Annotated in this window: 101 protein-coding genes (2 of these 101 cut by a window edge); 48 read left to right on the top strand and 53 right to left on the bottom strand. The window is 62.8% G+C overall.

Features of this window, described 5'->3' with window-relative positions; all coding sequences use genetic code 11:
* A protein-coding gene (locus tag LDZ28_RS15850) for an EAL domain-containing protein (protein WP_244829346.1) crosses the window boundary here: on the top strand, positions 1-805 show its 3' portion. Its footprint begins 428 nt before the window's first position; only the last 805 of its 1,233 coding nucleotides appear in the window; its start codon lies beyond the left edge, outside the window; it ends in the stop codon at positions 803-805.
* 3 nt (positions 806-808) lie between these two features.
* Here LDZ28_RS15850 and LDZ28_RS15845 read toward each other — a convergent pair whose 3' ends face one another.
* On the bottom strand, positions 809-1,852 hold the full coding sequence (locus LDZ28_RS15845; RefSeq protein ID WP_244829345.1) for an alpha/beta fold hydrolase: 1,044 nt from the start codon (positions 1,850-1,852) through the stop codon (positions 809-811).
* Between the two features lie 164 nt (positions 1,853-2,016).
* Here LDZ28_RS15845 and LDZ28_RS15840 point away from each other — a divergent pair, with 164 nt between their 5' ends.
* The gene (locus LDZ28_RS15840) at positions 2,017-2,730 is read left to right on the top strand and encodes a 1-acyl-sn-glycerol-3-phosphate acyltransferase (RefSeq protein ID WP_244829344.1); all 714 of its coding nucleotides are present in this window, start codon (positions 2,017-2,019) and stop codon (positions 2,728-2,730) included.
* A gap of 94 nt (positions 2,731-2,824) precedes the next feature.
* Here LDZ28_RS15840 and LDZ28_RS15835 read toward each other — a convergent pair whose 3' ends face one another.
* Both LDZ28_RS15835 and pcaQ read right to left on the bottom strand, forming a co-directional pair.
* Complete coding sequence (locus LDZ28_RS15835; protein ID WP_244829343.1) at positions 2,825-3,193, bottom strand: response regulator; 369 nt, start codon at positions 3,191-3,193, stop codon at positions 2,825-2,827.
* Between the two features lie 208 nt (positions 3,194-3,401).
* Positions 3,402-4,340 carry a pca operon transcription factor PcaQ gene (pcaQ, locus tag LDZ28_RS15830; RefSeq protein WP_244829342.1) on the bottom strand — a complete coding sequence of 313 codons (939 nt, stop codon included), beginning with the start codon at positions 4,338-4,340 and terminating at the stop codon, positions 3,402-3,404.
* Positions 4,341-4,465: 125 nt separating this feature from the next.
* Between pcaQ and pcaH the strand changes: the two genes are divergently transcribed.
* The 3 genes from pcaH to LDZ28_RS15815 all read left to right on the top strand — a co-directional run bounded on the left by pcaH (position 4,466) and on the right by LDZ28_RS15815 (position 6,182).
* Entirely contained in the window at positions 4,466-5,167 is a 702-nt protein-coding gene (gene pcaH, locus LDZ28_RS15825) for a protocatechuate 3,4-dioxygenase subunit beta (RefSeq protein WP_244829341.1), read from the top strand.
* Positions 5,168-5,172: 5 nt separating this feature from the next.
* A complete protein-coding gene (gene pcaG / locus LDZ28_RS15820) occupies positions 5,173-5,781 on the top strand; it encodes a protocatechuate 3,4-dioxygenase subunit alpha (protein ID WP_244829340.1) in 609 nt (202 codons plus the stop codon).
* Positions 5,782-5,861: 80 nt separating this feature from the next.
* On the top strand, positions 5,862-6,182 hold the full coding sequence (locus tag LDZ28_RS15815) for a DUF2288 domain-containing protein (RefSeq protein WP_244829339.1): 321 nt from the start codon (positions 5,862-5,864) through the stop codon (positions 6,180-6,182).
* 35 nt (positions 6,183-6,217) lie between these two features.
* Here LDZ28_RS15815 and LDZ28_RS15810 read toward each other — a convergent pair whose 3' ends face one another.
* Positions 6,218-7,321, bottom strand: coding sequence for an AI-2E family transporter (locus tag LDZ28_RS15810; RefSeq protein WP_244829338.1), 1,104 nt, complete (start codon positions 7,319-7,321; stop codon positions 6,218-6,220).
* 247 nt (positions 7,322-7,568) lie between these two features.
* Between LDZ28_RS15810 and LDZ28_RS15805 the strand changes: the two genes are divergently transcribed.
* A complete protein-coding gene (locus LDZ28_RS15805; protein ID WP_244829337.1) occupies positions 7,569-8,099 on the top strand; it encodes an OmpA family protein in 531 nt (176 codons plus the stop codon).
* A 17-nt stretch (positions 8,100-8,116) separates the two neighbouring features.
* Here LDZ28_RS15805 and LDZ28_RS15800 read toward each other — a convergent pair whose 3' ends face one another.
* The 3 genes from LDZ28_RS15800 to LDZ28_RS15790 form a co-directional block, all read right to left on the bottom strand.
* Positions 8,117-10,105 carry an acetyl/propionyl/methylcrotonyl-CoA carboxylase subunit alpha gene (locus LDZ28_RS15800; protein ID WP_244829336.1) on the bottom strand — a complete coding sequence of 663 codons (1,989 nt, stop codon included), beginning with the start codon at positions 10,103-10,105 and terminating at the stop codon, positions 8,117-8,119.
* A 69-nt stretch (positions 10,106-10,174) separates the two neighbouring features.
* Positions 10,175-11,782 carry a carboxyl transferase domain-containing protein gene (locus LDZ28_RS15795; RefSeq protein ID WP_244829335.1) on the bottom strand — a complete coding sequence of 536 codons (1,608 nt, stop codon included), beginning with the start codon at positions 11,780-11,782 and terminating at the stop codon, positions 10,175-10,177.
* An 8-nt stretch (positions 11,783-11,790) separates the two neighbouring features.
* Positions 11,791-12,972 carry an isovaleryl-CoA dehydrogenase gene (locus tag LDZ28_RS15790; protein ID WP_244829334.1) on the bottom strand — a complete coding sequence of 394 codons (1,182 nt, stop codon included), beginning with the start codon at positions 12,970-12,972 and terminating at the stop codon, positions 11,791-11,793.
* 164 nt (positions 12,973-13,136) lie between these two features.
* On the opposite strand from LDZ28_RS15790, the gene LDZ28_RS15785 reads away from it, so the two are divergent.
* A complete protein-coding gene (locus tag LDZ28_RS15785; protein ID WP_244829333.1) occupies positions 13,137-13,871 on the top strand; it encodes a TetR/AcrR family transcriptional regulator in 735 nt (244 codons plus the stop codon).
* Here the strand turns inward: LDZ28_RS15785 and LDZ28_RS15780 are convergent.
* From LDZ28_RS15780 to LDZ28_RS15770, 3 genes are all read right to left on the bottom strand, one after another.
* Positions 13,864-14,757, bottom strand: a complete 894-nt coding sequence (locus LDZ28_RS15780) for a ferritin-like domain-containing protein (protein WP_244829332.1) — start codon at positions 14,755-14,757, stop codon at positions 13,864-13,866. The genes LDZ28_RS15785 and LDZ28_RS15780 overlap by 8 nt on opposite strands.
* A gap of 86 nt (positions 14,758-14,843) precedes the next feature.
* A complete protein-coding gene (locus tag LDZ28_RS15775; RefSeq protein WP_244829331.1) occupies positions 14,844-16,295 on the bottom strand; it encodes an MFS transporter in 1,452 nt (483 codons plus the stop codon).
* 110 nt (positions 16,296-16,405) lie between these two features.
* Positions 16,406-17,095: a TetR/AcrR family transcriptional regulator gene (locus LDZ28_RS15770; protein ID WP_244829330.1), complete on the bottom strand. Its 690-nt coding sequence runs from the start codon at positions 17,093-17,095 to the stop codon at positions 16,406-16,408.
* Positions 17,096-17,241: 146 nt separating this feature from the next.
* On the opposite strand from LDZ28_RS15770, the gene LDZ28_RS15765 reads away from it, so the two are divergent.
* From LDZ28_RS15765 to LDZ28_RS15755, 3 genes are all read left to right on the top strand, one after another.
* Positions 17,242-18,750, top strand: coding sequence for an MDR family MFS transporter (locus LDZ28_RS15765; protein ID WP_244829329.1), 1,509 nt, complete (start codon positions 17,242-17,244; stop codon positions 18,748-18,750).
* Between the two features lie 251 nt (positions 18,751-19,001).
* A complete protein-coding gene (locus LDZ28_RS15760) occupies positions 19,002-19,793 on the top strand; it encodes an ABC transporter substrate-binding protein (protein WP_244829328.1) in 792 nt (263 codons plus the stop codon).
* Between the two features lie 420 nt (positions 19,794-20,213).
* Entirely contained in the window at positions 20,214-21,329 is a 1,116-nt protein-coding gene (locus tag LDZ28_RS15755; RefSeq protein WP_244829327.1) for a succinylglutamate desuccinylase/aspartoacylase family protein, read from the top strand.
* A 10-nt stretch (positions 21,330-21,339) separates the two neighbouring features.
* Here the strand turns inward: LDZ28_RS15755 and LDZ28_RS15750 are convergent, their stop codons facing one another.
* Entirely contained in the window at positions 21,340-21,708 is a 369-nt protein-coding gene (locus LDZ28_RS15750) for a nuclear transport factor 2 family protein (RefSeq protein WP_244829326.1), read from the bottom strand.
* A gap of 266 nt (positions 21,709-21,974) precedes the next feature.
* On the opposite strand from LDZ28_RS15750, the gene LDZ28_RS15745 reads away from it, so the two are divergent.
* Entirely contained in the window at positions 21,975-23,144 is a 1,170-nt protein-coding gene (locus LDZ28_RS15745) for a porin (protein WP_244829325.1), read from the top strand.
* An 81-nt stretch (positions 23,145-23,225) separates the two neighbouring features.
* Here LDZ28_RS15745 and LDZ28_RS15740 read toward each other — a convergent pair whose 3' ends face one another.
* The 4 genes from LDZ28_RS15740 to LDZ28_RS15725 all read right to left on the bottom strand — a co-directional run bounded on the left by LDZ28_RS15740 (position 23,226) and on the right by LDZ28_RS15725 (position 28,482).
* Positions 23,226-24,866, bottom strand: a complete 1,641-nt coding sequence (locus LDZ28_RS15740) for a bifunctional aspartate transaminase/aspartate 4-decarboxylase (RefSeq protein ID WP_244829324.1) — start codon at positions 24,864-24,866, stop codon at positions 23,226-23,228.
* 63 nt (positions 24,867-24,929) lie between these two features.
* A complete protein-coding gene (aspT, locus tag LDZ28_RS15735) occupies positions 24,930-26,621 on the bottom strand; it encodes an aspartate-alanine antiporter (RefSeq protein ID WP_244829323.1) in 1,692 nt (563 codons plus the stop codon).
* A 446-nt stretch (positions 26,622-27,067) separates the two neighbouring features.
* Positions 27,068-28,129: an alkene reductase gene (locus LDZ28_RS15730; RefSeq protein WP_244829322.1), complete on the bottom strand. Its 1,062-nt coding sequence runs from the start codon at positions 28,127-28,129 to the stop codon at positions 27,068-27,070.
* 59 nt (positions 28,130-28,188) lie between these two features.
* The gene (locus LDZ28_RS15725; protein WP_244829321.1) at positions 28,189-28,482 is read right to left on the bottom strand and encodes a helix-turn-helix transcriptional regulator; all 294 of its coding nucleotides are present in this window, start codon (positions 28,480-28,482) and stop codon (positions 28,189-28,191) included.
* A gap of 183 nt (positions 28,483-28,665) precedes the next feature.
* Between LDZ28_RS15725 and LDZ28_RS15720 the strand changes: the two genes are divergently transcribed.
* Positions 28,666-29,070 carry a DUF6232 family protein gene (locus LDZ28_RS15720; protein WP_244829320.1) on the top strand — a complete coding sequence of 135 codons (405 nt, stop codon included), beginning with the start codon at positions 28,666-28,668 and terminating at the stop codon, positions 29,068-29,070.
* A gap of 66 nt (positions 29,071-29,136) precedes the next feature.
* Here LDZ28_RS15720 and LDZ28_RS15715 read toward each other — a convergent pair whose 3' ends face one another.
* From LDZ28_RS15715 to phnS, 5 genes are all read right to left on the bottom strand, one after another.
* Entirely contained in the window at positions 29,137-31,590 is a 2,454-nt protein-coding gene (locus tag LDZ28_RS15715) for a glycogen/starch/alpha-glucan phosphorylase (protein WP_244829319.1), read from the bottom strand.
* 597 nt (positions 31,591-32,187) lie between these two features.
* A complete protein-coding gene (gene phnV, locus LDZ28_RS15710) occupies positions 32,188-32,967 on the bottom strand; it encodes a 2-aminoethylphosphonate ABC transport system, membrane component PhnV (protein WP_244829685.1) in 780 nt (259 codons plus the stop codon).
* A gap of 46 nt (positions 32,968-33,013) precedes the next feature.
* Positions 33,014-33,898, bottom strand: coding sequence for a 2-aminoethylphosphonate ABC transporter permease subunit (gene phnU, locus LDZ28_RS15705; RefSeq protein ID WP_244829315.1), 885 nt, complete (start codon positions 33,896-33,898; stop codon positions 33,014-33,016).
* Positions 33,876-34,940: a 2-aminoethylphosphonate ABC transport system ATP-binding subunit PhnT gene (phnT, locus tag LDZ28_RS15700; protein WP_244829684.1), complete on the bottom strand. Its 1,065-nt coding sequence runs from the start codon at positions 34,938-34,940 to the stop codon at positions 33,876-33,878. Before phnT ends, phnU begins: the two co-directional genes overlap by 23 nt.
* 16 nt (positions 34,941-34,956) lie before the next feature.
* Positions 34,957-36,027, bottom strand: coding sequence for a 2-aminoethylphosphonate ABC transporter substrate-binding protein (gene phnS / locus LDZ28_RS15695; protein ID WP_244829313.1), 1,071 nt, complete (start codon positions 36,025-36,027; stop codon positions 34,957-34,959).
* Positions 36,028-36,200: 173 nt separating this feature from the next.
* Here phnS and LDZ28_RS15690 point away from each other — a divergent pair, with 173 nt between their 5' ends.
* Positions 36,201-37,076, top strand: a complete 876-nt coding sequence (locus tag LDZ28_RS15690) for a DMT family transporter (protein WP_244829312.1) — start codon at positions 36,201-36,203, stop codon at positions 37,074-37,076.
* Positions 37,077-37,079: 3 nt separating this feature from the next.
* Here the strand turns inward: LDZ28_RS15690 and LDZ28_RS15685 are convergent, their stop codons facing one another.
* The 7 genes from LDZ28_RS15685 to LDZ28_RS15655 form a co-directional block, all read right to left on the bottom strand.
* The gene (locus LDZ28_RS15685) at positions 37,080-38,078 is read right to left on the bottom strand and encodes a L,D-transpeptidase (RefSeq protein ID WP_370652188.1); all 999 of its coding nucleotides are present in this window, start codon (positions 38,076-38,078) and stop codon (positions 37,080-37,082) included.
* A gap of 383 nt (positions 38,079-38,461) precedes the next feature.
* Complete coding sequence (locus tag LDZ28_RS15680; protein WP_244829310.1) at positions 38,462-39,034, bottom strand: hypothetical protein; 573 nt, start codon at positions 39,032-39,034, stop codon at positions 38,462-38,464.
* A 104-nt stretch (positions 39,035-39,138) separates the two neighbouring features.
* The gene (locus tag LDZ28_RS15675) at positions 39,139-42,357 is read right to left on the bottom strand and encodes a transporter substrate-binding domain-containing protein (protein WP_244829309.1); all 3,219 of its coding nucleotides are present in this window, start codon (positions 42,355-42,357) and stop codon (positions 39,139-39,141) included.
* Between the two features lie 196 nt (positions 42,358-42,553).
* On the bottom strand, positions 42,554-44,686 hold the full coding sequence (gene katE, locus LDZ28_RS15670) for a catalase HPII (RefSeq protein ID WP_244829308.1): 2,133 nt from the start codon (positions 44,684-44,686) through the stop codon (positions 42,554-42,556).
* 145 nt (positions 44,687-44,831) lie between these two features.
* Positions 44,832-46,523: a S10 family peptidase gene (locus LDZ28_RS15665; protein ID WP_244829307.1), complete on the bottom strand. Its 1,692-nt coding sequence runs from the start codon at positions 46,521-46,523 to the stop codon at positions 44,832-44,834.
* Positions 46,524-46,576: 53 nt separating this feature from the next.
* The gene (locus LDZ28_RS15660) at positions 46,577-48,160 is read right to left on the bottom strand and encodes a protease pro-enzyme activation domain-containing protein (protein WP_244829306.1); all 1,584 of its coding nucleotides are present in this window, start codon (positions 48,158-48,160) and stop codon (positions 46,577-46,579) included.
* 293 nt (positions 48,161-48,453) lie between these two features.
* Positions 48,454-48,876, bottom strand: coding sequence for a GFA family protein (locus LDZ28_RS15655; protein WP_244829304.1), 423 nt, complete (start codon positions 48,874-48,876; stop codon positions 48,454-48,456).
* Between the two features lie 188 nt (positions 48,877-49,064).
* On the opposite strand from LDZ28_RS15655, the gene LDZ28_RS15650 reads away from it, so the two are divergent.
* The 3 genes from LDZ28_RS15650 to LDZ28_RS15640 all read left to right on the top strand — a co-directional run bounded on the left by LDZ28_RS15650 (position 49,065) and on the right by LDZ28_RS15640 (position 51,727).
* On the top strand, positions 49,065-50,339 hold the full coding sequence (locus LDZ28_RS15650) for an inositol monophosphatase (RefSeq protein ID WP_244829303.1): 1,275 nt from the start codon (positions 49,065-49,067) through the stop codon (positions 50,337-50,339).
* Positions 50,340-50,459: 120 nt separating this feature from the next.
* On the top strand, positions 50,460-51,245 hold the full coding sequence (locus LDZ28_RS15645) for a transporter substrate-binding domain-containing protein (RefSeq protein ID WP_244829302.1): 786 nt from the start codon (positions 50,460-50,462) through the stop codon (positions 51,243-51,245).
* Positions 51,246-51,454: 209 nt separating this feature from the next.
* Entirely contained in the window at positions 51,455-51,727 is a 273-nt protein-coding gene (locus LDZ28_RS15640; protein ID WP_244829301.1) for a DUF4148 domain-containing protein, read from the top strand.
* Here the strand turns inward: LDZ28_RS15640 and LDZ28_RS15635 are convergent.
* Entirely contained in the window at positions 51,712-53,736 is a 2,025-nt protein-coding gene (locus LDZ28_RS15635) for a tetratricopeptide repeat protein (protein ID WP_244829300.1), read from the bottom strand. The genes LDZ28_RS15640 and LDZ28_RS15635 overlap by 16 nt on opposite strands.
* A gap of 434 nt (positions 53,737-54,170) precedes the next feature.
* Between LDZ28_RS15635 and LDZ28_RS15630 the strand changes: the two genes are divergently transcribed.
* The 4 genes from LDZ28_RS15630 (at position 54,171) to LDZ28_RS15615 (ending at position 58,841) form a co-directional block, all read left to right on the top strand.
* Positions 54,171-54,905: a 2Fe-2S iron-sulfur cluster-binding protein gene (locus LDZ28_RS15630; protein WP_244829299.1), complete on the top strand. Its 735-nt coding sequence runs from the start codon at positions 54,171-54,173 to the stop codon at positions 54,903-54,905.
* Between the two features lie 10 nt (positions 54,906-54,915).
* A complete protein-coding gene (locus LDZ28_RS15625; protein ID WP_244829298.1) occupies positions 54,916-55,905 on the top strand; it encodes a xanthine dehydrogenase family protein subunit M in 990 nt (329 codons plus the stop codon).
* Complete coding sequence (locus LDZ28_RS15620) at positions 55,902-58,124, top strand: xanthine dehydrogenase family protein molybdopterin-binding subunit (RefSeq protein ID WP_244829297.1); 2,223 nt, start codon at positions 55,902-55,904, stop codon at positions 58,122-58,124. The genes LDZ28_RS15625 and LDZ28_RS15620 overlap by 4 nt, the downstream gene beginning before the upstream one ends.
* Positions 58,125-58,253: 129 nt before the next feature.
* Positions 58,254-58,841: an NTP transferase domain-containing protein gene (locus LDZ28_RS15615; protein WP_244829295.1), complete on the top strand. Its 588-nt coding sequence runs from the start codon at positions 58,254-58,256 to the stop codon at positions 58,839-58,841.
* A gap of 157 nt (positions 58,842-58,998) precedes the next feature.
* Here the strand turns inward: LDZ28_RS15615 and LDZ28_RS15610 are convergent, their stop codons facing one another.
* Positions 58,999-59,721 (bottom strand): glycosyltransferase family 2 protein, encoded by a 723-nt coding sequence (locus LDZ28_RS15610; RefSeq protein ID WP_244829294.1) that lies wholly within the window; start codon positions 59,719-59,721, stop codon positions 58,999-59,001.
* A gap of 214 nt (positions 59,722-59,935) precedes the next feature.
* Between LDZ28_RS15610 and LDZ28_RS15605 the strand changes: the two genes are divergently transcribed.
* The 6 genes from LDZ28_RS15605 (at position 59,936) to LDZ28_RS15580 (ending at position 67,062) form a co-directional block, all read left to right on the top strand.
* A complete protein-coding gene (locus LDZ28_RS15605) occupies positions 59,936-61,435 on the top strand; it encodes a UdgX family uracil-DNA binding protein (protein ID WP_244829292.1) in 1,500 nt (499 codons plus the stop codon).
* Between the two features lie 164 nt (positions 61,436-61,599).
* Positions 61,600-62,094, top strand: coding sequence for a hypothetical protein (locus LDZ28_RS15600; RefSeq protein WP_244829291.1), 495 nt, complete (start codon positions 61,600-61,602; stop codon positions 62,092-62,094).
* A gap of 162 nt (positions 62,095-62,256) precedes the next feature.
* Positions 62,257-64,545 (top strand): FdhF/YdeP family oxidoreductase, encoded by a 2,289-nt coding sequence (locus LDZ28_RS15595; protein ID WP_244829289.1) that lies wholly within the window; start codon positions 62,257-62,259, stop codon positions 64,543-64,545.
* A gap of 94 nt (positions 64,546-64,639) precedes the next feature.
* Positions 64,640-65,215, top strand: a complete 576-nt coding sequence (locus LDZ28_RS15590) for a glycosyltransferase family 9 protein (protein WP_244829288.1) — start codon at positions 64,640-64,642, stop codon at positions 65,213-65,215.
* 18 nt (positions 65,216-65,233) lie between these two features.
* On the top strand, positions 65,234-65,395 hold the full coding sequence (locus LDZ28_RS15585) for a hypothetical protein (protein WP_244829287.1): 162 nt from the start codon (positions 65,234-65,236) through the stop codon (positions 65,393-65,395).
* A 125-nt stretch (positions 65,396-65,520) separates the two neighbouring features.
* Positions 65,521-67,062 carry a methyl-accepting chemotaxis protein gene (locus LDZ28_RS15580; RefSeq protein WP_244829285.1) on the top strand — a complete coding sequence of 514 codons (1,542 nt, stop codon included), beginning with the start codon at positions 65,521-65,523 and terminating at the stop codon, positions 67,060-67,062.
* A 221-nt stretch (positions 67,063-67,283) separates the two neighbouring features.
* On the opposite strand, the gene LDZ28_RS15575 is transcribed toward LDZ28_RS15580, so the two are convergent.
* Complete coding sequence (locus LDZ28_RS15575) at positions 67,284-68,468, bottom strand: M20 aminoacylase family protein (RefSeq protein ID WP_244829283.1); 1,185 nt, start codon at positions 68,466-68,468, stop codon at positions 67,284-67,286.
* Positions 68,469-68,823: 355 nt separating this feature from the next.
* On the opposite strand from LDZ28_RS15575, the gene gabT reads away from it, so the two are divergent.
* Together gabT and LDZ28_RS15565 are read left to right on the top strand one after the other, a co-directional pair.
* Entirely contained in the window at positions 68,824-70,047 is a 1,224-nt protein-coding gene (gene gabT / locus LDZ28_RS15570) for a 4-aminobutyrate--2-oxoglutarate transaminase (RefSeq protein WP_244829683.1), read from the top strand.
* A gap of 61 nt (positions 70,048-70,108) precedes the next feature.
* Positions 70,109-71,569 (top strand): NAD-dependent succinate-semialdehyde dehydrogenase, encoded by a 1,461-nt coding sequence (locus tag LDZ28_RS15565; RefSeq protein ID WP_244829282.1) that lies wholly within the window; start codon positions 70,109-70,111, stop codon positions 71,567-71,569.
* 58 nt (positions 71,570-71,627) lie between these two features.
* Here the strand turns inward: LDZ28_RS15565 and LDZ28_RS15560 are convergent, their stop codons facing one another.
* Positions 71,628-72,236 carry a hypothetical protein gene (locus LDZ28_RS15560; RefSeq protein WP_244829280.1) on the bottom strand — a complete coding sequence of 203 codons (609 nt, stop codon included), beginning with the start codon at positions 72,234-72,236 and terminating at the stop codon, positions 71,628-71,630.
* 214 nt (positions 72,237-72,450) lie between these two features.
* Here LDZ28_RS15560 and LDZ28_RS15555 point away from each other — a divergent pair, with 214 nt between their 5' ends.
* On the top strand, positions 72,451-73,614 hold the full coding sequence (locus LDZ28_RS15555; RefSeq protein ID WP_244829279.1) for a metallophosphoesterase: 1,164 nt from the start codon (positions 72,451-72,453) through the stop codon (positions 73,612-73,614).
* Between the two features lie 22 nt (positions 73,615-73,636).
* Here LDZ28_RS15555 and LDZ28_RS15550 read toward each other — a convergent pair whose 3' ends face one another.
* The 4 genes from LDZ28_RS15550 to LDZ28_RS15535 all read right to left on the bottom strand — a co-directional run bounded on the left by LDZ28_RS15550 (position 73,637) and on the right by LDZ28_RS15535 (position 76,666).
* The gene (locus LDZ28_RS15550) at positions 73,637-74,161 is read right to left on the bottom strand and encodes a hypothetical protein (protein WP_244829278.1); all 525 of its coding nucleotides are present in this window, start codon (positions 74,159-74,161) and stop codon (positions 73,637-73,639) included.
* A gap of 230 nt (positions 74,162-74,391) precedes the next feature.
* Complete coding sequence (msrB, locus tag LDZ28_RS15545; protein ID WP_244829277.1) at positions 74,392-74,892, bottom strand: peptide-methionine (R)-S-oxide reductase MsrB; 501 nt, start codon at positions 74,890-74,892, stop codon at positions 74,392-74,394.
* A gap of 46 nt (positions 74,893-74,938) precedes the next feature.
* On the bottom strand, positions 74,939-75,700 hold the full coding sequence (locus LDZ28_RS15540; protein ID WP_244829275.1) for an ABC transporter permease: 762 nt from the start codon (positions 75,698-75,700) through the stop codon (positions 74,939-74,941).
* A 45-nt stretch (positions 75,701-75,745) separates the two neighbouring features.
* Positions 75,746-76,666, bottom strand: a complete 921-nt coding sequence (locus tag LDZ28_RS15535; protein WP_244829274.1) for an ABC transporter ATP-binding protein — start codon at positions 76,664-76,666, stop codon at positions 75,746-75,748.
* A 128-nt stretch (positions 76,667-76,794) separates the two neighbouring features.
* Here LDZ28_RS15535 and LDZ28_RS15530 point away from each other — a divergent pair, with 128 nt between their 5' ends.
* Both LDZ28_RS15530 and LDZ28_RS15525 read left to right on the top strand, forming a co-directional pair.
* On the top strand, positions 76,795-77,274 hold the full coding sequence (locus LDZ28_RS15530; protein ID WP_244829273.1) for a 2,4'-dihydroxyacetophenone dioxygenase family protein: 480 nt from the start codon (positions 76,795-76,797) through the stop codon (positions 77,272-77,274).
* Between the two features lie 51 nt (positions 77,275-77,325).
* On the top strand, positions 77,326-78,177 hold the full coding sequence (locus LDZ28_RS15525; RefSeq protein ID WP_244829272.1) for a 3-hydroxybutyryl-CoA dehydrogenase: 852 nt from the start codon (positions 77,326-77,328) through the stop codon (positions 78,175-78,177).
* Between the two features lie 8 nt (positions 78,178-78,185).
* Here the strand turns inward: LDZ28_RS15525 and LDZ28_RS15520 are convergent, their stop codons facing one another.
* Complete coding sequence (locus LDZ28_RS15520; protein WP_244829271.1) at positions 78,186-79,175, bottom strand: glutathione S-transferase family protein; 990 nt, start codon at positions 79,173-79,175, stop codon at positions 78,186-78,188.
* 104 nt (positions 79,176-79,279) lie between these two features.
* Between LDZ28_RS15520 and LDZ28_RS15515 the strand changes: the two genes are divergently transcribed.
* The 3 genes from LDZ28_RS15515 to LDZ28_RS15505 all read left to right on the top strand — a co-directional run bounded on the left by LDZ28_RS15515 (position 79,280) and on the right by LDZ28_RS15505 (position 82,487).
* Positions 79,280-80,197 (top strand): LysR substrate-binding domain-containing protein, encoded by a 918-nt coding sequence (locus LDZ28_RS15515; protein WP_244829270.1) that lies wholly within the window; start codon positions 79,280-79,282, stop codon positions 80,195-80,197.
* A gap of 314 nt (positions 80,198-80,511) precedes the next feature.
* On the top strand, positions 80,512-81,669 hold the full coding sequence (gene ydiK / locus LDZ28_RS15510) for an AI-2E family transporter YdiK (protein WP_244829269.1): 1,158 nt from the start codon (positions 80,512-80,514) through the stop codon (positions 81,667-81,669).
* A gap of 266 nt (positions 81,670-81,935) precedes the next feature.
* Positions 81,936-82,487 carry a DUF6572 domain-containing protein gene (locus tag LDZ28_RS15505; protein ID WP_244829268.1) on the top strand — a complete coding sequence of 184 codons (552 nt, stop codon included), beginning with the start codon at positions 81,936-81,938 and terminating at the stop codon, positions 82,485-82,487.
* Between the two features lie 152 nt (positions 82,488-82,639).
* On the opposite strand, the gene LDZ28_RS15500 is transcribed toward LDZ28_RS15505, so the two are convergent.
* The 3 genes from LDZ28_RS15500 to LDZ28_RS15490 all read right to left on the bottom strand — a co-directional run bounded on the left by LDZ28_RS15500 (position 82,640) and on the right by LDZ28_RS15490 (position 86,353).
* Positions 82,640-83,359, bottom strand: coding sequence for a hypothetical protein (locus LDZ28_RS15500; RefSeq protein ID WP_370652187.1), 720 nt, complete (start codon positions 83,357-83,359; stop codon positions 82,640-82,642).
* A gap of 107 nt (positions 83,360-83,466) precedes the next feature.
* Positions 83,467-85,164, bottom strand: coding sequence for an AMP-binding protein (locus tag LDZ28_RS15495; RefSeq protein ID WP_244829267.1), 1,698 nt, complete (start codon positions 85,162-85,164; stop codon positions 83,467-83,469).
* A gap of 55 nt (positions 85,165-85,219) precedes the next feature.
* Entirely contained in the window at positions 85,220-86,353 is a 1,134-nt protein-coding gene (locus LDZ28_RS15490) for an acyl-CoA dehydrogenase family protein (RefSeq protein WP_305038183.1), read from the bottom strand.
* A 157-nt stretch (positions 86,354-86,510) separates the two neighbouring features.
* On the opposite strand from LDZ28_RS15490, the gene LDZ28_RS15485 reads away from it, so the two are divergent.
* Positions 86,511-87,584 carry an AraC family transcriptional regulator gene (locus LDZ28_RS15485; protein ID WP_370652186.1) on the top strand — a complete coding sequence of 358 codons (1,074 nt, stop codon included), beginning with the start codon at positions 86,511-86,513 and terminating at the stop codon, positions 87,582-87,584.
* 61 nt (positions 87,585-87,645) lie between these two features.
* A complete protein-coding gene (locus LDZ28_RS15480) occupies positions 87,646-87,795 on the top strand; it encodes a hypothetical protein (RefSeq protein WP_244829264.1) in 150 nt (49 codons plus the stop codon).
* A gap of 3 nt (positions 87,796-87,798) precedes the next feature.
* On the opposite strand, the gene LDZ28_RS15475 is transcribed toward LDZ28_RS15480, so the two are convergent.
* On the bottom strand, positions 87,799-88,617 hold the full coding sequence (locus LDZ28_RS15475) for a hypothetical protein (RefSeq protein WP_244829263.1): 819 nt from the start codon (positions 88,615-88,617) through the stop codon (positions 87,799-87,801).
* A gap of 128 nt (positions 88,618-88,745) precedes the next feature.
* Positions 88,746-90,041 carry an MFS family transporter gene (locus tag LDZ28_RS15470; protein WP_244829262.1) on the bottom strand — a complete coding sequence of 432 codons (1,296 nt, stop codon included), beginning with the start codon at positions 90,039-90,041 and terminating at the stop codon, positions 88,746-88,748.
* On the opposite strand from LDZ28_RS15470, the gene LDZ28_RS15465 reads away from it, so the two are divergent.
* Positions 90,040-90,369, top strand: coding sequence for a hypothetical protein (locus LDZ28_RS15465; protein ID WP_244829261.1), 330 nt, complete (start codon positions 90,040-90,042; stop codon positions 90,367-90,369). The genes LDZ28_RS15470 and LDZ28_RS15465 overlap by 2 nt on opposite strands.
* A gap of 2 nt (positions 90,370-90,371) precedes the next feature.
* Positions 90,372-91,388, top strand: a complete 1,017-nt coding sequence (locus LDZ28_RS15460; RefSeq protein WP_370652205.1) for a DUF2891 domain-containing protein — start codon at positions 90,372-90,374, stop codon at positions 91,386-91,388.
* A 21-nt stretch (positions 91,389-91,409) separates the two neighbouring features.
* On the opposite strand, the gene LDZ28_RS15455 is transcribed toward LDZ28_RS15460, so the two are convergent.
* A complete protein-coding gene (locus LDZ28_RS15455; protein ID WP_244829259.1) occupies positions 91,410-91,730 on the bottom strand; it encodes a YnfA family protein in 321 nt (106 codons plus the stop codon).
* A gap of 72 nt (positions 91,731-91,802) precedes the next feature.
* Between LDZ28_RS15455 and LDZ28_RS15450 the strand changes: the two genes are divergently transcribed.
* Positions 91,803-93,182: an MATE family efflux transporter gene (locus LDZ28_RS15450; protein WP_244829258.1), complete on the top strand. Its 1,380-nt coding sequence runs from the start codon at positions 91,803-91,805 to the stop codon at positions 93,180-93,182.
* Positions 93,183-93,202: 20 nt separating this feature from the next.
* Here the strand turns inward: LDZ28_RS15450 and LDZ28_RS15445 are convergent, their stop codons facing one another.
* Positions 93,203-94,270 carry an alpha/beta fold hydrolase gene (locus tag LDZ28_RS15445; protein WP_370652185.1) on the bottom strand — a complete coding sequence of 356 codons (1,068 nt, stop codon included), beginning with the start codon at positions 94,268-94,270 and terminating at the stop codon, positions 93,203-93,205.
* Between the two features lie 201 nt (positions 94,271-94,471).
* Here LDZ28_RS15445 and LDZ28_RS15440 point away from each other — a divergent pair, with 201 nt between their 5' ends.
* The 3 genes from LDZ28_RS15440 to LDZ28_RS15430 are packed head-to-tail and all read left to right on the top strand — an operon-like array spanning position 94,472 to position 96,019.
* Positions 94,472-95,230 (top strand): DNA/RNA non-specific endonuclease, encoded by a 759-nt coding sequence (locus LDZ28_RS15440; protein WP_244829257.1) that lies wholly within the window; start codon positions 94,472-94,474, stop codon positions 95,228-95,230.
* Positions 95,223-95,483, top strand: coding sequence for a hypothetical protein (locus LDZ28_RS15435; RefSeq protein WP_244829256.1), 261 nt, complete (start codon positions 95,223-95,225; stop codon positions 95,481-95,483). The genes LDZ28_RS15440 and LDZ28_RS15435 overlap by 8 nt, the downstream gene beginning before the upstream one ends.
* 23 nt (positions 95,484-95,506) lie before the next feature.
* The gene (locus tag LDZ28_RS15430; protein ID WP_244829255.1) at positions 95,507-96,019 is read left to right on the top strand and encodes a methylated-DNA--[protein]-cysteine S-methyltransferase; all 513 of its coding nucleotides are present in this window, start codon (positions 95,507-95,509) and stop codon (positions 96,017-96,019) included.
* A gap of 77 nt (positions 96,020-96,096) precedes the next feature.
* Here LDZ28_RS15430 and LDZ28_RS15425 read toward each other — a convergent pair whose 3' ends face one another.
* A complete protein-coding gene (locus LDZ28_RS15425) occupies positions 96,097-96,828 on the bottom strand; it encodes an OmpA family protein (protein ID WP_244829254.1) in 732 nt (243 codons plus the stop codon).
* A 1,058-nt stretch (positions 96,829-97,886) separates the two neighbouring features.
* On the opposite strand from LDZ28_RS15425, the gene LDZ28_RS15420 reads away from it, so the two are divergent.
* The 3 genes from LDZ28_RS15420 to LDZ28_RS15410 all read left to right on the top strand — a co-directional run bounded on the left by LDZ28_RS15420 (position 97,887) and on the right by LDZ28_RS15410 (position 100,115).
* Positions 97,887-99,398: an ATPase domain-containing protein gene (locus LDZ28_RS15420; RefSeq protein WP_244829253.1), complete on the top strand. Its 1,512-nt coding sequence runs from the start codon at positions 97,887-97,889 to the stop codon at positions 99,396-99,398.
* Positions 99,395-99,751 (top strand): response regulator, encoded by a 357-nt coding sequence (locus tag LDZ28_RS15415; RefSeq protein WP_244829252.1) that lies wholly within the window; start codon positions 99,395-99,397, stop codon positions 99,749-99,751. The genes LDZ28_RS15420 and LDZ28_RS15415 overlap by 4 nt, the downstream gene beginning before the upstream one ends.
* 109 nt (positions 99,752-99,860) lie before the next feature.
* Entirely contained in the window at positions 99,861-100,115 is a 255-nt protein-coding gene (locus LDZ28_RS15410) for a CsbD family protein (RefSeq protein WP_244829251.1), read from the top strand.
* A 103-nt stretch (positions 100,116-100,218) separates the two neighbouring features.
* Here LDZ28_RS15410 and LDZ28_RS15405 read toward each other — a convergent pair whose 3' ends face one another.
* The 4 genes from LDZ28_RS15405 to LDZ28_RS15390 form a co-directional block, all read right to left on the bottom strand.
* The gene (locus LDZ28_RS15405; protein ID WP_244829250.1) at positions 100,219-101,007 is read right to left on the bottom strand and encodes a fumarylacetoacetate hydrolase family protein; all 789 of its coding nucleotides are present in this window, start codon (positions 101,005-101,007) and stop codon (positions 100,219-100,221) included.
* Positions 101,008-101,066: 59 nt separating this feature from the next.
* Positions 101,067-103,265: an acetate--CoA ligase family protein gene (locus LDZ28_RS15400; RefSeq protein ID WP_244829249.1), complete on the bottom strand. Its 2,199-nt coding sequence runs from the start codon at positions 103,263-103,265 to the stop codon at positions 101,067-101,069.
* 81 nt (positions 103,266-103,346) lie between these two features.
* The gene (gene frc / locus LDZ28_RS15395; RefSeq protein WP_244829248.1) at positions 103,347-104,603 is read right to left on the bottom strand and encodes a formyl-CoA transferase; all 1,257 of its coding nucleotides are present in this window, start codon (positions 104,601-104,603) and stop codon (positions 103,347-103,349) included.
* Between the two features lie 38 nt (positions 104,604-104,641).
* Entirely contained in the window at positions 104,642-106,408 is a 1,767-nt protein-coding gene (locus tag LDZ28_RS15390) for a thiamine pyrophosphate-binding protein (RefSeq protein ID WP_244829247.1), read from the bottom strand.
* Between the two features lie 310 nt (positions 106,409-106,718).
* Between LDZ28_RS15390 and sucC the strand changes: the two genes are divergently transcribed.
* Together sucC and sucD are read left to right on the top strand one after the other, a co-directional pair.
* Positions 106,719-107,918 carry an ADP-forming succinate--CoA ligase subunit beta gene (sucC, locus tag LDZ28_RS15385; RefSeq protein WP_244829680.1) on the top strand — a complete coding sequence of 400 codons (1,200 nt, stop codon included), beginning with the start codon at positions 106,719-106,721 and terminating at the stop codon, positions 107,916-107,918.
* A 14-nt stretch (positions 107,919-107,932) separates the two neighbouring features.
* Positions 107,933-108,805, top strand: a complete 873-nt coding sequence (sucD, locus tag LDZ28_RS15380) for a succinate--CoA ligase subunit alpha (protein WP_244829246.1) — start codon at positions 107,933-107,935, stop codon at positions 108,803-108,805.
* A 202-nt stretch (positions 108,806-109,007) separates the two neighbouring features.
* Here sucD and LDZ28_RS15375 read toward each other — a convergent pair whose 3' ends face one another.
* The 5 genes from LDZ28_RS15375 to oxlT form a co-directional block, all read right to left on the bottom strand.
* Positions 109,008-109,739 carry a GntR family transcriptional regulator gene (locus tag LDZ28_RS15375; protein ID WP_244829245.1) on the bottom strand — a complete coding sequence of 244 codons (732 nt, stop codon included), beginning with the start codon at positions 109,737-109,739 and terminating at the stop codon, positions 109,008-109,010.
* Positions 109,729-109,950, bottom strand: coding sequence for a hypothetical protein (locus tag LDZ28_RS15370; protein WP_244829244.1), 222 nt, complete (start codon positions 109,948-109,950; stop codon positions 109,729-109,731). Before LDZ28_RS15370 ends, LDZ28_RS15375 begins: the two co-directional genes overlap by 11 nt.
* 111 nt (positions 109,951-110,061) lie before the next feature.
* Positions 110,062-111,075 (bottom strand): 2-dehydropantoate 2-reductase, encoded by a 1,014-nt coding sequence (locus tag LDZ28_RS15365; protein WP_244829243.1) that lies wholly within the window; start codon positions 111,073-111,075, stop codon positions 110,062-110,064.
* A gap of 291 nt (positions 111,076-111,366) precedes the next feature.
* Positions 111,367-112,308 (bottom strand): LysR family transcriptional regulator, encoded by a 942-nt coding sequence (locus LDZ28_RS15360; RefSeq protein ID WP_244829242.1) that lies wholly within the window; start codon positions 112,306-112,308, stop codon positions 111,367-111,369.
* Between the two features lie 9 nt (positions 112,309-112,317).
* Positions 112,318-113,670, bottom strand: a complete 1,353-nt coding sequence (gene oxlT, locus LDZ28_RS15355; RefSeq protein ID WP_244829241.1) for an oxalate/formate MFS antiporter — start codon at positions 113,668-113,670, stop codon at positions 112,318-112,320.
* A 444-nt stretch (positions 113,671-114,114) separates the two neighbouring features.
* Between oxlT and LDZ28_RS15350 the strand changes: the two genes are divergently transcribed.
* Positions 114,115-114,285 carry the 5' end (the start) of a LysR family transcriptional regulator gene (locus LDZ28_RS15350; RefSeq protein ID WP_244829679.1) on the top strand. The gene runs 774 nt beyond the window's last position, so 171 of the gene's 945 nt are visible here — the first part of the coding sequence; it begins with the start codon at positions 114,115-114,117; its stop codon lies beyond the right edge, outside the window.

The raw sequence follows: 114,285 nt of genomic DNA, 5'->3' as shown, positions 1-114,285 counted from the left end.
GGGCTTTCTCGTCGCCGTCGACGACTTCGGCGCCGGGCATTCCAATATCGATCGTCTGCTCACGATGCGGCCGGATATCGTCAAGCTCGACCGCAGCCTGGTGCGCGCGCAGAGCGGCAAGCGACGCACGCCGATGCGCGATGCGCTGATGCCGAAGCTCGTCGATCTGCTGCATGAATCCGGTATGTTCGTGGTGGCCGAGGGAATCGAAACCAGCGACGACCTGATGCTCGCGGCGCGCTCCAACGTGGACTTCGTGCAGGGTTATCTGTTCGGTCAACCGGCCGCGCAACTCGCCGAACGCGGCGCGGCCACGCCGCTCTTCGAAAACGTATTCGATTCGCTCGCGCAGACGCGCCGCACCGAGCGCCTCGCGAGCGACTTGCTGCTGATGCCGTATCGCTCGAATCTGGCGCAGGCCGCGACGCGCCTCGCGGGCGGCGCATCCGCCGAGCATGCTTGCGCCGCGTTGCTCGCGCTGCCTTGTACGATCAGTTGCTTCTTTCTCGACCACGCGGGTCGCGAATGCCTGCCGACGCTCGCCGGCGCGTGTGAGCGGCGCTCAGCCGACCGCTTCGCGCCCATTGCGGACGCCTCGACAGGCCGCTGGGACACGCGCCCCTACTTCGTCGATGCCCACACGCGGCCGCAGCAGGTCATCACGAGCGCGCCGTATCTGTCGGTAACGGGGACGTCGCTGTGCGTCACGCTCACCATTGCGACGCAGCGCAACGGACGGCTGATCGTCGCGGGCGCGGATCTCGACTGGCGACGCCTGACCGAAGCGGCGCCGTCGATCCTGTAAGCGTCAGCTTGCCGCGATGGCTTGAGCCAGGGCCATCGCGCCTTTGCGCAATGCCGTCACGTTGTTGGGCTCGAAGGTCCAGTGCCCGGCGACATCCACGATGGCGAGTTGCGCGCCCGGCCAAAGCGCGGCAAGGTCGAACGCCTGATCCGCGGGACACACCATGTCGAAACGTCCGTGGACGATACTGCACGGCAGATGCGAAATGCGCGCGACGCGCGGCAGCAGCGGTTCGGGCGGCAGTTCGTGCGCCATGTAGTGACGTTCGAGCAGCGCCATGGAAACGGCGGCGGAGTTGGCCTCGGCGCTCGGGCGCTTGTCGTCCTGCTTCGGGTCGCTCGAGTCCTTCGCTTCGCTCGATGCTTGCGCTTCACCCGATACTTTCGCCTCGTCCGCTTCCTTCGCTTCCTTCGGCGGCTTGTTAACCACCGACAAGGTGGTCTCATACAGCGTCCACGCGCGCGCGAGCCGCGTGCCGGCTTCATCGAAACGCGCGAGCGGCGCTTCCGTCAGTTGCAGGATCTCCTCGCCGCTCGTCGGACGCTTCCCGCTCGCGGCTTCGATGGCATCCAGAAACGCGCGATGCGCCTCCGGAAACACGCGCCGCACGTCCCACAGAAACCAGTCGATGTCCGCGCGCCGCGCGAGAAACACGCCGCGCAGCAAGAAGCCCGTGCAGCGTTCGGGATGCGTGACGCCGTAAGCAAGCCCGAGCGTCGTGCCCCACGAACCGCCGAACAGCGCCCAGCGCTCGATGTTCAACGCGACTCGCAGTTTCTCCATGTCGCCGACGAGCGCATCGATGCCGTTCGCCTCCAGCTTGCCGAAAGGCTTCGACTTGCCGCAGCCACGCTGGTCGAAGAACACGACGCGCCACTTGTCCGCTTCCAGCACCTCGGCCCATTTGAGATTCATGGCGCCGCCGGGGCCGCCGTGCACGACGAGCATGACGGGCGCCTCGCGCGGACCTTGCGCGCGCCAGTAGATGGAATGGCCGTCGCCCACGTCGAGCATGCCTTCGTCGAAACTCACCGGCTCCTGATCCATGTGTTCCCTTGCGATGTTGATATAAGCGGTCGATGACCTGCACGCGCCATTGTTGCATCGCGCGCCCGAAGACGCATGAGCGAAGCGGCGGTTTTTGCCCTCGTGCGTTCACGGCTCGATACCGTTATGCTTCTGGGCTTTCCTCCGTCGATCGCACGATTTCAATGCGCAGCACCCTCGTCAAATGGCTCTTCGCCACCTATCTGCTCGGCAGCGGCACGATCTGGTCGATCCTGATCCTGCCGCTTTTCCCGTTCGTCGGCAGAAACGGACGCTATTGGTTAGCCAGGCAATGGTGCCGCGCGATGGTCACGATGATGCGCGTCATCACCGGTGTGGGCGTCTCGGTCGAAGGACTCGAACACTTGCCGCACGGGCCATGCATCGTGTTGAGCCGCCATGAATCGACCTGGGAGACGCTCGCGTTCATGGCGCTCTTTCCGCGCCGCATCAGCTTCGTGTTCAAGCACGAACTCATGCAGATTCCTTTTTTCGGCTGGGTGTTGCGCGGTCTGGACATGGTGAGCCTCGACCGCGGCTCGATCCGTCAGGCGCACCAGGCTGTCACGCGTGAATGCGCCGCGCGGCTGAAGAAAGGCGACGTCGTGGTGATCTTTCCGGAAGGCACGCGCGTGGCGCACGATGCGCCGCTAAAGCTCGCTTCGGGTGGCGTGCGGCTCGCGTGCGCGACCAAGGTTCCGGTCGTGCCTGTTGTCCACGACGCGGGCAAGGTCTGGCCGGCGAAGGGTTGGCCGGATCATGGCGGACATATCCGCGTGATCGTCACGCCCGCCTTGCCGCTCGAATGCGAAATCCCGCAGGAGTTGAACCGGCTCGCTCAAGCGCAGATGGATGCGGCGCTGGCGGAGTTGCGCTGATTGGTTAAGCCGCAAGCCTTTGCCTCGTGGATGCCGACTTGAGGCCTTGGTCGTCGCGTTCCGAGCTTCTCGTCGAAGCGCAAGCAGCAGCCGTTCAATAAAGCGGCCGCTTCTTCGCGGCACACAGACGGTTCACGGCCGCAACCAGCGTCTCCATCTCGACCGGCTTGCGCAGATACCCGTCGTAGCTCACGAAAGCCGGCGGATTCGGATGCCCTGAAATCATCAGGAAAGGGATGTGCGCGAGCGCGGCGTCGTTCTTCATCGTTTGACAGAGAAGTGCGCCGCCGAGTCCCGGCATCATCCAGTCGGACACGACGATGTCGACCGTCTGCGCGCCGAGTATCGACAGAGCGCCGTTGCCGTCGACGGCGTAGAGCACGCGGCAATCCTCCCCTTGCATGCAGAGGGTCCAGGCTTCGATGGTGGCGGGGTCGTCATCGACGAGCAGAACGGTCTTCATGGAGCGAACGAGTTGACAGCAATGCGGCACCAAGTGCGGGAAATGACGTCGATGCGCCGAAGCGGCACGCGTCGATAAGACCGGCGCCACGAGCGTTCGTTGCAATCGATTCGCTGTCCCGGCGGGCTTACGTCATAGTATTTGTTTCGCGCGAAATCTGCGCGGTAAATGCTGCTCTAGCAAGGTGCGCGCCGCGGCGCACGACCGGTCACTTGTTCCCGGCGCGCGCACGGCCCGCTTCGCGCAAGGCATCGACCAGACTTTCTTCCACGGGCGTGCGCGCGGAGTCGTTGCGACGTATCAAGCCGATGGGCTCATCGGTGCCGGCGAAGGGCATGGGCAAGGCAACGAGCAAGCCGAGCGCGATGTCCTGCGCGACCGCGCCCGCTGGAACGAACCAGACGGCGTCATTGTGCAACGCGAGCGCGCGGCCAAGCGAAACCGACAGCGTTTCGATCAACGCGGTCAGCGCATGCGCGCCGAACGCTGTCAGAACGCTTTCAGCCGACTGACGAATCAACGTGCCGAATGGCGGCACGACGATCGCGAAACGCGCAAGCAACGCGGGCGTGAGCGGCGCCTCGAACGTCAGCGGATGCTCGCGCCGGACAATCACCGCTAGCAGTTCACGATAGATCTGCTCGAAGGAAAGCTCGTGCATGGCTTCTGGCTCAGAGAGCCGGCCGACGACCAGATCGACGTCGCCCGCCTTCAGCCGTTCGAGCAGTTGCGCGTTCGAATCCGTGCGAACGGCAAGTGAAATGGCCGGCCATTGCTGCCGGAAAGCAGCGAGCGCGGGCGGCAGCAAGGCCGTGGCGACAGTCGGCAATACGCCGATGGAAATGGTCCCCGGCACATCGCCACGTTCGCGCAACAGCATGTCCACGCCTTCGCGCAGCGACGCCACGCACGCGCTCGCATGCGGCGCGAAGAGCCGGCCCTCGCGCGTGGGAACCGCGCCGCGCCTGCCACGCTCGAACAAGCGCACGCCTAGAATGGATTCGAGTTCCCCTATGGTCTTCGACACGGCCGGCTGCGTAATCGACAGGCTGTCGGCCGCACGCTGCACGCTGCCGAGCTGCGTGACGGCAAGGAAACACTGAAGGTGGCGGAACTTGACGCGAGTGTTGGTGAAGTCGGTATCCATGACGAGTCGTTATGCAAGCAGGCACGAAACATCATTTTCCATAACTCACTGCATTCGATAAAGTAGTTGCCAGAAATATCCGATTGAAAAACCCGGACACCCTACAAAACAGGAGACACGTCGTCATGACTTCGCCTATTCTCACGCCTCGCGACTGGGATTCCCACCCGCCGTATCTGTCGCCGGGCTACCGGTCATCCGTGCTGCGCAGCCCTTCGCTGCCGCTCATCCCGCTGAAGGAAAATCTGCGCAACCGCCGCGTTCCCGTCTATGGCGCGGACGACCTGGGCACGCTCGATAACGACCTCACGCGCAATGCCGCCAAGAACGGCGAGCCGCTCGGCGAGCGCATCATCGTGACGGGCCGCGTGCTGGACGACAACGGCCGCCCGGTGCGCAACACGCTCGTGGAAGTGTGGCAGGCCAATGCCGCCGGACGCTATGTCCACAAGGCCGATCAGCACGACGCGCCGCTCGACCCGAACTTCCTCGGCGCGGGCCGCTGCCTGACCGACGACGAAGGCCGCTACCGCTTCATGACGATCAAGCCGGGCGCGTATCCGTGGGGCAATCACACCAACGCGTGGCGCCCGAATCACATTCACTTCTCGCTCTTCGGCGACTACTTCGGCTCGCGTCTCGTCACGCAGATGTATTTCCCGGGCGACCCGCTGCTCGACCTCGATCCGATTTATCAAGGCATTCCCGAGCAGGCGAGAAAGCGCCTCGTGTCGCGCTTCTCGATCGACACGACTCAGGAAAACTACGCGCTCGGCTACGAATTCGATATCGTGCTGCGCGGCCCGGACCAGACGCCGACGGAGTGAACGACATGACCACGCTCAAACAAACCCCATCGCAGACCGTCGGACCGTACTTCGCCTACGGCCTCGTTCCCGAGCAATACAACTTCGATCTGAAGAGCCTGTTCACGGCATCGGCCGCGGATCGTGAAGTGCCGGGCGAGCATATCGCCGTGGTCGGCAACGTGTACGACGCGGAAGGCAAGCCCATTGGCGACGCGCTCATCGAAATCGCGCAGGCTGACGCGAACGGCCGTTACGTGGAAAGCGCCGAAGCCGCGCGCGAGTCGGGCTTTCGCGGATTCGCGCGCGTCGGCACGGGCACGGACCCGAAGCTGCGTTTTATCGTCGATACGGTGAAGCCCGGCAAGACCGCCGACGATGCCGCGCCGCATCTCGATGTCATCGTGCTGATGCGCGGCATGCTGCTGCACAGCTACACGCGCATCTATTTCAACGATGAAACCGAAGCCAACGCGAACGACGCCGTGCTCGCCGCCGTGCCGGCCGAGCGCCGCCATACGCTGATCGCCAAGCGCGAAGCGGGACCGACGGGCAAGCCGGGTGTGTCGGGCACGATCTATCGCTTCGACATTCATCTTCGCGGCCCGAACGAGACCGTGTTCTTCGACCTCTGAACGTCCGCTTCAAGGCGAAACGAAGGCGTCCGGCACTGCGCTATAGTGTCGGACGCCTTTTCGTTTCCATTGCTTCCGTTATGACCGACGCTTCCAACCAAAGCCCCAGCCCGCTCTACACCAAGCTGCTTGCAGAAACCGCGCAGATCGGCTGGTCCGAACTCGAACGCTTCTTCGCAAAGGGCGCGCTGATCTGGGTGAAGGGCGACCTGGATCTCGTGAGCGTGGCCGAGGCGGTCGCCAACGACGACACGCAGCAGGTTACGCAATGGCTCTCGGCCGGACTCATTGAGCGCTTGCAGGCGCAGACCGCCGTCGATATCGCCGCGCGCGATCCCGAGTTGTGGGCCGTGGTGGTATCGCCCTGGGTCTGCGTGCAGGAACGCGGCGCGGGCATCTGAATTACGTCACGCGCGGCGCTTCATCGACTTCGTCTTCAATCGCGCACCCAGTCCGTCCATAGCACGACGAGAATCGTCATCAATGCCGGGCCGATGAAAAGCCCGATCAGCCCGAACGTTTCCGCGCCGCCCAGGATGCCGAACAAGACGAGCAGAAACGGCAGGCGCGTGGAGCCGCCGATCAGCACTGGTCGCACGAAATGCTCGGAGATGAAGACCACGATCAGCCCGAAGATCGCCACGCTGGCAGCCGAAATCACGGAGCCTTGCGCGAGCAGCCATAGCGCCGAGCCGAGGAAGACGATCGGCGCGCAGAACGGCAGCATAGCGGCGACCGCGGTCAGCATGCCGAGCAAGGTGGCGTGCGGCACGCCCGTGATGCCATAGGCGATACCGAGCAAAGCGCCCTCGCCCAGGCCAACCACCACGAGACCGATCACCGTGCTGCGCACGGAGTCCGCCATGCGCCGGATGAGCGCCGCACCGTCCGCGCCAAACGCGCGCCGCGATCCCGCGATCAGTTGCTCGCCAAGCCGCGCGCCCGCCTGGAACATGAAGAACAGCGTCATCAGCATGAAGCCGAAAATGACGAGCCCATGCACCACGCGTCCGCCGAAATGGCGCGTCATCGCGACGACCGTCGCGCTATGCAGACGCTTCACGGCAGGCGACGATTCGAGCGGTGTCGCCAGATTCTCCTGCCACCAGTGCGAGACCTGTTGCGAACCCATCGGCAGATGCTCGACGAAAGCGGGCATCGGAATACCGGTGCGCAAGACGTCGTGGAACCAGCGGAGCATGTCGCTCGCTTCGTTGGCGGTCTGCGCGGCGACGATGGCGAACGGCACCACGAAGAGCAGCCCGACCGCCGTGGCAAGAAACGCCGCGAGCAAGATATTGTGCCGCCTGAACAGCGGACGCTGTTCCAGCCAGTGCAGCGCCGGCCACAATGAAATGGCGATCACGATAGCCCACACCACCGCCGGAATGAACGTGCGCGCCGTGTAGAGCGCAATCAGCACGAGCACCGTGTAAAGCGCCGCCGACGCCGCCCGCTGTACCTTGTTGATGCGTGCGCCCGGGTCCGTATCATGCTCGTTGCTGCGCTCTGGATTACGCGGATATCGCGGTGTAGACATGACGGTGAAAGCTCGCAGGAAGAAAGACGGAATTCGAATCGATAACCTGAATGGTCGCACGCATTGTAAGCGCGTCGAACGTTCGGACGAAGTTGGCGCCCGGTTGACGCCCAGTTGGCACTAGGTTGGCGCTCGATCCGCACAAAGCGTTCCGCATCGTTGCGGGCAAGCAGCAAATGTTATTTACAACGGTAAGATTCGGGCTCCGTATAATCAAAGCCTCTCTTAAGAGAAGGGAAAGCACGGGATGGCAGGTAGAGCATTACAGTCGGCCGTTGGAACATGCGCGTCGCTTGCGATGCTGGCGAGTTTATTCTCAGGCTGTTCGAGCGGCCTCAGCCGCACGAAAGAAGACAAGCTGAACGCGCAGTACGGCATCACCATGCTGCAGGTCAAAGGCGGCGTGGAGATGCGCCTGCCCGACGCGCCGCTCTTCGATAGGGACGAAGCGCGCATCCGCGTGCAGAACATCGCCGTGCTGGACCGCGTCGCGGATGTGCTCAAACGCAGCATGCGGCCTGTTCTGATCGAAGGCCACACCGACGACGAAGGCTCGCTCGCCTACAACCGCGAACTGTCGCTGGCGCGCGCGAATGCCGTTGCGAATGCGTTGATCGCGCGCGGCGTGCCGGCCGAGCGCATTACGACCAAGGGCATGGCTTACCTGCGGCCCATCGCTAATAACGACACGCCGCAGGGCCGCGCGCTAAACCGGCGCGTCGAGATTCTCGTGCGCACCGAGAGCCAGGACACGTTGCTCGGCAGGCCCAGGAAGTAACGCGCTTCTGGCTTCCTTCAACTCGCTTCGAGCACCAGCAACTGCGAACCGTCGGCAACCTGATCGCCGACATCGAAGAGAATCTCGCCGATTTTTCCCGCCGTGGGCGCAACGATCGTATGCTCCATCTTCATGGCTTCCATGACGATGAGCGGCGCGCCCTTCGCCACCATCGCGCCTGCCTCCACCAATACCGCGATGACCTTGCCGGGCATCGGCGCGGTGAGACGGCCTTCGTGTTCGGCGTCGCCCGCATGAGCCATCAGGTTTTGCCATTCGAACTGGAATTCCGCGCCTTCGAGAAAGACGTGGAAGATGTCGCCTTCGGTGAAGACGGTGCCTTTTAGCAGGTTGTCGTCCAATTGCACGGTGTAATCGGTCGCGCCGCCATGCGTCCAGTCGAAGCGCGCGCTCTTGCCATCGAGCGCGAGCCGCTTCCCGTCGTCTTTCGTGAAGACGACCTTGAACATGTCGTCGTGATCGACCTCGCGCCAGTTCAGGTCCTGGCTATAACCGCCCGCCATGCGCCAGTGCGAGAGCGCGTCCCACGGCGAGTGACCGTGCGCCTCGCCGCCTTCGCGCGTAAGCAGCGCGGCGCAGGCAAGCGCGAGCGCCTTGTTGCGCGGTACGGTTGGCGGCGCGAACAAGGTGTCGCGATGACGCTCGATCAAACCGGTATCGAGCTCGCCTTGCGAAAACGGCTCGCTTTTCACGATACGTTGCAGGAATTCGACGTTCGTATGCAACCCGACGATCTCGCAGTCGGCCAGCGCCCGTGCCATGCGGGCGAGCGCATCGCGACGGTCGCGGCCATGCACGATCAGCTTCGCGATCATCGGGTCGTAGAACGGCGTGATGGCGTCGCCTTCGCGCACGCCGCTGTCGATACGCACGTCGCCATCGATCGAAAAACTCACCGCCTGCGGCAATGCGAGATGCTTGAGCGTGCCCGTCGATGGCAAAAAGCCGCGCGCCGGGTTCTCCGCATAGATGCGCGCTTCGATGGCATGACCGTGCACCTTCAGCGCGTCTTGCAACAGGGGCAAAGGCTCGCCCGCCGCCACGCGCAGTTGCCATTCGACCAGATCGAGCCCGGTCACCATCTCGGTCACCGGATGCTCGACCTGCAGGCGCGTATTCATCTCCATGAAGTAGAACTGGCCGTCCTGCGTCATGATGAACTCGACCGTGCCCGCGCCGACGTAGTTCACCGCGCGTGCCGCCGCCACGGCGGCTTCGCCCATGGCGCGTCGGGTGGCATCGGAGAGACCGGGCGCGGGCGCTTCTTCGAGCACCTTCTGATGCCGACGCTGCACCGAGCAATCGCGATCGAACAGATAGACCGCGTTGCCGTGCGTATCGGCGAATACTTGCACTTCGACATGACGCGGGCGCAGCAAGTATTTTTCGATCAGCACGCGATCGTTGCCGAAGCTCGACGCCGCTTCGCGCTTGCATGAGGCGAGCGCCGCCGCGAAGTCCTCGCTCTTTTCGACGACTCGCATGCCCTTGCCGCCGCCGCCCGCGCTTGCCTTCAGCAGCACCGGATAGCCGATGCGATCCGCCTCGCGTTGCAGGAGCGCGGCGTCCTGATCGTCGCCGTGATAGCCGGGCACGAGCGGCACCGACGCGGATTGCATGAGCGCCTTGGCCGCGGCCTTGGAACCCATCGCGCGAATGGCTTCGACCGGCGGCCCGATGAAGACGATGCCCGCTTTCTCGCATGCATTGGCGAAGTCTTCGTTCTCGGAAAGAAAGCCGTAGCCCGGATGCACGGCTTGCGCGCCGCTCGAAAGCGCTGCCTCGACAATTCGCTCCATGCGCAGATAGCTTTCGGATGCCGCCGCGCCGCCCACGTGCACGGCTTGATCGCAGACATCGACGTGTTTCGCTTGGGCATCCGCGTCCGAATAAACGGCGACGCTGCCGATATTCATGCGCTTCGCCGTCGCCGCGACACGGCAGGCGATCTCGCCGCGATTTGCAATCAGAATCTTGTTGAACATGGCTTCACATCCGTGGATCAGCTTGAGGTGCGAGACGCGAGTCGGGCGCCTGGGTCCCGACGTCTGGCGTCACATGCGGAATACGCCGAAGCGCGTGTCTTCGATCGGCGCGTTCATCGCCGCGGCAAGGCCCAGGCCCAGCACGTCGCGCGTTTGCGCCGGATCGATCACGCCGTCATCCCAAAGACGCGCGCTTGCATAGTACGGATGACCCTGCGCCTCGTATTGATCGCGAATCGGCGCCTTGAACGCTTCCTCTTCGTCCTTCGACCACGCGCCGCCCTTCTTCTCGATGCCGTCGCGCTTGACGGTTGCGAGCACGGACGCGGCCTGTTCGCCGCCCATGACCGAGATGCGCGCGTTCGGCCACATCCACAGAAAACGCGGCGAGTAGGCGCGGCCGCACATGCCGTAATTGCCCGCACCGAACGAACCGCCGATGATCACCGTGAACTTCGGCACCTTTGCCGTGGCCACGGCCGTCACCATCTTCGCGCCGTTACGCGCGATGCCTTCGTTTTCGTACTTGCGCCCGACCATGAAGCCCATGATGTTCTGCAGGAACAAGAGTGGAATCTTGCGCTGGCAGCATAGTTCGATGAAGTGGGCGCCCTTCAACGCCGACTCGGAAAACAGAATGCCGTTGTTCGCGACGATGCCGACCGGATGCCCCCAGATATGCGCGAAGCCAGTGACGAGCGTCGTGCCGTAGCGCGCCTTGAATTCGTCGAAAGCGGAATCGTCGACGATGCGCGCGATCACTTCGCGCACGTCGAAAGGCTTGCGGGTATCGACGGGAATCACGCCGTAAAGGCTCTGCGCTTCATGGCGCGGCGGCAGCGGTTCCTTGAGCGCGAGCGGCGGCGTCTTCACGCGATTGAGATTGCCGACGATACTGCGCGCGATGCCGAGCGCATGCGCGTCGTTCTGCGCGAGATGGTCGACGACGCCGGAAAGACGCGTGTGCACGTCGCCGCCGCCGAGATCCTCGGCGCTGACTTCCTCGCCGGTCGCGGCCTTGACGAGCGGCGGGCCACCCAGAAAAATCGTGCCCTGATCCTTCACGATGATCGACTCGTCGCTCATCGCCGGAACATAAGCGCCGCCCGCCGTGCACGAGCCCATGACCACCGCGATTTGCGCGATGCCCGCCGCCGACATGTTCGCCTGGTTGTAGAAGATGCGGCCGAAGTGATCGCGGTCGGGGAACACGTCGTCCTGATTCGGCAGGTTCGCGCCGCCCGAATCGACGAGATAGACGCACGGCAGGCGGTTCTGCTCGGCAATTTCCTGCGCGCGCAGATGCTTCTTCACCGTCACTGGATAGTACGTGCCGCCTTTCACGGTCGCGTCGTTGCAGACGATCACGCACTCCTGTCCCGCAATGCGCCCGATGCCCGTGATGATGCCCGCGCCCGGCGCGTCGTCGTTGTACATGCCGTAGGCCGCGAGCTGCGAGAGTTCGAGAAACGGCGTGCCCGGATCGAGCAGTTGCGCAATGCGGTCGCGCGGCAAGAGCTTGTTGCGCGACACGTGCCGGTCACGCGCGGCTTGACCGCCGCCTTCCGCGAGCTTCGCGACTTTTGCCTTGAGATCCGCGACGAGCGCTTCGAGCGCGGCGGCGTTGCTCCGAAAATCTTCGCTGCGCGGGTTCAGTTTCGATTCGATGATCGCCATGACGCGCCTCAAGCCGTCTCGGCGAACAGTTCGCGACCGATCAGCATGCGGCGAATCTCGCTCGTGCCCGCACCGATTTCATAGAGCTTGGCATCGCGCCACAGGCGTCCCACCGGATACTCGTTGATGTAGCCGTTGCCGCCAAGAATCTGGATGGCTTCGCCGGCCATCCACGTGGCTTTTTCGGCCGTGTAGAGAATCACGCCCGCGCAGTCCTTGCGCACCTGGCGCACGTGGCCCGAGCCGAGCGTATCGAGCTGGCGGCCCACCGCGAAGAGATATGCGCGGCACGCTTGCAGCGTCGTATAGAGATCCGCGACCTTGCCTTGAATCAGTTGGAATTCGCCGATGGCTTGCCCGAACTGCTTGCGGTCATGGATATACGGCACGACCGCATCCATGCAGGCGAGCATGATGCCGGTCGGCCCGCCCGCGAGCACGGCGCGCTCGTAGTCGAGACCGCTCATCAGCACCTTCGTGCCGCCGTTCAATGCGCCGAGAATGTTTTCCTTCGGCACTTCCACGTTCTCGAACACGAGTTCGCCGGTATGCGAGCCGCGCATGCCGAGCTTGTCCAGTTTCTGAGCGACCGAGAAGCCCTTCATGCCCTTCTCGACGATGAAAGCCGTGATGCCCCGCGCGCCCGCTTCGATATCCGTCTTCGCGTAGACGACGAGCGTGTCGCAATCCGGGCCGTTGGTGATCCACATCTTGGTGCCGTTGAGCACGTAATGGTCGCCCTTCTCGTCCGCGCGCAGCTTCATGCTGACGACATCCGATCCGGCGTTCGGCTCGCTCATGGCAAGCGCGCCGACGTGTTCGCCGGAAACGAGCTTCGGCAGATACTTGCGCTTCTGTTCTTCCGTGCCGTTGCGATGAATCTGGTTCACGCACAGGTTCGAATGCGCGCCGTACGACAGCCCGACCGATGCCGACGCCCGCGAGATTTCTTCCATCGCGACCATGTGCGCGGTGTAGCCGAGATTCGCGCCGCCGTATTCCTCGGATACCGTCATGCCGAGCACGCCCATGTCGCCGAATTTCTTCCAGAGGTCCATTGGGAACTGGTCGGTGCGGTCGATTTCGGCGGCGCGCGGCGCGATTTCCTTCGACGCGAAATGCTGAAGCGTGTCGCGCAACATATCGATGTCTTCGCCTAGCGCGAAGTTCAGGCCCGGCACGGTGCTCATGGGGTGTCTCCTCCAGATGCAATGTTTCGGCGCGTCGCGTTTGAGTTTCACTCACAGCAGATGGAGCGCCGCAGAATGGGCCAATTTCATCCTCTATTCGTCTTTCCGTCAATAGGTTTTTGAGCTACGCTCACATTTCTTGCGCACGCTCTTCCGCTACCGCCATGTCCACGCAAAGCACCGCTTCCAACCGCCGCACGCCATCGGGCGTCAAATCGCAACAACGCGTGCGCGAGATCCTCCAGGCCGGCCGCGAGGTCTTCGCCGAGAAAGGCTACGACGGCGCCACCAGCGCGGAAATCGCGCAGCGCGCCGGCATTTCGGAAGCCACGGTGTTCAGCTATTTCAGCGGCAAGCGGGAATTGTGCGCCCGCGTGATCGCGGACTGGTACGACGAAATCATCGATGCCTTCGAGACCGGCATGCCGCGCGACGCCTCGGTGCGCCAGCAGTTTGCGTTCATCGTGAGAACGCATTTGCGGTTGATGCTGATGAACGGCACCGGTCTGTGCGCGCTCGTGCTCTCGGAAGGCCGCACGCGCCAGCACGATCTGTCGGACACGCTCACCGAATTGCAGCGCCGCTACACCGCGCCGCTCATGGACGTGCTCGCGCGCGGACAGACGCTCGGCCACGTCCGCGGCGACGTTCCGCTGCGTCTTTTGCGCTCGCTCGTTTTCGGGCCGATGGAACACGTGCTGTGGGACGCCACGCTTGCAAAACGCCGCCTGAGTCAGACTCAGATCGAGACGACGGCGAATGAACTGGTGGAAGTGCTGTGGGCCGCGCTGCAACCCGCCGATGCGAAAACGGCGGCGCTAGCGCAGTTTCGACAGGATGTCGAAGACGCATCGCGCCGCTACGAAGCGGCATCGAGCGAAGAGAAGCCGCTTACTTGACGAAGCGGCGCGCGAGACGCGCGAGCATCGGCACGGTGGTCGGGCGCAAGAGCCGCGCGTCGTAACCGCTCATGCGACGCGCGTTTTCCGCGAGACACAGGTCGATCAAGGAAGCGACGGAAACATTGCCCGCCACGGAATCGCCGACGTTGGCCGGGAAGTTGGCATCTTGTGCCGCGCCGCTCGTGTCGAAACCGCGCGCGAGCGAAATGCGGTCGCGAATCAGCGAAATCCAGACGCTCGCGGTTTTGAGCAGGAAACCAGGCTTCCGATACCACGGCAGACTGCGCCGATACCACGCCACCCAGTTGGCAAAAAACAGAATGTGACGCGCTTCTTCCTGAATCACCGGCTCGAAGGTTTCGACGAGCGCTTCGGGAAAATAGCCTGACTGGCGCGCCGCCTCGAACAAGCCGAACGCAAAGAAACTGTCGATGCACTCGCTGTAGCCCGTGAGCATCCACGCGCGCAATGCGTCGTCCGGTGCGGGATACGGCGGCTCGGGCGCGAGCTCGATGCCATAGGCTTCGACGAGTTTCGAGAGTACGAGCTTGTGGCGCGCTTCTTCCCCGCCGTTCATGCGCAACGCTTCGCGCAAATGCGGGTCGTGAACCGCCGCCGCGTAAGTCGCCACGCGAATGGAGGCGCGCCCTTCCGTCTGCACCGCGATGTCCCAGATGGGCAGCGACGTCACGCGCTTGAGCGCCGCCGGGTCCAGCTTCGGCCATTCGATCACGGCCGGTTTGTACGGATTGTGCGTCGTCAGCAACATCTCGCAGAACATCCGCAGATGCTGATCCGAGCCAATCCGAATCTTTCCTGACGATCGATACGTCCAATTACGCATCGCATGATCTGCTTCTACCGGAGTGAGCGTGTCGGACATATTCGAAAATTGAGCGACGATCGGGTACGTTCTGCGGATTTTGGCATACCGGCCGACAATCCGCAGCAATCGCTGCTCAATTCACGTCAATGCGAGATTTTTTCGAGCGCCATGTCGCGCGTACGCGGTCCCATCAGGCCGATCGCCGCCATCACGACGAGCATGGCGCCCGCGATGAACACGAACACGCCGGTCGTCCCGAAACCCTTGAGCACGGCCGCGATGATGAATGACGTGAAAATCGCCGAAAACCGGCTCCACGAATAGACGAAGCCGACGGCGCGCGCGCGGATGCTGGTCGGGAACAACTCGGTCTGATACGCGTGGAAGCTGTACGACATGATGTTCGACGACAGCGTGAGCCCGACGCCCATCGCGATCAGGAACATGGCGTTCGACGACTGGCTGAACAGCAGCCCGCAGACGATATTCGCGCCCGCCATGGCGACGATGGCCGTCTTGCGCTCGATGCGGTCGGCAATCAAGAGCCCGATGATCGGCCCGATGGGCGCCGCGATCGCGATGATGCTCGAATACATCAGGCTCGACGTGACCGTGACGCCCTGCTTCACGAGCAAGGCCGGCACCCAGTTGGCGAAGCCGTAGAAACCGACCGTCTGGAACACGTTGAAGATGATCATCATCGTGGCGCGGCGGCCGTAGGGCGGCTTCCACATATCGGCGAACGAGCCTGCGCCCTGCGCGGCGTCGAGCACCGGCTCGGGCGCGGCGGGCGGCGGCAACGGCCGGCCGTATTCGCGTTCCACCTTGGCTTCGAGCGCCGACATTACGCGATCCGCTTCGGCGAGGCGTCCCTTTTGCGCGAGCCAGCGCGGACTTTCGGGCAGCGTGCGGCGAATCCACCAGACGAAGAGCGCGCCATGCGCACCTATCACGACGACCCAGCGCCATCCGTCGAAGCCGAACGGCGCGCGCGGCACCAGCAGATAAGCGAGGAACGCGACCACCGGCACCGCCATGAAACCGACTGCCTGCTCGCAGGCGAAAGCGCGTCCACGGATGTGCTTCGGCGCGAGTTCGGAAATATACGTGCCGATCGTCACCAGTTCCACGCCAATCCCCACGCCGGCGATGAAGCGCCAGAAGTTGAGGCCGGTCGCGGTGTCCTGAAACGCCATGATGAGATTCGCGACGGTGTACCAGAGCAGCGAATACGTGAAGATCGCGCGGCGGCCGAAACGGTCGGCGAGAAAACCGCACGCCACCGTGCCGATGAACAGCCCCGCGAACAGCGACGCAATAAAGCTCGCCACGCCCGTGAAACCGAAGAAACTCGCTGTTGTTGGCGTGAGGATGCCGCTCTTTACCAGCCCTGGCGCGACGTAACCGGAGTACAGCAAGTCGTAGAGCTCGAAGAAGAAGCCGAGACTCAGGAGCGCGATGAAAGTCCAGATGGTGCGCGTTGCCGGCAGCCGGTCGAGACGCGCGGAAATGAGGCCGGCGGTGATTTCGGGTGGCGCGGACGCGGACGCAGCGGCCGATGCGCGCTGTGCGCCCGCCGCGGGGGAAGTTGCCATTGATATGTCTCCTGTCGACCGGACGGTTCTTTTGCGGATGTGGCGTCCCGCGCGAAGGGGTGGTCTTCGGCGCGCGTGACGAGGGCCGCATTTTAGCTGCGAGGGGCGGATCAGTCAGCCCGAATCCCATCCATCAACAACGCCACCGCATGCCGCGCGATCTGCTCCTTGCTGATCGCGCCTGCGCCCTGTCCGCGCCAGCGTGATGTCGCAAGCGGAAACACCGCGAGTCCGAACAACGATACGAACACGAGCGATGGCTCCAGCGCCGGATTTACCTTGCCCGCTTTCTGCCATCCGGCGATGCGCTCGATCGCCAAATCCTTGCGCTCGTCGCCGAAGCGTTCTGCCATGCGCTGACGCAGCACGCCACCTTCGCTGATGACTTCGCGTACCCACAGCGCCGCGAACCACGGATGCTTGTCCACCGTCGCGACCAGCGCCTCCACGAAGGCGCGCAAGGTGTCGGCGGGCTCGGCCGAGGGATCGTTGAATACGCGTCCCAGTTCCGAGCGCAACGGCGCGAAGCGTTCGTCGATCAACACATCGAGTAGCTGCTCGCGCGTCTTGAAATAGTAATGGACCATTGCGGGCGTTACGCCGGCCTCGCGGGCAATCGCCCCGAGCGTCGTTTCGCCGATGCCCTGCCGCGCAAACAACATCAGCGCCGTATCCAGCAAGTGCGCCCGCGCCTCGGCGCTGTGACCGCCGCTCGGACGGCCCGGCCGCCGCCCCGCTTTCTTCAGTTGAACCTCGCCCGATTCGCCGGGCAACTCGGCTCCGATTACATCGTTTGACATAGAGATGGTTTGACGAGCCTTCGATGATCGTTTATATTAACTTTCATGTTAATTAAATTCAATCCGTTTTCAGCGGGCAGCCCTGAGAACCGGATTGAAGCGCTTTTCACGACGCCAAAGGCGTCCCTACGCAAGTACAGGTCGATATGACATCTTTACACCGAACCGCCCCTGCAGGCGTCGACGAAGCCGCAAAACCGCCGCTCGGCCTGCTCTTTACGGCGCTTTTGCTCGTCATGCTGCTCGGCGCGCTCGATCAAACCATCGTGTCGACAGCGCTCCCAACCATCGTCGGCGAGCTCGGCGGACTCGAAAACTTGTCGTGGGTCGTCACGTCCTATCTGCTCAGTTCGACCATCGTCGTGCCGCTTTACGGCAAATTCGGCGATCAGCTCGGACGCAAGGTCGTGCTTCAGGCATCCATCCTGATATTCCTTGCCGGGTCTATCCTCTGCGGCGTCGCGCAGAACATGACGCAATTGATCGCGCTGCGCGCGTTGCAGGGGCTCGGCGGCGGCGGGCTGATGGTGGTCACCATGGCCGCCATCGCCGATGTCATACCACCCGCCGAACGCGGTCGCTTCCAGGGGCTTTTCGGCGGTGTGTATGGCCTTGCCACGGTCGTCGGGCCGCTGCTTGGCGGCTTTCTGGTCGAGCATCTGTCGTGGCGCTGGATTTTCTACATCAACGTGCCGCTCGGCGTGATCGCGCTCGCCGTCATCCAGACCGTATTCAAGCCGCATACGGCGCACGTGAACCATCGCGTGGACTATATGGGTGCGGGCTTTCTAGCCGCCGCGCTCACCTGCATCATCCTGTTCACCAGCGAAGGCGGCGCGCTCTTGCCGTGGAGTTCACCGCAACTGTGGTGCACGCTCGCGCTCGGCTTGATCTGCATCGGCGGATTCGTCTATGAGGAACGGCTCGCCGCCGAGCCCATCATGCCGCTCTCGCTCTTCAAGGAACCCACCTTCGTGCTGGCCGGGCTGATCGGTTTCATTGTCGGCTGCGCGCTGTTCGGCGCGGTCACGTTCCTGCCGCTCTATTTGCAAGTGGTCAAGGGCTCCACGCCGTCGCAGGCCGGTTTGCAGATCACGCCCATGATGGCCGGCGTGCTGCTTTCGTCCATCGTGAGCGGCCGGGTCATCAGCAAGATCGGGAAGTACCGGTTTTTCCCGATCGCGGGCACGGGGCTCGTCACGCTCGCCATGGTGCTGCTGTCCACGCTGCGCCTCGACACGCCGCTGCCGGTCATGTACGGCTACATGCTGCTGCTCGGCCTCGGGCTCGGCATGGTGATGCAGGTGCTCGTGCTGGCGGTGCAGAACGTGGTCGAATTCCGGATGATCGGCGTGGCGACCTCCAGCGCGACGCTCTTTCGCTCGATCGGCGGCTCGGTCGGCGTGGCCGCTTTCGGCGCGATTTTCTCGGGAAGCCTGCGCGGCCGGCTCGAAACGCTGATTCCGGCCGGCACGGAGATGCCGCGTTCGCTCGGGCCGCTCGCGGTGGCGAATCTGCCGGCCGCGTTGCATGACGATTATCTGAGCGCGTTCGCCGGCTCCATGCACACGGTTTATCTGGTCGCGGCTTGTATTGCGTGCATCGCTTTTGCGCTGTCGTGGTTTCTCAAGGACCATCCGCTTCGCAAGCATTGAGAAAGTAAGCAGCAAGGAAGTCGGTAGAATTCAGACAAAACCACTTGCGAAATCATGTGAAGGAAAGTTCTAAATCGCCGCTATCGGTGCTTTCACTAGATGCCTGACAATTTTGGCTTGGTACCCTTCTGCCGATTCTGCCCGGACACGATCCGCGGAAGACCCAAAGGTCCGGCGTCGCCAATTACGGCGCCGGATGCCCGGATACGAGACCTGCCGGGATGAACCGACCACCATCTGGAGTAATAACAGTGAAGAAACTGATCGCGGCCCTGACGATGTCCCTCCTTGCCGCCACGTCGCTCACCGCCGTCACCGCGCACGCCAAGGACTATTCGACGATTCGCTTTGGCGTCGACGCAAGCTATCCCCCGTTCGAATCGAAGGGTTCGGATGGCAAGCTGACCGGTTTCGACATCGATCTCGGCAACGAGATCTGCGCGCGCCTGAAGGCCAAGTGCGTATGGGTGGAGAACGATTTCGACGGCATGATCCCCGCCCTCAAGGCGAAGAAGTTCGACGGCGTGCTCTCGTCGATGTCCATGACGCCGCAACGCGCCGAGCAGATCGCTTTCTCGAGCAAGCTGTTCAACACGCCGACGCGTCTCGTTGCGAAGAAGGGCAGCAACATCCTGCCGACGGCCGAAAGCCTGAAGGGCAAGACCGTGGGTGTGGAACAAGGCACGATCCAGGAAACCTACGCCAAGACCTACTGGGCGCCGAAGGGCGTGACGGTGACGCCGTACCAGAACCAGGATCAGGTCTACGCCGATCTGACTTCGGGCCGTCTGGACGCCGCCCTGCAAGACGCCGTGCAGGCCGAAATCGGCTTCCTGAAGACGCCGCGCGGTACTGGCTATGACTTCGCGGGCAAGGATATCGTCGACAAGAAGGTGCTGGGCGAAGGCGCGGGCATCGGCATGCGCAAGGAAGACACCGACCTCAAGACGCAAGTCGACAAGGCAATTGCCGACATCATCAAGGACGGCACGTACAAGAAGATCGAGAAGAAGTACTTCGACTTCGACGTGTACGGCAGCTAAGTCATGCCTTCGGGCGAAGCGCCGGTCACACCGGCCTTCGCTCGAGTGGGCTACGAAGCGGGCTCCGCGTTTTTTTGCGGAGCCCGCTTTGTTTTTGGCGCCTGGCAGGTCGCTTTTGCTGAGTCTGCTTTTGTCGCAGCAACGGTGCGCTCTTCAGTGCCCGCCTTGGCCTTCCGCGCAACTCCGCAAACGTCCCGACGCGCCGCCGCGCGGATTTCGGCTAAGATCGAACGTCCGAGGCATAGCCGACGGCAGCAATCTCGCATGGAACCGGAACCGGGCGCGGCAAGCACCATCAGCGCTCATTCCGGTCGACAGGAGACGCCATCGCCATGGCACGCGGCAATCTCGCCCGTGCACGCTGGCCCGCCATAAACATCATTCGAGACAAGACCGCGCACTCGCATGCGCGCGCACATCATGCAAACCAAGACTCATCAACTCATTTCGCCGACGCTCGGCACTTCCCGCACCATCACGAGTTATCACTACGGCTCGGGCGGCGGTCAGAAAATCTACATTCAGTCCTCGCTGCACGCGGACGAATTGCCCGGCATGCTCGCCGCGTGGAAATTGCGCCGCCTGCTCGCCGCTTTCGAAGCCGACGGCAAGCTCAGAGGCGAAGTGGTGATCGTGCCGGTGCCGAATCCCATCGGGCTGAATCAGATCTTGCACGGCCAACTGCTCGGCCGTTTCGAAGCCAATAGCGGCCACAACTTCAACCGCAATTTTCACGATCTGGCCGCGTTGATCGCGCCGCGCATCGAAGCGCGCCTTTCCGGCGACAGTCAGGCGAACCTGCTCGCCGTGCGCGCCGCGATGAAGGAAGCGCTCGACGAGCAAACGGCGCACACCGAACTCGAATCGCAACGTCTAGCGCTGCAAAAGCTCTCGTACGACGCCGATGTCGTGCTCGACCTGCACTGCGATCTCGACGCCGCGCTGCATCTCTACACGAACCCGGATATCTGGGCCGATGTCGAACCGCTCGCGCGCTATCTCGATGCAAAGGCGTCCCTGCTCGCGCTGAACTCGGTCGGCAACCCGTTCGACGAAATCCACAGCTTCTGCTGGTCCGACTTGCGTACGCGTTTCGGCGAGCGTTTCCCTATTCCGAACGGCGGCATCTCGGTGACGGTCGAGTTGCGCAGCCAGCACGACGTCTCGCATGAACTCGGCGATAAGGACGCGCAGGGCATCGTCAATTATCTGATTCATCGCGGCGTGATCGATGCGCCGCAAGTGCCGCTGCCGCCGCTCGCGTATCCGGCCACGCCGCTCGCGGGCGCGGAGCCGATCGTCGCGCCTGCGAGCGGCATTCTCGTGTTCCGTGCGCAAGTGGGCGCGTTCATCGAGGCGGGCTCGGCCATCGCCGATGTGATCGACCCGCTCGCCGATACCATCACCACGCTCAAGTGCACGACCTCCGGCGTTTTGTACGCGCGGCATATCACGCGCTTTGCGACCGCCGGGTTGGAAGTGGCGCGCATCGCGGGAGCGAAGGCTTATCGCACGGGGTCGCTGTTGTCCGCCTGAGCCTTGAACGTCAGAACGGAATGAGACCGCACTGCGCCGCGACGATGCGCCAGCCGTTCGCGGTCTCGCCCCACGTTCGCGTGTAGCGCAAGCTGCCCGCGAACGGCGCGCCGCCGAATGTCCCGGCGAGCGCAACGCGCGTGACGGTCACGGCAAACGCGCCGTACACGCGCACGCTCTGCTCCACCACCTCCAGCTTGTCGATGCGCTGCATGCCATGGCGATGCCCGTTCAGGTCATCGGCCTTGCTCCATATCTTTCCGGTGGCATCGACGAAAGTCAGGTCGTCGGCCAGGAGCGCGTCAAGCGCAGTCACGTCCGACGCCATCATCGCCTGCTTCAGGCGTTCTTCCAGTTCGCGGATTCCGTGTTCGTCCATTTTGTTTCTCGCTTGTCCGTCATGGGGCGGAGTCGTGAGGATACCGCGCGTCTCGCGCAAGCGGACGCACGCATGAAACGCCGTCGCCGCGCTAGCGCTGTTGCAGCCGCGACACACCGCAAGCCATCCGAAAGCGCTGTCATATTTCTTTAGTCAGCGGCCGCTACATTTGCGCCCGTTGCACCGAGCGTCAGCAGAACGCAGCGCGACATCGACGAACACGCACGATCACACACCACACCCGCGAACTCATCCCGGAGCACGTTTTGAAGAAGAACCTTCTGGCAACCGCCGCCCTCGCCGCCTTCGCCTTCGCCACTTCCGCTCATGCGCAGAGCAGCGTCACGCTGTACGGCATCATCGATGCAGGCGTCAGCTACGTGAACCACAGCGCCGTCACTGGCGGCAGCGATCACAACTTCAAGTACGACGACGGCGTGGCCCAGGGCAGCCGCTGGGGCCTGAAAGGCGCCGAAGACCTCGGTGGCGGCCTGAAGGCGATCTTCACGTTGGAAAACGGCTTCAACAGCGGCACCGGCGCGCTCGGCCAGGGCGGCGCGGAATTCGGCCGCCAGGCGTATGTCGGTCTCGCGAAGAACGACATTGGCTCGGTCACGCTCGGCCGACAGTACACGTTCTCGACCGATTACCTCGGCTCGGCCTACTCCATCGGCGGCCAAACCGTCGCGGGCAACTATGGCTATCACATCAACGACGTCGATCAACTCACGTCGAGCCGCATCAACAACTCGGTCAAGTTCAGCAGCGCGAGCTTTTATGGCGTGACGTTCGGCGCGATGTACGGCTTCTCGAATCAGGCAGGCGCCTTTGCGGGCACACCGACGACGACCGCGGGCGGCGTGACCACCGCCGGTTCGTCGCGTGCCTACAGCTTCGGTGTGAACTACAAGGCCGGTCCGGTCGGCGTGGGCGCGGCTTATACCGACATCCACTATCCGGGCGCGGCGACGCCCGCGTTCAGCACGGCGCTCGCGAACCTCGCGACTGGCGGCACGAAGGACCTGCGCACGTTCGGCATCGGCGCGAACTATGCATTCGGCGCCGCGACCGTGTTCGGCCTCTGGACCAACACGCGCTTCGAACCGATCACCGGCGCGAGCTCGAAGCTCAATACGTTCGACATCGGCGGCAAGTACGCCTTCACGTCCGCGATCACGGCGGCGCTCGGCTACACCTACATGGACGTGACCGATGGCGTGGAAGGTCACTGGCATCAGATCGATGCAAGCTTCGACTACGCATTGAGCAAGCGCACGGACGTGTACGCGCTCGGCATCTATCAGCGTGCTTCGGGTTCGAATCGCGGCGTCGAGAATCAGGCGCAGATCGGTTCGTCGACGAGCTACTTCGGTACGTCGGGCACGGGTTCCAACAACCAGCTCGCGTTCCGCCTGGGCGTGCGTCACAAGTTCTAAGCGCTGCCCGTTACGGTAAAACAAGGCGCAAAAAAGGGCCGCTCGGTCGAACGAGCGGCCCTTGTCGCATCATGCGTGCGCTTACTTGCTCTTCTTGCCCGTCTCCTTGTTGAAGCGCTCGACATACGAGTCCATCAGCTTGCGGATGGCGCGGCCAATCTGCATGTAGTCGCTCTCGTTGAGATTCGCAAGCGACACGCGTCCCGAAGGATGCTGCGTGCCGAAGCCGCGTCCTGGCAGCAACACGACGCGCGCTTCCCTCGCCAGCTGGAAGAGCAAGTCCGAAGGCTTGGTGTTCTTGAGCACCCAATCGACGAACTCGCGGCCGTGCGACTTCTCGCCCATGTATTCGAGGTCGAGGATCGCGTAGTAATCGACCTGATTTTCGTCCTCGTCTTCGAGCGCGATGCCGATTTCCCGATACAACGCGCGTTTGCGATTGCGAATCAACCGTTTGAGCGCGCTCTTGTAGGCGTCGGGCGTGTCCATCAGCGAGAAGAGCGAGAACAGCACCATCTGCACTTGCTGCGGCGTGGATAGCCCCGCCGTGTGATTCAGCGCGACCGTGCGGCTGTCGGCGACCAGTCGGTCGATGAACTTCAGCTTGTCCGGCTCCGTCGTGATGGATTCGTAGCGTTCATGCAGGATGGCTCGCTGGTCTTTCGGCAGCGCGGCGAGCTGATCGTCGAAAATATTATGCCGATGCGTCGCGATGGTCCCGAGCCGCCAACCCGTCGCGCCAAAATATTTCGAATAGGAATATACGAGGATCGTGTTCTTCGGACACAGCGCAAAGAGCGAGACGAAGTCGTCCGCAAAGGTGCCGTAGACATCGTCGGTCAGGAGAATCAGGTCCGGCCGTTCCTTAACGATCTCCGCGATATATTCGAGACTCTCGGCATCCATCTTTACCGATGGCGGATTGCTCGGATTGACGAGGAAGAACGCCTTCACCTTCGGGTCGCGCAGCTTGTCGAGTTCCTGCTTCGAGTATTGCCAGCCGTTTTCAACCGTGGCCTCGAGATTCACGACGTTGAGCTTGTAATCGTTCAGGCGCGGGATCTCGATGTACGGCGTGAAGATCGGCGTGCCGAGCGCGATCGTGTCGCCTTCCTTGATCAGGAAGTTCTCGCGCATCGTGTTGAAGATATAGGTCATCGCCGCCGTGCCGCCTTCGACCGCGAAGATGTCGAAGTCGCCGACGAACGGGTGCTTGCCGATCATCTCGCGCCGCAGATATTGCCCGACGATGACCTCCGACAGTTTCAGCATGCGGTCGGGCACGGGATAGTTCGAAGCGAGAATGCCTTCGCACATCTCGTAGAGAAAGTCGGCTGCGTTCAGTCCAAGCTGGTCGCGCACGTAAGACACCGCGCCCACCAGAAAGCTGATGCCGGGCGTTCCCTTGTGGTCGCGCGCGAAGATCTCGAAGCGTTCTTCAAGGCCTTCGTGCTTCGGAAAGCCGCCCACGCCTTCGGGCATATAGGCGAACGAGCGCTCGGATTCGCGCATGGCGAAGAGGCCCAGTTGCCAGAAACCGTGACGCGGAATCGTCGCGAGAAAGTTCGGATTGCCGCGACCCGCGTTGAGCATCGACAAATTGGCGGGACGCTCGACCGCGCCGCCGCCGGCCGCCTTGATGAGTTCGTCCTTTAGTTCGAACGGACTGAGCGCCGCCATTGCGGCCTGATCGTCGGAACCCGACTTAGAGGATTTGGACATCCGACACCCCCACTGGCAAAAGATACGTAGAGTTGAACAACGGAAGCACGAAAGGCTCGGGCATCATGTCAGCAACATCACGATCACCATGCCCCAGATCGTGAGCAGCGTATTGCCGACGGCATAAGTCACCGTATAACCAAGACCCGGCACCTGGCTCTTCGCGGCATCGCAAAGCATGCCGAGCGCCGCCGTGGTCGTGCGCGCGCCCGCACAGATGCCGAGCAACAGCGCCGGGTGAAACTTGAACACGTACTTGGCGATATACATGCCGATGATGAGCGGCACCGACGACGCGAAGATGCCCCACAGAAAGAGGCTCACGCCGAGCTTCTGCAGACCCGCGACGAAGCCCGGTCCCGCCGAGATGCCGACCACCGCGATGAACACGTTCAGCCCGACCGAATTCATGAACCAGATGGTGGGCCCCGGAATGCGGCCGAAGGTCGGATGGATCGCGCGCAGCCAGCCGAACACGATGCCCGCGATCAGCGCGCCGCCCGCCGTGGACAAGGTGATGGGAATCGCGCCGAAGCGGATCACGACTGCGCCGATCAGCGCACCCAGCGTGATCGCGAGGCCGACGAAGGCCATGTCGGCGGCATCGGTCGGACGGTCGATCACGCCGACCGCTTTCGCCACGGCCGACGTATCCTGCGTGCGGCCGACGAGCGTGATGGTGTCGCCGCGATGCAGCTTGGTGCTCGGCAACACGGGGATGGCCGTTTCGGTCGCGCCGCGCTTGATCTTGCGCAGAAACACGCCGCGCGCGCCAGGCAGTTGCGAGAGTTCCTCCAGCGTCTTGCCGTCGACGGCCTTGCTCGTCACGTAGACATCGACGCCTTCCACCGGCACGGCGAGCAGTTCGGCATCGTCCACTTCGGTTGCCACGCCGCCCAGCAGATTCACGAGATGCTCGCGTCGTCCGACGACGGCGACGACATCGCCCGCTAGCAGGACGTCGTCGACCTTGGCTTCTTGAATCGTCCCGCCACGCCGGATTCGTTCAATGAAAAGCCGCACGCCTGCAGGTTCGAGCGCCTCCGCTTCGCCGACCTTCATGCCGACCACACGCCCCTCTTCGCCAATGCGATACGCGCGAAGCGCGAACTGATGCCAGCCGCTGCCCGCGCCGCCCAGTTCGCCGCTACCGCCCATCTCTTCCTCGTACTGCTGGCAGGCCGCCACGAGGTCGATGTTGAGCAGCTTCGGCCCGAGCAGCGCGAGGATCATCGCCGAACCGATCGTGCCGTAGATGTACGTGACGGCGTAGGCGGTCGGCATCGCGTCGAGCAATACCTTGGCGTCGTTCGGCGCCAGGCCGAGCCGGTTGACGGCGTCGGTGGCGAGGCCCATCGAAGCGGAGATGGTCTGCGATCCCGCGAAAAGTCCCGCCGCCGAACCGACGTCGTATCCGGCAAGTTTCGCCGCAAGATACGGAAAGGCGAGGCACAGCACGGACTGAATGACGGAGAAGATGGCCTGCGGCAAGCCGTCCTTGGCGATGCCGCGCACGAACTGCGGACCCACGCCGTAACCGACCGCGAACAGGAACATCAGGAAGAAGACGGATTTGACGTTCGGCGAGATGGTGATGCCGAGCTGCCCGATCGCGATGGCGGCCAGCAAGGTAGACGTTACCGCGCCGAGGCTGAAGCCCTTGAAGCTCTTGCCGCCGAACCAATAACCGATACCCAGCGAAAGAAAGATGGCTATCTCGGGATAGCTGTGCAGCGTTGCTGTGAACCAGGACATGTGCACTCCTCTCGGGGATCAGCCCCGCGACCGTTACATGCTTCTTGGGCAAGGAAGGAATGAAGGAAAACGAATGACCTGCAACGATGCGCTCCCCGTTGCCGCAATACGGGCGAGTGCTTGCGAGAGAAAATCGAGTTGCATCGAACGGTTCATGGGCACGAATCGCGATCTGCAAACGGACGACGCACAGAGAATTGGCGCATGCGTCACGGCGAAAAAAGAGGCTTCAACACGGCTGTCTGATGCCTAGCAATACACTATTTTCGCCACGCAGTTGAACTAAAAAACGATAGTTTCGGAGGTCCCTCCTGCTCGTTGCGGGCGTTGCACGAGTCGATTCGAACCGTCCCCGGCCGATCGTGCGGACGAAAAAAAACAGCGGCCGAAGCCGCTGTTTCCATGGAACCGAAATGCTTGCTGCGTTCTGTCCGACGCGTTGCAACTTACTCGGTGGTTTCGAGCAACGGGTAATCCGTATAGCCCGTCGCGCCTGCCGAATAGAACGTCGAGGTGTCCGGCGCGTTGAGCGGCGCGTCGAGTTCGAAGCGTCGCACGAGATCCGCATTCGCGATGAACGGCTTGCCCCACGCGACCGCATCGGCGTCGCCGCGCTCGATTGCCGCTTCCGCGCTTTGCTTGGTGAAGCCTTCGTTGGCGATATACACGCCGCCGAACGCCTTCTTCAGTTGCGGCCCGAGACTGTCGGCGCCTTCCGACTCGCGCGCGGCGATGAACGCCACGTTGCGCTTGCCGAGTTCGCGTGCGACGTAACCGAAGGTCGCGGCGCGGTCGCTGTCGCCCATGCTGTGCGAATCGGCGCGCGGCGCCAGATGCACGCCCACGCGATCCGCGCCCCATACGTCGATACATTGATCGACCACTTCGAGCATGAGACGCGCGCGGTTTTCGATTGCGCCGCCGTATTCGTCGGTACGCTTGTTGGTGCTGTCCTGCAGGAACTGGTCGAGCAGATAGCCGTTCGCGCCATGCACTTCCACGCCGTCGAAGCCCGCGCGCTTCGCATTTTCCGCGCCCTTGCGATAAGCCGCGACCACGCCTTCGATTTCATCGAGTTCCAGTGCGCGCGGCGTCACGAACGGACGCTGCGGACGCACGAGGCTCACGTGTCCGCTTGCTGCAATCGCGCTCGGCGCAACCGGCAGTTCGCCGTTCAGGAAGATGGGGTCCGAAATACGGCCGACGTGCCACAGTTGCAGGAAGATCTTGCCGCCCGCTTCGTGCACGGCGTGCGTCACGAGCTTCCAGCCTTCGACTTGTTCGTCCGACCAGATGCCGGGGGTATCCGCGTAGCCCAAGCCTTGCGGCGTGACCGAGGTGGCTTCGCTCAAGATGAGACCAGCCGATGCGCGGTCGGCGTAATACTGCGCCATCAACGCGTTAGGCACGCGTTCCACGCCTGCACGTTGCCGCGTGAGCGGCGCCATGATGATGCGGTTCTTGAGCGTCAACGCGCCTACTTTGAGCGGATCGAAAAGAGTCGGCATAGATGTAAGGTATCCTGAAGAAATGTAAAGAAGATTCGCCGTGGAAAGGGCTGCCGCGCTCAGAGATTCCCGATGGAATCGCGAAACGCCTGTATGACCGTTTCGTCGCGCTTGAAGAACACCCATTGCCCCACGCGCTTCGTGGTGACGAGCCCGGCTTTTTGCAAGGTCGAGAGATGCGCCGAAACGGTGGACTGCGACATGCCGCAGCGCCCATCGATTTGCCCCGCGCACACGCCATGCAGGTGCGGCAATTCCTGTTCGGGAAAGTGCAGCTCCGGCGTCTTCAGCCACTCGAGAATCTCGCGGCGAAGCGGGTTGGCAAGGGCCTTGTGAATTGCGTCGATGTCCATTTCGTTGCTCGTTCGTCCGACGGCGGAAAGCTTCGCCGCATCGTCTTAAAGCGAATCATATATCGGAAATGTCCGATACGCAAGCGTCCACATGCGTTTCGTCAATGCGATGCGTGTCATCGTGGCGCGCGGTCTGGTAATCTGCCCGGTTTAGCTGCCGTCAATTTTCGATCTCAATTGCATATGGATACACCGTTCAACGAACGCGGCGTGACGCTCTCGCGCGTCGGCCTGTCGGCCTCGGGCCAGTTGATTCCGCTGCGCGATCTGCGCGCCGCGCGGGTCGTGAAGATATCGCGCAAGAAGCCGCTGCCGATCATCCTTGCGCTGATCGGGCTCGCGGGAATCGGCGTGGGCATCGCAACGGGTTCGGGGCCGGCGCTCGTGCTAGGCATCATGGTGGCCGTGGTCGGCTATCTGTCGTGGATCACGCAGGACGTGATCTATCAATTGATGGTCGCAACGCCCGAAGGCGAGCGCGAAGTCATCATCACGAAGGACGAGGAATTTGCGGATCGCGTGGCCGCGCTGGTCGGCGACGCGGTCGCGAAACACGCGCAGACAGCGGCCGCAAAGCCGCAAGCCTGACGCCGCTACAAAAGAACACGCGCGGGACGTACCCGCGCGCGGCACTTACTTCAGTTCAAGCCATCGTCAAGTCAGGTTCAGCGGCTCGACGTGCCAGATATCGCGGGCATATTCCGCGATGGTCCGATCTGATGAGAATATCCCCATTCCGGCGACGTTCTCGATCGCGCTCTTCGTCCACGCTTCCTTGTCTCGGTACTTGAGATCGACCTCGGTTTGCGTCTTGTCGAAGCTGTCGAAGTCCGCGAGCACCATGTAGTGATCGCCCCAATCCACGAGCGTATGAAAGATGTCGTAGAAACGGTGCGGCTCTTCCGGCGAGAAGTGCCCGAGGCGAATCTGGTCCAGCGCCACCTTGAGCTCCGGATTGTCCTCGTAGATTTGCCGTGGCCTGTAGCCCGCCGCCCGCAGCGTTTCGATCTCGTCGGTCGTGTTGCCGAAGATGAAGATGTTTTCGCGGCCCACCGCGTCGCAAATTTCGATGTTCGCGCCATCCAGCGTGCCGATGGTCAGCGCGCCGTTCAACGCAAGCTTCATGTTGCCGGTGCCCGATGCCTCGGTGCCAGCCATCGAAATCTGCTGCGATAAGTTCGCGGCGGGAATGATGAGCTCCGCCACGCTCACGCCGTAGTTCGGGACGAAGCCTACCTTGAGCCTGTCGCCGACGAGCGGGTCCGCGTTGATCTTCTTCGCGACGTCGTTGATGAGCTTGATGATGCTCTTCGCCATCTTGTAGGCCGAAGCCGCCTTGCCCGCGAACATGACCACACGCGGCGTCCAGTCCTGCTCGGGATTCTCGCGAATACGGTTGTAGCGCACGATCGTATACAAGATGTTGAGCAACTGCCGCTTGTATTCGTGGATGCGCTTCACCTGCAAGTCGAACAGCGCTTCGGGATTGATGATCGCGTTGGCTTCGCGTTTGGCGCGCTCGACGAGGCGCAGCTTGTTGGCGAACTTCGCGTCCTGAAACGCCTTCTGGAACTCGGGGTCGTCGCGCCATTCGCGCAGCCGGCCGAGTTCGAACAAGTCGCTGCGCCAGCGCGGTCCAAGCCGCTTGTCGATGAGCGATGACAGCGACGGACTCGCTTGCGCGAGCCAGCGACGCGGCGTAATGCCGTTCGTCACATTGGTGAAGCGCTCCGGGTACATGCGCGCGAAGTCGGCGAAAATGTTTTGCGTCATCAGTTGCGAGTGCAGCTTCGAGACGCCATTCACCTTGTGACTTGCGACGATCGCCAGATGCGCCATCCGCACGCGCCGCTGGCCGTATTCATCGACGAGCGAAATGCGGCGGATCAGTTCCACGTCGCGGCCGAACTTCTCGGTCACTTGCTTCAGGAACTGCGCGTTGATCTCGAAGATGATCTCCAGATGCCGCGGCAACAGACGCGACAACATTTCGACATCCCACGTTTCGAGCGCTTCGGGCATCAACGTGTGATTCGTGTAGGAGAACATCTGCTGAATCAGCTTCCACGCCTTGTCCCACGGCACGCCGTGACGATCCACGAGCAGGCGCATGAGTTCGGGGATGGCGAGCACGGGGTGCGTGTCGTTCAGATGCACCGCGACCTTTTCCGCGAGACGCCCGAAATGCGTATGCGTGCGCTGATAGCGGCGGATCAGATCCTGCATCGTCGCGGAGACGAAGAAATATTCCTGACGCAGACGCAATTCGCGGCCGGCTTGCGTCGAGTCATCCGGGTACAGCAAGCGCGAGACGTGCTCCGACGTGTTCTTCGCTTCGACCGCGCGCCGATAGTCGCCCTGATTGAACGCGGATAGATCGAACTCGTCGGTGGCGCGCGCCGACCACAGGCGCAGCGTATTCGTCGCGGTGGTGGCGTAGCCGGGAATGACCGTGTCGTAGGCCATCGCGTTGACGTGCTCGGTATCGATCCAGTCGGTACGATCGTCGTGCTGCACCGTGCGCCCGCCGAAGTGCACCGTGTACGTCACCTCGGGGCGCGGAAACTCCCACGGGTTGCCCGCGCGCAGCCAGTAATCGGGCATTTCGACCTGATTGCCATCGACGATGGTCTGCCGGAACATCCCGTACTCGTAGCGAATGCCGTAGCCGAAACCGGGCACGCCGACCGTCGCCATCGAATCGAGGAAACAGGCTGCGAGCCGGCCAAGGCCGCCGTTGCCAAGCGCGGCATCCGGTTCGAGGTCTTCGAGCGAGGCGAGATCGATGCCGAGGCCCGATAACGCTTCGCGGACTTCGTCATGAATGCCGAGGGCAAGCAGCGCGTTGGTGAAGGTTCTGCCGATGAGAAATTCCATCGACAAGTAATAGACGCGCTTCACGTCCTGTTCGTATTGTTGCCGTGTGGTGCGCATCCAGCGTGCGACGAGGCGGTCGCGCACGGCGAGCTCCACGGCATTGAGCCAGTCGCGCGGCTGCGCGGTAACCGCGTCCTTGCCGACGCCGTACATCAGGCGATTCGAGATGGAGCGCCGTAGCGCATCGACACTGCTGTTGAGCTGGTCGAATTCCAGATCGACGGATGTCATCGAAACCTCCGGTATTTGCAACATATGCAACGACAGCGAAAGCGTGGTGGGAGTTCAGTGCTTTTTTGGCCTGCGGCTTGCCTGGCTCCCTGTTCGCGCGGGTTGCGGTCGTGGCCTGAAGGTGCAGGTTACGCCAGTTTTATTTTTTTTGGTATGACATGCGGTGGGTCGCTCACGCCTGATTTTCCGTGGGCGGTTGATCTTGCCGGTTCGGGGAATTTGCATTCTTGGCCTGCGGTTTCAATCAGTCGTCGCCGCCCCTGCGACGGGGAATTTGCTATCTCCTCTTGCAGTCTTGTTCAGTAGCCGCCTCCCCGGCGGGGGTAGCTTCCTTTGTTGCTGCAATGAAAGTCACCGAGGAAAGCAGCCTTCATCCTGCCCGCTGATCGGGCGCGTGGTCAGGACTGAGTTCTACGCCGGCACGCGCCTAAGTGTCGGCCTTGCTCAATCGCCGTTCCTGGCGCTCATGGGACTCGCTGGTCTCGCAGATTGTCTGACTGGTGTAACGCTTGGTGCTTCCGGCTTAGTGCGACGCGCGGCCGTTGGATGCGCCCAGCAAATTCTTCATTGGGCTTTGCTTCGGCTTCCGTAGCGTTTTCATCTATCGATTCGTCTTGGTGCGCGGACCGCTATCAACAACAGCGCCGCCAGCGACGCCGCCAGCAATATCAGCGATAGCGCCGATGCCGGCAAGTAATACCCTCGATTAACCTGCCCCACCACGACTATCGGCACGGTCGCGAAGCCCGGCGGATACACCGTCAATGTCGCGCCCAATTCGCCGAGCGATAGCGCGAATCCCAACGCCAGGCTCGCTCTTATCGCCGGGACGAGTTGCGGTAACACCACGCGCCACAACACCATGCGCGGCGGCGCGCCAAGGCTCGCGGCGGCCTCGCGCAAGGTCGTCAATTCCGGTCGCAATGCAGCCGCCGCGCAGCGGTAACAAAATGGCAAGACCAGCGCGAGTTGCACCATGACGACGATCGCCGCCGAGCCGGACAGGTCCAGCGGACGCTTGTGATACGCAATCAGTACCGCAAGGCCCAACACCACGCTCGGTACGCCGTTCGGCATCATTGCAATGGCATCGACGAATGCGCCCAGGCCGCGCCGGTCACGGCCCTCCAGTGCCAACGCAAGCCACAATCCCAGCGCGGTGCCGAGGATCGCGACGCCGAAGCCGACGCCAAGGCTCGTCGTCAGCGCGTCGAAATCGCTGGAGCCGAGGCGCCCGAACCAGCGCGTGCTGAAGCCATCGGGGAAGATCGTGCCCGACCAGTGCGACGCAACGCTCGACAACGCCACCACGACCACCGGCAACACGAAGAGCCAGAAGCACACGAGCGCAGCCAGGAACGCAACGAGCGCGCGCATCAGCGAGACTGGCTTTCCAGGTTTGAACGAGGTCGAAAGCTGCATGTCAGCGTCTTTGCAAGCGTCGATAAAGCGCATAGAGCGAGAGCGACATCAGCAACATCACGACCGATCCCGCCGCTGCGGTCGGCAAGTCGAGATCGACGGTCGCCGCGCTGTAAATGGCAATTGGCAAGGTGATGAGATGCGCGCTGCCCAAGACGAGCAGAATGCCGAACTCGTTGAGCGTCAGGAGGAAGCACAAGATGGTGCCCGCCGCGATTCCCGGCCACGCAAGCGGCAACACGACCTTGGTCGCGACCATCCAGCCGCCCGCGCCGAGACTTTTCGCGGCCTCGACGAGACGCATGTCGAGCATGGCGTATGAAGCGAGCGTCGGGCGCACCACGAACGGCGCATAGAACACGACCTCCGCGAGAATCACGCCGCCGATGCCGAAGAGGAAATCGAGCGGCGGGGTATCGAGCGAAAAAAGCCGTTGCAAGCCGATGCTCACCGAACCCTGCGAGCCATAAAGAAAAATCAGCGTGAATGCCACGAGGAACGAAGGGAACGCCACGAACAACTCGAGGAAACGCGTGACGAGCTTCGCGCCGGGAAACGGCCGAAAGAACAGCATCGACGCGAGCGCGACGCCAAGCAATGACGCGAGACTTGCGCTTGCGAAGAGGATGCCGAGCGTCGTGCCGATCACGCCGCGCGTCTCCGGATTGCCGAAGAACGCGGTGTAGGCGTGCAGCGTGAAGCCGTGCGGCCCGGTCACGCTCAACATGGCAAGGCGCGAGAGCGGATAGACGACGAGCGGCCCCAGCACGAACACGAGGATGAACCACAACTGCCATTGCACCTTCTTGCCGCGCCGCGCGGCGATTGTCGCCTGGCCGTCCTGCGCTCGCCCGGCGGCCTCTTTAGGGATGGACAAGGACGACATCGTCAGCCTCGAAGGTCAGGGAAACGCGCGCGCCCTTTTCCGGCATGCGCGTGTGGCCGCGCTGCGTCGAAACGAGTACGGGCTCGTTGGGCCACGCATCGAGCGAGACGGAAATCGAGAGCGACGCGCCATACCATTCGACCGATGCAATCGTGCCGTGCAACGGCCCATCGCCGAGCGGCACGATGGAGAAGCGCTCCGGCCGAATGCACGCAAGCCGCTCGCGTTCGTCGTGGCGCGCGTCGCCGACGGGATACACCACGCGCGGCGGCAGCAGATTCGCGGCACCGAGATAGCGCGCGACGAAGCCGTCGTTCGGCGCGTCGTACAACTCGCGCGGCGAACCGAGTTGCGCGATACGGCCATCGCGCATAAGAAGCGTGCGGTCGGACAGCACGAGCGCATCGTCCTGATCGTGCGTCACACAAACGATAGTCAGATTCGGCAAGCGCTCGTGCAACGCCTTCAGCTCGCTGCGCACGGACGCGCGGAGGTTGGCATCGAGCGCCGAAAGCGGTTCGTCGAGCAAGAGCACATCCGGCTCGATGACGAGCGCGCGGGCAAGCGCCACACGCTGCTGCATACCGCCCGAGAGTTGCGCGGGCATGACGTGGCCGGCATCGGCGAGTTGCACGAGTTTGAGCGCATTGGCGACGCGGCGCGCGATCTCGCCCGTCTTCAGCTTGCGCGCGCGCAGGCCGAAGGCGACGTTATCGAATACGGAAAGATGCGGAAAGAGCGCATAGCTCTGGAATAGCAAGCCGAGATTACGTTGATGCGGCGGCACGTGCGTGAGTTCGCGGCCTGCGATAAAAAGCGCGCCCGCGAAGGCATCGGGCTGAATGAATCCGGCGATGAAGCGCAACAGCGTGGTTTTGCCGCAGCCGCTTCTGCCGAGTACCGTCAGAAACTCGCCACGTTCGATGTGCAGCGATAGTTGATCGAGCACGGTGCGCGCGCCGAAGCGCACCGTGAGTCCTTCGATATGCACGCCGGATCGCGCTTCGTGTTCATGAGCGAGCGCATTTCCGGACGAGCTCAGAGCAAACGTATTCACGTCAGGACTTCGGCTTCACGACCTCGGTCTCCTTGCCCGACTGGCCGATCACTTCATTCTTCCAGCGCTCGGTCCAGCCAGCCTTCTTCTGCATGACTTCGTTCCAGTCCACCGGAATCAGCTTCACGCCGGCAATTGCCTGCTTCACCGCTTCGCCGTTCTTGCCGCCGAGCGCGACATCGGTGCGCGCCGGAATGCCGTAGATGTCCGGCACTTTCGACTGCACTTCCGCGGACATCAGATAGTCGATCAGCTTCTTGCCCGCTGCCTGATTCGGCCCGCTCTTGATGAGACCGATTGCATACGGCAACTGGAACGTGGTGGGCGCGTCGCCGTTCTGATGCGACAGGAAAAGCGGCTTGATGGACAGACCGCCGTTCGCGGCATCGTCGAGATCCATTTGCAGGTCGCCATTGGCGAAGGCGATCTCGTTACGCGAGAGCAGCACATCGAGATAACCCGTGCCCTTGGTATGGAACTTCGCGCTTCGTTCGAGCGACTTCAGATAATCGAACGCTTTGTCTTCGCCCATCAGGGCCGACGTCAGGATGATGACCGCCATGCCGTCGCCCGCCGTCGCCGGATTCGAATATGCGATCTTGCCCGAGTAGTTCGGATGCAAGAGATCGGCGAAGGTCTTCGGCGCGCTCTTCGTGACTTCCGGATTGATGGCGAAAGAAAAGTAGTTGTTGACGAAGGTGGCCCACGCGCCGTCGTTCGCCTTGGCGATAGCCGGCACGTTCTTGTAGTTCACACTCTGGTACGGCTGCAGCAGGCCGCTCTGCGATGCTTGCTGGATGAACGGCGGCAAGGTCACGAGCACGTCCGCCTTGGGCGAATCTTTCTCGACGCTCGCGCGGTTCACCACTTCGCCGCTGCCCGCCGTGACGATATTGACCTTGACGCCTTCCTTCTTCTCGAAAGCCGGGAGCACGTCCTTGTAGAGATTTTCGAGGCCGTCCGCCGTGTAGAGGACGACGGCATCGGCTGCGTGTGCCGGCGAGGTTGCAAACGCCATCAAGGCGGCGATGGCCGGCAGCATCGTGCGTGCGAGGCGAAGGTCGCGAGTCATTTCGTGATTGATCCGATGAGATAAGGTGACGCGGCTCGGGTGCTGCGCTGGTGTCGAAGCATTGCAGAGCCGTGTGACAGACACGTGAATGCCGTAAGCGGTGCAGGATTGGACAAGACGCGGTGCACGCACATCCGCATACTTCGGCCTTTCCGCCAAACGCCTGATTGACGATGCTCTCCTTGCTGGCCGCGCCGGTCTTCGTCCTACTCTGGTCGACAGGCTTTATCGTCGCGCGCGCGATTACCCCTTACGTCGATCCGAACGTGTACCTGTTCGCGCGCTTCTGCGGCACGGCGTTGCTGTTTGTCGTCGTGGCGCTCGCAAGCCGGGCAAGCTGGCCGAAAGGCGCCGATGTTCTACGGCATCTGCTTGCAGGCGCGCTGCTGCAAGGCGTTTATCTGGGCGCGGGTTATTGGGCCGTCGCACAGGGGCTGACTGCGGGCATCATGGCGCTGCTCGGCGCGTTGCAACCGCTTCTGACCGCTGCGTTTGCCGCGCGCTTCTTCGGCGAACGTCTGTCGCCGCGCGCATGGAGCGGCCTCGTGCTGGGGCTCACTGGCGTGGCGCTCGTGCTTGCGCCGAAGGTGATGACGGGTCATGCGTCATCGACACACGGAGCCGCGCCTTCGTGGCTCGTCGTCATGGCGGCGCTGCTCGCCGTCCTGGCGATTACCGCGGGCACGCTGTATCAGAAGAGCTCGCTGGCACGCGCCGATATCCGCAGCGCGAGCGCGCTGCAGAATGCGGGCGCCGCGCTCGTCGCGTTACTGCTGATTTTCGCGCTTGGGGAACATCGCTTCATTGCTTCGGCGACGACTTGGGTTTCGCTTGGATGGGGCATCGTGATGCTCTCGGGTGCCGCGACCACGCTTTTCGTGTGGATGGTCCGCCGTGGCGATGCCTCGCGTGCCACCGCGCTGCTGTTTCTCGCGCCGCCGCTTGCCGCGATCGAAGGCTATCTGGCGTTTGGCGAAACGCTCGGGCTGGTGCAAATCGCGGGGTTCGGGGCGGCGCTCGTGGGCGTATCGCTGGCGCGGGCGAGATAACCGTCAATCGGCCGTATCGGCGCCCGCCGGGATGTTCGCACGCACCGCCTTCCCCGGACCCGGCGACCATGCCGGACGCGCCTTTCTCGCCGTATCGACGACGACCAGAAAGTGACCCGCCCAGGGCGTCGCGTTACGCGTGGACTTGAGTATCCACATCGACCCTCCTTCGGCGGCACGGGCTTCGTATTGCGCGTCGAGGATGCCGCGATGATCGAAGAAAGTATTGAGCGTCGACGGTATGCGCACGCAGCCTTTCGAATGGCGCATGCCGAGAAGCGGTTCGAGTTTCTGCGGATCGGTGGCGTGCATCTGGAAGCGCATCGGCGAGATGCCGCCCTTGCCCCAGCCGCGCTCGCCATCGGCCCAGCCGAAGTCGTAGATGCGCATGTCGCGCGCGCCGTATCCGCGAATCTTGAACTCGTTGAGCGTGCCTTCCGCGCGAAAATCCATGTTGCCCGGCACGTGCTGAAACACGCCGAGCGGCGTGACGAAGTGATCGTAAGTGCCCGGCCGTCCTGTCGATACCGGCGATGCGCCGATCAGCGACCAGGCATCGGCCGGTTTCGCGCGGAAGAAAAGCATGAGCGCCTGCACGTTCGCGCTGCGATCGACCAGCACGACGAACTCATTGGCGAGATCGCCATGTCCGCTTTCATCGAGCGCATGCTGCAATACGCGACCGTAGGCCTGCTGATCCGCTTGGGAAACGCTGAGACGCCGGTTTACCTCTTTCGCGAAAGTCTGTCGCATGGCGAAGGCTCCGGCGGGCGGCAGGTCATGGCGTTGCGCCAAGTTGGGCTCGGGCGGTTCGGGCGGCAGCGGGACTTCGGGCGCCTCGGCCTCCGATGCGGCACTCGCGGCCGATGCCGGTTCCACGGTCGATGCAGCCGATGCAGCAGAGGCCGCCGACGCCTCCGAAGCTCCCGAAGCAACTTGCGGCTTCATCGGCACCGGCATGCCGGGCAATGCGCGTTCAGGCGCGCTTGCACTCAATGGCACGCTTGCGCCTGGAATCAACGGCGGCGATGCGGGCGTCGACGTAACGTGCCCCTGGAGCACGTTCGCAGGCGATGTGCTTCGCTGCAAACCCGACGGCGCACTTCCATTCGAAGAAGATGCCGAAGCGGACTCTGACGCAAGACGCGCCTGCTGCGCGCCCACCGCCCCCGCATACGCCACAAGCGCGGCAGCCACTCCAACGACGATTGCTCTCGCGCCAAATGCTGTTTCTCTATTCCCTGCCAGATGCATTGATTGATCCGCCTTGCCTGACCAGACTCAAGCCTGGCAATCCATATCGATCGCCCAGCCCCGAACATTCAAGAACCGATGCACGCAAAGACGCGCACCGGCTTCGTTCGTTGCATCTGGCGCAGCAAAGTTCATTCCGTCGATGGGCCCGAGAACGCGCCGCACGTCATGCTGGACAGATTCGGATAGCGGTTGGGCCAGTCGCCGGACATGGTCGACTGCGCATCCTTCAGTGTCATGTCGCCGGTGCAGACACAGCGTTTGAGATAGACCGCGAGCCGCTCCTTGCGGCGCTGTCCGGCACGGCCTTCCCAGCGGCGCAGATCGAGATTCGCGGGCGCATTGGGCAAGCCGCCGAGCAATACGGGCATGCGATGATCCAGCGCATATTCGGATGCGAACGAAGCATCGATGCCACGTTGCTTGAGCAGTTTTTCTTTCTGGCGCATCTGCGTCTCGAACGACGGCAGCACGCGATCGACATAACCCGGCACGCAGATCGTCTCGACGATGGTCGACTGCGTGACATGCGGATCGAGCCAATCGGGACGCTGCGCCCGCGAGCTTGCAGGCCACACCATGAGCGCGCCATTGAGCGTGATCAGGAGCGCGCCAAACGCCGCGCGCGCGGGACGAGCGGCAGCGGTCGCATAAGCGTGACGCGCGAAGCGTCGCTTGAAGATGGGTATATCCCTTCGATCCATGCCTCGGAAGTGCAATTCATCATGCGGCCAATGCGACGCCGCTTATTTTTGAGATATTGAACAATCGCATTAGAACACACCAAAGGCGTGCATCGCGCTGTGGCTCAAAAGTCCGCGAGCCGATCCGTGGATGCGTGCGGCAAGGTCTGCGCCGCACTCGCCGCACTCGAAGACGCAAGCGCGGCGTCGAGCGCGCGGCCGAGCGCAAGCGCCTCGGCATGAAAGGAGCCGTAAGCGACCGCGATGCTGGCGTCGTCCTCGCCGTTGCGGTCTTCGTCGATGGCGCGATCGCATACGAGCTGCAAGGCGACGCATGCATCGGTGAAGCGCACGGCGCCGACCAGCGACGCCGCCCCTTTCATGCGATGCGCGATGTCGCGCAAGAGCGCGTGGTCGCAAGCATCGAACGCGGTCTCGGCGTCGATCAGGTCTTGCGCATGCGCGGATTTGAGGGTGCCGGCGAGCGTCGCGGCCTGATCGCCGTAACTCGCGACAAGCGCGCTGTCGAAGACTTCTGCCGCTTTCTCCCGCACCGGCCCGCTTCGCCGCGCTACACCTTCGGTCGCCGCGACGAGCGCATCGCGCAGGCCGTCGAGCGAGATGGGCTTCACGAGGCACATCGTCATGCCTGCCGCGACCGCGCGTCGCGCCGCCTCCGGTTGCGCGTTCGCCGTGAGGCCGACGACAGGCAACGGCCGCGCCTTTTGCACGCGCGCGCTTTCGTCCCCGCGGATCGCCTGCGCGAGTTCCTCGCCGCTCATTTCGGGCATCGAGCAATCGGTGAGAATCACATCGAACGCGGATGGATCGCCGCGATAGCGGATGAGCGCGCTGCGGCCGTCGACGGCCAGTTGCGGCGCGCCGCCGAGCAGCCTGATCTGCCCTTCGAGCACGATCCGGTTCGCCGGATGATCGTCGACGACGAGTACCCGCAAGCCCGCGAGCGTCGCACCGGTCGGAGCCACCGATGCGTGCTCCGGCGCGCGTCCCGCTTCGGACGACGATGCCTCCGGCAAGCTCACGCAGACCGTAAAGCGTGTGCCGCGTCCCGGCTCGCTTTCGAGCGTGATCTCGCCGCCCATCATCGTGACGAGCCGCTTGCAGATGGTGAGGCCAAGGCCCGTGCCCGAATAGCGGCGCGCGCCGCCATCGTGTGCCTGCACGAACGGCGTGAAAAGCGCGCCTTGCCGCTCGGGCGCGATGCCCACGCCCGTGTCCGCGACCGCGAATGTCAGCGCCCGCGTGCCGCCCTGTGGCGCGTCTACACGGTAGTCGAGCGTCACCGCCCCGATATCCGTGAACTTGATCGCGTTCGATAGCAGATTGCCGACGACCTGCCGCAAACGCTGCCCGTCGGCAAGCAACCAGGCTTCGCCCGAATCCGCGCGGCGCACGATCAACGCGATGCCCTTGGCGCGCGCGGCGGGCTCGTATATCGCGGCCACGCTCGTCATCCACGTTTCGAGTTCGAGCGGAGCGGGCGTGAGCACCAGCCGCTCGGCTTCGATTTTCGCGACGTCGAGCAGATCGTCGATCATGCCGAGCAAATCCGCCGCCGCGCGATGCGCCGTGCCGAGCGCGCGTTCGGTCGCGGCGCGTTCGCCGGGCGCGCGCAGTTCCAGTTCGATGAGGCCGAGCACCGCATTCATCGGCGTGCGGATTTCGTGGCTCATGGTGGCGAGGAACGTCGACTTGGCGCGGTTCGCCGTTTCGGCTTCCTCCTTCGCCGCGCGCATTGCCTGCTCGGCGGCAATCCGGCGCATGATCTGTGTTCGCAGTGACACCGCCCAGCCGATCAGCGCGAAAACAAGCGCACCGCCAAGCAGCGCGCCTACCTCGACTTGCGGACGGCGGCGCTCCCACAATGTCTCAGGATGATCGCCAAGCCGCCAGCGCCCGCGCAGTGCTTCGAGTTGATAGGCGCGAAGATGGCCAATCGCGTCGTTGATGATGCCGAGTAAGATCGGCTCATTGCGCAAGACGAGAAAGCCTTGCTCGAGCGGTTTGCCGGAGAGCACGCCGCTCACCACGAGCTTGCCGCGGTAAGGATTGGCGACCGCGTAATTCGCGAGCGTCAGATCGACCAAAGCCGCGTCGGCATCGCCGTTCACGACCGCGCTGAACTGCTCGTCGAATGACGGCATCTCGACGATGCGCAGATGCCGCACGAATTCGCGCTTCAACGCCAGGGCCGAAATCCCGGCCGGGAGCGCCACCCGCTTGTTCGCGAGCGCGGTCTCATCGCGCAGGGGCGCCTGACCCGCACGCGTGACGATGCCGACCAGGCTCTCGCCGAACGGCACGGACGCCGTGAGCGGCACCGGTTGCCATGCGGGGGAAACGCCGTAGGGCGTGAACATGGACTTACCGCTCGTCAGGTCGGCGGCAATCTGAGACAAAGAACCGCGCATTCGCGCTTCGAAGCGCAAGCCCGTTCCCCGCGAGATCACATCGAGCAGGTCGGCGGCGAGACCCGCAGGTTCGCCGTGCGAATTGCGGAACATGAGCGGCGGAATTTGCGAAAACATCGAGTAATGCACGACTGGATGCGCCTTGATCCACGCGCGCTGCTCGGGTGTCAAGTCGAGCGGACGATCCAGCGTCACCGCGGTCATCGAAACGTACCAGCGCGCGTTCATTGTCAGCAGGAAATTCGGCGGCAACTGCGCCAGCGCGGCATCGACACGCTCACGCAATGCGCGCGCGGCCGGCCGGTTGGCTGCGAAAGCAAAGCGATAGCCGTCTGCATCGAACGGTGTAAAACCGCGCGCGCCGATGTTCGGCAAGTCCAGATGACTGATGACATACACGGCGGTCGTCACGTCGCCGACGAAGCCGTCGGCACGGCCGAGCGAGACGGCCAGCGCGGCGGCGAGCACATCCGGATACGCCTCCGGCTGCAAGGACGGATACGCCGCACGCAACCGCGCGGGGTCCATCTGCGTGTCGACATAAGCGAGCCGATGCGTCGGCGCATATGCCGCGAGCGGCGCGAAATACACCGGTTTCACCGGAAAATACGAATGGCTCAGTTCGAGCGGCGCACCGGCATCGAAGCCCGCCGAACTCGTCGCCATGTCGATCTCGCCGCGTTCGAGCGCGGCCAGCATCGCGGGACGATCCGGATACAGGCGCCATTGCGGCGTCATCCCGAGCGGCTCGGAAATGGCGTTCAGAACATCGACCGAAATGCCGCGCAACGCCGACGAATCGGATGGCGCGCCGGACACGGCCAGTTCGAGCGGCGGCACCATGCCCGGCACCGCGCCGACGATCAGCGGCGGCGCCGCGAAGGCATCGCCGAGCCACCAGCCGAGCAGCACACAAAGCGTCCACAGCAAACGGCGCGAACGCTGTCGCCGTGTTCCGTCAGCTCGACGAATCGCAGAATGAAACAAGCCGCACCCCCGAAATCGAGCGGTGCGGCCAGTGTCTCAAAAACGCGCCGGCGCGCCTATCGCCGGCGCGCCCACGCACGCGCCCTGCGTTGCACGGCGCGAAACGCGTGCTGCCGGGCGATTACGCGGGCACCGACTCCGCCTTCTGCGCGCGCGACCACACGCGATGCTTGCCCAGTGCTTCGATGAAGGTCTTAAGCACGGTCTTCGCGTCGCTGCCGACGACCACGCCTTCATCGCCGCCAGGCAGATGCGATGCGGCAAGCACATCCTCGCCGTCGCCAATCGCGCCGATCGCTTTCAGATGCTTGAACGATTCGAGCACGAAGTGACGCGCGTCGCCGGATTCGGACAGCGTCTTCGCGCTTGCCTTGCCGTCCGCGATGATCATTCCGTCGAACATGATGGACGGCATGCCGAGGATGGTGGCGTCCGCTTCGATACCTTCGGCAGGGAACCCGAGCGTCGGCGAGATCACAAGCGCTTGCGCGCCGCCCGCCGCGAGCGCTTCCTTGACGGCCTTGATGCTCGCGGCATCCGCGCCCTTCGCGGCGAGAATCGCGACCTTGCGCGTCTTGATCGACGGCACGGCCTTGGCGATGATCGACAGCGCCGGCGATTCCGTCACCGACGACTTGCCGAGTTGCTCCGGGCTCGCGTTTTTCTTGGGCGCGGGCATGCCGAGATTTTCCGCGACGCGCGCGGCCAATACCTCGTCGATGTTCGCAAGCAGAGCAAGTTCGCGTTCGCGAATGAACTTGCGCTCTACCTTGCTCAACTCGAATGAATACGCGCCGACGATGTGATCCTTCTCTGGCTGCGTCTGGCTGTTCCAGAAGAGCGTTGCTTGCGAGAAATGGTCGGCAAACGACGGGCTGCGCACGCGAATCTTCTCGCCGTCCACGCGTTCCGTGTAGGTTTCGAAGCCGCCGCCCGATGCTGCCGGCGCCGTTTCCTTCGGCCAGCCGCCATCGATCGAATTCGGCTCGTAGGAAGCCTGACCCTTGTCGATGGTCTGGCGATGCATCGCGTCGCGTTGACCGTTATGCAGCGGCGCGATCGGGCGGTTGATCGGCAACTCGTGGAAGTTCGGGCCGCCAAGACGGCTGATCTGCGTATCGGTATAGGAGAAAAGACGTCCTTGCAGGAGCGGGTCGTTCGTGAAGTCGATGCCCGGCACGATATGTCCCGGACAGAACGCGACCTGCTCGGTTTCCGCGAAGAAGTTGTCGGGATTGCGGTTGAGCGTCATCTTGCCGATCATCTTGAGCGGCACGAGTTCCTCGGGAATGATCTTGGTCGGATCGAGCAGATCGAAGTCGAACTTGTGCTCGTCCTCTTCCTCGACAATCTGCACGCCCAGTTCCCACTCGGGATAGTTGCCCTTGTCGATGGCTTCCCACAAATCGCGGCGATGGTAATCGGCATCCTTACCCGCGATCTTCTGCGCTTCGTCCCACAGGAGCGAAGCCGAACCGATGGTCGGCCGCCAGTGGAACTTGACGAAGCGCCCCTTGCCTTCCGCGTTCACGAAACGGAACGTGTGAATGCCGAAGCCTTCCATGGTGCGCAGACTCTTGGGAATGGCGCGGTCGGACATCGCCCACATCACCATATGCGCCGACTCGGGCACGAGCGAGACGAAATCCCAGAAGGTGTCATGCGCCGACGCGCCTTGCGGAATCTCGTTATGCGGCTCCGGTTTGACGGCGTGCACGAAGTCGGGAAACTTGATCGCGTCCTGGATGAAGAACACGGGCATGTTGTTGCCGACCATATCGAAGTTGCCTTCGTCGGTGTAGAACTTGACCGCGAAGCCGCGCACGTCGCGCACGGTATCGGCGGAACCGCGCGAGCCTTGCACGGTGGAGAAGCGCACATAGACCGGCGTCTCTTTCGACGGGTCTTGCAGGAAACCGGCCTTGGTCAATTCGGCTTGCGACTCGTACACCTTGAACACGCCATGCGCCGCCGAACCGCGCGCATGAACAATGCGCTCCGGAATACGCTCGTGGTCGAAGTGCGTGATTTTTTCACGCATGATGAAGTCTTCGAGCAGCGACGGACCGCGCGCTCCAACGCGCAGCGTGTTCTGGTTATCGGAGACTTTTACACCCTGGTTCGTGGTCAGGGCTTGATTCGTTGCATCGCTGCGGAAGGCTTCGAGCGATTCGATCTTCTTGTTGGTCGCGGCGTTCGGACTCTGCGAAGGCGGACGCGCGGTGCTATTCGTGGGTTGCTTCTTTGTTGCCATTTGAGGGGACTCCTTGGGGAAGATTGCTTTTAGCCTTTCGGGCCATTCGCAAGCCTTGTTCCCGAAGGAGATAGGGTTTCCGCTTGCAGCGGGACGCCCGGCGGGGCGCGACGGGCGAAGCCGAAGCCTCGCCCGCTTGTGACTATCAGACACCGGTACTCGCTGGCGACAATGCCTTCTCCGCCGTTACCTTCTGCAAGGAGATGATGCGCGTCATGGCCGCATAGTTCGACGTGGCCTCGTTGTACATCTTCGCGAGATCCGCCTTCAGTTGCGTGCGCGATGCTCCGTCGAGATAAACCATATGTCCCGATGGATAAAACGCCGCGGAAAGATTCTGCCTGACGACGCTGTTGATCAACGGCATCTGCTGAAGGTCGATGATGGTCTGATAAAACGGCGTCACGAAGTCATATAGGCCGTTCGCGGACAAGACCTTGAGATCCACGTTGAGCGCCATCACGGCGGCCAGATCGCCCGCTGTATAGAGCACGACGTTGCCTTTCGAATCCAGTCCCTTCTGTTCGCCGGTCGGGTCCGTATGCTTGAAGTCCCAGTTGAGGAAAGCCTGGTCGTTCAGGTCCGTGAATGACGAAGTGGACGTGAACTTCAACTGCTCGTTGAGATAGCTGTTCCACATGGTCGTGTAGACGCCGCTCACCGCTGTCATGGTCGGATCGTTGCCGCCCGAGTTCGGATCGATCTTGCCCGCGATGCCCGTCGAAATAGCCGTCACGCGCCCGTCGTACGAGCCGAGCGATTCGCCCTTCGACTTCAGGAGCGTCGTCAGAAAGAGCGAATTGCCACGGCTGTCGTAAGCCGCGATATCCAGACTCCACGCAAGCAGCGTCACCTTGTCGATGCCCGTGTATTCGGAGAGCTTCTCGACCACTTCATCGTCGGTCTGCGGAAACTTGCGCAACGCGTTGAGATAGTCCGAGCGCGAAAACTCCGCGACTTCCTCGGCAAAGTTCAAGAGGTTGGTCGGCGTGGGATGCACGCCGAGCTTCTTGTGATACCACGCATCCGCCGCGGCGGTAGGCAGCGCGCCGACGGGGTTACCCGCCTGGCGATAATCGAGAATCGACGATTGCAGGGTGATGCCGTTCAGATCGACGCCATCTTCATGCAGCCGGTACGCCAGGACGCAGCTGCGCGCCGTGCCATACGATTCGCCAAACAGGAACTTGGGCGAGTTCCAGCGGTTGTTCTTCGTCAGATAGCGCTTGATGAACTGCTTGATCGAATCCGCATCCTGATCCACACCCCAGAAGTCGCGGTTTTTGTTCGGCGCGATGGCGGCGGAATAGCCCGTTCCCACGGGATTGATGAAAATCAGATCGCTCTTGTCGATAAGACTGTCCGCGTTGTCTTCCATCTCGTAGGGCGCGGGCGGCGTGAAGCTCGGCATGGCGGTCTTGATGCGGCGCGGCGCGAACGAACCGAGCAGCACGAACACCGAGGACGAGCCCGGCCCGCCGTTATAAAAGAACGTGAGCGGCCGTTGTTCTTCCTTTGCGCCGTCCTTCGTGAAGGCGACATAGAACATCTTCGCATCCGGCTTGCTGCTGCTCGGGTCCACTGTCACGAGGTGGCCGACCGTAGCCGTGTAAGCGATCTTCTCGCCGCCCACGGTCACGCTATGGTGCGTGATCGCGGCGTTTTCGTCGGCTTCGGTCGCCTCGACGGAATCGTCGGGACCGTTGCCGTAGGCGACGGGATCAAAGTACGGCTGATCCTTGCTCTTCGGCGTTTTCTTCGCCGCTGCGTGCGCGTTGCCGTGCGCCGGTTCTTCGGGTTTGTCTGCGCCTGCTGCTGCCAGTGGATCGGAGTTCATCTTGAACGCTCCAGAATCGTCATCGTGGTTGTTGTTCACTGTCACTGCCCGTCTCAACTCGTGCTCTTCGCGGGTTTGAGCGCCGCCGCGATCTTTGCGCCGTCCGGGCTGCCGAGCCCCGTGCAGGCATCCCATCCCGCCGCTGCCGCGAAACTGCCGTTATCGCCTTGCGTGATGTCGTGGAACGCACCCTTCGCCTTGTACAGCTTCGGATTGATGAAGCCCGCGGGGGAACCGTTGATCGCGTTGATGCGAGCGATCAGCGCGGCCCACAAAGGCGCGACCGCGCTCGTGCCGCCGACGACCGTCTGCTCGCCGTCGATCAGCACTTCGTAGCCGCTTTGCGGCGAGGCGTCGCCCGATACATCCGGCACGCCGCGCTTGGCGAGCGCCGTCGTCTTGCCGCCGGCATGCGCGACGCTCAGCCCTTTCTGCCACGAAGGCAGCGCGAACACGCCGCTCACACCGCCGCCACCCGATCCGCCCTGATCGCCGTCGTTCCACACGACTTCCTTCGTGATCTTCTGCGCGGATGCCGCGACGCTCGTGCCGCCGCAGCCGAGCACGTAGGGACTGGATGCCGGGAAATCGACGTGATCCGCGCCGTCGCCGACGCCGTCGGTCGAACCGCTGTCGCCCGATGCCACGCATACCGTGACGCCGAGCGCCGCCGCGCTTTGCAGCACGTCGTTGAACGCGCCGATGGATTGCGCCGACCAGTTGGATTCCGGTCCGCCCCAACTGATGGACACCACGGACGGCTGGTTGGTGTCGTCGTGTATGGCGCGATTGACGGCATCGACGAAGCCTGCGTCGCTATTCGGCGCGAAATACACCGCGATGCGCGCGCCCGGCGCGACCGCTCCGGCGATTTCGATGTCGAGCGTCACTTCGCCGTCCGGACCATTCGGATTGCCCGTGGGCGCATTCTTCGCGTCGTCCACGCCGACCGACACCACTTTCGGCGGTTTCACGCCGAGCTTCGAGAAGTACGCCGTCAGGTCGCTGGTCTTGTAACCGCCGCCCAGCTCGATGATCGCGATGCATTGCCCCGCGCCGTCGCCTTCCGGGAAGTCATAGAGTTGCGCGAGATCGAGCGGCGAAAACGACGATGCCGTAAGGCCGCGCGCCGGTTTGAACGGCGGCCGGAAACGGAAATGCGGACGCGCTTGCGGCTTGCTGTCGAGGCCGAGCACGGCGGTGACGGCCTCGTGCACTTCGTCGGGAACATGAACGGGTCCCGCCTGGCCGCGATACTCGCCCATGTTGTGATGCTGGAAACGTTCGAGCTTCACGTCGAACGCCTTCTGAAACTGCTCGATGGTGCCCTTGAGCACGACGCTGCGCGTTTCCGCTTCGGCGCGCACCACCGTCAGGCCGTATTGCTCGGCGAACTTCTTGACCTTGTCGACGTCTTCCTGCGACGCGCCGAAGCGCTTTCCGAAGTCCGCGCGGGTCACGGACTGCGCCGGGGCGTCGCCGGCTTCGATGTGCTTCATCATCTGATCAAACGCTGCTTCGTCCTTGCGGCGCAGCATGACGATGACTTCGATCTGCTCGCCAGGATCGCACGCGCCGACGCACTGTGCGTCTTCGGGGTTGCTCTTGCCGCTGCCGCTTACCGGTTGCTTTGCCATGGTGTCGATGCTCCTCGTTGGCAATTCGTTTTAGGCCCGATCCTGCTGCTTGGCGCATCCGGCGCATGTCGTTTCTTTCGATGCTTTCGCTCTGAAAAACGTGCGCGCCGCATATCGTCTTATTTTCCGCAATCGATTGCAATTGCTCGGACCGTTGATTGAAGGATGCAGTTCCGGCAGGACAAAGCGTGTCTCGATATCGAAGTTAGTTATTTGCCTTCGGGCTGCTTTTTGTCTCGGTCGGCAACGATGATGCCGCGCGCGCCGACCGCAAGAATAGGTCGCGGCAACGGCTAACCCGTTCGCTCTTGCGCGTACTCCTTGCGCACGCCTTGAGGCAGCCAGGGCTCGCGATGCTCGCACCAGAGTTCGTAGGCCGGCTCGAAAACGCCGGTCAGATCGAACGCGCCGAGCGGCACATCGACTTCGTCGCGCGTCACGTACTCCATGTACGTCACGGAGCCGCATTCGGGACAGAAATGACGCCTGCCTTCGTCGGAACTGCGCCACGTCGATGTGCGGCCGGAAAACTCCACGTTGCCGCGGTGATAGATGACGTAGGAGCCGAACGCCGAGCCGTGCACGCGCCGGCACGTCATGCAATGGCACATGCCGACGCGCAACGGCCGGCCTATCGCGCGGAACCGGAATGCGCCGCACGCGCAGCCGCCTTCGTGCGTCACGGTTTCATCGATTGCTTCAGTTTGCTGATTCATCGAGCGACTCCTTGAATGTTCGGTTTTGCCGCACTGCACCGCCGGCACCGATCCGCCCCCGTGTTTGTTACGATAGCCCTTCGCGACTGCGACCTGCGACCTGCGGCAATCGACAGCGACCGACAGCAACCCACAGCAACCATCAGGCACGGGCGGCACCCATGAGCACATCGAGCACGACTCTCACCTTGTCACTCCTTAAGCTACTGCCCGGCGTGGCATCCGAATCCGGCCCAGCCGCGTCCGATCTCGTCGCGCATGTGCTCTCGCACGATCGCTTCAACTCGGCAGCCAACGCGCCCGCCCTGCGCGAAACCTTTCGCGACGTGACGGTCGAGGAAGCGATGTCCGACGAGTACGTCTTCCCGCTCGGCCAGACCGGTCAGTCGATCGTGCTGACAGGCTATCGTATCGCGGCGGGTCATATCGCCGAACGCGCCGCCGACGAATGGCTCGAACTGGCGCATCGGGACCGCATCGCGCGCGGCTTGCCGGCCATGCCGCAGGCGCACGAACCGGCCCTCGCGCCCGATCCCGCCGAGGCCGATCAACTCCTCGACCGCGCGGTGGAATGCGCGCAACGCATTCTCGACCCGGTGGCGAGCGAACAGATTCTCTCTCTCTTCGAGACGCACTATCGCGGCAGCCGCGAATTTTTGCGGCTCAACTGGGAAGGCTTGCCAGAAGATCTCGTGCCGGAATCGCGCCGACCGCTCGCCGTGCTCGCCTCGGCGGAACGGCGTGAAAAGCGCGATTACGATCCCTACGGCCTCGAAGGCGCCGCCGATTACGACGTCGACCGGCCGCTCGCGTATCGCGAGAAGATCGGACCGTTTCTCTTCACGATGACGTATCGCCACGAGTATCCGCAAGTCGACGACGAACGGCTTGGCACCGCCTTTGCCGTGTTCCACGAGGCGGGCAGCGATATCGTCGCGGCCGCGGTCAAGCTGCAACTCGTCAAGGTGCCGCCGCTTCACAGCAGCGCCGATCTCGTCTATACGCTCGACACCTATTCCGGCGAAATGCTGTCGCTCGCGCTTGCGGCCACCGAGGCGCTCGGTCCCGAACGGCTGTGCGAAGTGTTCAATGCGCATCGCGTGATCTATATCAGCCTGTGGGAAGTGCGCAAGCCGTGGCGCGGCGAGGGTCTCGGGGTCGCGCTGTTGCACGAGGCGCTGGAACGCCTGCCCGCCGATGTCGATGGCCGCCCGAACGCGTTATGCGTCGCGCCCGAGCCGTATCAGACCGACATGCGTCACTTCGACAAGCTGCCCGCCGTGCTGCGCGAGGAACTGAAGACGCCGGCGCGCAGGCTCGCGACTCATCTGAGCAACTGGCTGTCGCGCTCGAAGCTGCCTATCGCCACGCATTTCTTCGTGCCAATGGCGCGGCACGCGGGCATCGGTTCGGCGGGAGAGAACGCGCGGCTGATCGACCGGATCATGGAAAGCGAAGCCTGAGGAAGTCGCTCTACAAGCCAGCCATGCGCACGCGACATGGCTGGCATGCGCAGATTTCGATTGTGAGGGGATTTTGGCGTGCCTAGAGTGCGTCGATCCCCTCACCTTTCGATCCCCACCATGACGCTTCGCCTCTCGCGGTTTCTGCGCGGCCTGCTCGCCGCTTCGTTCGCCCTCGCCGTCTCGTTCGCCCATGCGGACACGCTCGACACCATCCAGAAAAACGGCGTGGTGCGCATCGGCGTATTCATGGACTATCCGCCGTTCGGCTCTATCGGCCCGGACATGAAGCCGCAAGGCTACGACATCGAGATGGGCGAATACCTGGCGCGCGCGCTCAAGGCGAAAGTCGAGTTCGTGCCGATCACCGGCGAAAACCGCATGGCTTATCTCGCCACGCACAAGGCCGACTTGCTGCTCTCGGTCGGTCAGACGCCCGAGCGCGAAAAGGTGATCGATTTCTCGCGGCCTTATGCACCGTACTATCTGGCGGTGTTCGGACCGAAGTCGCTGGCGGTGAAGACGACCGCCGATCTCGCGGGCAAGTCGGTAGCGGTGGCGCGCGGCACGCTCGAAGACTTGAGCGTGAGCAAGGTGGCGCCGCCCACGGCCGATATCAAGCGTTTCGAAGACCCGAACGGCGCGATCTCCGCGTTTCTGGCCGGTCAAGCGCAATTGCTGGTAGTCGGCAACGATGTTGGCGCAACGATCATCGCGCGTAATCCGCCCGTGCAGCCCGAGCAGAAGTTTCAGTTGTTCAGTTCGCCGGATCATGTCGGATTGAACAAGGACGAGCCCCGACTTTTGAAGGAAGTCGATGCGGCGATCGTTCAGGCGAAAAAAGACGGCACGCTCAACACGCTTTCGACGAAGTGGCTGAAGGCGCCATATCCGGCGGATCTTTAAGCATTTGCCAATGGCATGGCTTGCATGGGAAGCCGGCGCTGCCGGCTTTTTCTTTTGCGCCCTTGCAACGCAAAGCCCGTCTTTGCAGACGCTAGCACGAAAGACGGTTAGTTGCCGTCGCGCTTATTCATCGCTATTCATCCGTTTGTCGCCGAAGCGCGTATAGATAGGCATTCGCTTACCGCTTCGCACCGCTCAGGAGAACGACGATGAAACCCGCAATCCGCTTGGCCGCCCTTGCAGCATTCGCCATGAGCGCTGCGGCATCGGCGCAGACAATGGACCCGGCCGCCGCACCTCAAGCCATGCCGATGCCTACGCCCATGACTATGGCGGCCAACACGCCGCTTTCGCGCGCCGAAGTCCGCGCGGACCTTGCACGCGCTCGCGCCGATGGCACCATCCCGCGCTACGGCAATCCCGATCCATACGGGCCGGCGCGTTCGGCGCGCGGCGCACCGGGCAGTTATCCGCGTAGCTGAGTATCGCGTTGCCAGACGGTCAGCGCATCGGCGACGCGCTCGATCACATCGTCCCAATCTCCGGGCGCTTGCTGTCTGAAAAGCCGCGCGGTCGGATACCACGGGGAGTCGTCGCGTCCGGCGAGCCAGCGCCAGCAAGCGTTCGAGCACAGCAGTATCCACAGCGGCTTGCCAAGCGCGCCCGCGAGATGCGCCACGGATGTATCCACGCTGATGACGAGATCCAGCGATTCGATGAGCGCGGCGGTATCGGCGAAATCGGCGACTTCGTTCATCGGGTCGGACAAACGCCAGGCGTCGGGCAGCGCGGCACTTTCCGCGCGCGCCGTCGCGCCCTTCTGAAGACTGACGAAGTGCACGCCGGGCAAGGTCAGCAAGCGCTCGCATTGACGCGCGGCGAGCCAGCGGCGGCTGAAAGCGGCAAAGGCGTCGCGCAGTCCCGGACGCGGCTCGCCTGTCCAGGCAATGCCTGCTTTCAACGTGCCCGCGGGCAACCGAGCGCGCCAGAACTCGACCTTTTCGCGCGGTGCTCGCAGATAAGGAACGGTCGATGGAATAGTCGCGAGCGTCGTCCCCATGAGGAAAGGCAGGCTCATCAGGAAGCAACTGTAGTCGTGGGCCGGTAGCGCGTGCAGATCGGCCGGCGCGATGCATGCGTCCACGCAATCCATCGCGCCGATCAACGCGACCAAGGCCGGCGGGCAGACCACCGTCAGACGATCTAGCCCACGCACTTTGAGTACAGGAAGGTAACGGCTGAACTGAATGGTGTCGCCGAAGCCTTGCTCGGCCATCACGATGAGTGTCTTGCCCGTCAACGCTTCGCCCTGCCAGCGCGGACCCGGCAAAGCTGGCGGAAGCGCGCCGCGCTGCGCGAAGCGCTCGTCGTAGCGAGCCTCGAAGAGCGGCCATCCTTGTTCATAACGGCCCGTGCCGAGCAGCAAGGTGGCCAGATTCATCTGTGCATCGACGCACTCCGGATCGATCGACAACGCGTGCCGGAAGGTCGCTTCCGCATCGGCGAGACGTGTTTTGTCCTCGCGATACACGTTTCCGAGATGCAAATGCGCCGCGATGAAATCCGGCCGTATGGCCAAGGCTTTTTCATACGCGGCTTGCGCTTCGTGCAGGCGGTCGAAACGGCCATGAGGGCTTACGTCGTAGATCGCATCGGCGAGATTGAAATGCGCATCGGCGTCTTGCGGCGCAAGGTCGACGACATGACGATACGCGCCTTCCGCCTCGGCGAGCCGCCCTTGTTCCCCAAGCACGATGCCCAAATTGGTGTACGCCGCCGCGTAGTCCGGCCGCAAGCCGACAGCCCGCCGATACGCATGCTCGGCATCGACAACGAGCCCGGCATCTTTCAAGACGTTGCCGAGGTTCAGATGCGCGTCCGCCCAGTCGGGCCGTGCGGCAAGCACGTGCTCGAACTGTGCGCGCGCCTCGCCGAGCTTACCCAAGGTCCGAAGCACGTTGCCAAGGTTATTCCGTGCTTCGGCAAAGGCAGGCTGTGCATCGATCGCGTGGCGATACTCAGCCTCGGCCTCCGGCAACCGGTTCGTGCGCGCGAGCAACGCGGCAAGATTCGCATGAGCCTCGGCGAAATCGGGTTTGAGCGCGAGCGCGCGACGATAACCCTCCTCGGCTTCGTCCGCGCGCCCTTGCCGATCAAGCACGTTCGCGAGGTTGTAATGCGCGACCGGATAGTCCGGAAGAAGTGCGAGCGCGTTCCGATAAAGCGTTTCCGCTTCACGATAACGCTGCAACTCGTTGAACAGATTCGCCAGGTTGTTGCGCATCCCGGCGTCGTCGGGACGCGCATCGATTGCGCGCAGCCAGTAGCGCTCCGCTTCGTCGTGACGTTCGAGTCGATAGGCGCAGACAGCGGCGAGATTGAGCGCGTCGGCGTCGAGGACCAAGGGCGCGAGCGTCTCCAGCGCTTCGGCGTAGCGTCCGTTCGAATAGAACGCAGCCGCTTCGTGATAGCGATTCGTATCGGATGGCATGGGTTGGATAGGTGTTTCAAACATGTCGAGCCACGGCGAATGGCGGCTGACGTCGAGCGAATATTTTGAGGCGCGCTCGATGATCGAAGCGTCACAAAGTGCGCCATATGGCGCTCGCCGGGCGAAACAGCCATGTTCGCGTCATCTTTGCCGACGCGTTTTCGCAGCTTATTTACGCAGCCATGCAGTATTTACTTGCATGGTCCGTGTTCAGACGAGCGAGTAGTCGGGCGCACCAGCGTCTGCCGCCGATGGCATTGGACTTGCTGTGACTCTTGGCTTGCGCGAATGGTCGAACGTTCGGTCGTCTTACAGCGATCGAACAAAGGCGGCTCGCGTATCACGCGCCATCCTCAAGACCTCAGGGACGTGGTTCATCGAGACCTGCACGGCGTGGCGCGCCCAACCGAACGAGCGAGGAGCATTCAATCGCCATGTCCCCAGTCAAAACGCCTTCACCCCTTTCACCCGATACACGCGATACACGCGATACATGCGATACCGACGACGCGGCCCAGAAACCGTCGCGTCGGCGCTTCCTGCAATCGGCGGCAGCGAGCGCGGCCGTAGCCGCCGCGCCGCTTGCGTCGACCGCGCGCGCGCAACAGCAAGCTGCAACGCCCGCCGTCGCGCCACCCGCCACCTCCGCGCCTACGATGCCGGTCAAGCTGACTATCAACGGTCATCCGTACGAGCTTCAGGTCGAAGCGCGCACGACCTTGCTCGACGCCCTGCGCGAATACGCCGACCTCACCGGCACGAAAAAAGGCTGCGACCGTGGCCAGTGCGGCGCGTGCACGGTGATCGCGGGCGGGCGACGCATCAACTCGTGTTTGACGCTTGCCGTGATGCACGAAGGCGAGAGCATCACGACCGTCGAAGGCTTGGCTCCCGGCGGCGATGCGCTCAGCCCGTTGCAGCGCGCGTTCATCGAAAAGGATGCGTTTCAGTGCGGCTACTGTACGCCCGGGCAGTTATGCTCGGCGACCGCGCTCATCGACGAATACCGTGCAGGCGATGCCAGCGCCGCCACCGCCGACGTGCGCTTCCGACCCGCGCAACTCTCCGACGATGAAATCCGCGAGCGTATGAGCGGCAATATCTGTCGCTGCGGCGCGTATCCGAATATCGTGGCGGCGGTGAAGTTCGTCGCTTCGTCGCAAGGTTAAGGGAGAGCACATGGACGCGATCTCTTATCAGCGCGCCGCCGATATCGGTGCGGCGCTACAGGCGGCCAGCCAGCCCGGCACGATGTTCATCGGCGGCGGCACGAATCTGCTCGATCTCATGAAAGGCGGCGTGGCGCGGCCCACTCGTCTCGTCGATATCACCCACATCGACGCCCTGAACGGCGTCACGACCTTGCCCGGTGGCGGGTTGCGCATCGGCGCGCTGGTGCGTAATAGCGACGCCGCGAATCACGCGTGGGTGCGCGAGCGCTATCCGCTCTTGTCGCAGGCATTGCTTGCGGGTGCATCGGCGCAATTGCGCAACATGGCGACCGTCGGCGGCAACCTGATGCAGCGCACGCGCTGCTATTACTTTTACGACACGGGCTTTCCTCAATGCAACAAGCGCGCGCCCGGCAGCGGTTGCGCCGCGCTCGAAGGCAACAACCGCATTCACGCGATCCTCGGCGCGAGCAGTCAATGTGTCGCGACCAATCCCTCCGATATGAGCGTCGCGCTCGCCGCACTCGATGCCGTCGTGCGCGTGACCGGCCCGCAAGGCGAGCGGACCATTCCGTTCGCGGAGTTTCATCGGCTGCCGGGTGACCGGCCCGATCTCGATACCACGCTCAAGCCCGGCGAACTCATCACGGCGGTCGATCTGCCGCCGCCGCTTTTCGCGGGACATTCGAAGTATCTGAAAGTGCGCGACCGCGCGAGCTATGCGTTCGCGCTCGTCTCCGTTGCCGCCGCCTTGCAGATGGACGGCAACACCGTGAAGGCCGCGCGCATCGCGTTGGGCGGCGTCGCGCACAAACCGTGGCGCGCGAACGCGACGGAAAGCGCGCTCATCGGCAAACCGCTCGATCGCGCGTCGCTGCAAAACGCGGCCGCGCTCGCCGTGCGCGATGCCAGGCCGCTGCGCGAGAACGGCTTCAAGGTGGCGCTCGCCCAGCGGGCGATCGTTCGGGCAGTGGAACAAGCGGGAGGCACGGCATGAGCATCATCGGCAAACCATTCGATCGCACCGACGGCGTGCTCAAGGTCACGGGCCAGGCGCGCTATTCGGCCGACAACACCGACGCCAAGCTCGCGCATGCGGTGCTGATCACGAGCACGATCGCCAAGGGCCGCATCGCCTCTATCGATACCAGCGGCGCCGACACGATGCCCGGCGTGCTGCTCGTCCTGACGCACAAGAACGCAATGCGTCTGCCCAACGGCGGCGTGCCCGACGCGCAACCGCCCGCCGTGCGCAAGCTCACGCTCCTGCAAACCGACGAAGTGCGCTACAGCAACGAGCCGGTGGCGGTGGTCGTCGCGGACACGCTGGAACATGCGCAAGGCGCGGCGCGCCACGTGATCGTCCGCTACGAGGGCGCCATGCCAAACGCGGAATACGTGCGTGCGCGCGGCACGGCGTATCAACCCGAAAAGATGATGGGCCGCCCGATCACCACGAGCCGCGGCGATGTCGATGCCGGTCTGCGCCAAGGTCAGACGCGCCTCGACGCCGTCTATACGACGCCCTACGAGCATCACAATCCGATGGAGCCGCACGCGACGCTCGCGCGCTGGGACGGCCCCAATCTCACGCTCTACGACGCGACGCAAGGTGTTTCCGGCGCGCGCGGCGCGGTATCGAAATTTTTCGGCATTCCGGAAACGAATGTGCGCGTGATCTGCCCGTTTGTCGGCGGCGGCTTCGGGTGCAAGGGCTCGGTGTGGTCGCATGTCGTGCTGGCGGCAATGGCATCGAAACAGACCGGACGTCCCGTGAAGCTCGTGCTCGAACGTCCGCAGATGTTCGGCATGGTCGGCAACCGGCCGTTCACCGAACAACGCATTCAGGTGAGCGCGCACGGCGACGGCACGATGACCGGCATGAAGCACGACGTCATCTCGACCACCTCGACCTTCGAGGACTGGACCGAGAGTTCGGCCATTCTCACGCGCATGTTGTACGCGGTGCCGAATCAATCGACCTCGCACAAACTCGTGAAGCTCGACATCGGCACGCCGACATTCATGCGTGCGCCCGGCGAGACGAGCGGTTCGTTCGCGCTCGAAACCGCGATGGACGAACTCGCGTATCAGTTGCACATGGACCCGCTCGCGCTGCGCATGAAAAACCACGCGAACATGGAGCCGCAAGAGAAAAAGCCGTGGTCCAGCAAGTCGCTGATGGAGTGCTATCAGCGCGGCGCGGAAAAGTTCGGCTGGGCGCGCCGCAACCCGGCGCCGCGTTCGATGCGCGACGGCAACACGCTGATCGGCTGGGGCATGGCGACGGCGACGTATCCGGCGAATCGCAGCGAGGCATCGGCGATCGCGCGCATTCTGCCCGACGGCACGGCGATGGTCGCTTCCGGCACGCAGGATCTCGGCACCGGCACCTACACCGTGATGACGCAAGTCGCCGCCGACGCGCTCGGCTTTCCGCCCGACTTCGTGCGCTTCGCGCTCGGCGATTCATCCTTGCCGAAGGCGCCGGTATCGGGCGGCTCGCAGTCGGCGGCGAGCGTGTCGCCGGCGGTGCGTGCGGCGGCCGCGCAGGCGCGCGATCAGTTGATCGCGATGGCGCTCGCGGATCGCGGATCGCCCGTCGCCGGTTTGTCGCGCGAGGACGTCACGGTGAGCAATGGCTGGGTCGTGAGCGTTTCGACGCCGGACAAGCGCGATCCCGCGGCGGCGATCATCGCGCGAAACGGCGGCAAGGCTATCGAAGCGACGGCCACGGTGCGCCCCGGCGACGAGAAAAAGCAGTACTCGTTTCACTCGTTCGGCGCGGTATTCGTGGAAGTGCATGTCGATGCGGACCTGGGCATCATCCGCGTGCCGCGTGTCGTCGGGGTGTATGACGTCGGCACCTTGCTCAACGAGAAGACGGCGCACAGTCAGTTGATGGGCGGCATCGTTTGGGGCGTGGGCTCGGCGCTCTTCGAGAAAGGCGAACTCGACGGCCGCTACGGCCGCTATACCAACGCCAATCTCGCGGAGTATCACGTGCCGGTGAACGCGGATATCGGCTTGCTGGATATTTCCTTTGTCGGTCAGCCCGATCCGCATATCAATCCGGACGGCGCGCGCGGCATCGGGGAAATCGGCATTACGGGCGTGGCGGGCGCGCTCGGCAGCGCGGTGTATCACGCGACCGGCGTGCGCGTGCGCGACTTGCCGATCACGCTCGATAAAGTCATGCCGAAAACGATGGTGTAGTGCGGAAGGAAAGGTACGCGCGGCGCTCAATGGCACGAATGCACATTGCGCCGCGCGGATTTTTTTGACGCTTGCGGCGACTATCGACGCGCTGCACAATCGATCCTCTTCCCCACGCGAGCCGCACCGATGACCTACTCGTCAAGCGCGACCGGCATCCTGCTGGCAGCAGGGCTCGGCACCCGCTTCGATCCTTCCGGCCTTCACAACAAGCTGCTGGCGCCCTTGCCGAACGGCACGCCGGTCGTGTTTCAGTCGGCGCGCAGGCTGCTTTCGGTTGCTTCGAGCGTGATCGCGGTGGTTCGGCCGGGCGCGGAAAAGTTGGCGGAAGTGCTGAACGAAGCCGGCTGCAAGGTCATTTTCAGCATCGATGCCGAGCGCGGCATGGGCGCGACGCTCGCCGTGGCCGTACGCGCCACCGCTGACGCGGAAGGCTGGCTTGTCGCGCTCGGCGACATGCCGTGGATCGAGCCCGCGACCATCGAAGCCGTCGCGCGTCCGCTCGACGCAGGCGCGCGGCTCGTCGCGCCGTTTTATCGCGGCACGCGGGGACATCCGGTGGGGTTTGGCATCGAGTACGGCGCGGCGCTCGCCACGCTCGATGGCGACGCAGGCGCGCGCGGCATCTTCGCCATGGAAAAGCCGACGGTCATCGAAGTGAATGACCGGAACGTGCTGCGTGACGTGGACTTGCCTGGCGATTTATCGGACGGTTAACGCAGTCGCTTTGTTACGTGGAGTCATGCACAACGAGCGCGGGCATGGACATGCCTCGGCCGTCGTCGATATTTCTGCGGCAATCGCCGTCATGCTCTCCAATGCACCGCATCCGAACGACGGCGCTTGCCCCGCGCCGTCGACCTCGCAATAACGCCTACGCGGCGATCGCCGTCACATTCGCCGGGCCTGCCACGTCCGCGTTGGCATTGACGTTCGCGCTCAGATAACGCCGGCTCACTTCCACCAGCGTCGCGCCGAAGCCCTTCTTCGCCTTGAAATCGGTACGCGCGCTCGTCACCACGCGCGGCGCCGCGCTCCACTCGATGTGCGCGCCCGTTTCGATCAACGCTTCGACGAGCGCGACATCCTCGCTGGATTCGAGCGGCGGAAAACCGCCTGCCTGCAAATAAGCCCGTGCCGAGACGCCGAGATTCGCGCCGTGGATATGGCGATGCCCGTCCGCATCCGTATAAGTGCGGCCGAAATGCTCCTGCACCGCGCCGAGATGCGGCGACCAGTCATGCACGCCGATCACGCCGCACACCGCATCCGCGCAGCAGTCGAGCTGGCGCGAGAGCCAGTCGTCGGCGACGGTCGTGTCGGCGTCGGTGAAGGCAAGCCAGCGCGCGCCGAGCGCGAGCGCCCGCTCCGCGCCATGCGCCCGCGCGATGCCGACATTGCGCGCGTCGATACTCGTGACGTGCGCGCCGAGTGCGGAGGCGATGTCGCCCGTCTCGTCGCTGCAACTGTCGAGCACGACGATCACGCGCACTTCTTCTCCCAGCAATTGATGATGGTCCGCCGCGCGCCGGGCGGCAGTCACGCACGCGCCGATATGCGCGGCTTCGTTATGAGCAGGGATGACTATGGCAAGCATGGCGACTCCGTTTTGATTTTGTGGTTCATCGGCAGTCAAAGCCGCGATTGTTTCGAGGTACAGCAATGGGTGTACCCATGCGCACGCGGCGAGGCTCGCAACCGCTCTTAAGGGCACGACCATCCCAAAAAAGTTGCCCCAAAAGCCGAAGCGCCGATAGAATTCACTGTATGTATATACAGTACTTTTCGTTCCTTCCGGCTTCCTCTCTGCGATGAAAAGCGTCGTCTTCGATCCGTCCTTCGCCGCCTGGCGCTCCGCCGCGCGCACGCTCCTCATGGAAGGCGCGCGGCCGGAAGACGTCGTATGGCTGGAATCGGATTCCTCGGCAACCGTGTTCGGCAGCATCGACGGACCGCCGCCCGGCCCCGAGAACCCCGACGCGCCCAAGCCCGTGAAGATCGCCCGCGAATTCCTCGCGATGCTGGCAACGGCCGCCTGCTATCGCACGCCGGCCCGCTGGATGTTTCTCTACAAGGTGTTGTGGCGCTGGACCCAGGGCGATCGCGCGGTCGTATCGCCGGACGATCCCGACGGGCAGCGCCTGCAACACATGATCGAAGCCGTGGAGGCCGAGGAAAACGAGATGCGTCGCGTGCTGCGCTTCAGGCATCGCGATTCGTCGCTCGGACCGCCCGAGTTCATCAGCTGGTGCGAGCCCGTGCACGACCTGCTGGAGCACGCCGCCATGCACTTCGCCACACGCATGGGCAGCGCCACGTGGATGATCGCGACGCCGCACGGCGCGGCCTTTTGGGACGGCGCGCTGCTGCGGGTGGACCGCACGAGCGACCCGGAAGAAAAGCCAATGGATTTCGGCGATACCGCGATGAGCGGCGAGGCCGTGAGCGGAGACGCCATCGAAGCGCTGTGGCTCGCTTATTACGAAAGCACCTTTACGTCGGCGGTGGAAAATGCCGCCGAAGTGGCATCGCACATGCCGGTGCGCTACTGGAAGAGCCCGGAAAACCAGCGCGCAGATCCCACGCTGATCTCGCGCGCCGATCCTTATTCGCGGCGCGACCGGCATCCGCGCAACGTTCCCGCGGACATGGAAGTGGCCCTCAACACGGATCTGGAGCCGCTTCAGGGCACGTCGCTGAAGGAGCCGCCCTCGCTCGACGCGTGCAAACGCTGTTCGCTCTGGCGCAACGCGACGCAGGCCGTGCCCGGAATCGGTCCGGCGAACGCGCGCGTCATGCTGGTCGGCGAGCAGCCTGGCGATAACGAAGACCGCGAAGGCAAGCCGTTCGTCGGTCCGGCGGGCAAGCTGCTGGACGAGGCCATCGGCGAGGCGCAACTCGCGCGCGAATCGCTTTATCTGACCAACGCGGTGAAGCACTTCAAATTCGACCCGCATGGCGATGAGCGGCAGCACGTTGCGCCCGGACAGCGCGAACGCGAGGCCTGCCGGTTCTGGCTGGAGGAGGAACTGACGCGGATCGCGCCGAAAGTGGTCGTGGCGCTTGGCGCCACCGCGCTCAAGGCGCTGACGGGGCATCGCACGGCGCTGTCCGAGTATCTCGGCAAGACCATCGAGCACAAGGGGCGCATCGTGGTGCCGACCTATCATCCGTCGTATTTGCTGCGGCTGACCGACGAAAAGATTCGCGGCGAAGTGTTCGGCACCATCGTCGAGGCGCTCGTGTTCGCACGGCAGATCGCCGAAGGCACCGCGACCATCCGCACGCCGGTGAAGCATCGGACGCGCTAGCATCGGTGCAAGCCGCGTATCACAAACCCCAATTGCAACGAGAAGAAACAGGACGCAACAAGACGAAAGCGCCGTCAACCTTCCTGTAAGCCATGCGTTATACCCGTGTCGCGCCGCTCTTTGCCTGTTGGCGCTCACTCACGAATCGTTCCGACGACACATCCATGGCCGCTCTTCCCCTCGAAGCACTCCGCCAACAACAATCCATCACCGCGCTCGTGCCGAAATCGGCCGGGCAGTTGCAAACCGAGCGCGAGCGCGTCATTGCCCGCGCCGGCATGTTCCTGAACGCGACCATCGTGCTGGCGCTGCTGGGCTTGTCGGTCGTCGCGTGGCTGCCGTTTTCGTCGGTGCAGCAGGAATTCCGCTTCGGCGTGCAGGAAGTGATCGCGGTCGGCGTTTTTGCCTCGTGCCTCTTTCTGCTGCACGAGCGCGCCGAACTCATGCTCGGGCTTTACAGCTTCGAGCCGGTCGAACAAACCACGCAGGGCGAATTGCGCGCGCTTTTGCATCGCGTGCCGGAAGGCGCGCAGTATCAGCAAGCGCTCGCCGCCGACAACCGCACTTTCGTGACCGGCGAGGTGGACGACATTCGCCGCCGCGCCGAAGCCTTCATTCCGAAGACGCTACCGGCAGAAGACGGTAATCCGGAAACCTGACCGGAAGATAAGTCCCGGCACCCGCGCCAGGACAAAAAGTGAACCGAAAAGCCGCCGCCTTGCCCATGCAGGGCGGCGGCTTTCTTTTCATCGAAAGCGCGCCGCTGTGCCTGTTTCTTGCTGAATGTGAAGCGAACGGACCATTCACGGGAGAGGCCAAGCATGAGCAAACTGCCGCATATCGAAAAGTACGATCACCCGGCGGGCGGCTGGGGATCGGTCAAGGCAGTTACCTCGGCACTCGTCAACGAACACGTCGCGCTCAACGGCGCGCGCATTCTTCTGCATCAGAACAAGCCGGACGGCTTTGCGTGCGTGAGCTGTTCGTGGGCGAAGCCGGCCGATCCGCATCTCTTTGAATTTTGCGAGAACGGCGCGCGGGCAACCGCGTGGGAATTGACGAAGAAGCGGATCGATCAGGATTTTTTTGCGCATCACACGCTCGCGGGATTGACGGCGTGGACCGATTTCGAGCTCGAATCGCAAGGCCGCCTGACCGAGCCAATGCGTTACGACGCCGCCACCGACCGTTACGTGCCGGTTCCGTGGCAACAGGCTTTCGACGAAATCGGCGCGATGCTGCGCGACGCCAGGCCGAAGCGCAGCGTCTTCTACACGTCGGGGCGCGCATCGCTCGAAACGTCGTACATGTTCCAGTTGTTCGCGCGGCTTTACGGCACGAACAATCTGCCGGACAGTTCGAACATGTGCCACGAGAGTACGTCGGTGGCGCTGCCGGAGACCATCGGCGCGCCGGTCGGCACCGTGACGCTCGACGACTTCGAGCACACCGACTGCTTTTTCTTCTTCGGGCACAATACCGGCACGAATGCGCCGCGCATGCTGCATCCCTTGCAGGAAGCGAGAAAGCGCGGCGCGCGCATCATCACCTTCAACCCGATCAAGGAACGCGGGCTCGTGAGCTTCGCGAATCCGCAGTCGCCGGTGGAAATGCTGTCGCCGATCCAGACCGCCATCAGCACGCAATATCTGCAACTGAAGATTGGCGGCGACATTGCCGCGGTCACGGGCTTGTGCAAGGCGCTGATCGAAGCGGACGACCTGGCGCAAGAAAACCAGAAGCCGCGCGTGCTGGACGCCGCCTTTATCGCCGAACACACGCACGGCTTCGATACCTTCGCCGCCGCGATGCGCGCCGCCGACTGGAGCGACATCGAAACGCAATCGGGCCTGACGCGCGCCGCGCTCGAAGCCGCCGCCACCGAATATGCGCGGGCCAAAGCCGTGATGATTCTCTACGGCATGGGCATCACGCAGCATCGCGAAGGCGTGCTCGCCGTGCAGATGCTGACGAATCTGATGCTGCTAGGCGGAAACATCGGCAAGCCGGGCGCGGGTATCTGCCCGATTCGCGGCCATTCCAACGTGCAGGGTCAGCGCACGGTCGGGATCACGGAGAAGCCGGCGCTCGTGCCGCTTGACAAGCTCGCGGAAATGTACGCGTTCGAGCCGCCGCGCGACGAAGGCATGTCCACCGTCGATGCCTGCGCGGCGCTGCGGGACGGCGAACTCGATGCATTCATCAGCCTCGGCGGCAATTTCGCGCGCGCGACGCCCGATCATCACGTGCTGGAACCGGCGTGGCAAAACGTGCCGCTGACGGTGCAAATTGCCACGCACCTGAACCGCAGCCATCTGCTGCACGGGCGTGCGGCATATCTGCTGCCTTGCATCGGGCGTATCGAGGTGGATCAGCAGGCGAGCGGCCCGCAGATCGTCACGGTCGAGGACAGCACCGCGTGCGTCCATGCGTCGAAGGGCTTCGCGGAACCCGCGAGCAAGACGTTGCTGTCGGAGCCCGCGATCGTCGCGGGACTGGCCAAGGCCACGCTGCAAGGACGTCGCGGCAAGGTCGACTGGGACGCCTGGACGGCCGATTATTCGCTGGTGCGCGAGGCGATCGAGAAGACTTACCCCGATCAGTTCAAGGAATTCAACGCGCGCATGTCGCAGCCGGGCGGGTTTCATCGGCCGATTCCGGCGGCCAAACGCGAGTGGAAGACGAAGAACGGCAAGGCGAATTTCATCACGCCGGAGGGCATGGGCGAAGATCCGGACATGTCCTTCGAAGGCGAGCGCACCTTGCGGCTCATGACCACGCGCGGCGACAGCCAGTTCAATACGACCGTGTACGGGCTTGACGATCGCTTTCGCGGCGTCTTCAATACCCGAGACGTGCTGTTGATGAACCGTGACGACATGGCGCGGCTGAACATCGCGGAAGATCAGACGATCACCGTGACGACGGTATCCAGCGATGACGTGACGCGCAGTATCGACGGATTGCGGGCCCATGCATTCGATATCCCGGCCGGCTGCGCGATGGGCTATTACCCGGAATGCAATCCGCTGATTCCGCTTGCGCACCACGCAAAACGCAGCAAGGTGCCTGCGGCGAAGGCAGTTCCGGTGCGCGTGCGCGCGACGTAAATCCCGGCGTGAGGCGCGGCCGGGCATGTCCCGTGCTCGCGCTTGGCCGACTTCACGATTTTTCCATCGAGGCCACGGCCTTGCAGGAGCGCAGATGCGAGCCAACCCGTTTTCTCCCCTGATCGACGACCTGGCGCCTTCGCTGATTGCGGACTCGCCTGCCGCTTCGCCGTTGTCCGACGCCCAATATGACGAACTCGTGGCGTTTCACGGCATCGAGCGCGAGCGTCTGGTGCTGATTCATCCAGGCAGCCACAAGGCGACGCCCGCGTGGTCCGCGCAGCAATACGCCGACGTTGCCGATCAGTTGACCGCCGACGGCTGGCAAATCGCGATCATCGGCGACGCGCCCGATCCGGAGCGCACGGCCGGCGTCCTGGGCGCGATGCAAACCGCCGCGCTTTTTCTGGCCGGCGCCGTGGCGCCGCGCACGTTGCCGCGCCTGATCGCCGACGCCCGCCTGCTCCTTTCCGACGATGCCATCGCGCCTTCGCCCGCCGCCGCCGCACGTGCGCTCGGCACGCCGCATATCGTGCTCGACGAGCATCCGCGCGGCACGGACAGCGAGGCCATCATCGAACGGGCACGCGCCGAACTGTCGGATACGCGGCGCGCGCACCCCGGCACGCCCTTCACACTGCACATGCCGGTCGAACACGACGCGGCCTGACGCCATTCGGGAATTCCCATGAAATTCGATCTGCAAACCAGTCCCGTTCCCGATCCGATCGCCGATCCGAACCGCGATCCGGAAGCCGATCCGCTCACGCCGCCGTCGCCGGGGCATCGCCCGGACGAGCCGCAGCATCCCGATGCCCCGCCGGACAAGGACCCGATCCGGCGTTTCTGACACCGGGGAAACCCCCACCCTACATTTGCCGCGCCGTATGCCGTAAGAGGGGCATGCGGCGGCGCGCGCGTCGCCGCACCGTCTAGGACAACGTAAAAAGACTGCGGGGCGCACAAATGAATGGAATGACGTTGAACAAAAAGCTCGGCTCGATGATCGCCGTGCTGTGGATAGGTTTGATTGCGATCGGCATTATCGGAGCGTGGCAGAACCGCACGTCGATGATCGAGGATCGCAAGGAACAGTTGAAGACGCTGGTCGGCGAGGCATATGCCGTCGTCACGCACTTCGCGGCGCTCGCCGCCAACAAGACCCTCACCGAAGAAGAAGCCAAGAAGCGCGCGCTGGATGTCATCGGCGCGATCCGCTACGGCAAGGATGGCTATCTTTCCATCAACGATTCGAAGCCGAAAATGGTCATGCACCCGATCAAGCCCGCCATGAACGGGCAGGATCTTTCGGGATACACCGACCCGGCGGGCAATCACTTGTTCGTCGATATCGTCAAGGCGGGCGATCAGCCGGACGGCGGTTTCATCAGCTATCTGTGGTCGAAGCCAGGCAGCGACAAGCCCGTGGCGAAGCTCTCGTATGCGCAGCGTTTCGGCCAGTGGGACTGGTATGTCGTCACCGGCATGTATATGGACGACGTGCAGAGCGCATTCTATGCAAGCGCACTGCGCTGGCTCGCCATCACGATGCTGCTCGGCGCCATCGCGACGGCCGCGATGCTTGTCGTTCTGCGCAGCATCAAGCGCAATCTGGGCGGCGAACTGGAACTCGCGGTGGATGCGGCGCATCGCATTGCGCGTGGCGATCTGACGGCCGCCGTGCCGGTGCGTGCCGGCGATACATCGAGCCTCCTGCACGCGCTTTCGGTGATGCAGCTCGGCCTTGTCGAGACGGTGTCGCGTGTGCGTAACGGCACGGAGAACATCAACGTGGGCGCGTCGGAAATCGCGGCGGGCAACACCGATCTGTCGCAGCGCACCGAGGAGCAAGCGGCCGCGCTGGTCGAGACCGCATCGAGCATGGACCAGATGACGGCCAACGTGAAGAACAACGCCGAGAGCGCCGCGCAGGCCGCGCGCCTTGCGGGTCAGGCCGCCGATGTCGCGACGCGCGGCAGCGGCGTGGTGGACGAAGTCATCAACACGATGACGCGTATCACGGCAAGCTCGCAACAGATTGGCGACATTATCGGCGTGATCGATGGCATTGCGTTCCAGACCAACATCCTGGCGTTGAACGCGGCGGTCGAAGCGGCGCGCGCGGGCGAGCAAGGACGCGGCTTTGCGGTCGTGGCGGCGGAAGTGCGCAGCCTCGCGCAACGTTCGGCGACGGCGGCCAAGGAGATCAAGGCGCTGATCGAGACGTCGACGCATACGGTGCAGGAAGGCGCGTCGCTCGTGACGAACGCCGGTTCGACGATGGGCGAGATCGTGTCGTCGGTGCGTCGTGTAAACGAGATTCTCGATGAGATCAGCAATGCATCGCGCGAGCAGAGCGCGGGCATCGAGCAGGTGAATCGCGCAGTCGTCGAGATGGATCAGGTCACGCAGCAGAACGCGGCGCTAGTGGAAGAAGCAGCGGCTGCGGCGCATTCATTGAAGGATCAGGTGGATGGGTTGCGAGAGGCAATCGGCAGTTTTCATTTGCCGGCTTGAGGAGTGCATCGGCGCGGGTGGTGAAGGTGTGAGTCGCGCGCGCTGCTTCTTGAATGGCCGAAGCGAGTCTCGCCGTCGCTTGCATAGTGACGGCGATCGCTCCAAGGCTGAATTATCGGCCGCTTACTCTTAAACCGCTCCACGAACCGCGCCCGATAAGCCGTTCCGACCAGCAGATTCTCGTCACCGAAATCGTGGTGCGGTTTCGGATCGTCGGCTGCTCATTGCGCCAAAAACCGCTCCACCAATCGCGCCCAATAAGCCGCCCCGACCGGCAGATTCCTGTCGTTGAAATCGTAGTGCGGGTTGTGAACCATGCAACCGTCCTCGCCCGCGCCGTTGCCGATGCGCAAAAACGTCCCCGGCCGCGCCTGCAGCATGAACGCGAAGTCCTCGCTGCCCATCAGCAAATCCGTGTGGTCGACCACGTGCTCGGCACCCACCAACTCGCGCGCCACCTGCGCCGCGAATTCCGTTTCGGCATCCGAATTGACGACCACCGGATAGCCTTCCAGATACTTGATCGTCGCCTTTGCGCCGTAGCTCGCCGCCTGCGCATCCACGAGTTCGCAGATACGGCGCTTGAGCAACTCACGCACCGGCTTGCTGAACGAGCGCACCGACAGTTCGAGCGTCGCGCGATTCGGAATCACGTTGTTGACCGTGCCCGCGTGCATCGAGCCGACCGTGACGACGGCCGGTTGCGCGGGATCGACATTGCGCGCGACGATAGTCTGCAAAGCCATCACGATGCTCGCCGTCACCACCACCGGATCGACGCTCAAATGCGGACGCGCCGCATGCCCGCCCACGCCTTCGATCTCGATCGACACCTGATCGCACGCCGCCATGAACGGCCCCTTGCGAAACAGGAACGTGCCGGGCGCGACGCCCGGATGGTTGTGCACACCGAATACGGCATCGCAAGGAAAGCGCTCGAAGAGCCCCTCCGCGATCATGCGTTGCGCGCCGCTCGGCAAACCGTGCTCTTCCGCCGGCTGAAAATACAGATGCACCGTGCCATTGAAACGCCGCGTGCGCGCTAGATGCCGTGCCGCGCCGAGCAGCATGGTCGTATGGCCGTCGTGGCCGCACGCGTGCATCTTGCCCGGCGACTCGCTCGCGTACGGCTTGCCGGTCTGCTCGTGAATCGGCAGCGCGTCCATGTCGGCGCGCAGGCCGATGCGCTTCGTGCCATCGCCCGCCGTCAGCGTGCCGACGACACCCGTTCCGGCGATTCCCCGGCTCACTTCCCAACCCCACTCTTCGAGCTTCTGCGCGACGAGCGCCGAGGTGCGCGTCTCCTCGAACGAGAGTTCGGGATGGCGGTGGATGTCGTGACGGATCTCGCGCAACGCGGGCGCATCGTCGGAAAGATCGGCGAGTTCGGTGAAGAGTCGGGTCATTTGCAGGAACCTTGGCTGAATCGAAACGGAAAACGGAAACACGAACGGCGCACATGATCCTCCAGTCGCGCGTCGCGTGCCAGTTCCGCGCGATTTTTTGCCAATTTCGATCGCTAGGATCGCGGCGAACCAAGTGGAATTGGCTCCATTGGATGCATCGGAATGGCTCTGACCAGGAGAGCCAAATTTAACTATAGTCGGCTCTGAATCCGACTGATGCAACCGCGCGCCGCGCCCCAAGGAGAACTTCGCCGTGTCCAAACTTCCTCAAACTTCGCCCGCCATCGTCACTCGGGCCACCAACGCGGACCTTCAGGCCCGCAAGAATGCCGCCACGCCGCGCGGCGTCGGCGTGATGTGCGACTTCTACGCGGCGCACGCCGAGAACGCGGAACTCTGGGACGTCGAAGGCCGACGCTTCATCGACTTCGCGGCGGGCATCGCGGTGTGCAACACGGGGCATCGGCATCCTAAGATCGTCGAGGCCATGCGCGCGCAACTCGACTGCTTCACACATACGGCCTATCAGATCGTGCCTTATGAATCTTACGTTTCGCTCGCGGAAAAAATTAGCGCCCGTGCGCCCGGTCAAGCGCCGAAGAAGACCGCGTTCTTCACGACCGGCGCGGAGGCCGTCGAAAACGCCGTGAAAATCGCGCGCGCGGCAACCGGGCGGCCCGGCGTGATCGCCTTCACGGGCGGCTTTCACGGCCGCACGATGATGGGCATGGCGCTCACCGGCAAGGTCGCGCCGTACAAGATCGGTTTCGGGCCGTTCCCCGCCGACGTCTATCACGCGCCGTTTCCCAACGCACTGCACGGCGTATCGGTGGCGGACTCGCTGCGCGCCATCGAGCATCTGTTCAAGGCGGATATCGAAGCCAAGCGCGTCGCGGCGATCATCTTCGAACCCGTGCAAGGCGAAGGCGGCTTCAATCCGGCGCCCGCGGACTTCGTGCGCGGCGTGCGCCGGATCTGCGACGAGCACGGCATTCTGCTGATCGCCGACGAGGTGCAGACGGGATTCGCGCGCACCGGCAAACTCTTCGCGATGGAGCATTACGACGTGGTTCCCGATCTCATGACGATCGCGAAGAGTCTCGCGGGCGGCATGCCGCTATCGGGCGTCGTGGGCCGCGCGGACATCATGGACAGCGCGGCGCCAGGCGGTCTCGGCGGAACTTACGCGGGCAATCCGCTCGCGGTGGCGGCGGCGCACGCGGTGCTCGATATCATCGACGAAGAGCAACTCTGCGAACGCGCCAACACGCTCGGCGACAAGCTGAAAGCGAAGCTCGAAGCGATTCGTCGGGACGTGCCGCAGATCGCCGATGTGCGCGGTCCGGGCGCCATGATCGCCGCCGAGTTCTGCAAGCCCGGCACGCACGAACCCGATGCCGATTTCGCCAGGCGCGTGCAGGCGCGCGCGCTGGAACGCGGTTTGTTACTGCTCGTGTGCGGCGTGTACGGCAACGTCGTGCGCTTCCTGTTTCCCCTCACGATCCAGGAGCCTATATTCGACGAAGCCCTCGGCATTCTCGACGAAGTGTTGAGCGAAACCATCGCCGCCGCGGCTTGAGCACGGTTCGCCCCTTCGTCGTATGCTGAATGCAGAAATCTCAAGAAGGAATCGCAAGCAAATGAGCCTCAAAGACCAACTCAAGGACCCGGCACTGCTTCGTCACGCGTCGTATATCGCTGGTGAATGGCAGCAAGCCGATGACGGCGCCACCTTCGACGTGCTCGATCCAGCGAACGGCGAGTCGCTCGGCGCCGTTCCGCAAATGGGCGCGAGCGAAACACGCCGCGCCATCGCGGCCGCCAACGCCGCGTGGCCCGAATGGCGCAAGAAAACCGCGAAGGAACGCGCGGTCATCATGCGCCGCTGGTACGACCTGATGATCGCCAACGCCGACGACCTTGCGCTCATCCTCACGACCGAACAAGGCAAACCGCTCGCCGAAGCGAAGGGCGAGATCGTCTACGCGGCTTCGTTCATCGAATGGTTCGCCGAAGAAGGCAAGCGCGTGGCGGGCGACACGCTCGCCACGCCCGCCGCGGACAAGCGCATTGTCGTGACGAAGGAACCAATCGGCGTGTGCGCGGCGATCACGCCGTGGAACTTCCCGGCAGCGATGATCACGCGCAAGGTCGGTCCGGCGCTGGCGGCGGGCTGTCCTATCGTCGTGAAGCCGGCCGAAGCCACGCCCTTCTCCGCGTTCGCGCTGGCCGTGCTCGCGGAGCGCGCGGGCGTGCCGAAGGGCGTGTTGAGCGTGCTGACCGGCGACCCAAAAGCCATCGGCGGCGAAATGACGGGCAACCCGACCGTGCGCAAGCTCTCGTTCACAGGCTCGACGGCGGTAGGCCGTCTCCTGATGGCGCAAAGCGCGCCCACGGTCAAGAAAGTCACGCTGGAACTCGGTGGCAACGCGCCCTTCCTCGTGTTCGAAGACGCCGATATCGACGCGGCGGTGCAAGGCGCGATTGCATCGAAGTATCGCAATAGCGGTCAGACGTGCGTGTGCACGAATCGCTTCTATGTGCACGAGCGCGTCTACGACGAGTTCGCCGCGAAACTGGCGACGGCTGTAGGCGACCTGAAGGTTGGACGCGGCACGGACGACGGTGTGTTGCTTGGCCCGCTCATCAACGAAGCGGCGGTGAAGAAGGTGGAAGCGCATATCGAGGATGCGCTGGCCAAAGGCGCGACGCTGACGGCCGGCGGCAAGCGGCATGCGCTCGGCCACGGTTTTTTCCAGCCGACCGTGCTTACCGGCGTCACGCCGGCCATGCAAGTGGCGAAAGAAGAGACGTTCGGCCCGCTCGCGCCGATTTTCAAATTCTCTTCCGACGACGAAGCCATTCGCCTGGCCAACGACACCGAATTCGGACTCGCCGCATACTTCTACAGCCGCGACATTGCACGCGTGTGGCGCGTGGCGGAAGCGCTCGAATACGGCATGGTCGGAATCAACACCGGCCTGATCTCGAACGAAGTCGCGCCGTTCGGCGGCGTCAAGCAATCGGGACTGGGCCGTGAAGGCTCGCACTATGGCATCGACGATTACGTCGTCATCAAGTATCTGTGCCTGCAGGTCTGATTTTTTAGCCGATGCACCGAGCGAAGGCCCCGCGCGTGTTTAACGCCGGGGCCTTCGCTCATTTCGATGCCGCGACGGGCGTCACTTTCACCGCGGCCGCGGAAACGAACACCGCATGCACGGTGTCGCCCTTCTTGAGGTTGTCGGCTGCGACATCGGGCGGAAGGTCCATGGTCTCGGTGCGCCACGGTCCGCGCAGCGTGACGGTGTGATGCTTCTTGTCGACCCTCACGACCGTGGCGAGAATCTCGACCTGACGCGAGGAATCGAAGCCGCTTGCGCCATTCGCGCCCGAAGCGGGCGAATAGGTTTGCGTGTCCACGCGCTTACGCAGGCCCTGATCCTTGCCCGTTACCTTTTCCACGTTCGAAACCAAAGCGTTCTTGTACTGGACATCGACCTTGTCGCCGACATGAAGCTGATCGAAACCCGTCACTTCCTTATTGACGAGCACTGTCGAATCGCCACGCGGACCATGCACGATGAGCGTGCGCGTCGACGGGTCTATGCCCGTGATGACGGCTTGAACGTGGATAGGCTGCGCCGCGCCGATGACCTGCCGCGCCTGGTTCGTCAATGCGTCGTTGGTCTGAGCGAAAGCGGTGCCGGACGCCACGACGATTGCCGTCATCGGAAAGAGAGAAAGCGCGCGAAAGCCTGATTTCATTTGATCACTCCTCGTTGCACATCGGTAGTCCAAACAAATTCGCTCGACGATATCATGCAGACGACTACGCCCAGACGCACGCCCACGGCGGATATGGCCCCGAACCGGTAGAATCGATCGACAGGACCGGCTAAGGGCAACGACGCGTATATTCGACGCGCCGACGCGTCACGCGTATTCTTGCCCGCCGCATTTTTGACCTTTTAGGGGCGTTATGCGACGTTCGGCATTTTTTATCCGCTTCATTGGCATTGGTGTTCTCTTTCATATCTACGTTGGCGTGCGGCTCATTCCCGATGCGCCCGTCGGCCCGGCGCTCAAGGCGCTTGCCATCGCACTGCTCGTCGCCTCGCTGATTTTGATTCCGCTCGGCATGTCCGCGCGATCGATCGAAAAGCAACCGCTTGCGGATCGGCTCGCCTGGTTCGGCCTGACCGCGCTCGGCTTCTTCTCGTCGCTCCTGCTGCTGACCTTCGCGCGCGATCTCGTGCTGCTGTTCGTGCATGTGTTCGACTGGCTGCGCGGCACGCCCATAGGCGCGCCCCGCTTCGTTGCCGAGAGTGCGCTGGCCGTGCCCATGCTCGCGTTGCTCTCGTCCGCCGCCGGCTTTTACAACGCGCGAAAGCGCGCGCCGGTAAAGAGCGTGGACGTGCCCATCGACAATTTGCCGGCGGCGCTCGAAGGCTTCACTATTGTGCAGATCAGCGATATCCACGTCGGCCCGACCATCAAGCGGCACTATGTCGAGCGAATCGTCGCGGCCGTCAATGCGTTGCAGCCGGATCTGATCGCGGTGACGGGCGACGTGGTCGATGGCAGTGTGCCGCACCTCGCTGCTCATACACGCCCGCTCGCGGAATTGAGCGCGCGGCACGGCGCGTTCCTCGTCACGGGTAATCACGAGTATTACTCGGGCGCGGACAAGTGGATCGTCGAATTCCGGCGGCTCGGCATGAATGTGCTGCTCAATCAGCATGTGGTGCTGAACCACGACGGCGCGCAAGCCGTGATCGCCGGTGTCACCGATTACGGCGCGGGCAGCTTCGATCCCGCGCACCGGAGCGACCCGGCTAAAGCGATGGAAGGCGCTCCCGCCGATGCCACCGTGCGCGTGCTCCTTGCCCATCAGCCACGCAGCGCGACCGCCGCCGCCGATGCGGGTTTCACGCTGCAACTGTCGGGGCATACACATGGCGGACAGTTCTTTCCGTGGAACTTCTTCGTCAAGCTGCAGCAGCCGTTCGTGTCGGGTCTCGTGAAATTTAACGGACTGTGGGTGTACACGAGTCGAGGGACGGGCTATTGGGGACCGCCCAAGCGCCTCGGCGCGCCTTCCGAAATCACGCGCGTGAGGCTGGTCGCGGCGCCTGCAGCTTGAACCGAGCTTGGCCTGCATGGAGTCAGCGCTTCGAAACGCTTTTCCAGACCACTTTCACGGTCGCGCCGGATGCGAGCGCGGCGGCGTCGCCGGGATGGGTTGTACGTATCTCGATTGGCAAGCTGTTGGCGTCCTTCAGCATGACGACGCCGGTTGCACTGTCGGCGCCCGTAACCTGCCCGACGAACTGCGTTTGCCCCGGCAGCATTTCCTGCAAAGGCTGTGCTTTGACGGGCGTGAGCGTAACCGCGCGAAGGGCCGTGCTATTCACTCGTGTGCCAATAGGCAACTTGTTCAGATCTTGCATCTCCTGCCCGACGTTCAATTGCGTCTCCTGCCCTTGCGCATTGACCACGGTGACGCGATGCGCGTCCGGATCGACAGCTTTTACCTCGCCGATGATCTGCACGAGCATCTTGCCTTCGATGGACAGCGCAGCAACCTTTGCGCTTGGTTGACGTTGAGCAAACGCATTGCCGCCATTCAATAAGCCAGTCAGCGAGCCGATCAGCAACGCTGTGCAGAAGTCGATTATTTTGATTTTCATGGCTCAGTCTCTCAATGTCAGCGAGGCCAGCCAGGCTTTCTCTCGCATACATCCTGACGAGGATGTTGTTTCGATTCTGCCCTGTCAACCCTCCGGGATGATTGAGACGGAGTGCGAAATTTTGTCACCGATCGTTTTGATGCGCGAAAGGCTTGCCTTGCTTCAAGGCGAATTCAAAGCGTTCGGCGTGTGCGCCGGCGACCGTATCCGTTCTACGCGCTTTGGCCAGGTCAGCTTTCGGTCTGGCGAAAAAGCAGCGCAGCGCCGTTCAGGCAGTAACGCAGACCAGTGGGATTCGGGCCGTCGTCGAAGACATGCCCGAGATGGCCGCCGCAACGCCGGCAAAGCACTTCGTGACGAAGGGAGCCGGGCGTTGCATCGGCGCGGGTGGCGACGGCGCCGTCGATTGGCATGGAGAAACTCGGCCATCCGGTGCCGCTATCGAACTTTGCCGACGAGGCAAAGAGCGGCGATTCGCATCCCGCGCAAAAAAACGAGCCGTTGCGACGCTCGTTGATCAGCGGGCTGGCGTTCGGCGGCTCGGTCGCGCCGCGCCTGAGCACGCGATATTGTTCAGTGGAAAGGCGGCGGCGCCATCCGGCATCGCTCAGGTTCATCTCGTACGGGTCGGCGAGCGCCGTGTCCGCGCCGCGCGAGGCAATGGAGCCGCTCGTGAAAGTGGCCGTGACCGCGCCGAAGAAAGTGCGTTTAGTGCGTTTCATGATTTTCATTCGATGAACGCCTCTTGATGGTGACGACGCCCGCCGGCGCCAACCGCTACGATTTGATGCGATAGCCGGTCTTGAAGATCCACGCCGTGATAGCGATGAACACGCCCAGAAATACTAACGTCATCGCAAGGCTTACGCCTACGGAAACATCCGCGAGACCGTAAAAACTCCAGCGAAAGCCGCTGATGAGATACACGACCGGATTAAAAAGCGCGACCGTTTTCCAGAAAGGCGGCAGGATGTTGATCGAATAAAAGCTGCCGCCGAGGAACGTGAGCGGCGTGACAATCAAAAGCGGAATGATCTGAAGTTTCTCGAAACCGTCTGCCCATATCCCGATGATGAATCCGAGCAGGCTGAATGTCAGCGATGTCAGCAGCAAAAACACGATCATCCAAAATGGATGGTCGATCCGCAGCGGCACGAAGAGCCGCGCAGTCGCGAGAATGATCAACCCGAGAATGATCGACTTGGTCGCTGCCGCGCCGACGTAACTCAGAACGAGCTCGAAATACGACACGGGCGCGGACAAGAGCTCGTAGATGGTGCCCGTGAACTTCGGAAAGTAAATGCCGAACGAAGCGTTCGCGATACTCTGCGTGAGCAGCGACAGCATGACGAGCCCCGGCACGATGAACGCGCCGTAGCTGATGCCGTCCACTTGCGGAATGCGCGAGCCGATGGCCGCGCCGAACACCACGAAATAGAGCGAAGTGGAAATGACGGGCGACACGATGCTCTGCATGAGCGTGCGTCCGGCGCGCGCCATTTCGAAGCGATAGATCGCGCGTACTGCGTGAAGATTCATGTGGTCTCCCTGTCGACCGGAATCGATGCTCCCGGTCCGATACGACTAGTTGCGCACGAGGCTCACGAAGATGTCTTCGAGCGAGCTCTGCGTCGTTTGCAGATCCTTGAAGCGCACGCCGGCTTCATCGACATGGCGCAATAGCGCGATGATTCGACCCGGCTCGTCATGGGCGTCGTAGGTGTAAGTCAGTTCGTTGCCGTCGGCGGACAATTGCAGGCCGTAGGGCGCGAGCGAAGCGGGCACGGCAGCCAGCGCGTGATCCAATTGCAGCGCGAGCTTCTTCTGCCCGAGCTTGCGCATGAGTTCGGCCTTCTCTTCGACCAGCACGATCTCGCCGCGATTGATCACGCCGACGCGATCCGCCATCTCTTCCGCTTCCTCGATGTAATGCGTCGTGAGGATGATGGTCACGCCGTTCGCTTGCAGTTCGCGCACGAGGTTCCACATGTCGCGGCGCAGTTCGACATCGACACCGGCCGTCGGCTCGTCCAGAAAGAGAATCTGCGGCTCGTGCGCGAGCGCCTTGGCGATCAGGACGCGCCGCTTCATGCCGCCCGAAAGCGTCATGATCTTGTTGTCCTTTTTGCTCCAGAGCGACAGCGACTTCAGCACCTTCTCGACATGCGCCGGGTTTTTCGGCCGGCCGAACAAGCCCCGGCTGAACGATACGGTCGCCCACACGGTTTCGAAGGCGTCGGTGGTGAGTTCCTGCGGCACGAGCCCGATCATCGCGCGCGCGGCGCGATAGTCCGTGACGATGTCGTGTCCGTTCACGGTGACCGTGCCCGAGCTGGGATTCACGATGCCGCAAACCGTGCTGATGAGCGTGGTCTTGCCCGCCCCGTTCGGACCGAGCAACGCGAAAATCTCGCCGCGCCGGATTTCCAGATTCACGTCCCGGAGCGCGCTGAACCCCGACTCGTAGGTCTTGGAGAGGTTTGAAATGGTAATGATGGTTGGCATGGCACGGACGATAGCAGATAAGGCGCGATCCGGCTGGATCGAAACGGGGCTTTCAGGGGTCGTCCGTTTGGCCGATGCACGGCGCGTGCCGCGCTGCATACAATGGGCGTCTGATCAAGGGAGCCGACATGCTGTTCGAACAGATTCAAACCGCCTGCATCAACGACGCGGACGTGCCGTGGGTGCCCTTCACGCCATACAGCGAGCACGTGCTCGTCAAATACTTCAAGCTCGATCCGGTTCGCGGCGAAACCATCGCCCTTTTGAAGGCGCCGGCGCGCGGACAAATGCCGCGGCATCGGCATACGGGCACGGTAATCGTCTACACGGTCGAAGGGCGCTGGAAGTATCGCGAACATGCGTGGATCGCGGAGAAAGGCAGCATCGTGTACGAGACCGCAGGCTCCAGTCACACGCCGGAAGCCGTTCCCGTGGTGGACGGCAGCGATGAGATCGTCACGCTCAACATCATTCAGGGCGAGCTGCTCTTCGTAAACGAAAACGGGCAAATACTTGCCGCCGAAGACTGGCGCAGCGGCTGGGAGCGCTACGCTGCCTATTGCCGCGCGCATGGATTAAAAACACGCGACTTGACGGCGTTCGGCTGAAGGCGTGGTTAGAATCGTGCATCGCACAAACATCCATTGGAGGAAGCGCGCATGAGCATACAGACGGTGGGTATCGTCGGAGCGGGAACCATGGGCAACGGCATCGCGCAGGTCGCGGCCGTGGCGGGATTCGACATCGTGCTGATCGACGTGACGGACGCCGCGCTCGCCAAGGGCGTGGCCACGCTGACGAACAGCCTGGAACGGCTGGTGTCGAAAGACAAGCTGCAGGCGTCGGTGCGCGATGCCGCGATTGCGCGCATCCAGACATCCACGGATTACGGGCGGCTCAAGGACGCGGATATCGTCATCGAGGCGGCCACGGAGAACGTCGAGCTCAAACACCGCATTCTGAAGCAGATCGAAGCAGCGGCGCGGCCCGAGGCGATCATCGCGTCGAACACATCGTCTATTTCGATCACCGCGCTTGGCGCAACGCTTGCGCGGCCCGAGCGGTTCATCGGCATGCACTTCTTCAATCCGGTGCCGCTGCTGCAACTCGTCGAAGTGATTCGCGGCGTGCAGACGAGCGACGACACCGCGAACGCCGTGCGCGCGCTCACCGAGAAGCTGGACAAGTCGCCCATCGGCGTGAAGAACTCGCCTGGTTTCGTGGTCAACCGCATTCTCGTGCCCATGATCAACGAAGCCTTCTTCGTGCTCTATGAAGGCGTGGCGAGCGCCGAGGAAATCGACGCGGGCATGAAGCTCGGCGCAAATCATCCTATCGGTCCGCTCGCGCTTGCGGATCTCATCGGCCTCGATGTGTGTCTCTCGGTCATGGACGTGTTCCTGAAGGATTTCGGCGATTCGAAATATCGAGCGTGCCCGCTGTTGCGCGAACTCGTGTCCGCGGGTTATCTCGGCCGCAAGACGAAGCGCGGCGTTTATCGGTACGACTGAGCTCAGGCTTACGCGCTTTTCGGCAGACGCTCGCGGTCGTGCGGCGCGGCGAAGTCAAGCACGGGACCGGCCGGCACGATCCCGGTCGGGTTGATCGAGCGATGACTCTCGTAGTAATGCCGCTTGATGTGCTCGAAGTTCACCGTGTCCGCGACTCCCGGCATCCGGTAAATCTCGCGCGTGTAGTTGGAGAGATTCGGATAATCCGCTATGCGCCGCAGATTGCATTTGAAGTGGCCGGCGTACACGGCGTCGAAGCGCACGAGCGTCGTGAACAGTCGGATGTCGGCTTCGGTGAAGCGCTCGCCCGCGAGATAACGGTGCGAGGCAAGGCGCGCATCGAGGAAGTCGAGGGTATCGAAGAGCGGCTGCACGGCTTCCTCATACGCGGCCTGGGTGGTCGCGAAGCCCGCTTTGTAGACGCCGTTGTTCACGGTGTCGTAGATGCGCGCGTTGAGCGTGTCGATCTCCGCGCGCAACTCGGGCGGATAGTAATTGCCCGCTTTGGCGCCCTGGCCGTCGAACGCGGCATTCAGCATGCGAATAATTTCGGACGACTCGTTGCTAACTATCGTGCCGCGCGCCTTGTCCCAGAGAATCGGCACGGTCACGCGGCCGGTGTAGCTCGCGTCCGCCGCCGTGTAGACCTGATGCAGAAAGCGCGCGCCGTTGATGGCGTCGGGCACGACGCCCGGACCATCCGCGAAGGTCCAGCCGTTTTCGAGCATGAGCCAGTGAACGACCGAGATGTCGATCATCTCTTGCAGCCCCTTGAGCGCGCGCACGATAAGCGTGCGATGTGCCCACGGACACGCCAGGCTCACGTACAAGTGATAACGGCCCGCTTCCGCCTTGAAGCCGCCCTCGCCACTCGGACCGGGCGCGCCATCGGCCGTGACCCAGTTGCGAAACGCCGCGTCCTTGCGCACGAAGCGCCCGCCGGTCGATTTCGTGTCGTACCACTTGTCCTGCCATTGCCCGTCGACGAGAAGTCCCATCTGCATGCTCCCTGATCGTTGTTTGCGTCATCACAAGCACGTGGTGGACCGCGCCGCCGCTCTTGCCGTACCATCGCGCCGATGAACGTTCGATGGAGTCGAACATGTTATCCGAGGAAGAACTCGCCCTGCTCGATGCAATCCGCTCGACCGGCAGCCTTTCCCGCGCGGCGGCGCGACTCGGCCGCGCGCCCTCGACGATCTCGCATGCCGCGCGGCAACTGGAAACGCGCTTCGACGCGCTGCTGTTCGACCGCCGTCGTTACCGCCTGCAACTGACGCCAGCGGGCCATCTTCTCGCCGATGAAGCCGCGCGTCTGATGATCGACGTTTCGCGTCTGACGCAGCGCGTGAAGCAGATCGCGAGCGGCTGGGAAGACCGGTTGTGGATCGTCTGCGACGAGATACTCGAGTTCGAGACCTTGCTGCCGGTCGTGCAGGCGTTCGACGCGCTCGCGTCCGGCGTAACCCTGCGCATGACGCATGAAGTGCTGGGCGGTACGTGGGAAGCACTGCGCGATGGCCGCGCCGATCTCATCGTCGGGGCGACGAACGAACCGCCCGCGATTCCCGGCCTGCGCTGGTTCGAACTCGGCGTGATGGAATGGGTGTTCGCCGTGGCGCCACGCCATCCGCTGGCGAAGGCGGTAGAACCGCTCGGGCGCGAGCAGATCGCGGCGCATCGCGCGGTGGCGGTCGCGGATTCATCGCATGGATCGGCGGGACGCGCTTACGGCGTGCTCGGCGGACAAGCGGCGCTCGCCGTGCCGGGCATGCGCGCGAAGATTCTTGCTCAACGGCAAGGACTTGGCTGCGGTTGGGTACCAAAGCATCGAGTGGCTTCGTTGCTGGCGCGTGGCGAACTGATCGCAAAGCAAACCGCCGATCCGCGCGAGCCCAACGTTCTATACGTAGCATGGCGCGGCGATCACGAAGGCCGCGCGTTGCAATGGTGGATCGAGCAGTTCCGTCAGGCGCGTCTGGCCAGGCGTCTGGTCGATGGCATCGACGCGTTCGCCTGAAACTACGGCAGCTTGACCACCGAAGGCAACGAAAAGACCAGACAGCATAAAAGCCACAGCGAATATACGAAGAGGCCTCGCAGCCGCCTGCGCCGCCGGCCGTCGTCTTCACGTGCTTGCATGAGCATGATTGCCATCTCGTCGAGTAATCGTTTCGTCAAGCGTATGCGAAGCCACCGCACATTGCCAGCGCGCCCGAATACCGTGCGCCATCGGCAATTTTTAGTAGTATGGATTGGATGCCGCCGAACTTACCGCTATGATGCCGGCGCTAAAACGCCCCGTCTCACTGATTTCTTTTCATTCAAGGCACCATGTCCACCACTCCGAACGGGCCGCCGAATTTGAACCCGCGCCAGCCAGTCGATATCGCGCGCATTTTGCTCGTCATTGCCATTCTGACTGCGCTGACTGTTGGCAGCCTTTATATTCTGCGGCCGTTTCTGCCGGGGCTGATCTGGGCCACGACGATCGTCGTCGCCACCTGGCCGTTGATGGTCGCGGTGCAACGCCGCTGCGGCAATCGCCGCTGGGCCGCGACGACTGTCATGCTGCTCGTGCTGCTGATCGTCATCGTGCTGCCGTTGTATCAGGCTATCTCCACGCTCGCATTGCACGGCGCCGAGATCATGTCGGCCATCAAGAGCTTGCCCACGTATGCACTTCCCCCGCCGCCGAGTTGGGTTCACGACGTGCCGCTCGCCGGTCAGCGCGTCTCGGCCGAATGGCAGACGCTTTCCGACGCCGGCCCCGGCGGCTTGCTCGCCCGCATCGAACCGTATGTGACGATCGCAGCGCGCTGGATGCTGTCGCACGCGGCCGTCGTCGGGGTGTTCGTGATGCACATGGTGATCACGATCATCATCTCCGGCATCCTTTACATGCAGGGCGAGGCAGCGGGCCGCTTCATCGTGCGGTTCGCAACGCGGGTTGCCGCGCAGCGTGGCGCCGAAGCCATCAAGCTCGCCGGCCTCGCCATTCGCGCGGTGGCGCTCGGCATTGTCGTGACGGCCGTGACGCAATCGGCGCTCGGAGGAATCGGCTTGTGGATCGCGGGCGTGCCGGCCGCGGGCATCATCACCGCCGTCATGCTGATGTTGTGCCTCGCGCAAATCGGGCCGCTCTTGCCACTGCTTGGGGGCGTCGCCTGGCTTTTCTGGCACGGGTCGCACGTCGCCGCGATTCTGTTGCTGATCTGGTCGATCATGATTGCCATGCTCGACAATTTTTTACGTCCCATACTCATCCGCCGCGGTATCAATTTGTCGATGCTGCTGATTCTTTCCGGCGTGCTTGGCGGCATGTTCGCATTCGGAATTGTCGGATTGTTTATTGGCCCGGTCATTCTCGCGGTCACCTCGGCAATATTGAACGCGTGGATCAACGAACAGCCTTCATTGCCGCAAGTAGACGCCATGAGTAAGGAAGAGCTGACCGGATCGACGGCCGCGCGAGGCATAAGCGACGTATGAGCGGACGGCGCAAAACATTACGCTTATATCTGCTGAACCGGCACTGGGCGCAAAATTAGGAAAACACCTAAAGCGTATCTGACGCGATACAAATCCAGCTTTATATTTTGAATCATCCCAAAATAAGAAATCGCTTAAGCAATGGCTTAGGACTCTGATTAATTTGAGAAATCGCAAGCAAACACACAATGTTTCGCTGTGATTTAAAGAGACATATTCCGCTACAATGCACTTCTTTGATACTTGCCCTCTCAGGGCGTAGGGGAATGACCATGTCTCTGCGCGACGTGGACGTCATCGACTACATCGGAGTGAATTCCTTGCTCAAGCGCGTGTATGTCGGGATATTCGATGAATGCGACTGGCACGATGAAAAAATGCATGAGGATTTGCTGACGCGGAAAATAGACGGCTATAACCGTTATATTCGCTCGGGTCAGTTACTTATGAATTATCCGCACGTTCGCGGATATCAGATCGTATTTGAATACGTGTCGATGCACAAAATGACGCCCAGCGCGCTGCAGTATTGGAAAACGCGTGAGCGCGTCATCCACGCGGCGGGTTTCGATGTACGTGTGCGCGCCGTGGACGTTCGCCGCTCGCTCGGCATCAAGGTCGACGACGTCGCCAAGGTCGAAGCCGAGCTGGTCGAACCCGCAGCTATCGAAGTGCTTGATGCGGACCCGCGCAGTCGCCTCGCCGACGTGACCGACATCTCTTATCTGCCGCCGTTGATGCCTTCCAAGGCGCAACAGGCGCAGACTCTCCCGGCGGTTCTTACCCGCCTGTCGTTGCGGCGCGCGGCAATGAACTGAATTTCGTTGTACTCGGAGCCGTTCGGTGCGCGACGAGCGCGCTTCGGAAACACGGGTGAGCTCTCACGGGATACACCGGTGAGCCAATTCGGGAAGCAAATAAAGCGGCGAGGCCTGAAAGCCTCGCCGCTTTTTCGTGGGCACTTCCGAAGTTACTGCACCAGACTCAACGCCGACGTCGCGATGGACGGCACGGCAATATTATTGGTCTTCGCGTACTGCACAGCCTGCGTAAGCGTCTGCATCAGCGATTGCAACTGCCCCGGCGCCGATTGCGCGATATACGTTGCAGCCTGCGCCGTGCCAGGATTCGAGCCGGCCTGCATGAGCGAGGACATGTTCATCGAATTCTTGACCGAACTCAGATTCGATTGCAGCCCCGCGTATTGCTTGACGCCCTGACCCAGCGAAGCTAGCCCATCCGTGAAAGTTTGCTTGCTCGCGGCCGTCGGCGGCGTGGTCGATCCACTGGAAAAAGCCTGAATCAGCGATTGCGACACGCTTTGCTGCGTACCGCCAAGCTGCGACAGCGCACTGCTGCTCGGCACACCGCCGCTTCCCGACGCGCTCGACAGCAGTCCCGCCGCCGACTGCGCCTGACTCGCGACGCCGGACATTCCCATGGCCGAAGCAAGATTCGATTGTCCGCTCAACACCTGTTGATTCGCGCCGAGATAGCTTTGCACTAGCGAACCCAATCCCGACGACTGCGTGCCCGCGCTGCCCGACACATCCGACTTGCCGCTGCCGAATCCGAACTGTTGCAGGTTGATTTGCGCGTTGGATGCGACCGGCGCGACAAGCGCCCCCGTCAAACCAGCCGCCAGTAGCGCAAACCTCAACGAGCGCTTCACCATGTTGCGTTCCTCCATTTGACTTGTCCGATGATCGAACAGGCTCGGTTCGACCTTCAGACAAATTGACGGTTCGCGCTGTTTACATTTGCTTGCGATTACGTCAGGAGAAATGTCCGGCGAGATCATTTTGTCTGGCGAAGCTCCGGAAAATCCTCTTCCCAAAATTCGAACTCGCCGCGCACCGCAGTGTTGGTGCGAGCGGCTTCCTGTCGACGAAGATCGACGCGCCGAATCTTGCCCGAGATGGTTTTCGGCAACTCGGCGAATTCGATTCGTCGAATGCGTTTATATGGCGAGAGCCGCTCGCGCGAAAACGCGAACACGCTTCGCGCCAGTTCCGGTCCGGCGGCGAAGCCGTGTCGCACGGTAACGAACGCCTTCGGCACAGAAAGCCGTAACGGGTCCGGACTCGGCACGACAGCAGCTTCCGCGATCGCCTCGTGTTCGATCAACACGCTCTCCAGCTCGAACGGACTCAGCCGATAGTCCGAAGATTTGAACACGTCGTCCGCGCGGCCGACGTAGACGAAGTAGCCATCCGCGCCGCGCGAGGCGACGTCCGAGGTGCGATAGAAGCCGCCGCGCATCGCGTTTTCGGTGGCGGTCGGGTTATCGGCGTAACCGGTCATCAGGCCGAGCGGCGGCGGATTCAGCACCAGCGCGATCTCACCTTCGTCGGCGAGCGCGCCATCTGGATCGAGCAGCGCCACGCGGTAACCGGGCAGCGGACGTCCCATCGACCCCGGCGCAACCTGTTGACCCGGCGTATTGGCGATCTGCGCGGTGGTTTCAGTCTGGCCGTAGCCATCGCGGATAGGCACGCCCCACGCCGTGTGCACGCGCTCGACGACCTCGGGATTGAGCGGCTCGCCCGCCCCGACGATCTCCCGCAGCTTCACCGCGTAGGACGCCAGCGGCTCTTGCACCAGCATGCGCCACACGGTCGGCGGCGCGCATAACGTGGTGATGTCGTATTGCACGAGCGCATCGAGCGTGCGCGCCGCATCGAAGCGGCTGAAGTTGTAGATGAAGACGCAAGCCTGTGCATTCCACGGCGCGAAAAAGCAGCTCCACGCGTGCTTCGCCCAGCCCGGCGAGCTGATGTTCCAGTGCACGTCGCCGGGTTGCAGGCCGATCCAGTACATCGTCGAAAGATGCCCGACCGGATAGCTCTCGTGCGTATGCGCGACGAGCTTAGGCTTCGACGTCGTGCCCGAAGTGAAGTACAGCAAATAGGGATCGCTGGCGTTCGTTTCGCCATTTGCGGTAAAGTCCGGCGACGCTTCGTAGGCCGCGTCGTAGGCAAGCCAGCCATCGCGCGGCTCGCCCACGGCGATACGCAGTCCCGTCACGTCGATGCCCTCGAACTTGTGCGTCTCGCCCGCATCGACGATCACGTGTTGCACGCGTCCAAGCGCGATGCGGTCGCGCAAGTCGGCAGGCGCGAGTTGCGTGGTCGCAGGCAGCACGATAGCGCCGAGCTTCATCGCGCCGAGCATGGTCTCCCACAACTCGACTCGGTTCGGCAGCATCAACAAGATACGCTCGCCGCGCGTGACGTTCAGCGCGCGCAAATGGTTGGCGACGCGCGCCGAACGCTCGCTCATCTGCGCGAATGAAAGACGCGTCTCGCCGCCACCTTCGTTGACGATATGCAACGCGGCCGCATGGTTGCCGCGCGCCATCGGATCGAAATAATCGAGCGCCCAGTTGAAACGACTAAGCGCCGGCCACTGAAACTCGCGATACGCGGTGTCGTAATCGGTGCGATGTCGCAGCAAAAAGTCGCGTGCTTCGATGAAAGGCTCTGCCGGGTTCATTTCGTCTCCGTGATTGTTTTGATTGCCCCGTGCGGCGCGCGCTTGAAAGCCGGTTTCAGAGCTGACGCGCGATCACCATGCGCTGCACTTCGCTGGTTCCTTCGTAAATCTGCGTGATGCGTGCATCGCGATAATGCCGCTCCACCGGATAGTCCTGCAGATAGCCATAGCCGCCGTGAATCTGGATGGCATGCGAACAGACGCGCTCCGCCATCTCGGACGCGTACAGCTTCGCCTGCGAAGCCTCCGACAAACACGCAATGCCCTCGGTGCGCATGCGCGCCGCGTGCAGCACGAGCAGGCGCGCGGCGTTCAGTTGCGTGTGCATGTCGGCGAGCATGTTCGCGACCGACTGATGCTCGAGAATCGGCTTGCCGAACTGGCTGCGATCGTGGGCGTAGGCGCGCGCCGCGTCGAAGGCCGCGCGCGCGATGCCGAGCGCTTGCGCCGCAATGCCAATGCGCCCGCCTTCCAGATTCGACAACGCGATCTTGAGCCCTTCGCCGCGCTTGCCGAGCAGGTTCGCAGCGGGAATCGCGCAATCGTCGAAGGTGATGGCGCAGGTATCCGATGCGCGAATGCCGAGCTTGTGCTCGGGCGGCCCGACATTGAAGCCAGGCGTGCCGGTCGGTACGATGAACGCCGAGATGCCGCGCTTGCCGAGTTCGGGATCGGTCACGGCGAAGACGATAGCCACGCCCGCGCGCTTGCCATTGGTCACGAACTGCTTGCTGCCCGAAAGCACCCATTTGCCGTCGCGCTCGGTTGCGCGCACGCGCAGATTGTTCGCTTCCGAGCCCGCCTGCGGTTCGGTGAGGCAGAACGCGCCGATCACTTCGCCGCTCGCGAGCTTCGGCAGCCATTCGGTCTTTTGCGCGTCGGTGCCGAAAGCGAGGATCGGGCCGCAGCCGACCGAGTTGTGCACACTCATCAACGTGGCGCAGGACGCGCAGCCCGCCGCGATTTCTTCCATCGCGAGCGCGTAGGCGGTGTAGTCGCTGAACGTGCCGCCGAGTTCCGCAGGCACGATCATGCCGAGCAAACCCAGTTCGCCGAGTTGCCGCACGACGGCGTCGGGCAACGCGCCGTCCCGGTCCCACTGACCCGCGTTCGGCGCAAGCACTTCGGTCGCGAACTGACGCGCGGCATCGCGAATCATGCGCTGCTCTTCGGTAAGAAAACTGTCGATCATGGTTGGAGCCCGTAGAAGGTGCCTGAAGCGATCGGATAAACTTGCTCGCCGCGTCTTTCGGAAACGGCGCAGCGGCGCGTTGCAAGTCATGCCTCGATCATGCGCGGCGCGCGTGGCGTGTTCACGAGTCTAGGCAATCGCCGGACATTAGCCGATGCCTGAAACGATCACGCTAACTGAGCGCTTTGGCCACCTAGTGACAACCCCAACATCCACGAAGGACATCGAACGGGATTCGATCGCCGCAAGTCTCGTCGACGCAGCCTTGCGCTGCGCACAAGCACGCGGCGTCGATCGCGCGATGCTGCTCGACGCCGCGCAGATCGCGCCCGCGCTGCTCGACACGCCGCATGCGCGCGTCACGCCCGCGCAGTACGGCCGCCTGTGGCACGCCATCGCCGACGCGCTCGACGACGAGTTCCTCGGCCAGGACGCACACCCGATGCGGCGCGGCAGCTTCGTGCTGATGTCGCACGCCGCGTTGAGCGCGCGCGACGGCGCACAGGCGCTCGGGCGCATCGCCGGATTCATGCGGCTCGTGCTGGACGAGTTATCGTTCGAGCCGGATATCGGCGCGACGCGCGTGCGCCTCTGGCTGAACGACGGACACGGCGAACGCAAGCCCAAGAGCATGTTCGCTTGCGCGACCGGCTTCATCCTCGTCTATGGATTGTTGTGCTGGCTCGTCGGGCGACGCATTCCGGTGCTTGCAGCCGATTTTCGTTGCGAGGAACCAGCGGATAGCGACGAATACCGGCTGATGTTCTGCGACACCCTTCGTTTCGACGCGCCGCGTTCATTCGTCGATTTATCGCCCGAATGCGCCGCGCTGCCCGTCGTGCAGACAACCGCCACGATCAGACGCTTTCTGCGCGACGCGCCCGCGAATTTCATCGTCAAATATCGGAATTCGGAATCGCTCGCGGCGCGCATTCGGCAGCGCTTGCGGCAGACCGCGCCGGCCGACTGGCCCGAGGCGGACCGCATGGCGGCGGAATTGAACATCGCGCAGGCCACCTTGCGTCGGCGTCTCGCGCAGGAAGGGCTGACGTATCGAACCATCAGGGACGCGCTACGCCGCGATCTGGCGCTCTCGCGTCTTGCGGATACCGACGAAACCATCGCTCAGATTGCGAGCGCGCTCGGCTTTGCGGAACCGAGCGCTTTCAGGCGCGCCTTTAGAAAGTGGACGGGCGTGCGGCCGGCGGATTATCGCCGCGCACGCTGAGAGCGCGCGTATATCGACGCTGCTATATTGAGACGTCGAAGAATTGCCCACGGAGCGCATCATGACGAAAGCACGGCCCGACGAACCCGCGACGCACACCCACGAAGAGGAGTTGCTCGACGAAGCGCTGGATGAGACCTTCCCGGCGAGCGATCCGATTGCCGTGGACGCCGAGCCGGAAGACAACGAGGAACGCAAGCGGGCTAAGTAAGACTCAGAGGGGATCGTTCGGACCCGGTTCATCCGGAGTCGAAAGGAGCGTCACCAGTTTGTCGACGTGCTGATGCAGCAACTTCACATGCTTGTCGATCTGTTCGAGACGGCCGGAAAGGTCCGCCTTCGCCGCTTCGCTCATGCGGTCGGAGGCGATGAGTTCATCGGCCTTGGGCAGCATTGGCTCGACTTGCAGCAAACCTAGCTGGCGTTCCAGCCGACGCAAATCCTGCGACAGCAGTTCGCGATTCTTGCGAAACAAAAGATCGCGACGATTGGCTTCCGCCTGCTGCTGCGCGAGATCGGCCACGCGGCGCGTTGCTTCCGTTTGCGACAGCAGCGGGTCGGGACCGCGCAACACGGAACGCTTGGGCGCGGGATGCGCCGTGCCGCGGAACACCGCGACGGGCGCTTCCTCGTCGAGCGCGCGTTGCACGCCGGAAGGCACTTCGGCGGGGTTGCGGCGCTCGTCCATCCAGTGCGGCGGCAAGCCCGTCACGAGCTCGATACCGCGCACGAATTCCTCGTTGAAGTCGCGCTGACCCGCGACGATGAGCTTCATCAGCGAAGGCGAGAAGCTCATCATCCGCGCGAGTCGCGCAGCGCCGCCCGGCGAACCCACCAGAACATTCAGGTTGGCTCGCCAGACGACGAATAGCGTTTCATCGAAATCTTCCATGAAAGGGCTCCCGGCTGACCGATGCACCCAAAGGCGCATGTCGACAATGCGCGCGTTCGAGTCGCGCGCCAGCGCTTCCGGCTTGCGCTTCTTGCGTCCGTGCGCCGTGGGGCGCGCTTCACCTGCAGATTCATACCGCATCAAACACCATACTACCTTGATCGGCAAGCCCGGCGGACATAAGGGTCCGCGCTAATGGCGCCGGTGATTACGACTGGAACGCGACAGGCCACGCAAAGAGCGCTTGCCAACCCGTCGCGGCCACTATATTAAGGCTCGTTGCGCAAATAGCCCACCTTGCTCGGATCGAGCATGCGCCAGGTCACGACAAGCGAGATGGCGCACATGGCGGTGACATACCAATAGAACGCCGATTCGCTGCCCGCTGACTTCAGCCACAACGCCACATATTCCGCCGATCCGCCGAACACCGCATTAGCGACGGCGTACGACAGCCCGACGCCCAGCGCGCGCACTTCGGGCGGAAACATCTCCGCCTTAATAAGACCGCTGATCGACGTATAAAAGCTGACGATGGCAAGCGCGGCCACGACCAGAACGAACGCCATGAACGGGCTCGTCACGTCGCGCAACGCGTGCAGCAGCGGCACCGTGCAGAGCGTGGCGAGCGCGCCGAACCAAAGCATCGACTGACGACGCCCGATGCGGTCCGACAGCGCGCCGAAAAGCGGCTGCATGATCATGTAGACGAACAATGCGCCCGTCATCACGTTACTGGCCGTCTTGGCGTGCATGCCCGCCGTATTGACCAGATATTTCTGCATGTACGTGGTGAACGTATAGAAGATCAGCGATCCGCCCGCCGTGAAGCCGACCACGGTCATGAACGCGCCCTTGTGCTGCATCAGGCCGCGCAAAGTGCCCGCTTCCTTGCGTTGCCGCGATTCGGCGGTCGTGGTTTCTTCGAGCGAACGACGCAGAAAAAGCGAGATCAGCGCCGCGCAAGCGCCGACGAAAAACGGCACGCGCCAGCCCCACGCCTTGAGCTCTTCGGTCGAGAGAAACATCTGAAGGATGACCAGCACGAGCAGCGCGGCGAGCTGTCCGCCGATTAGCGTCACATATTGAAACGATGCGAAGAAACCGCGACGGCCGCGCAGCGCCACCTCGCTCATATAGGTTGCGCTCGTGCCGTACTCGCCGCCGACGGACAAGCCCTGGAAGAGCCGCGCGATCAGCAGAAAGAACGGCGCCCACGCGCCGATGCTCGAATACGTCGGCAGAAAGGTGATGACGAGCGAGCCGCCGCACATCATCAGCACGGAAATCATCATTGCGTTGCGGCGGCCGTGTTTGTCGGCGATACGGCCGAAGAGCCACCCGCCGATCGGGCGCATGAGAAAGCCCGCCGCGAACACGCCAGCGGTATTCAACAATTGCGTGGTCGGATTGCCGCTCGGGAAGAAGGCCGCCGAGAAATACAGCGCAAGGAACGAATAAATATAGAAGTCGAACCATTCGACGAGATTGCCCGACGATGCCCCGACGATCGCGAATACGCGGCGACGGGTATCTTCAGCGGTGTAGGCGGGAATGTCGTTCATGGGTAGTCTGTTCCTGGTCTCGGCGTTTGATCGGCCGGCACGACACTGCCGGGGCGAATCGCTCTGCGGCGTTCGGGCGCAAGTTTATACGACGATTCGCGGAAAAGCGCGCAAAGATGATTGTGATTTCCCCAATGCGGCGCGCGACAAAGGCGGCATCCATCTTTATGCTTTCAGCCGACGCGGCTTGTCGCCAAAGCCTTCGCGCGGCTTACGCCATTCGCATGTTTCCCGGCGTGGCCACGGGTTAGGGAATTTCCCTTATCGAACACGGCGCTGCGGATTTGTCGATAAAGTCTCGCTCGTCCATCATTGGAGTTTCGTATGAACATGCCGCGCCATATCGTGCTGGACGACGCGTTGGCGTCGAAATTCGCGCAAGTCGCGCTAGGTCACCTCACGCGCGAGTATCCCAACAAGCTCGATCACGTCATGGCGAGCGCAGCGGACGTGCAAAGCCCGCGCGCGCTGCATCCCGTCTTCTATGGCAGCTTCGACTGGCATTCGTGCGTGCATGGCTATTGGCTGCTTGCGCGTCTCGTCGACCGCTTTCCCGCGCTGCCCGAAGCCGCGCGCATTCGCTCGGTCATCGACGAACATTTCACCGATGCCAACGTCGCCGCTGAAGTCGCCTACCTCGAACGCCCGGCGGCGCGCGGTTTCGAGCGGCCCTACGGCTGGGCGTGGCTGCTCGCGCTCGCGGCCCAATTGCGTTCGATGCACACCGAGGAAGGCGCGCGCTGGGCCCGTACGCTGCAACCGCTCGCGGATGCCTTCGTCGCGCGCTTCGTCGAATTCCTGCCGAAGTCGACGTATCCGCTGCGCGTCGGCACGCATTTCAACATGGCGTTCGCGCTGACGCTGGCGCTCGGTTATGCACGTGTGGTTCGTGATGGCGATTTCGAGCGCCTTCTCGTCGATACGGCCACGCGCTGGTTCGCCAATGACGAAGCCTGTCAGGCGTGGGAACCGGCCGGCGACGAATTCCTCTCGCCGTCGCTGATGGAAGCCGTGCTGATGCGCCACGTGTTGCCCGATGCATCGTTCAACGGCTGGCTCGAACGCTTCTTGCCGCGTCTTGCCGTGCGCGAACCCGCGACGCTCTTCGTGCCGGCCACCGTCACCGATCGCAGCGACGGCAAGCTCGCGCATCTCGACGGCCTGAACCTGAGCCGCGCGTGGTGCCAGCGGACCATCGCGCGGGCGCTGCCTGCGGGCGATGCGCGCATCGGCGTGCTCGACGCGAGCGCCGACGAGCATCTGGCGGCGGGCATCGCGCACGTGGCGGGCGACTACATGGGCGAACATTGGCTCGCCACGTTTGCGTTGCTGGCGCTGGAAGCGTGACGCGTTGAGCGCCACGCTGAATCAGACGCGCGGCTGGAACGCGATGACCGCCATTCCCGCGAGCGCAATGACCGCGCCCGTCACGTCCCACATCGTCGGCCGGATGCGATCCACGGCCCACAGCCATGCGATCGCCACACCGATATACACGCCGCCATACGCCGCATAGACGCGCCCTGCCGCCGCATCGTGCAGCGTGAGGAGCCACGCGAACAACGCAAGCGAAAGCGCGCCGGGCACGACCAGCCAGGGCGAGCCATCGAGCTTCAGCCATCGATACGGAAAGTAGCAACCGGCGATCTCCGCGATGGCCGTCACGACATAAAGCAGAAGAGTTTTCATGGACAGTCGGGCAGCGGGTTCGACGCGCATTATCGGCTGCTTCGGCAGCAAGCGTCGCCCTGACACGGCACAATGACGCCTCTTGCTCACCTCGCCCTGCAATTGAACGCTCCCGACACTATCGAGCATCCGGCCGCCGTGCCGGTGCACTGGCACAAGCGCGTGCTGACGCTCGCGTTTCCCATCGTCCTCGCAAATCTTACGCAGCCGATTCTAGGCGCGGTCGATACCGCCGTCGCCGGTCATCTCGACGGACCGCAATATATTGGCGGCGTCGCGCTCGGCGGGCTCGTTTTCAGCTTCGTGTTCTGGAGCTTCGGCTTTTTGCGCATGGGCACGACGGGCCTCGTCGCGCAGGCGTTCGGTGCAGACGATTCGCTTGCCCTGCGCGCAAGCGTATTGCGGGCGATGCTGCTCGCGCTCTTCATCGGCATGGCGGTGCTGGCGTTACAGGTGCCGATCATCCGTTATGCGCTCGCCGCGCTCGGCGGTAGCGCGGCCGTCCAGAGCACGGCCAGCGCCTACTGCCACGCGCGCATCTGGGCCGCGCCCTTCGCGCTTGGCAACTACGTCGTGCTCGGGATGTTGCTCGGCTGCCAGCGCGTGCGGCTCGCGCTCGTCACGCAAGTGTTCATCAACGTGGTGAATATCGTGGCGGTCCTGCTATTCGTGTATCGCTTCGGCTGGGGTATTTCGGGCATCGGCGCGGCCACGGCGGCTGCGGATTTTTGCGGCTTCGCGCTCGGTCTTGCGATTCTCTGGGGTTTGCGTCCACATGGACTTCCGGCGCTCGCGCTGCGCACGCTGCTGGACGCGCGCGCGATGAAGCGCCTCGTCGCGCTCAATCGCGACATCTTCATTCGCACGCTGTGCCTGCTCGGATCGTATGGATGGTTCGCCCACATGGGCGCGCGTCAGGGCGATGCGATCCTCGCGGCCAACGCCGTCCTGCTCAACTTCCAGACCTTCATGGCCTTCGGACTCGATGGCTTCGCGCACGCCGCCGAAGCGCTGGTCGGCGCGGCCACGGGCGCGCGCGACCGCCACGCGTTTCGCCAGGCCGTGAAGGTGACGATGCTGTGGTCGGCGATCGGCGCGGCGGGCTTTTCGCTCGTTTATTGGCTCGCGGGCGAGTGGATCATCGGCCAGCTCACGGATCAGCGGGACGTGCGTGCCGCCGCGCTGCGCTTCTTGCCTTGGGCCGTGGTGATGCCGCTTGCATCGGTCATCAGCTTTCAGCTCGATGGCGTGTTCATCGGCGCGACGCGCACGCGGGAGTTGATGGTGTCGACGGCTGTATCGCTTGGCATCTTTCTATTTGCCGCGTGGTTGCTGAACGGCTGGTTCGGCAACCACGGATTGTGGCTCGCGCTCGCCATCTTGATGATCGCGCGCGCCGTTACGTTGCTGGTGCAGTTGCCCGCGATCGAGCGGAGATCGTGCGTGGATTGACGTGGAGTGGATGGCCTGACTCAATCCGCCTTCGCCTTCAACGCCGCCATACCTTCCAACAACGCCTTGTGAAACGCCACCGGGTCCTGCATCTGCGGCGCATGACCGAGCTCGGCAAACTCGACGAGCTTCGCGCCCTCGATCCGCTGCTGTGCAAGCTTCGCCAGCTCAGGATAACGGCCCAGCGTCGGGCGAATCTCCGGCGGCGCCAGATCCTTGCCGATGGCCGTCGTGTCCTTATCGCCGATCATCAGCAGCGTCGGGGTTCGCAACTGATCGAACTCATAGACGACAGGCTGTGTATAGATCATGTCGTACAGCAACGCCGAGTTCCACGCGACCGCATCTTTCCCCGGTCCGCGATACATTCCCGCAAGCATCTGCACCCACGGTTCGTAGTCCGCGCTCCAATGCCCCGCGTAATACGTGCTGGTCTCGTAGCTGCGGATGCCGTCGGCCGTGGTCTTGAGCTCGCGCGCATACCAGTCGTCGATGGAAATGGACGGCACGCCCTTCGCCTTCCAGTCTTCCAGACCAATGGGATTCACGAGCACGAGTTGCTCGGTCTCGCGCGGGTACATCAGCGCATAACGCACCGCGATCATGCCGCCCGTCGAATGCGCGATCAACGTGGGATGCGTGACGCCAAGCGCCGCAAGCAGCGCATGCGTATTGCGCGCGAGCTGCTGGAAGCTGTACTGATAACGCGCCGGTTTGGTGGACTTGCAAAAGCCGATCTGGTCCGGCGCGACCACGCGATACCCGGCTTCGCTCAAGGTATCGATGGTCTTTTTCCACGTCGCCGCGCAGAAGTTCTTGCCATGCAGAAGCACGGCCGTGCGGCCATTGGGATGCGCGGGATGCACATCCATATAGGCCATCTGGACGACCTGCCGTTGCGACGAAATGGAGAACCGCGCGACCGGATAAGGATAGTCGAAGCCTTGCAGTTCAGGTCCGTATGCTGGGCCATCGTTGGCGGGCGCGTCTTGCGCGTGAGCCTGGCTCGCGGTGAGCATCGTGCAACACGAGACGAGCGACAGCAGCAGGTTTCGCGCGATATCGAGCTTGCGGCGCTTGGCGTTCATTGGCTTCCTTCCATTCGTTTCGATGCGGCCTTCGCCTACGGCGCGGCCCGAGCCGACGCATTCTAGCGTGGATGAATTTCTTCCGTTCCATGTGCACTGCACTGCCTTATACTCTGCGGCCTCGATTCGCCCGGCTTAAGCCGAACGGCTGACCATCAGGCGGCGAGTTCTCACGCATCAGCACGGATCTTCATACTCAGCATGCAAGTACGCATCAAGGCATTCGTCGCCGCGCTTCTAGGCGCCGCGTCGGTCGCGGCGGTCGCGAGCGACTGTCCGCAGTTCAGTCCGGGCGGCCGCGCGCCCGTCGTCGTCAATCAGAAGATGCGCGCGTCCACGCAGGAAATCTGCTATACCGATTTCGCTCTGCTGCATTCCGGCGTCACGCACGGGCCGCTCTGGTCGGCGGAGCATTTGACCGCGCAGAGCGTCGATGACGCGAAGAACAACACGCGCACCAATCGCTTTTTCGTCGACAAGCGGCTGCCGGCCGGCGACAGCGCGCAACTCGACGACTATAAAAGGAGCGGCTACGATCGCGGCCACATGAGCCCGGCGGGCGATCGAGCCAGCAAGCAAGGCATGGCCGAATCGTTCTCGCTTGCGAACATCGTGCCGCAGGATCCGTCGAACAACCGGCGCATCTGGTCGCGCATCGAGCAAGCGGTACGCAGGCTGACCGAAGAATCCGGCGATGCCTATGTCGTGACCGGCCCGCTCTTTTCAGGGCGGCAGTTGCAGACCATCGGCGAGTCGCGCGTGTTCGTGCCGACGCAGTTGTACAAGGTGGTCTATTTGCCGAAGCGGCAAATCGCGTTCGTGGTCGTCGTCGATAATGTGCCGACCAATACCTATACGATGAAAACCGTGCGCGAACTGGAAGCCATGAGCGGTCTCGCGTTTCCCGGCATCCCCGATGCACTGAAAGACAAACGAATTGGAGGACTGAGCGGTGTTTAAACCATTTGCCAACGATACCGACGTGATGAACATCGCGGGCGACGCGATCAACATCCAGAACGGCACCACGCGTGTGTCGGTGAGCGGCGACCTCACCATCGCACGCGATAAGGCGGGGCTCGCCGCCGCGCAGGCGTTGTACAAGGCGCTCGGGGCTATCGTCGATGTTCTTCAAAAGGACAAGGCGCTGCCCGCGAAGCTTGCCGACGAGCCGACCGCGCCCGGCGGCACGGCGGATAATCCGTTCATCTGAAACGGGACGCGAGAAGACGCGACGTGATCGAAAGCCACGTTAGCCCGAGCCCGCTCGGGCCCATTTTGTTTCGCGCGGAAGGCGATTGCCTGACCGGGCTTTTCTTTGTCGGGCAGAAGTATTGCCCGGACGGTTTATCGCACGAGCCACGCGCATCGGCGCGCGTGCCGCGCGTGATCGCCGAGGCGCGCGAGCAAGTCGACGAATATTTCGGGGGCGCGCGCGAGGTGTTTTCGGTGGCGCTGCGGCTCGACGGCACCGCGTTCCAAAAACAAGTCTGGGACACGCTGCGTCAGATTCCTTTCGGCGAAGCCTGGACTTACGGCGATCTCGCGCGCCGTCTTGGCTTGCCCGCAGGCGCATCGCGCGCGGTCGGCGGCGCGAATGGGCGCAATCCGGTGTCGATCATCGTGCCGTGTCATCGCGTGATCGGCGGCGATGGCGAACTCACAGGTTACGCGGGCGGCGTTGCGCGCAAGCGTCACCTGCTGACGCTGGAAGGCGGACGCGGGCGCGAGCAACTGCTGTTGTTCTGATCCTTTCGGCGCATATCGACGAAAAAAAGCTCGCGGTCCTTTCGGCTCGCGAGCTTTTTTCTTCGACAGCGTCCGGCTTACGGATTGAGCGTCACTTCCACACGGCGATTCTCGGCGCGACCCTGACTCGTCGCGTTCGATGCCACTGGAACAGACTTGCCGAAGCCCTTCATGGAGAACTCGTTCGCCTTCAGACCGTGGCTCTTGAGGTATTCGAGCACCGACTCCGCGCGACGCTGGGACAACGCCAGGTTATACGGCGCGGAGCCGACAGAGTCCGTATGTCCTTCGATGCTGACAGACGAGAACGTCGTGCCGCGTCCTTCCGAGATGATCTGATCGAGCGAGGCTTTGGCCTTCGGCGTCAACTGGGCGCTGTTGAAGTCGAAGTTCGTCTTTTCGTCGAGGGAAATCTTGCGTGCGGCCGGCGCGACCGGCGCGACGGTCGCCGTATCCACTACCGCTGGCGGCGCGGGTTCCGCAGCCGCCGGCTGCACGGGCTGTGCCGGTGCACCGCAGACAAAGATCAGCTCGGAGACATTGTCCGGTGTCTTCGTTCCCGCGACGTTCTGGAGCGGGTTCACCGGCTGGTTGCCGCAAGCCTTCTGCGCGGCGGCCATGCATTGGCTGCCGCCTTCGAACAAGCCGTAGCATTCGGCGCGGAAAGCCTTTTGGCCGTTCGACGTCTGAATTTCGCTGAGATTGAACGTGGGACTGGACGCAAGACTGGTCGCAGGACTGGACGTGGACGAGCAAGCGGCAAGAACGGCGACGCTCGCGAGAATAGTGGCAATGGTCTTGTTGAACATATTGAATGAGTAAGCAGAGCGCCTGTTGGCAATTGACGGGATTTCCGCTTATTTCAGCGCCTGAATTGCGAAAGCGCGAATAAGCCCGTTTTGAGAAATAGATGAAGTTCGGTATCGCGATCTTGAAACGACCGAAAGCCGCCGCGATTCTAGCAACGGCTTAAGAATTTACCGCAGGGATAATTCCCAAAAAAATCGACATCCCGCTTCGCATCTCATTATTCACCGAAGCGTGCGCCATCTGAACGACTGTTGCGACCATCGACGTCATGCAATTCGGCGACATTTCGCCGGCAAGTTGCTCAATTCGGATTACGCATCCAGCTTAATGCGTATCTGATTATGGTCAGAGAATCCAATTAATTCCAGAACAACCTGCGCGCTCTACTCTTCCAAATCAAATCATTTGCGCGTGATCGAATCGCGTTTGTGCCACTCGCGAATCGCCGTTGTAGCGTTCGGGTTTATTAGGCGAAAAGATGCGCGAATCCACGGGTTTTGCCGGTAGGCGCGAGAAGATTTCCTTGTCCGCGTGAAAATTGAACGGAGCCGCCGAAAGAATGCGCGAATCGGGCAGCCGTTCGCCGGCATTCGCGCATGAAACTGAAATCGGAAACGAAGAAACGAGACAAAGCGCGAGCGTGACGATGCTTGAAAGCGAGTTCGGACGGGACATGGCTGACCTGAAATGAAACGGCGCGTAACGCCTGGAACAGAAAAGGCCTCGATCCATCTTCGGCCCTCGTTAATGCATGGATGCCATTTCAACAGGGCCAAGCGTCATCGCCCATGAGAAGGTTCTCAATTTCGTCCTATTTTTGGGATGCACTCCCGAGAAGACGAGCGGGCGTGAAAAATGCGGACGAGTAGAGTTCAAACCTTTAGCGCCACCCTTTTTGCAGGAACGGGAATCCAACGCGCGCCTCTGCCCATCGATGGGTTGTCATCCAGCGCCAAGGCGGACGGGCTTTCACCACAGACGGAAGATCCCATTGTTGCTCGGAGTCAGCCATAATTCGCGTTCGCTCAAACGGATCGCCAAGTAAAACGAACACTCCATGACCCAAGACGACAAGCTCCCCACCGTTTCGCCCCGACAGCCCATACCCAACGACGGCAACGTCACGACTGGCGTGGCAGGTCTGGACGAGATTCTGGGCGGCGGTCTCGCCGAAGGTGGTCTGTACATGATCGAAGGCATGGCTGGCGCGGGAAAGACGATCCTTTCGTCGCAGATCGGTTTTCATCGCGTGGGCCAGGGTGACATGGTGCTATACATCACGCTGATCGCCGAATCGCACACGAAGCTGCTGTCGCACCTCCGGGCAATGTCGTTCTACGACGCCGACGCCATTTCCGAACGCATGCTGTTTGTGAGCGGTTACCACGAACTGATACGCGACGGCCTGTCGGGCTTTCTCTCGCTCATCGCGGCGACCATCCGCACGAGCCGCCCGCGTTTCATGGTCATCGACGGCTTTCGCAGCGCCCGCGAATTCAGTTCGACCGAACTCGAACTCTCGCAATTCATCCACGAGTTGTCGGCCTTCGTGAGCGCCGCGCGCTGCACGACGCTCATCCTCGCGCCGCTGTCCGGCAACGAGCCGCATCCCGAGCACACATTGGTCGATGGCTTGATCGAGCTAAATCGCTACAACACCGGAATGCGCCGCGCACGGGAAATCGAAGTGCATAAGCTGCGCGCGCGCGATCATCTGCTCGGCAAGCATTTCTTCAAGATCACGGCGGACGGACTCGTGACTTTCCCGCGACTCGAAGCATCGTCGGCGAATGCGCACGACGTGCCGGACTTCGAAAGCCGTCTTGCCTTCGGTTTCCCCGATTTCGATCAGATGCTTGGCGGCGGCGTGGTGCGCGGTTCGACCACCACGTTTATTGGGCCCTCGGGCGTCGGCAAGACGCTGCTCGCGCTCAAGTTTTTGCAGGCGGGCGCGGCGCGCGGCGAGCAGTGCGTCTACTTCGGGCTTTACGAGTCGCCGGAGCGGCTGATCGCGAAGGCGGCGTCGGTCGGCATCGACCTGAAAGACGCTGTCGATAGCGGCCATTTGCTACTGGAATGGCATCCCGCCGTGGAACTCGCCATCGACGAACTTGCCTCGGAACTGATTGCGTCGATCCAGCGCTCGAAGGCGTCGCGGCTCGTGGTGGATGGCGTCGACGGCTTCTTTCAGTCGGCCAACCGCACCGAGCGCCTCGGGCTATTCTTGAACGCGCTCACGCACCGTCTGCGCGAAGCCGGCGTCACCACGCTCGTGACGGAAGAGTTGCCGCTCTACGGCGATTCGACGACGCCCACCACCTTGCGGGCGTCCGCGATGACCGAAAACATCGTGCTCCTGCGCTATGTCGAGGCAAACTCGTCGCTGTATCGCATGGTGTCGGTGGTCAAACAGCGCGAAGGTTCGCACGATACGGCGATCCGCCGTCTCACGATCGATTCGCGCGGATTGCATATCAGCGAAGGGTTCATCGGCTCGACGGGTCTGCTGTCCGGACATCCGTCGTTGGCGCCTGCGCTTTCTGTGTCGGACCCCGGCCAGCGAGCATGAAAAAAATCCTCGTCGTCGACGACGAATTCGACATCCTCACAACCTGGCGCCTCATTCTCGAAATGGAAGGCTATGAAGTGACGACCGCGTCGAACGGGCGCGTGGCGCTCGAATCCGCGCGCGCGAATCCGCCCGACCTCGTCATCACCGACTGGATGATGCCGCACATGGACGGCGTTGCCTTCATCCGCGAACTGGCGGCGAACGACTCGCTCGCACAGGTTCCCGTGATTCTCATGAGCGCGGCGGCGCATGCGCCCACGCTGGAACACGCCAACGCGCAGTTCCGCCGCAAACCGCTTTCCATCGACGATTTGCTCGATCTGGTTAAACATAAACTCGGCGAAGCCTGACCTTGGGCACGAAGCGTGCTCCTTGTTTCACTCGGACGTTGCCGGGATGCCGCAAGATCAGCCCGCTGCAACATTGACCATAACCGCTACAGACGAGAAGGGAGGCACCATGGTGCAGGATCAAGTGGAAGGCGCGGCGCAACAGGTCGTGGGCAAGGTGCAGGATGCGGTTGGCGCGCTTACGGGCGACTCGGAAACGCAAGTGGCCGGCAAGACGCGGCAGGCGCTCGGCTCGCTGCAGCAGAGCTACGGTGAGACCGTGGATCAATTGCGCGTGGCGGTGGCGAGTCAGCCGATCAACGGTTTGCTGATCGCGGCGACCGTGGGCTTCGTGCTCGGCGCGCTGTGGAATCGCGATCGTTGAGACATCGACGCGCGGCGCCATCTCGCATGGCGCCAGGCGTGAAAAAACGGCAAAGTCCGCAAGTCGGCTTTGCCGTTTTTTATTGCACGATGCTCACACCGCTTCAGGCCGCGAGCGTGTTCGCCAGAGTACCGATTCCGCGAATCGTCACTTCCACGCGCGCGCCGTCCTTGATCGATCCCACGCCGATCGACGTACCGCACGCAATGACATCGCCGGGAACGAGCGTCATGTCGTGCGACAGCAAGCTGACCTGCTCGGCGGGCGAAAAGATCATGTCGTCGAGCGGATAATTTTGACGCTCGACGCCGTCCAGCGTCGTGACCACGTGGGCCGCGCGCCAGTCGAAGCCGTTGCCTGGCGTGACGATGGCGGGCCCGAGACACGTGAAGGTATCGAAGCCCTTCGAGCGGCACCATTGCGCGAAGTTGGGATCTTCCTGCAAGAGTTCGATGGCGGTGACATCGTTCACGCACGTATAGCCGAAAATGGCCGCCTCGGCCTCTTCCACCGACGCGCCCGAAACCGTCTTGCCGATCACGATTCCCAGTTCACCCTCGTACGCAATCTTGCCGTGATAACTTTTCGGCCGCTTGATCGACTCGTTTGGCCCGATCACGGACATTGGCGGCTTGATCAGAAAGAGCGGATGCGCAGGAGGCGCCTTGTCGAGCTTCTGCGACAACGCGTAGTAGTTGTTCCACAACGCGATGACCTTGCTCGGTTCGCAAGGCGCGAGCAGGGTGAGGTCGTCGGCGGCGAAGGAAATGTCGGTCGGACGTGCTTGCCCGAACAATGCGCCGTCGTACTGCACGACGCGGCCGGAGTGCGGATCGAGCGTGCCGAAGCCAATACGGCCGTCGGCATCGCGAAAACGAATCCAGGTGGTCACTATGAAGGTCCGTGTGATTAGGAAGGGGCGCCGCGGGGCGCCTAAGCGCCCCGCTTTGCTCAGATCAATCCCGCGCCGCGCGCCCACTTATATTTCGCCCCGAGCACCGCCACTGGCAATTCGGTCGAATACGCATAGGCCGGCACGCCATGCGCGTATAGATACTCCGCCGCCTCCTCCACTTGCACGTCGCCCGCGAGCGACGCCACGATCGGCTTTTCGATACCGCGCGCCTTCATCTCCTCCTTCACTTCGATCACGAGCTTCGCGAAGACCATCGGCGGCGTGATGATCGTATGCCAGTAGCCGAGGATGATCGAATGGACGCGTTCGTCTTCTAGACCCAGCTTGATCGTGTTCTTATAGGTCGTCGGCGGCTCGCCGCCCGTGATGTCGACCGGATTGCCCGCCGCGCCGAACGGCGGAATGAACTTGCGGAATGCGGCGTCGAGATCGTCGGGCATGGTCATGAGCGACAGGCCGTTGTCCACGCACGCGTCCGAGAGCAACACGCCCGAGCCGCCCGCGCCCGTGATGATGACCGTGTTCTCGCCCTTGGGCGTCGGCAATTTGGGAATGCCGCGCGCGAACTCCAGCAAATCGCGCAGCGACCGCGCACGGATCACGCCGCATTGCTGAAACACGTCTTCGTAGATCTTGTCGTTGCCCGCGAGCGCGCCGGTGTGCGAACTGGCCGCACGCGTGCCGAGACTCGTGCGTCCGGCCTTTAGCACCACGACCGGCTTTTTCTTCGATACGCGCTTCGCGGCTTCGGCAAACGCGCGGCCATCTTTCAAGTCCTCGCAGTGTTGCGCGATGATCTCGGTGTTGTCGTCCTGCTCGAAAAACGTGAGCAGGTCGTCTTCATCGATGTCCGACTTGTTGCCGAGCCCGACGATTGCCGAGACGCCCATCTTTGCCGAACGCGAAAAGCCGATGATCGCCATGCCAATGCCGCCGGATTGCGACGACAGCGCCGCCTTGCCCTTCACGTCATACGGCGTGCAGAAGGTCGCGCAGAGATTCTTCGGCGTGTAATAGAAGCCGTAGATGTTCGGGCCCATCATGCGAATGTCGTATTGACGCGCAATCCGCACGAGTTCTTCCTGGCCTTCGTGATTGCCCGTCTCCGCGAAGCCCGAAGGAATCAGCACCGCGCCGGGAATCTGCTTCTCGCCGACTTCGACGAGCGCCTGCGCGACGAACTTCGCGGGAATGGCGAACACCGCGACATCGATCACGCCGGGCACGTCCTTCACGCTCTTGTACGCCTTGTGGCCCATGATCTCGTCGGCTTTCGGATGGATTGGATAGATCGCGCCCTGGTAGCCGCCGTTGATGAGGTTCTTCATCACCGAATTGCCGATCTTGCCGTCCTCGTTCGACGCGCCAATCACGGCGAGTGCGTCTGGCTTCATGATGCGGTTCATCTGCGCGACGATCTGCTCCTGCGTCGGCCGGTAACGCGGCGCGGCAGGCTCGAAGTCCATCACGATGCGCACGTCCGCCGCCACCGCGCCGCTCGGGCTCGCGAAAACCGGGTTCAGGTCCATCTCCGAGATTTGCGGGAAGTCGTCGATGAGGCGCGACACGCGCTCGATCAGCGTGACGAGACTCTCGCGATGCACCGGCTCTGCGCCCCGCACGCCGCGCAGCACTTCAGCCGCCTGAATGCCGTCGAGCATGGAGGCGGCTTCGTCACGCGTGACGGGCGCGAGCCGGAAGGTCACGTCTTTCAGCACTTCGACGAGCACGCCGCCGAGCCCGAACGCGATCAGCTTGCCGAACGAAGGATCGGTCACCGCGCCGATGATCACTTCCTGTCCCGCGCCGACCATCTGCTGCACTTGCACGCCGAGGACCGTCGCGTTCGCGTCGTAGTTCTTCGCGTTCTCGATGATCGTCGCGAAGCCCGCTTTGACATCGGCTTCGTTCTTCACGCCGACGAGCACGCCGCCCGCTTCCGTCTTGTGCAAAATCTCCGGTGAGACGATTTTCAGCACCACCGGAAAGCCGATGAACGACGCGAGTTTCGCCGCATCGTCCGCGCTCGTCGCGACGCCTTCCCGCGGCACGGCGATGCCGTATGCGTCGCAGACGAGCTTGCCTTCCGGCGCCGTGAGCGGCGTACGCCCTTCCGCCTTCACGCGATCGAACACTTCCGCCACGCGGCGTTTCGCATCGGCTGCATGCAGCGGGATAGCGTTCGCGACTTGCGTCGAAGAGTCATTGCGTTCCTGCACAACGGTGCTGTTCATCTGACTTGTCTCCGTTCGTATGGACGTGCCACTCCACGCCGCCTCACGAGGAGGCGGCGCGACAGGCATCGAATGAGGCGTTTAGATTGCGCCGAGGCTTCTCAGCGTCGCGATCTGATCGGGCGAGTAGCCGAGTTCGGCCATGACTTCGTCGGTGTGTTCGCCAAGCAGCGGCGAGCGCACGACTTCGGTCGGACTATCCGACAGCTTGATCGGATTGCCGACCGTCAGATACTTGCCGCGCACCGGATGATCCACTTCGACGACGGTGCCGGTTTTTCTGAGCGACGGCTCTTCGGCGATTTCCTTCATCGAGAGAATCGGGCCGCACGGAATGTCGTGTTTGTTGAGAATTTCCATGGCCTGGAACTTGGTCTTCGACATGGTCCAGCGCTCGATCTCCGCGAAGATGTCCTTCAGATGCGGCAGGCGCGCGTTGGCCGTCTTGTAGTCCGGATGGTCGATCCACTCTTCCTTGCCGATCACCTTGCAGATTTCGCCCCAGACCGGCGCCTGCGTGATGAAGTAGATATACGCGTTCGGGTCCGTCTCCCAACCCTTGCACTTGAGAATCCAGCCCGGCTGACCGCCGCCCGAGGCGTTGCCCGCGCGCGGCACCGCCTCACCGAATGTGCCGTTCGGATACTGCGGATATTCCTTCATCGTGCCGGTGCGTTCGAGCCGTTGTTGATCGCGCAGTTTCACGCGGCAAAGGTTCAGCACGCCGTCCTGCATCGCCGCGAGCACGCGCTGGCCGCGCCCGGTTGCATTGCGCTGATACAGCGCCGTGACGATCCCGAGCGCGAGGTGCAAGCCCGTGCCCGAGTCGCCAATCTGCGCGCCGGTGACGACCGGCGGGCCATCGTCGAAACCCGTCGTCGATGCCGCGCCGCCCGCGCATTGCGCCACGTTCTCGTACACCTTGCAGTCTTCGTACGGTCCGGGCCCGAAGCCCTTGACCGACGCCACGATCATCTTCGGGTTCAGCTCCTGAATGCGCTCCCACGTAAAGCCCATGCGATCGAGCGCGCCCGGCGCGAAGTTCTCGACCAGCACGTCGCACTTCTTGACGAGCGTTTCGAGCACCTTCTTGCCTTCGGGATTCTTCGTATCGATGGTGATCGAACGCTTGTTGTGGTTGAGCATCGTGAAGTAGAGGCTGTCGGCGTCGGGGATATCGCGTAACTGCTCGCGCGTGATGTCTCCGGCGCCCGCGCGCTCCACCTTGATGACGTCCGCGCCGAACCACGCGAGCAACTGCGTACAGGTCGGCCCCGACTGAACGTGCGTGAAATCGAGGATGCGCACGCCATCCAGTGCCTTGCCCGAATTATTCATGGCTGTCTCCCAATGTCTTCAGTGGCTTGTCAGTGGCTTTATTTGTACATCGTTTGAGCCATCGTGCCGGGGGCGTACACGGTCGGATCGACCCAGATGTTGACGACCGCGCTCTTGCCCGTCTTGGCGATCGATTCCCGCGCACGCTGCAACGCGCCCGCGATCTTCGAGGCCTCGTACACTTCCTCGCCATAGCCGCCGAGCATTTCGGCGAAGCGGCCATACGGCACGTCCGAGAGCAAATTGCCGACGTTGCCGCGCTCCTGACCGTACTTGGCGAGCTGGCCGTAGCGGATCTGGTTCATCGCCGAGTTATTGCCGATGACGGCGAGATACGGCACGCCGAAGCGATTCGCGGTTTCCATGTCGAACGAAGTCATGGAGAAAGCGCCGTCGCCGTAATAGCAGAGTACTTCCTTTTCGGGGTTCGCAAGACCCGCCGCGATGGCGAAGCCTGTGCCGACGCCGAGCGAACCAAGCGCGCCGGGGTCCATCCACTGACCCGGACGGCGCGGACGCACGGCCTGCGCGGAAATGGTCACGACGTCGCCGCCATCGCCGATATAGATCGTGTCGTCCGATAGAAACTGGTTGATTTCGTGCGCGACGCGGTACGGATGAATCGGGCTCGCGTCGGACGTGAAGAGCGGCATCAGCTTGGCCGTCGCGGTTTCTTCCGCCGCCGCGAGTTCGCGCATCCACGCCTGACGGCTCTGGCGCTTGTCGTTCTTGATGCGTCCGCTCGCCGCTTGCAGCACCGCACCGAGGATCGCGCCCGGGTCGCCTACGAGCCCGAGATCGATATCGCGGTTCTTGCCGACCGTGCGGTAATCCATGTCGATCTGCACGAGCTTCAGGTCGCGGCTGATGCGCTTGCCGTAACCCATGCGGAAGTCGAATGGCGTGCCGACGATCACGATCACATCGGCCTTCGCGAAGGCTTGCGAACGCGTGCGGTCGAAGTGATGCGGGTCGCCCGGCGGCAAGAGGCCGCGGCTCGCCCCGTTGAAGTAGCCGGGAATGTCGAGGCCGCGCAACAGCGCGATGGCTGCTTCGTGACCGCGCGCGGTCCACACTTGCTGGCCGTAGAGGATCGCGGGACGCTCGGCGTCGACCAGCAGGTCGGCCAGCTTCTCGATATCGAGCGGATCGCCCACCGATTTCGTCGATGCGCGATACCGTCCCGGCTGCGGAATCACGGCCTTGGAGACATCGATTTCGCGGTCGAGCACATCGCGCGGAATCTCCAGGTACGCCGGGCCGGGCGCGCCGTTGAAGGCTTCGCGCGCGGCCATCGAGATCATGTCGGCGACGCGTTCGGTGCTCGGCACGGTGGCGGCGAACTTGGTGATCGGCGCCATCATGTCGACGTGCGGCAGGTCTTGCAGCGAGCCCATCTTGTGCTGCGTCAACGCGCCCTGCCCGCCGATATGGATGATCGGGCTTTCCGAGCGAAACGCCGTGGCGACACCTGTCACCGCGTTGGTACAGCCGGGGCCGGCCGTGGTGACGACGCAACCGAGCTTGCCGGTCTGACGCGCGTAGCCATCGGCGGCGTGGGCGGCGACCTGTTCGTGACGGACATCGATGATGCGAATGCCTTCATCGACGCAGCCATCGTAGATATCGATGATATGACCGCCGCACAGCGTGAAGATGGTATCGACGCCTTCGTTCTTGAGCGCTCGGGCGACCAAATGGCCGCCCGAGACGACACCCGCGCCGCGTGTTTTTTGTTTGAGCGTGTCATCCGCGGTGGTGGTGGCGGGAGCGACTTCCGGACGGCTGCTGACGACTTCGGACATTGTTTGTCTCCTCCTCGAAGGGGGTTGTGTTCAAGGCTTCCGTGACGTCGCGCTGCCGTCCGGTTGCTGTGATATACAATATTCCACACACAGTATTAGTCAAGCGTCGAGCGATGGCGAAAACCCTGTGATGCAATGCGTCATCCCTTCATAGCGCCTCCGCATCTTCTTAAGCGCGTGTTTCGTGCTGCAGAGCATCAACAAAACAGCGTGAAATCTTATCGTGATATGTGATATATCATATTTCAGCGCACCGTCGCAGTCGCTGAAGCCCGGTTGCGCTCAGAGAACCGACGACTAGGGAGACATGATGAATATCCACGAATATCAGGCGAAGGTGCTGCTGCGGAAGTACAGCGTCGCCGTACCGCAAGGCCAGGTTGCCTTCTCCGCGATCGACGCGGCCAACGCGGCGCGCGCCCTCGGCGGCCCGGTCTGGGTCGTGAAATCGCAGATTCATGCGGGCGGACGCGGCGCGGGCCGCTTCGCCAACGATCCCGACGGCAAAGGCGGCGTGCGCGTCGTCAAATCTGTCGACGAAGTGCAAGAAAACGCGCAGCAGATGCTCGCGTCGGTGCTCGTGACCAAGCAAACCGGCGCTGCGGGTAAGGAAGTGAAGCGGCTTTATATCGAGGAAGGCTGCGACATCGCACGCGAGCTCTACCTCGGCATGCTGGTGGATCGCGCCACGTCGCGCATCACGATCATGGCGTCGACCGAAGGAGGAATGGAGATCGAGGAAGTGGCGCATCGCACGCCGGAGAAAATTCTCAAGGTGTCGATCGATCCGGCGACGGGTCTCCAGCCGTTTCACACGCGCGAAGTCGCGTTCGGGCTAGGCTTGAGCGGCAAGCAAGTGGCGGCGGCATCGAAGTTCATCGCGGCGCTTTATCAGGCGTTCGTCGATCTGGATGCCTCCATCGTGGAAGTGAATCCGCTCGTCGTCACCGGTTCCGGCGATGTCATCGCGCTCGATGCCAAGCTCAATTTCGACGACAACGCTTTGTATCGGCATCCCGATATCGAAGCATTGCGCGACGAAGACGAGGAAGATGCCGCCGAAATCGAAGCCGCGAAACACGGCCTCAATTACGTGAAGCTCGACGGCAACATCGGCTGCATGGTGAACGGCGCGGGCCTCGCCATGGCGACCATGGACATCATCAAGCTCTACGGCGGCGAGCCCGCCAACTTCCTCGACGTGGGCGGCGGCGCGACCCAGGAACGCGTCGCGACCGCGTTCAAGCTGATTCTGCGCGACCCCAAAGTGCAAGGCATTCTCGTCAACATCTTCGGCGGCATCATGCGCTGCGACGTGATCGCGGAAGGCGTGGTCGCGGCCGCGCGCGAGATCGACCTGCGCGTGCCGCTCGTCGTGCGCCTTGCCGGCACGAATGTCGACGCGGGCCGCGAGATTCTGCGCAACTCCGGCCTCACCATCATCCCCGCTGAAAATCTCGCCGATGCCGCCGACAAGATCGTCGGCGCCGTCGCCGCTGCCCATCACTGACGAGGAAGCCGACAATGAGCGTTCTGATCGATAGCAATACCAGGGTCATCTGCCAAGGCTTCACCGGCGCGCAGGGCACGTTTCATTCCGAGCAGGCGATTGCGTACGGCACGCGCATGGTTGGCGGCGTGACGCCGGGCAAGGGCGGCACGACGCATCTCGACCTGCCCGTGTTCGATACCGTCGCCGACGCGGTCGCGAAAACCGGCGCGGATGCATCCGTCATCTACGTACCGCCGCCCTTCGCCGCCGATGCCATCCTCGAAGCCATCGACGCGGAGGTGCCGTTCATCGTCTGTATCACCGAAGGCATTCCGGTGCTCGACATGCTGCGCGTGAAGCGCGCGCTCACCGGCTCGCGCAGCCGGCTCATCGGGCCGAATTGCCCAGGCGTCATCACGCCGGGGCAATGCAAGATCGGCATCATGCCGGGGCATATTCATCGGCCGGGGAAAATAGGCGTGGTGTCGCGCTCGGGCACGCTCACTTATGAAGCCGTCGCGCAGACCACCGCTGCGGGGCTCGGTCAGACGACCTGCATCGGCATTGGCGGCGATCCGGTGAACGGAACGAATTTCATCGATTGCCTCGCGCTCTTTCTCGAAGACGACGCGACTGAAGGCATCATCATGATCGGCGAGATCGGTGGATCGGCGGAGGAAGAAGCCGCGCAGTTTCTGAAGGACGCGAACACGAAGAAGCCGGTGGTCGGGTTTATCGCCGGCACGAGCGCGCCGCCGGGACGCCGCATGGGGCACGCGGGCGCGATTATTTCGGGCGGTTCGGGCACGGCAAGCGCGAAGATCGACGCAATGAAGTCGGCGGGCATTCATGTCGCCGATTCCCCCGCCGCGCTCGGCGAAACGATGCTTCACGCGATGCGGTGAGCAAGGGCGCCATTAGAAATTGAGTGGCTCCCTCGGCGCGGCAAGATAGTCGGACAGCCGTCGTCAAACTTGTCAGCGTGCAGACGCGCGCGAGCCACCGGAAACGGGTAACGCAGTATCGGCTGGAAGGATAAAAAAAGCCGCGTGACGTTCAATCGTCACGCGGCCTTTCTCAACCTGCCTGCCAGCTTTCAGTTCGGACTCAATCGAGAAAGTCGCAATTGGCCTCGACGAACGCGGCGAGATCCAGCGAATGCTGCTTCACCAGCCGCTCGACCAGTTCCGTGTCGCGCTTCTCGAGCGCCTCGATGATCCGCATGTGATCGACGATCGAGCGCGACGCGCGGTCGCTCTGCGAGATCGTCATCTTGCGAATGGCGCGCACGTGCACGAAGATGTTCTTGATCGTGTCGAAGATGATCTGCGACTTCGACAGCCGCACGATAGCCTGATGAAACGCGATATTCGCTTCCGAATATTCGTCGATGTGCTCCGCCGGCGTGGCGTCGCGGAAGTTGTCGAACATGTGGCGCAACTGCGCGATTTCCTCGTCCGACGCGCGCTGCGTGGCAAGGCGCGCCGCCATGCTTTCCAGCGCCGCCCACATGTGGATCATCTCGACGATCTCGCGCTTGGTCTTGCGCAAGATATACACGCCGCGACGCGGCACGGTTCGCAGAAAGCCTTCCTGCTCCAGCAGCGTCATGGCTTCGCGAATGGGCGTGCGGCTTACGCCCAGTGCTTCGGTCAGTTCTTTTTCGTCGAGACGGATCTCTTCCCGCGAACGGTAGATGTCCGCTTCCGCTATTGCCTGCCGCAGCTTCGCGTACGCCTGATCGCGCAGCGAAACCGTGGCATTGATCGGCTCGAGCGACAGCGTAAGGCCGCTTGGGCGAACGTCCGGCCGGTCTACGGATTGAGTATCAGATGGCATTGATGACTTGAGTTCCCATGTGCGGGCGGGAAGCATCGACACGCTTGCCCGAACCGCCGTTCTGGTCGTCCGCCGCGAGACCGGCAAACCGACCGTGATCCTGTGCGCGCTGCAGCATGTCCTGCGGCACCGCCGACGCAATCATAAACGTAACGCCCACACCCACGGCAACCAGCGCGAATCCGATGACAACCAACAAGGCGATGCTCATTTCAGGCTCCGGTTAATCTTCAAGAGCCCTCAGTATATGTTGCGTTGCAATACATTTCAACATATTTTGCATCTTGTATATCAGAAACAACGCCGGCTTCCTGGATGCAGTTTAGGCGGCTTTCTGCGTTTGCGGGGGCGGTAAAGCCTTGGCCGTGCCTTGGTTCACGCCTTCGCGCAGCTTGATCAATGCGAGAACGGCATCGATCATCGGTGTCTCGGCTTTCACAAGGCGCCCGATTTCCTGCACGACGGTGATGAGCGGATCGATCTCCATCGGGCGGCCGGCTTCGCAGTCCATGAGCATCGATGTCTTGTGCGCGCCCACCGCGCCCGCGCCATTGATGCGCCGCTCCACATCGACGCGAAAGTTGACGCCGATCCTGTCGCCGATTGCTTTTGCTTCCAGCATCATCGCTTTGGAAAGCGCGCGCGTGCCGGGGTCGCTCGTCAGCACGTCGAGCGTCGCATGCGTGAGCGCGCTGATCGGGTTGAAACACAGGTTGCCCCAGAGCTTGAGCCAGATTTCATCGCGGATGTTGTCGCGCATCGGCGCTTCCATGTCGGCGGCGGCCATGATGTCGTGCAGCGCCTGCAGGCGCGGGGTGATCTTGCCGCTCGGTTCGCCGATGGGAAACTTCTTGCCGTACACATGCTTGATGACGCCCGGCTCCGCGATCTCCGCCGCCGGCAGCAGCACGCAGCCGATTGCGCGCTCAGGTCCGAACACGCTCCACTGCCGCCCGCTTGGGTCGATGCTTTGCAGCGTCGTTCCAGCGAGTTCGCCGCCATGCTCGTAGAAGTACCAGTAAGGCAGGCCATTGACGGCGGTGATGATCGCCGTATCGGGTCCAAGGAGCGGCGGAATGAGATCGACGACGCCCGGCACCGAATGCGCCTTCAGCGCGATGATCACGAAATCTTGCGGGCCGAGTTCGGCGGGATTGTTCGTGCAGCGGACTTTGACGACGTGTTCCTCGCCATCGATCTGAAGCTTCACGCCGTTCGCTTGCATTGCCGCGAGATGCGGCCCGCGCGCCACGAAGCTGACGTCCGCTCCAGCCCGCGCGAGTTGCGCGCCCATATATGCACCGATCGCACCGGCGCCATACACGCAGATTTTCATGATTTCGTCTCCTGAGGTTGTATGCGGATCACCTTCTGATATACAAGATACTACATTCCATAATGGGGAGCGACAAGGCGAATCGCGCGCTTTCGGACGAGCGGAAACCCGCACGAGGAGCGCGTTTGTGTCGTGTCGTTTAGGGAAAGCCTGCTATGGGAATTAGGCGCGCGCGCCGCGTGAGCGTCAAACAGAAACAGTTCGATAGCGACGACTAAGGTTCTGCGCACCGCCGGGTGACGATGCATAGCACTCGACGTATGACTACGCCTGCGCGGCGTCCGCGCGGATTCACGCAGCCTGAAACGCCATCGAACTCCGCGACGAAGACGCCGCAACATGCGACCACACATGCGCTGCATTCGCCCGCAACGCATGCCCGCGCCGCCGCACGAGCATCACCGTTCGCACGGCCCGCGGCGCAAGCGGCACGAACCGCACGCCGATGGTCTCGCAAGCCATCCGCGCATGCATCGGCAAGACGCCGATGCCAAGTCCCGCCTGCGCCATTCGCGCGACGGCAACCGGCTGCGCGAGACGCTGACGCAAGGCGCCCGTCACCGCGTGACGCGCAAGCGCGCCTTCGATGGCATCGAGGCTGCCGGTGTCGTCATCGAGGAGGAGAAGTGGCGAAGCGCGCAGTTGCGTCCAGTCGATATAGTCCGCATCGCCAAGCGGGCTCGACACGTTGACGACAGCAGCGAGGTCGTCGTCGAAAAGCGGTTCCGCAACGAGTTCGTCGAGACTCCCGGGCGCGATCACGAGCCCCATGTCCGCTTCGCTCGAACGCACCAGTTGCAGCACGGCGTTCTGCGGCCGGTCCATCACCTCGACCGCGATTCCCGGATGCCGCTCATGACACGAGCCGAGCAACGCAGGCAACACGCTCGCGGTCAGGCTGCAACTGCTGGCAAGATTGACGACGCCCGGTTCGGCTTCGTCCGCGGTGCGCGGCCGCAGCGTCGCTTCGAGTTCCTCGACGAGCGGCGCGATGCGCCCGAGCAGCGTACGCCCGGTATCGGTGAGCGCGACCTGACGCGTCGTGCGGTCGAAAAGCCGCAGCGCGAGTTCATCCTCGAGTTCGCGGATGCTGCGGCTGACCGCCGACTGCGTGATACCGAATTCATCGCCCGCGCGGGTAAAACTGCGATGCCGCGCGAGCGTGACGAACAACCGCAACTGATGCAGCGATACGCAAAGCGGCGGCGCGATTTCATCTCGACGATCGCGCATGCCGCTCGCTCACTGCACCGACGGTTTGCGCGGCGCGTCGCTCCAGCCCGCCTGAAACGACGCGTTGATCGACGAATCCGCGGCCGTTTCGGCGACCGTGTTTTCGATCCAGCGTTTGCGCATCGGCGCGAGCACGAACTTAGCGCACAGGCCCGCTGCAATCGACGTGATCGCCGCCGTGATGAAGACCGCGTTCCACGAACCAATCGACGCGAGCACCGAGGCAAGCGGCACCAGCATCGACGCCGTGCCTTTTGCCGTGTAAAGCGTGCCCGCGTTGGCCGCCGCGTATTTGCTGCCGAAAGTATCCGCGCAAGTGGCGGGAAAAATCGAGAATATCTCGCCCCAGCACAGGAACGTGAGCGCGGCGAACAGCATGAACATGTACGGATTGTGGCCGAACTGCATCAGCCCGAGCAGCGCCACGCCTTCGCCCAGAAAGATGATGAACATGGTGTTCTCGCGGCCGATCTTATCCGAAATGAAGCCGCACAAAGGCCGTGTGAAACCGTTGCACAGGTTGTCGATGGACAGCGTCATCGCAAGCAGCGGCAAGGTCACGCCGAGGATATTCACGGGCATCTTCGCGAAGCCGTATTCCTTGGCAATCGGGCCGAACTGCGCCGTGGCGATCACGCCGCCCGCCGCGACGAACACGAACATCAGGTACAGCACCCAGAAGAGCGGCGCACGCACCATCTGCCCGGTGGTGTAGTCGATTTTCGTGGACACCACGCGCTTGGCCGGAACCACGTTCAAGGGCGGCTTCGGACGAATCAGCATGAGCGCGAGCAGGAAGATGCACACGCCCTGGAAGATGCCGAAGAACATGAACGCGTGCTCGTAGCCCGCACTCTGAATCATGTTGGAGATGGGGATGACCGTGACCGCCGCGCCCGCGCCGAAACCAGCGGCCGTCAAACCCGCCGCAAGGCCGCGCTTGTCCGGGAACCACTTGAGCGCCGTGCCCACGCACGTGCCGTACACGCAGCCCGCGCCCACGCCCGCCACCACGGCCGCGATGTAGAGATGCATGAGGCTGGTCGCATGCGCATCGATGCACCAGCCGATGGCCGCGCAGATCGAGCCGCCTATGACGACGGGCCGGGGCCCGAACTTATCGACGAGCCAGCCTTCGACGGGCACGAGCCAGGTTTCGGTGACGATGAAGATGGTGAAGGCGGTCTGGATCGCCGCTTGGCCCCAATGGTGCTTGGCATCCATCGGTACGACGAACAGCGTCCATGCATATTGAAGGTTGGCGACGAGTCCCATGCACAGGATACCGATCGTCAACTGAACCCACCTGTTGTGATGACGCCCGTGCGGTTGCCCGGACACAACCGTGTCTGCGCTTGCCATGTCTGTCTCCGTTATTCATTCGCGCTCGTGCGGCGCTTGATTTACAGCGAGATGCCGGCGCGAGTGCATCGATATGCGCGTCGGCGGCGTGGCGGTCGGTCAGGGAAAGTGCTCGGGTAACGCGACGCGGGCGTGGGCGTGGGCGTGGCAACGCGTATCGAACAAGGCGATGGATGAGAACATCCGGCAAGCATCCGCGTCAGGCGATCGAAGAATCATTTCGAGCGATTCCCAATAGAGCTGGATGGTTGATGCGGCCTTTGCAGGCTTCGTTTTTTGGCTGGGTACTAAAGATGCCGCGCCGTGGGGGCCGTGCGCTTCGCCCTTGAAAGTCTTACAGACTGGCAGGACGTGAAAGCATCGTGGGGGATATAAACGATTAAGGAAAGTTAGAAAAAATTATTGTATAAATTCAGTATCGTGAATGGATGAGGGCCCGCCGTGCTGCGTAATGCTACCCTGCGTCAACTCAAAATCTTCGAAACGGTTGCACGCCGGTTGAGCTTTTCCCGCGCGGCCGAAGAGCTTTATCTCACTCAGCCGGCTGTTTCCACGCAGGTCAAACAGCTCGAAGAACATGCGGGCATGCCGCTTTTCGAGCAACTCGGCAAAAAG

The organism is Caballeronia sp. TF1N1 (assembly GCF_022878925.1).
In the GTDB taxonomy this organism is placed as follows: domain Bacteria; phylum Pseudomonadota; class Gammaproteobacteria; order Burkholderiales; family Burkholderiaceae; genus Caballeronia.
This window is presented reverse-complemented; position numbering and strand designations above follow the sequence as displayed.

Bases quoted from the DNA above. Each gene is read 5' to 3' on its own strand.
- frc (WP_244829248.1), bottom strand. From the start codon at position 104,603: ATGAATAATTCGGGCAAGGCACTGGATGGCGTGCGCATCCTCGATTTC.
- LDZ28_RS15565 (WP_244829282.1), top strand. From the start codon at position 70,109: ATGAGCCTCAAAGACCAACTCAAGGACCCGGCACTGCTTCGTCACGCG.
- LDZ28_RS15455 (WP_244829259.1), bottom strand. From the start codon at position 91,730: ATGAAAACTCTTCTGCTTTATGTCGTGACGGCCATCGCGGAGATCGCC.
- katE (WP_244829308.1), bottom strand. From the start codon at position 44,686: ATGGCAACAAAGAAGCAACCCACGAATAGCACCGCGCGTCCGCCTTCG.
- LDZ28_RS15810 (WP_244829338.1), bottom strand. From the start codon at position 7,321: ATGTCTACACCGCGATATCCGCGTAATCCAGAGCGCAGCAACGAGCAT.
- LDZ28_RS15605 (WP_244829292.1), top strand. From the start codon at position 59,936: ATGAAAAGCGTCGTCTTCGATCCGTCCTTCGCCGCCTGGCGCTCCGCC.
- LDZ28_RS15610 (WP_244829294.1), bottom strand. From the start codon at position 59,721: ATGCTTGCCATAGTCATCCCTGCTCATAACGAAGCCGCGCATATCGGC.
- LDZ28_RS15655 (WP_244829304.1), bottom strand. From the start codon at position 48,876: ATGAATCAGCAAACTGAAGCAATCGATGAAACCGTGACGCACGAAGGC.
- LDZ28_RS15375 (WP_244829245.1), bottom strand. From the start codon at position 109,739: ATGCCATCTGATACTCAATCCGTAGACCGGCCGGACGTTCGCCCAAGC.
- pcaH (WP_244829341.1), top strand. From the start codon at position 4,466: ATGACTTCGCCTATTCTCACGCCTCGCGACTGGGATTCCCACCCGCCG.
- LDZ28_RS15425 (WP_244829254.1), bottom strand. From the start codon at position 96,828: ATGTTCAACAAGACCATTGCCACTATTCTCGCGAGCGTCGCCGTTCTT.
- oxlT (WP_244829241.1), bottom strand. From the start codon at position 113,670: ATGGCAAGCGCAGACACGGTTGTGTCCGGGCAACCGCACGGGCGTCAT.
- LDZ28_RS15845 (WP_244829345.1), bottom strand. From the start codon at position 1,852: ATGGATCAGGAGCCGGTGAGTTTCGACGAAGGCATGCTCGACGTGGGC.
- LDZ28_RS15665 (WP_244829307.1), bottom strand. From the start codon at position 46,523: ATGAACTCCGATCCACTGGCAGCAGCAGGCGCAGACAAACCCGAAGAA.
- LDZ28_RS15815 (WP_244829339.1), top strand. From the start codon at position 5,862: ATGACCGACGCTTCCAACCAAAGCCCCAGCCCGCTCTACACCAAGCTG.
- LDZ28_RS15360 (WP_244829242.1), bottom strand. From the start codon at position 112,308: ATGCGCGATCGTCGAGATGAAATCGCGCCGCCGCTTTGCGTATCGCTG.
- phnU (WP_244829315.1), bottom strand. From the start codon at position 33,898: ATGTCGTCCTTGTCCATCCCTAAAGAGGCCGCCGGGCGAGCGCAGGAC.
- LDZ28_RS15475 (WP_244829263.1), bottom strand. From the start codon at position 88,617: ATGCGGTATGAATCTGCAGGTGAAGCGCGCCCCACGGCGCACGGACGC.
- LDZ28_RS15680 (WP_244829310.1), bottom strand. From the start codon at position 39,034: ATGGATCGAAGGGATATACCCATCTTCAAGCGACGCTTCGCGCGTCAC.
- LDZ28_RS15660 (WP_244829306.1), bottom strand. From the start codon at position 48,160: ATGGCAAAGCAACCGGTAAGCGGCAGCGGCAAGAGCAACCCCGAAGAC.
- aspT (WP_244829323.1), bottom strand. From the start codon at position 26,621: ATGTCCTGGTTCACAGCAACGCTGCACAGCTATCCCGAGATAGCCATC.
- LDZ28_RS15505 (WP_244829268.1), top strand. From the start codon at position 81,936: ATGACCATGTCTCTGCGCGACGTGGACGTCATCGACTACATCGGAGTG.
- LDZ28_RS15415 (WP_244829252.1), top strand. From the start codon at position 99,395: ATGAAAAAAATCCTCGTCGTCGACGACGAATTCGACATCCTCACAACC.
- LDZ28_RS15620 (WP_244829297.1), top strand. From the start codon at position 55,902: ATGAGCATCATCGGCAAACCATTCGATCGCACCGACGGCGTGCTCAAG.
- LDZ28_RS15390 (WP_244829247.1), bottom strand. From the start codon at position 106,408: ATGTCCGAAGTCGTCAGCAGCCGTCCGGAAGTCGCTCCCGCCACCACC.
- LDZ28_RS15615 (WP_244829295.1), top strand. From the start codon at position 58,254: ATGACCTACTCGTCAAGCGCGACCGGCATCCTGCTGGCAGCAGGGCTC.
- LDZ28_RS15795 (WP_244829335.1), bottom strand. From the start codon at position 11,782: ATGGCGATCATCGAATCGAAACTGAACCCGCGCAGCGAAGATTTTCGG.
- LDZ28_RS15775 (WP_244829331.1), bottom strand. From the start codon at position 16,295: ATGGCAACTTCCCCCGCGGCGGGCGCACAGCGCGCATCGGCCGCTGCG.
- LDZ28_RS15725 (WP_244829321.1), bottom strand. From the start codon at position 28,482: ATGGACATCGACGCAATTCACAAGGCCCTTGCCAACCCGCTTCGCCGC.
- LDZ28_RS15750 (WP_244829326.1), bottom strand. From the start codon at position 21,708: ATGGACGAACACGGAATCCGCGAACTGGAAGAACGCCTGAAGCAGGCG.
- LDZ28_RS15520 (WP_244829271.1), bottom strand. From the start codon at position 79,175: ATGGGACTTCTCGTCGACGGGCAATGGCAGGACAAGTGGTACGACACG.
- phnS (WP_244829313.1), bottom strand. From the start codon at position 36,027: ATGACTCGCGACCTTCGCCTCGCACGCACGATGCTGCCGGCCATCGCC.
- LDZ28_RS15540 (WP_244829275.1), bottom strand. From the start codon at position 75,700: ATGAATCTTCACGCAGTACGCGCGATCTATCGCTTCGAAATGGCGCGC.
- LDZ28_RS15600 (WP_244829291.1), top strand. From the start codon at position 61,600: ATGGCCGCTCTTCCCCTCGAAGCACTCCGCCAACAACAATCCATCACC.
- LDZ28_RS15800 (WP_244829336.1), bottom strand. From the start codon at position 10,105: ATGTTCAACAAGATTCTGATTGCAAATCGCGGCGAGATCGCCTGCCGT.
- LDZ28_RS15370 (WP_244829244.1), bottom strand. From the start codon at position 109,950: ATGAGCATCGCCTTGTTGGTTGTCATCGGATTCGCGCTGGTTGCCGTG.
- LDZ28_RS15515 (WP_244829270.1), top strand. From the start codon at position 79,280: ATGTTATCCGAGGAAGAACTCGCCCTGCTCGATGCAATCCGCTCGACC.
- LDZ28_RS15365 (WP_244829243.1), bottom strand. From the start codon at position 111,075: ATGAAAATCTGCGTGTATGGCGCCGGTGCGATCGGTGCATATATGGGC.
- LDZ28_RS15585 (WP_244829287.1), top strand. From the start codon at position 65,234: ATGAAATTCGATCTGCAAACCAGTCCCGTTCCCGATCCGATCGCCGAT.
- LDZ28_RS15630 (WP_244829299.1), top strand. From the start codon at position 54,171: ATGTCCCCAGTCAAAACGCCTTCACCCCTTTCACCCGATACACGCGAT.
- LDZ28_RS15790 (WP_244829334.1), bottom strand. From the start codon at position 12,972: ATGAGCACCGTGCCGGGCCTGAACTTCGCGCTAGGCGAAGACATCGAT.
- LDZ28_RS15495 (WP_244829267.1), bottom strand. From the start codon at position 85,164: ATGAACCCGGCAGAGCCTTTCATCGAAGCACGCGACTTTTTGCTGCGA.
- LDZ28_RS15560 (WP_244829280.1), bottom strand. From the start codon at position 72,236: ATGAAATCAGGCTTTCGCGCGCTTTCTCTCTTTCCGATGACGGCAATC.
- LDZ28_RS15625 (WP_244829298.1), top strand. From the start codon at position 54,916: ATGGACGCGATCTCTTATCAGCGCGCCGCCGATATCGGTGCGGCGCTA.
- pcaQ (WP_244829342.1), bottom strand. From the start codon at position 4,340: ATGGATACCGACTTCACCAACACTCGCGTCAAGTTCCGCCACCTTCAG.
- LDZ28_RS15470 (WP_244829262.1), bottom strand. From the start codon at position 90,041: ATGAACGACATTCCCGCCTACACCGCTGAAGATACCCGTCGCCGCGTA.
- LDZ28_RS15740 (WP_244829324.1), bottom strand. From the start codon at position 24,866: ATGTCCAAATCCTCTAAGTCGGGTTCCGACGATCAGGCCGCAATGGCG.
- gabT (WP_244829683.1), top strand. From the start codon at position 68,824: ATGTGCGACTTCTACGCGGCGCACGCCGAGAACGCGGAACTCTGGGAC.
- LDZ28_RS15640 (WP_244829301.1), top strand. From the start codon at position 51,455: ATGAAACCCGCAATCCGCTTGGCCGCCCTTGCAGCATTCGCCATGAGC.
- LDZ28_RS15780 (WP_244829332.1), bottom strand. From the start codon at position 14,757: ATGTCCGACACGCTCACTCCGGTAGAAGCAGATCATGCGATGCGTAAT.
- LDZ28_RS15755 (WP_244829327.1), top strand. From the start codon at position 20,214: ATGCAAACCAAGACTCATCAACTCATTTCGCCGACGCTCGGCACTTCC.
- LDZ28_RS15460 (WP_370652205.1), top strand. From the start codon at position 90,372: ATGCCGCGCCATATCGTGCTGGACGACGCGTTGGCGTCGAAATTCGCG.
- LDZ28_RS15465 (WP_244829261.1), top strand. From the start codon at position 90,040: ATGGGTAGTCTGTTCCTGGTCTCGGCGTTTGATCGGCCGGCACGACAC.
- LDZ28_RS15555 (WP_244829279.1), top strand. From the start codon at position 72,451: ATGCGACGTTCGGCATTTTTTATCCGCTTCATTGGCATTGGTGTTCTC.
- LDZ28_RS15480 (WP_244829264.1), top strand. From the start codon at position 87,646: ATGACGAAAGCACGGCCCGACGAACCCGCGACGCACACCCACGAAGAG.
- LDZ28_RS15575 (WP_244829283.1), bottom strand. From the start codon at position 68,468: ATGACCCGACTCTTCACCGAACTCGCCGATCTTTCCGACGATGCGCCC.
- LDZ28_RS15785 (WP_244829333.1), top strand. From the start codon at position 13,137: ATGTCCACGCAAAGCACCGCTTCCAACCGCCGCACGCCATCGGGCGTC.
- LDZ28_RS15595 (WP_244829289.1), top strand. From the start codon at position 62,257: ATGAGCAAACTGCCGCATATCGAAAAGTACGATCACCCGGCGGGCGGC.
- LDZ28_RS15690 (WP_244829312.1), top strand. From the start codon at position 36,201: ATGCTCTCCTTGCTGGCCGCGCCGGTCTTCGTCCTACTCTGGTCGACA.
- LDZ28_RS15730 (WP_244829322.1), bottom strand. From the start codon at position 28,129: ATGCCGACTCTTTTCGATCCGCTCAAAGTAGGCGCGTTGACGCTCAAG.
- LDZ28_RS15765 (WP_244829329.1), top strand. From the start codon at position 17,242: ATGACATCTTTACACCGAACCGCCCCTGCAGGCGTCGACGAAGCCGCA.
- LDZ28_RS15525 (WP_244829272.1), top strand. From the start codon at position 77,326: ATGAGCATACAGACGGTGGGTATCGTCGGAGCGGGAACCATGGGCAAC.
- sucD (WP_244829246.1), top strand. From the start codon at position 107,933: ATGAGCGTTCTGATCGATAGCAATACCAGGGTCATCTGCCAAGGCTTC.
- LDZ28_RS15550 (WP_244829278.1), bottom strand. From the start codon at position 74,161: ATGAAAATCAAAATAATCGACTTCTGCACAGCGTTGCTGATCGGCTCG.
- LDZ28_RS15590 (WP_244829288.1), top strand. From the start codon at position 64,640: ATGCGAGCCAACCCGTTTTCTCCCCTGATCGACGACCTGGCGCCTTCG.
- LDZ28_RS15840 (WP_244829344.1), top strand. From the start codon at position 2,017: ATGCGCAGCACCCTCGTCAAATGGCTCTTCGCCACCTATCTGCTCGGC.
- LDZ28_RS15445 (WP_370652185.1), bottom strand. From the start codon at position 94,270: ATGAACGCCAAGCGCCGCAAGCTCGATATCGCGCGAAACCTGCTGCTG.
- LDZ28_RS15770 (WP_244829330.1), bottom strand. From the start codon at position 17,095: ATGTCAAACGATGTAATCGGAGCCGAGTTGCCCGGCGAATCGGGCGAG.
- LDZ28_RS15835 (WP_244829343.1), bottom strand. From the start codon at position 3,193: ATGAAGACCGTTCTGCTCGTCGATGACGACCCCGCCACCATCGAAGCC.
- LDZ28_RS15635 (WP_244829300.1), bottom strand. From the start codon at position 53,736: ATGCCATCCGATACGAATCGCTATCACGAAGCGGCTGCGTTCTATTCG.
- LDZ28_RS15440 (WP_244829257.1), top strand. From the start codon at position 94,472: ATGCAAGTACGCATCAAGGCATTCGTCGCCGCGCTTCTAGGCGCCGCG.
- phnV (WP_244829685.1), bottom strand. From the start codon at position 32,967: ATGCGCGCGCTCGTTGCGTTCCTGGCTGCGCTCGTGTGCTTCTGGCTC.
- msrB (WP_244829277.1), bottom strand. From the start codon at position 74,892: ATGAAAATCATGAAACGCACTAAACGCACTTTCTTCGGCGCGGTCACG.
- LDZ28_RS15805 (WP_244829337.1), top strand. From the start codon at position 7,569: ATGGCAGGTAGAGCATTACAGTCGGCCGTTGGAACATGCGCGTCGCTT.
- LDZ28_RS15530 (WP_244829273.1), top strand. From the start codon at position 76,795: ATGCTGTTCGAACAGATTCAAACCGCCTGCATCAACGACGCGGACGTG.
- ydiK (WP_244829269.1), top strand. From the start codon at position 80,512: ATGTCCACCACTCCGAACGGGCCGCCGAATTTGAACCCGCGCCAGCCA.
- LDZ28_RS15715 (WP_244829319.1), bottom strand. From the start codon at position 31,590: ATGACATCCGTCGATCTGGAATTCGACCAGCTCAACAGCAGTGTCGAT.
- LDZ28_RS15485 (WP_370652186.1), top strand. From the start codon at position 86,511: ATGCCTGAAACGATCACGCTAACTGAGCGCTTTGGCCACCTAGTGACA.
- LDZ28_RS15535 (WP_244829274.1), bottom strand. From the start codon at position 76,666: ATGCCAACCATCATTACCATTTCAAACCTCTCCAAGACCTACGAGTCG.
- LDZ28_RS15645 (WP_244829302.1), top strand. From the start codon at position 50,460: ATGACGCTTCGCCTCTCGCGGTTTCTGCGCGGCCTGCTCGCCGCTTCG.
- LDZ28_RS15400 (WP_244829249.1), bottom strand. From the start codon at position 103,265: ATGAACAGCACCGTTGTGCAGGAACGCAATGACTCTTCGACGCAAGTC.
- LDZ28_RS15580 (WP_244829285.1), top strand. From the start codon at position 65,521: ATGACGTTGAACAAAAAGCTCGGCTCGATGATCGCCGTGCTGTGGATA.
- LDZ28_RS15410 (WP_244829251.1), top strand. From the start codon at position 99,861: ATGGTGCAGGATCAAGTGGAAGGCGCGGCGCAACAGGTCGTGGGCAAG.
- pcaG (WP_244829340.1), top strand. From the start codon at position 5,173: ATGACCACGCTCAAACAAACCCCATCGCAGACCGTCGGACCGTACTTC.
- LDZ28_RS15720 (WP_244829320.1), top strand. From the start codon at position 28,666: ATGGATACACCGTTCAACGAACGCGGCGTGACGCTCTCGCGCGTCGGC.
- LDZ28_RS15450 (WP_244829258.1), top strand. From the start codon at position 91,803: ATGACGCCTCTTGCTCACCTCGCCCTGCAATTGAACGCTCCCGACACT.
- sucC (WP_244829680.1), top strand. From the start codon at position 106,719: ATGAATATCCACGAATATCAGGCGAAGGTGCTGCTGCGGAAGTACAGC.
- LDZ28_RS15420 (WP_244829253.1), top strand. From the start codon at position 97,887: ATGACCCAAGACGACAAGCTCCCCACCGTTTCGCCCCGACAGCCCATA.
- LDZ28_RS15500 (WP_370652187.1), bottom strand. From the start codon at position 83,359: ATGGAGGAACGCAACATGGTGAAGCGCTCGTTGAGGTTTGCGCTACTG.